Annotated in this window: 95 protein-coding genes, 1 tRNA gene and 1 pseudogene (1 of these 97 running past the window's edge); 60 read left to right on the top strand and 37 right to left on the bottom strand. The window is 67.6% G+C overall.

Annotation, left to right across the window (positions count from 1 at the left end; genetic code table 11):
* Positions 1-447, top strand: partial view of a nucleotide exchange factor GrpE gene (gene grpE / locus A3A5_RS0125280; RefSeq protein WP_018313271.1) — the 3' portion only. It extends 114 nt beyond the left edge of the window; 447 of the gene's 561 nt are visible here — the last part of the coding sequence; its start codon lies off the left edge, out of view; it ends in the stop codon at positions 445-447.
* Positions 448-536: 89 nt separating this feature from the next.
* Entirely contained in the window at positions 537-968 is a 432-nt protein-coding gene (locus A3A5_RS0125285) for a thioredoxin family protein (RefSeq protein WP_018313272.1), read from the top strand.
* A 22-nt stretch (positions 969-990) separates the two neighbouring features.
* Here the strand turns inward: A3A5_RS0125285 and A3A5_RS0125290 are convergent, their stop codons facing one another.
* Positions 991-2271, bottom strand: a complete 1281-nt coding sequence (locus A3A5_RS0125290; protein ID WP_018313273.1) for a phospholipase A — start codon at positions 2269-2271, stop codon at positions 991-993.
* Positions 2272-2405: 134 nt separating this feature from the next.
* Positions 2406-2837, bottom strand: a complete 432-nt coding sequence (locus A3A5_RS0125295) for a DUF1841 family protein (RefSeq protein ID WP_018313274.1) — start codon at positions 2835-2837, stop codon at positions 2406-2408.
* Between the two features lie 101 nt (positions 2838-2938).
* Between A3A5_RS0125295 and A3A5_RS0125300 the strand changes: the two genes are divergently transcribed.
* Together A3A5_RS0125300 and A3A5_RS0125305 are read left to right on the top strand one after the other, a co-directional pair.
* Entirely contained in the window at positions 2939-3877 is a 939-nt protein-coding gene (locus A3A5_RS0125300) for a DMT family transporter (RefSeq protein ID WP_018313275.1), read from the top strand.
* Between the two features lie 88 nt (positions 3878-3965).
* Positions 3966-4553, top strand: a complete 588-nt coding sequence (locus A3A5_RS0125305) for a malonic semialdehyde reductase (RefSeq protein WP_018313276.1) — start codon at positions 3966-3968, stop codon at positions 4551-4553.
* Between the two features lie 79 nt (positions 4554-4632).
* Here the strand turns inward: A3A5_RS0125305 and A3A5_RS0125310 are convergent, their stop codons facing one another.
* Genes A3A5_RS0125310 through A3A5_RS0125320 form a run of 3 tightly spaced genes read right to left on the bottom strand, consistent with a single transcriptional unit; the run spans position 4633 to position 7921 of the window.
* Positions 4633-5358: a Coq4 family protein gene (locus A3A5_RS0125310; RefSeq protein ID WP_018313277.1), complete on the bottom strand. Its 726-nt coding sequence runs from the start codon at positions 5356-5358 to the stop codon at positions 4633-4635.
* Between the two features lie 17 nt (positions 5359-5375).
* The gene (locus tag A3A5_RS0125315) at positions 5376-6359 is read right to left on the bottom strand and encodes an alpha/beta fold hydrolase (protein ID WP_018313278.1); all 984 of its coding nucleotides are present in this window, start codon (positions 6357-6359) and stop codon (positions 5376-5378) included.
* Positions 6356-7921 (bottom strand): NAD(P)/FAD-dependent oxidoreductase, encoded by a 1566-nt coding sequence (locus A3A5_RS0125320; RefSeq protein ID WP_018313279.1) that lies wholly within the window; start codon positions 7919-7921, stop codon positions 6356-6358. Before A3A5_RS0125320 ends, A3A5_RS0125315 begins: the two co-directional genes overlap by 4 nt.
* Before the next feature lie 85 nt (positions 7922-8006).
* Here A3A5_RS0125320 and A3A5_RS0125325 point away from each other — a divergent pair, with 85 nt between their 5' ends.
* Complete coding sequence (locus A3A5_RS0125325; protein WP_018313280.1) at positions 8007-8633, top strand: TetR/AcrR family transcriptional regulator; 627 nt, start codon at positions 8007-8009, stop codon at positions 8631-8633.
* 15 nt (positions 8634-8648) lie between these two features.
* On the opposite strand, the gene nth is transcribed toward A3A5_RS0125325, so the two are convergent.
* Together nth and rsxB are read right to left on the bottom strand one after the other, a co-directional pair.
* Positions 8649-9293 (bottom strand): endonuclease III, encoded by a 645-nt coding sequence (gene nth, locus A3A5_RS0125330; protein WP_018313281.1) that lies wholly within the window; start codon positions 9291-9293, stop codon positions 8649-8651.
* Positions 9290-10099, bottom strand: a complete 810-nt coding sequence (gene rsxB / locus A3A5_RS0125335; protein WP_018313282.1) for an electron transport complex subunit RsxB — start codon at positions 10097-10099, stop codon at positions 9290-9292. Before rsxB ends, nth begins: the two co-directional genes overlap by 4 nt.
* Before the next feature lie 293 nt (positions 10100-10392).
* Between rsxB and A3A5_RS0125340 the strand changes: the two genes are divergently transcribed.
* On the top strand, positions 10393-11028 hold the full coding sequence (locus A3A5_RS0125340; RefSeq protein WP_013956107.1) for a TetR/AcrR family transcriptional regulator: 636 nt from the start codon (positions 10393-10395) through the stop codon (positions 11026-11028).
* Between the two features lie 52 nt (positions 11029-11080).
* Here A3A5_RS0125340 and A3A5_RS0125345 read toward each other — a convergent pair whose 3' ends face one another.
* On the bottom strand, positions 11081-12340 hold the full coding sequence (locus A3A5_RS0125345) for a polyhydroxyalkanoate depolymerase (protein WP_018313283.1): 1260 nt from the start codon (positions 12338-12340) through the stop codon (positions 11081-11083).
* Between the two features lie 314 nt (positions 12341-12654).
* Complete coding sequence (locus tag A3A5_RS0125350) at positions 12655-13851, bottom strand: amino acid aminotransferase (protein WP_010809033.1); 1197 nt, start codon at positions 13849-13851, stop codon at positions 12655-12657.
* A gap of 165 nt (positions 13852-14016) precedes the next feature.
* On the opposite strand from A3A5_RS0125350, the gene uvrB reads away from it, so the two are divergent.
* From uvrB to iscX, 15 genes are all read left to right on the top strand, one after another.
* Positions 14017-16101, top strand: coding sequence for an excinuclease ABC subunit UvrB (gene uvrB / locus A3A5_RS0125355; protein ID WP_018313285.1), 2085 nt, complete (start codon positions 14017-14019; stop codon positions 16099-16101).
* A gap of 73 nt (positions 16102-16174) precedes the next feature.
* Complete coding sequence (locus A3A5_RS0125360) at positions 16175-16474, top strand: putative quinol monooxygenase (protein ID WP_026201111.1); 300 nt, start codon at positions 16175-16177, stop codon at positions 16472-16474.
* A 22-nt stretch (positions 16475-16496) separates the two neighbouring features.
* Positions 16497-16718 carry a hypothetical protein gene (locus A3A5_RS0125365; RefSeq protein WP_018313287.1) on the top strand — a complete coding sequence of 74 codons (222 nt, stop codon included), beginning with the start codon at positions 16497-16499 and terminating at the stop codon, positions 16716-16718.
* A gap of 91 nt (positions 16719-16809) precedes the next feature.
* Positions 16810-17052 carry a hypothetical protein gene (locus A3A5_RS0125370; RefSeq protein ID WP_018313288.1) on the top strand — a complete coding sequence of 81 codons (243 nt, stop codon included), beginning with the start codon at positions 16810-16812 and terminating at the stop codon, positions 17050-17052.
* Between the two features lie 92 nt (positions 17053-17144).
* Positions 17145-17633, top strand: a complete 489-nt coding sequence (locus tag A3A5_RS0125375; RefSeq protein WP_018313289.1) for a low molecular weight protein-tyrosine-phosphatase — start codon at positions 17145-17147, stop codon at positions 17631-17633.
* A gap of 87 nt (positions 17634-17720) precedes the next feature.
* Positions 17721-19817, top strand: coding sequence for a site-specific recombinase (locus tag A3A5_RS0125380; RefSeq protein WP_018313290.1), 2097 nt, complete (start codon positions 17721-17723; stop codon positions 19815-19817).
* 107 nt (positions 19818-19924) lie between these two features.
* Positions 19925-20479 carry a Fe-S cluster assembly transcriptional regulator IscR gene (gene iscR, locus A3A5_RS0125385; RefSeq protein ID WP_026201112.1) on the top strand — a complete coding sequence of 185 codons (555 nt, stop codon included), beginning with the start codon at positions 19925-19927 and terminating at the stop codon, positions 20477-20479.
* 55 nt (positions 20480-20534) lie between these two features.
* Positions 20535-21758 (top strand): IscS subfamily cysteine desulfurase, encoded by a 1224-nt coding sequence (locus A3A5_RS0125390; protein ID WP_304412948.1) that lies wholly within the window; start codon positions 20535-20537, stop codon positions 21756-21758.
* Between the two features lie 67 nt (positions 21759-21825).
* Positions 21826-22224, top strand: coding sequence for a Fe-S cluster assembly scaffold IscU (gene iscU / locus A3A5_RS0125395; protein WP_010809025.1), 399 nt, complete (start codon positions 21826-21828; stop codon positions 22222-22224).
* 43 nt (positions 22225-22267) lie between these two features.
* Positions 22268-22588, top strand: coding sequence for an iron-sulfur cluster assembly protein IscA (iscA, locus tag A3A5_RS0125400; protein ID WP_010809024.1), 321 nt, complete (start codon positions 22268-22270; stop codon positions 22586-22588).
* Between the two features lie 25 nt (positions 22589-22613).
* Complete coding sequence (locus A3A5_RS0125405; protein WP_018313293.1) at positions 22614-22835, top strand: DUF3565 domain-containing protein; 222 nt, start codon at positions 22614-22616, stop codon at positions 22833-22835.
* A 65-nt stretch (positions 22836-22900) separates the two neighbouring features.
* Entirely contained in the window at positions 22901-23419 is a 519-nt protein-coding gene (gene hscB / locus A3A5_RS0125410; RefSeq protein WP_018313294.1) for a Fe-S protein assembly co-chaperone HscB, read from the top strand.
* 107 nt (positions 23420-23526) lie between these two features.
* Positions 23527-25392 carry a Fe-S protein assembly chaperone HscA gene (gene hscA / locus A3A5_RS0125415; protein ID WP_018313295.1) on the top strand — a complete coding sequence of 622 codons (1866 nt, stop codon included), beginning with the start codon at positions 23527-23529 and terminating at the stop codon, positions 25390-25392.
* 40 nt (positions 25393-25432) lie between these two features.
* Complete coding sequence (gene fdx, locus A3A5_RS0125420) at positions 25433-25771, top strand: ISC system 2Fe-2S type ferredoxin (protein ID WP_026201114.1); 339 nt, start codon at positions 25433-25435, stop codon at positions 25769-25771.
* Positions 25772-25806: 35 nt separating this feature from the next.
* A complete protein-coding gene (gene iscX / locus A3A5_RS0125425) occupies positions 25807-26001 on the top strand; it encodes a Fe-S cluster assembly protein IscX (protein ID WP_018313297.1) in 195 nt (64 codons plus the stop codon).
* 44 nt (positions 26002-26045) lie between these two features.
* On the opposite strand, the gene A3A5_RS0125430 is transcribed toward iscX, so the two are convergent.
* The 5 genes from A3A5_RS0125430 to prfB form a co-directional block, all read right to left on the bottom strand.
* A complete protein-coding gene (locus A3A5_RS0125430; RefSeq protein WP_035813659.1) occupies positions 26046-27065 on the bottom strand; it encodes a hypothetical protein in 1020 nt (339 codons plus the stop codon).
* 121 nt (positions 27066-27186) lie between these two features.
* Positions 27187-27945, bottom strand: coding sequence for a glycine zipper 2TM domain-containing protein (locus A3A5_RS0125435; protein WP_018313299.1), 759 nt, complete (start codon positions 27943-27945; stop codon positions 27187-27189).
* A 372-nt stretch (positions 27946-28317) separates the two neighbouring features.
* The gene (gene lysS / locus A3A5_RS0125440) at positions 28318-29862 is read right to left on the bottom strand and encodes a lysine--tRNA ligase (RefSeq protein ID WP_026201116.1); all 1545 of its coding nucleotides are present in this window, start codon (positions 29860-29862) and stop codon (positions 28318-28320) included.
* A gap of 61 nt (positions 29863-29923) precedes the next feature.
* Positions 29924-30682 (bottom strand): SDR family oxidoreductase, encoded by a 759-nt coding sequence (locus A3A5_RS0125445; RefSeq protein WP_018313301.1) that lies wholly within the window; start codon positions 30680-30682, stop codon positions 29924-29926.
* Between the two features lie 131 nt (positions 30683-30813).
* Positions 30814-31918 (bottom strand): peptide chain release factor 2 gene (prfB, locus tag A3A5_RS0125450; RefSeq protein ID WP_099045607.1). Its coding sequence is split into 2 segments (ribosomal slippage): positions 30814-31836 and positions 31838-31918, totalling 1104 coding nucleotides; the frame shifts between segments, so codons are not numbered across the junction.
* A gap of 192 nt (positions 31919-32110) precedes the next feature.
* On the opposite strand from prfB, the gene A3A5_RS0125455 reads away from it, so the two are divergent.
* Entirely contained in the window at positions 32111-32821 is a 711-nt protein-coding gene (locus A3A5_RS0125455; RefSeq protein WP_018313303.1) for a peptidoglycan DD-metalloendopeptidase family protein, read from the top strand.
* Positions 32822-32847: 26 nt separating this feature from the next.
* On the opposite strand, the gene recJ is transcribed toward A3A5_RS0125455, so the two are convergent.
* Both recJ and A3A5_RS0125465 read right to left on the bottom strand, forming a co-directional pair.
* Positions 32848-34545 (bottom strand): single-stranded-DNA-specific exonuclease RecJ, encoded by a 1698-nt coding sequence (gene recJ / locus A3A5_RS0125460; protein WP_018313304.1) that lies wholly within the window; start codon positions 34543-34545, stop codon positions 32848-32850.
* Between the two features lie 51 nt (positions 34546-34596).
* The gene (locus A3A5_RS0125465; RefSeq protein ID WP_018313305.1) at positions 34597-35706 is read right to left on the bottom strand and encodes a hypothetical protein; all 1110 of its coding nucleotides are present in this window, start codon (positions 35704-35706) and stop codon (positions 34597-34599) included.
* Positions 35707-35855: 149 nt separating this feature from the next.
* Between A3A5_RS0125465 and A3A5_RS0125470 the strand changes: the two genes are divergently transcribed.
* From A3A5_RS0125470 to A3A5_RS0125485, 4 genes are all read left to right on the top strand, one after another.
* Complete coding sequence (locus A3A5_RS0125470) at positions 35856-37106, top strand: lipoprotein-releasing ABC transporter permease subunit (RefSeq protein ID WP_018313306.1); 1251 nt, start codon at positions 35856-35858, stop codon at positions 37104-37106.
* On the top strand, positions 37099-37839 hold the full coding sequence (gene lolD, locus A3A5_RS0125475; protein WP_018313307.1) for a lipoprotein-releasing ABC transporter ATP-binding protein LolD: 741 nt from the start codon (positions 37099-37101) through the stop codon (positions 37837-37839). The genes A3A5_RS0125470 and lolD overlap by 8 nt, the downstream gene beginning before the upstream one ends.
* Positions 37840-37852: 13 nt before the next feature.
* Complete coding sequence (locus A3A5_RS0125480; protein WP_018313308.1) at positions 37853-38713, top strand: TatD family hydrolase; 861 nt, start codon at positions 37853-37855, stop codon at positions 38711-38713.
* Between the two features lie 72 nt (positions 38714-38785).
* Entirely contained in the window at positions 38786-41191 is a 2406-nt protein-coding gene (locus A3A5_RS0125485; protein ID WP_026201118.1) for a DNA internalization-related competence protein ComEC/Rec2, read from the top strand.
* 4 nt (positions 41192-41195) lie between these two features.
* On the opposite strand, the gene A3A5_RS0125490 is transcribed toward A3A5_RS0125485, so the two are convergent.
* Together A3A5_RS0125490 and A3A5_RS43595 are read right to left on the bottom strand one after the other, a co-directional pair.
* Positions 41196-42146, bottom strand: a complete 951-nt coding sequence (locus A3A5_RS0125490; RefSeq protein ID WP_018313310.1) for a MurR/RpiR family transcriptional regulator — start codon at positions 42144-42146, stop codon at positions 41196-41198.
* Positions 42147-42188: 42 nt separating this feature from the next.
* A complete protein-coding gene (locus A3A5_RS43595; protein WP_157637295.1) occupies positions 42189-42401 on the bottom strand; it encodes a hypothetical protein in 213 nt (70 codons plus the stop codon).
* On the opposite strand from A3A5_RS43595, the gene edd reads away from it, so the two are divergent.
* The 12 genes from edd (at position 42400) to ftsB (ending at position 55419) form a co-directional block, all read left to right on the top strand.
* Positions 42400-44295, top strand: a complete 1896-nt coding sequence (gene edd, locus A3A5_RS0125495; RefSeq protein ID WP_018313311.1) for a phosphogluconate dehydratase — start codon at positions 42400-42402, stop codon at positions 44293-44295. The two genes, A3A5_RS43595 and edd, sit on opposite strands and share 2 nt — an antisense overlap.
* A gap of 150 nt (positions 44296-44445) precedes the next feature.
* The gene (locus tag A3A5_RS0125500; RefSeq protein ID WP_018313312.1) at positions 44446-44952 is read left to right on the top strand and encodes a gluconokinase; all 507 of its coding nucleotides are present in this window, start codon (positions 44446-44448) and stop codon (positions 44950-44952) included.
* 331 nt (positions 44953-45283) lie between these two features.
* Complete coding sequence (locus A3A5_RS0125505; RefSeq protein ID WP_018313313.1) at positions 45284-46759, top strand: circularly permuted type 2 ATP-grasp protein; 1476 nt, start codon at positions 45284-45286, stop codon at positions 46757-46759.
* Between the two features lie 67 nt (positions 46760-46826).
* Complete coding sequence (locus A3A5_RS0125510) at positions 46827-47780, top strand: alpha-E domain-containing protein (RefSeq protein WP_018313314.1); 954 nt, start codon at positions 46827-46829, stop codon at positions 47778-47780.
* Positions 47781-47827: 47 nt separating this feature from the next.
* On the top strand, positions 47828-48667 hold the full coding sequence (locus A3A5_RS0125515) for a transglutaminase family protein (RefSeq protein ID WP_198293176.1): 840 nt from the start codon (positions 47828-47830) through the stop codon (positions 48665-48667).
* A 115-nt stretch (positions 48668-48782) separates the two neighbouring features.
* Entirely contained in the window at positions 48783-49604 is an 822-nt protein-coding gene (locus A3A5_RS0125520) for a peptidase (RefSeq protein ID WP_026201120.1), read from the top strand.
* Between the two features lie 21 nt (positions 49605-49625).
* A complete protein-coding gene (locus A3A5_RS0125525) occupies positions 49626-50432 on the top strand; it encodes an alpha/beta fold hydrolase (protein WP_018313317.1) in 807 nt (268 codons plus the stop codon).
* Between the two features lie 162 nt (positions 50433-50594).
* Positions 50595-52247 carry a CTP synthase gene (locus A3A5_RS0125530; protein WP_018313318.1) on the top strand — a complete coding sequence of 551 codons (1653 nt, stop codon included), beginning with the start codon at positions 50595-50597 and terminating at the stop codon, positions 52245-52247.
* Between the two features lie 28 nt (positions 52248-52275).
* On the top strand, positions 52276-53145 hold the full coding sequence (kdsA, locus tag A3A5_RS0125535) for a 3-deoxy-8-phosphooctulonate synthase (RefSeq protein WP_018313319.1): 870 nt from the start codon (positions 52276-52278) through the stop codon (positions 53143-53145).
* Between the two features lie 92 nt (positions 53146-53237).
* Entirely contained in the window at positions 53238-53531 is a 294-nt protein-coding gene (locus A3A5_RS0125540; protein WP_018313320.1) for a DUF1330 domain-containing protein, read from the top strand.
* Positions 53532-53619: 88 nt separating this feature from the next.
* Positions 53620-54909, top strand: a complete 1290-nt coding sequence (gene eno / locus A3A5_RS0125545; RefSeq protein WP_018313321.1) for a phosphopyruvate hydratase — start codon at positions 53620-53622, stop codon at positions 54907-54909.
* A 168-nt stretch (positions 54910-55077) separates the two neighbouring features.
* Positions 55078-55419, top strand: a complete 342-nt coding sequence (ftsB, locus tag A3A5_RS0125550) for a cell division protein FtsB (protein WP_018313322.1) — start codon at positions 55078-55080, stop codon at positions 55417-55419.
* A gap of 55 nt (positions 55420-55474) precedes the next feature.
* Here the strand turns inward: ftsB and A3A5_RS0125555 are convergent, their stop codons facing one another.
* From A3A5_RS0125555 to A3A5_RS0125565, 3 genes are all read right to left on the bottom strand, one after another.
* Entirely contained in the window at positions 55475-55897 is a 423-nt protein-coding gene (locus A3A5_RS0125555; RefSeq protein ID WP_018313323.1) for a hypothetical protein, read from the bottom strand.
* A gap of 104 nt (positions 55898-56001) precedes the next feature.
* A complete protein-coding gene (locus A3A5_RS0125560) occupies positions 56002-57015 on the bottom strand; it encodes an Hsp33 family molecular chaperone HslO (RefSeq protein ID WP_018313324.1) in 1014 nt (337 codons plus the stop codon).
* Positions 57016-57054: 39 nt separating this feature from the next.
* Positions 57055-57579, bottom strand: coding sequence for a gamma carbonic anhydrase family protein (locus A3A5_RS0125565; RefSeq protein WP_018313325.1), 525 nt, complete (start codon positions 57577-57579; stop codon positions 57055-57057).
* 132 nt (positions 57580-57711) lie between these two features.
* On the opposite strand from A3A5_RS0125565, the gene A3A5_RS0125570 reads away from it, so the two are divergent.
* Positions 57712-58593: a ferritin-like domain-containing protein gene (locus A3A5_RS0125570; RefSeq protein WP_026201121.1), complete on the top strand. Its 882-nt coding sequence runs from the start codon at positions 57712-57714 to the stop codon at positions 58591-58593.
* A 17-nt stretch (positions 58594-58610) separates the two neighbouring features.
* On the opposite strand, the gene A3A5_RS0125575 is transcribed toward A3A5_RS0125570, so the two are convergent.
* Positions 58611-59816: an MFS transporter gene (locus A3A5_RS0125575; protein ID WP_018313327.1), complete on the bottom strand. Its 1206-nt coding sequence runs from the start codon at positions 59814-59816 to the stop codon at positions 58611-58613.
* Between the two features lie 39 nt (positions 59817-59855).
* Positions 59856-61025, bottom strand: coding sequence for a serine hydrolase (locus tag A3A5_RS0125580; RefSeq protein ID WP_018313328.1), 1170 nt, complete (start codon positions 61023-61025; stop codon positions 59856-59858).
* 148 nt (positions 61026-61173) lie between these two features.
* Between A3A5_RS0125580 and A3A5_RS0125585 the strand changes: the two genes are divergently transcribed.
* On the top strand, positions 61174-62094 hold the full coding sequence (locus tag A3A5_RS0125585; RefSeq protein ID WP_018313329.1) for a LysR family transcriptional regulator: 921 nt from the start codon (positions 61174-61176) through the stop codon (positions 62092-62094).
* On the opposite strand, the gene A3A5_RS0125590 is transcribed toward A3A5_RS0125585, so the two are convergent.
* Positions 62091-63821 (bottom strand): acyl-CoA synthetase, encoded by a 1731-nt coding sequence (locus A3A5_RS0125590; protein WP_018313330.1) that lies wholly within the window; start codon positions 63819-63821, stop codon positions 62091-62093. The two genes, A3A5_RS0125585 and A3A5_RS0125590, sit on opposite strands and share 4 nt — an antisense overlap.
* Before the next feature lie 167 nt (positions 63822-63988).
* Between A3A5_RS0125590 and A3A5_RS0125595 the strand changes: the two genes are divergently transcribed.
* Entirely contained in the window at positions 63989-64888 is a 900-nt protein-coding gene (locus tag A3A5_RS0125595; protein WP_018313331.1) for an alpha/beta fold hydrolase, read from the top strand.
* A gap of 17 nt (positions 64889-64905) precedes the next feature.
* Here A3A5_RS0125595 and A3A5_RS0125600 read toward each other — a convergent pair whose 3' ends face one another.
* Entirely contained in the window at positions 64906-65991 is a 1086-nt protein-coding gene (locus A3A5_RS0125600) for an NAD(P)/FAD-dependent oxidoreductase (protein WP_018313332.1), read from the bottom strand.
* 172 nt (positions 65992-66163) lie between these two features.
* Between A3A5_RS0125600 and A3A5_RS0125605 the strand changes: the two genes are divergently transcribed.
* From A3A5_RS0125605 to A3A5_RS0125635, 7 genes are all read left to right on the top strand, one after another.
* Complete coding sequence (locus A3A5_RS0125605) at positions 66164-67009, top strand: 3',5'-nucleoside bisphosphate phosphatase (protein ID WP_018313333.1); 846 nt, start codon at positions 66164-66166, stop codon at positions 67007-67009.
* Positions 67010-67079: 70 nt separating this feature from the next.
* Positions 67080-67703 (top strand): L-threonylcarbamoyladenylate synthase, encoded by a 624-nt coding sequence (locus tag A3A5_RS0125610; RefSeq protein WP_013956157.1) that lies wholly within the window; start codon positions 67080-67082, stop codon positions 67701-67703.
* 79 nt (positions 67704-67782) lie between these two features.
* Positions 67783-68448: a site-2 protease family protein gene (locus A3A5_RS0125615; protein ID WP_018313334.1), complete on the top strand. Its 666-nt coding sequence runs from the start codon at positions 67783-67785 to the stop codon at positions 68446-68448.
* 16 nt (positions 68449-68464) lie between these two features.
* Positions 68465-69043 carry a bifunctional 2-polyprenyl-6-hydroxyphenol methylase/3-demethylubiquinol 3-O-methyltransferase UbiG gene (locus A3A5_RS0125620; RefSeq protein WP_026201123.1) on the top strand — a complete coding sequence of 193 codons (579 nt, stop codon included), beginning with the start codon at positions 68465-68467 and terminating at the stop codon, positions 69041-69043.
* A gap of 137 nt (positions 69044-69180) precedes the next feature.
* Entirely contained in the window at positions 69181-70065 is an 885-nt protein-coding gene (gene dapA / locus A3A5_RS0125625) for a 4-hydroxy-tetrahydrodipicolinate synthase (protein ID WP_018313336.1), read from the top strand.
* Positions 70066-70113: 48 nt separating this feature from the next.
* Positions 70114-71346 carry an outer membrane protein assembly factor BamC gene (bamC, locus tag A3A5_RS0125630; protein WP_018313337.1) on the top strand — a complete coding sequence of 411 codons (1233 nt, stop codon included), beginning with the start codon at positions 70114-70116 and terminating at the stop codon, positions 71344-71346.
* A 67-nt stretch (positions 71347-71413) separates the two neighbouring features.
* Entirely contained in the window at positions 71414-72202 is a 789-nt protein-coding gene (locus A3A5_RS0125635; protein WP_018313338.1) for an MBL fold metallo-hydrolase, read from the top strand.
* Between the two features lie 93 nt (positions 72203-72295).
* Here the strand turns inward: A3A5_RS0125635 and A3A5_RS42180 are convergent, their stop codons facing one another.
* Entirely contained in the window at positions 72296-72529 is a 234-nt protein-coding gene (locus tag A3A5_RS42180; RefSeq protein ID WP_081623984.1) for a hypothetical protein, read from the bottom strand.
* Positions 72530-72728: 199 nt separating this feature from the next.
* Entirely contained in the window at positions 72729-73934 is a 1206-nt protein-coding gene (locus A3A5_RS0125640) for a cupin domain-containing protein (protein WP_026201124.1), read from the bottom strand.
* A gap of 11 nt (positions 73935-73945) precedes the next feature.
* On the opposite strand from A3A5_RS0125640, the gene A3A5_RS0125645 reads away from it, so the two are divergent.
* The gene (locus tag A3A5_RS0125645) at positions 73946-74473 is read left to right on the top strand and encodes a peptidylprolyl isomerase (RefSeq protein ID WP_026201125.1); all 528 of its coding nucleotides are present in this window, start codon (positions 73946-73948) and stop codon (positions 74471-74473) included.
* 85 nt (positions 74474-74558) lie between these two features.
* Here A3A5_RS0125645 and A3A5_RS0125650 read toward each other — a convergent pair whose 3' ends face one another.
* The 6 genes from A3A5_RS0125650 to A3A5_RS0125675 form a co-directional block, all read right to left on the bottom strand.
* Positions 74559-75599, bottom strand: coding sequence for a hypothetical protein (locus A3A5_RS0125650; RefSeq protein ID WP_018313340.1), 1041 nt, complete (start codon positions 75597-75599; stop codon positions 74559-74561).
* The gene (mutS, locus tag A3A5_RS0125655) at positions 75596-78295 is read right to left on the bottom strand and encodes a DNA mismatch repair protein MutS (protein WP_026201126.1); all 2700 of its coding nucleotides are present in this window, start codon (positions 78293-78295) and stop codon (positions 75596-75598) included. The genes A3A5_RS0125650 and mutS overlap by 4 nt, the downstream gene beginning before the upstream one ends.
* A 234-nt stretch (positions 78296-78529) precedes the next feature.
* Positions 78530-78964, bottom strand: coding sequence for a universal stress protein (locus A3A5_RS0125660; protein WP_018313342.1), 435 nt, complete (start codon positions 78962-78964; stop codon positions 78530-78532).
* A 51-nt stretch (positions 78965-79015) separates the two neighbouring features.
* Complete coding sequence (ppk2, locus tag A3A5_RS0125665; protein ID WP_018313343.1) at positions 79016-80128, bottom strand: polyphosphate kinase 2; 1113 nt, start codon at positions 80126-80128, stop codon at positions 79016-79018.
* Positions 80129-80141: 13 nt separating this feature from the next.
* The gene (locus tag A3A5_RS0125670; protein WP_018313344.1) at positions 80142-80357 is read right to left on the bottom strand and encodes a YdcH family protein; all 216 of its coding nucleotides are present in this window, start codon (positions 80355-80357) and stop codon (positions 80142-80144) included.
* 223 nt (positions 80358-80580) lie between these two features.
* Positions 80581-81399: an inositol monophosphatase family protein gene (locus A3A5_RS0125675; protein WP_018313345.1), complete on the bottom strand. Its 819-nt coding sequence runs from the start codon at positions 81397-81399 to the stop codon at positions 80581-80583.
* Between the two features lie 122 nt (positions 81400-81521).
* Between A3A5_RS0125675 and A3A5_RS0125680 the strand changes: the two genes are divergently transcribed.
* Both A3A5_RS0125680 and cysE read left to right on the top strand, forming a co-directional pair.
* Positions 81522-82430 carry an RNA methyltransferase gene (locus A3A5_RS0125680; protein ID WP_026201127.1) on the top strand — a complete coding sequence of 303 codons (909 nt, stop codon included), beginning with the start codon at positions 81522-81524 and terminating at the stop codon, positions 82428-82430.
* Between the two features lie 305 nt (positions 82431-82735).
* Positions 82736-83479: a serine O-acetyltransferase gene (cysE, locus tag A3A5_RS0125685; protein ID WP_026201128.1), complete on the top strand. Its 744-nt coding sequence runs from the start codon at positions 82736-82738 to the stop codon at positions 83477-83479.
* 30 nt (positions 83480-83509) lie between these two features.
* Here cysE and A3A5_RS0125690 read toward each other — a convergent pair whose 3' ends face one another.
* The 4 genes from A3A5_RS0125690 to A3A5_RS0125705 all read right to left on the bottom strand — a co-directional run bounded on the left by A3A5_RS0125690 (position 83510) and on the right by A3A5_RS0125705 (position 86256).
* Complete coding sequence (locus tag A3A5_RS0125690) at positions 83510-84307, bottom strand: UDP-2,3-diacylglucosamine diphosphatase (RefSeq protein ID WP_018313347.1); 798 nt, start codon at positions 84305-84307, stop codon at positions 83510-83512.
* A 66-nt stretch (positions 84308-84373) separates the two neighbouring features.
* The gene (locus A3A5_RS0125695; RefSeq protein ID WP_018313348.1) at positions 84374-84874 is read right to left on the bottom strand and encodes a peptidylprolyl isomerase; all 501 of its coding nucleotides are present in this window, start codon (positions 84872-84874) and stop codon (positions 84374-84376) included.
* Positions 84875-84897: 23 nt separating this feature from the next.
* Positions 84898-85482: a peptidylprolyl isomerase gene (locus A3A5_RS0125700; RefSeq protein WP_018313349.1), complete on the bottom strand. Its 585-nt coding sequence runs from the start codon at positions 85480-85482 to the stop codon at positions 84898-84900.
* A 72-nt stretch (positions 85483-85554) separates the two neighbouring features.
* On the bottom strand, positions 85555-86256 hold the full coding sequence (locus tag A3A5_RS0125705; protein ID WP_026201129.1) for a tetratricopeptide repeat protein: 702 nt from the start codon (positions 86254-86256) through the stop codon (positions 85555-85557).
* A gap of 283 nt (positions 86257-86539) precedes the next feature.
* Between A3A5_RS0125705 and cysS the strand changes: the two genes are divergently transcribed.
* The 9 genes and pseudogenes from cysS to A3A5_RS0125745 all read left to right on the top strand — a co-directional run.
* Complete coding sequence (gene cysS / locus A3A5_RS0125710) at positions 86540-87928, top strand: cysteine--tRNA ligase (protein ID WP_018313351.1); 1389 nt, start codon at positions 86540-86542, stop codon at positions 87926-87928.
* Positions 87925-88764 carry a DNA-3-methyladenine glycosylase gene (locus tag A3A5_RS0125715; RefSeq protein WP_018313352.1) on the top strand — a complete coding sequence of 280 codons (840 nt, stop codon included), beginning with the start codon at positions 87925-87927 and terminating at the stop codon, positions 88762-88764. The genes cysS and A3A5_RS0125715 overlap by 4 nt, the downstream gene beginning before the upstream one ends.
* Positions 88765-88879: 115 nt before the next feature.
* Positions 88880-89851 (top strand): acetyl-CoA carboxylase carboxyltransferase subunit alpha, encoded by a 972-nt coding sequence (locus A3A5_RS0125720; protein ID WP_018313353.1) that lies wholly within the window; start codon positions 88880-88882, stop codon positions 89849-89851.
* Positions 89817-91268, top strand: coding sequence for a tRNA lysidine(34) synthetase TilS (gene tilS / locus A3A5_RS0125725; RefSeq protein WP_369797815.1), 1452 nt, complete (start codon positions 89817-89819; stop codon positions 91266-91268). The genes A3A5_RS0125720 and tilS overlap by 35 nt, the downstream gene beginning before the upstream one ends.
* 122 nt (positions 91269-91390) lie before the next feature.
* On the top strand, positions 91391-92641 hold the full coding sequence (locus A3A5_RS0125730) for an aspartate kinase (RefSeq protein WP_026201130.1): 1251 nt from the start codon (positions 91391-91393) through the stop codon (positions 92639-92641).
* A gap of 129 nt (positions 92642-92770) precedes the next feature.
* Positions 92771-92864, top strand: a tRNA-Ser gene (locus A3A5_RS0125735).
* Between the two features lie 524 nt (positions 92865-93388).
* On the top strand, positions 93389-94414 hold the full coding sequence (locus tag A3A5_RS45115) for a CHASE domain-containing protein (RefSeq protein ID WP_232431454.1): 1026 nt from the start codon (positions 93389-93391) through the stop codon (positions 94412-94414).
* Positions 94408-96732 (top strand): bifunctional diguanylate cyclase/phosphodiesterase, encoded by a 2325-nt coding sequence (locus A3A5_RS39360; RefSeq protein ID WP_232431456.1) that lies wholly within the window; start codon positions 94408-94410, stop codon positions 96730-96732. The genes A3A5_RS45115 and A3A5_RS39360 overlap by 7 nt, the downstream gene beginning before the upstream one ends.
* 26 nt (positions 96733-96758) lie before the next feature.
* Positions 96759-97028, top strand: a pseudogene (locus A3A5_RS0125745) (glycine-rich domain-containing protein-like); the annotation flags it as partial.

Raw genomic sequence — 97028 nt, forward strand, 5'->3', positions numbered from 1 at the left:
GCGGCCCAGCTGGCCGCCCTGGAAGCCAAGGCGCGCGAGCATTACGACCTGTATATGCGCGCCGTTGCCGAAGGCGAGAACATCCGCCGCCGGGCGCAGGACGATGTCGCCAAGGCGCACAAGTTCGCCATCGAGAACTTCGCCGACAATCTGCTGCCGGTGATGGACAGCCTGCAGGCCGCGCTGGCCGACGGCTCGGGCGATATCGCCAAGCTGCGCGAAGGCGTTGAACTGACTGCGCGCCAGCTGGCCGCCGCCTTTGAGCGCGGCAAGATCGTTGAACTCAACCCGGTAGGCGAGAAATTCGACCCGCACCGCCACCAGGCTATCTCGATGGTGCCGGCGGACCAGGAGCCCAATACCGTGGTGACCGTGCTCCAGCGCGGCTACACCATTGCCGAGCGCGTGCTGCGGCCGGCGCTGGTGACGGTGTCGGCACCAAAGTAAGGCGGCCCGGGGACGGCGGCGTGCCGTCCTGGATTGCGACCTGACGCCCGGTGCCGGCTGGCCCGGGCGTTTGTCATTCTGGAGCGAGCATGACCACTGAACCAAGCGCTGGCTCGGCGGAGTCGTCCCCGGCTCCCCACCTCGACCGCCGCGCCTTCGAGACATTCGGCATGCGCGAGGTCGATGACGGCAGCATCGACGCGGCCATAGCCGGGGCCGGCGACGCGCTGGTGTGCGTGTTCTTCTGGGGGGTGGACTGCTTCAACTGCGAGATGGCCAAGAAGGCCATGCTGGCCAACCCCGAACCGGTCCGCGCGCTGGACCTGCACTGGCTGCATGCCAACGTCTACGCGCATCCCGGGCTGGGCCGGCGCTTTGGCCTGCATGGCATCCCGGTATTCATGTTCTTCCAGAACGGCAAGAAGCTGGGCCGCGCCACCGGCTGGCATGGCCACGGCCAGTTTGCCGCCGCGGTGGCCAATGCGCGGCTCAAGGCCAGCGGCAAGCCGCTGGCCGGCTGAGCGGCCTGGCCGTTCGGCGGGCTCAGCGGGACAGCGCGTAGCCGATTCGGAACTGCCAGGGCAGCTTGTGGTTGTAGTCCAGCAGGCTCTCGCCATAGCCGACAAAGTAGCCCGCCATCAGGTAGCCCGCGGTGCCGGGGATCAGCCGCGCCATCGGGTAGGTCAGCTGGGCGTCGACGCTGCCGTACCACTTGCGCGTGCCCTTGCGCAACGTGGCGGAGAACTCCCATGAGTCCGGGCGCCCGTAGGCAATGCCCAGGTCCATGAAGCCGCGGTAGTGGGCGATGTCGGGGTTGTCGCCCTTTTCCACATAGGCGTAGAGCTTGGGCGCGACGCGCCAGTGCCAGTCGTTCTGGTCGCCGAAGTAAAAGGTCGGTTTGACGAATACCGTATTGATGCTGCGCGATTCGTCGCCGCTGCGGCCATTGGATTCATGCTCCAGGCCGGCCGCCAGCGACAGCCGGCTGATGACGTTGTTGCGCACGCCGGTATCCGACAGGTAATAGAACAGGCTGGGCCGGTAGTTGGTGTCGCGGAACGGCTTGGACTGCTCGGACAGGTCCCACAGCGAAAACTGCGTGTAGGCCACGTACAGGTTGTCGAACAGGCGCTTCGACGCCGGATCCTCGCCCTCGAACAGGCGGTACTTGAAGCTCAGCTGGAACTTGGCGTTGGCGCCGCCATGCGCGCCGACCATGAAATACATCGGGTCGTGGAATGACAGCCGGGCGCTGTCGCGCAGGTCAGCCGGCGCGGGTGCCGCAGCGCCCGCCGTGGTGACCGGGGTGACCGGCACGACGGCGTCGTGGGCCGGCTCGGTGCCGTTCGCTGCCGGCGCTTTGCTGGCGACCGGCGCTGCAGCGGTGGCGGGTTCGCCGGGCCGCGGCAGGCGGTTCAGCGTCACCAGTACCGGCGCGGCGTCGATGCCGGTGGCATCCAGCCGCACCTGGCCGCGCAGGGCCGGCGGCAGCGCCACCGTGTAACGGATCGCGCGATGTTCGCCGCGGCGCAGGTTGACCACGGCCGGGCCAGAGACTTCGCGCCACAGCACCAGCCGCAACGGCGCCTGCAGGTCGCCCGAGGCGGTGACTTCGAGCGTGTCGGGGATCCGGTAGCGGCGCGTGGCGTCGTCGGCGCTGACCACCAGGGTCAGCGTCAGCGGCTGGTTGCCGTCGATCACGCGCGGCGGCTGCAGCAGCGCCACCCCGGCGTGGCCGGCCAGCGGCCAGGCCAGCATCAGCGACAGGCAGATCGGGGCAACGGCGCGGCCGGCGGGCCGGCGGGGAAGGGCAATACGGGGCATGGCTTGCGGGCACCACGCCGCCATGTGACGGCAACGTGGCTAGGGAAAATACGGACCCGCAAAGCCTACCACGCACCCATCGGAGGGTTGTGACGAATTGTACGCGTCACTTTGAGGCGTGAGGCGTACCGGAGTTAGCGGTTGGCGCGGCGCTTGACGCAATCGACGTAGTGGTCGCCGTCGGGCGGCTGGCCGGTGCGCTGTGCCTGCCACAACATTTCGCCCAGGCATTCCATCACCTGGTGCTGCGCGTCGTGCGGCGAGTCCAGCCGGCGCGCCAGCGCCTCATAGGCCTGGCGGATGCCGCGCGGCTGGTCGACCGAGACCTGCTCGGAGATCGACAGGTGCATCGACAGGTGCAGGAAGGGGTTGGTCTGGCCTTGCTCGGGAGTGTAGTCCTGCGACAGCGCACCTTCGGTGTCGCGCAGCAGGCCGTGGTACTCGGGGTGCTCGCCGATCCAGTCGACGGCGATGGCTTCCAGCGGGGTCAGCACGCCGCCTGTGAGCTGCTTCTGCCAGGCATCGCAGAAGAACCGGCGGACTTCTTCTCGTGAGGGATTAAACATGGTGGCGACATTGTAAACGAGGGCCGCGGACCGCGCTGGAGGCCCCGTGGTTGCAAGCGGCGCCAAGTAGAATGCGGGATCGCCGACTGCCTGCCCGCCCGATGACTGCTTCCGCCCAAACCGCCCCGGACTACGCCCGCGACAAGCTGGCCGGCGTGCTGCTGATCGCGCTGTCGGCCAGCGCCTTTGGCGCCATGGCGATCTTCGCGCGCTTTGCCTACGCGGCCGGCGCGGATGTCTACGGGCTGCTGCTGGTGCGCTTCGTGCTGGCAGCCGCTGCGCTGGCCTGGGTGATGCGCACGCGCGGCATCGCCTTGCCGCCGTGGCGCCGCGTGCTGGCGCTGGCGGCGATGGGCGGCATCGGCTATGTCGGCCAGTCGTTCTGCTTCTTCAGCGCGCTCAATCATGCGCAGGCCAGCCTGGTGGCGCTGTTGCTGTATCTGTATCCGCTGTTCGTGACGATCCTGGCGGCGGTCTTCCTGAAGGAGCGGCTGACCACTGCCGCGGTGGTCGCGCTGGTGCTGTGCTCGGCAGGCGCCGGCCTGACCGTCGGCGGCGGCGAGGGCTCGCCGCTGGGTATCGCGCTGGGGCTGGCGGCGGCGGTGATCTACTCGGTCTATATCATCGTCGGCGCGCGCGTGACCGCCGGCGTCAACCCGATCGCCACCACCACGGTGATCTGCACCGTGGCGGCGCTGGTCTACGGTGCCGTCGGCCTGCTGCGGATGGGGGCGGGCGCGCCGCCGCAGTTCCCGGCCACTGCCGGCGGCTGGCTGGCGCTGGCGGGCATCGCGCTGCTGTCGACGGTGCTGGCGATCCTGACCTTCTTCGCCGGCCTGCAGCGGCTGGGCGCGGCGCAGGCGTCGATGCTGTCGACGCTGGAGCCGGTAGTCACCGTGCTGCTGGCCGCGCTGCTGCTGGGCGAGCATATCGGCGCGGCGCAGGCCGTTGGCGGCGGGCTGATCCTGGCCGGCGTGCTGTGGCTGACCCGCCGGGGCAGTGCGCCGGCGCCGGCCCGCGCCGATATGCAAGGGAATTGAACGGGTTGCTCAAAGGCGCTGTCGTGGGGCGCACAAACCGTTGGGTACAATCGCCCCTTCTCTCAAATCTCGTACAGGAAAGAAGCGCATGTCCCAGATCGACAACGCCGCGCTGGCGCAGCTGTTCACCGAAGCCCGCACGCACAACGTGTGGCAGGACCGCCACGTAGACGACGCCGTGCTGCACCAGATCTATGAAGCGATGAAGTTCGGCCCGACCGCTGCCAACAGCAGCCCGGCGCGCATCGTGTTCGTCAAGAGCGCTGCCGAGAAGGCGCGCCTGGTGGACTGCGTGTCGGCCGGCAACGTCGACAAGACCCGTTCGGCGCCGGTGACGGCCATCATCGCCTTCGACACCGCCTTCCACGACCAGCTGCCCAAGCTGTTCCCGCACGCCGATGCCCGTTCCTGGTATGCCGGCAACGCCGCGAAGATCGCCCGCGACGCACTGGTGAACAGCTCGCTGCAAGGCGGCTACTTCATCCTGGCGGCGCGCGCGCTGGGCCTGGACTGCGGCCCGATGGGCGGCTTCGATGCCGACAAGGTCAACGCAGCCTTCTTCCCCGATGGCAAATGGCAGGTCAACTTCCTGTGCAACCTGGGCTACGGTGAGGCCGACAAGCTGTTCCCGCGCGGCCCGCGCCTGTCGTTCGACGAAGCCTGCCGCATCGTCTGACCGCGCTGCGCAGCAACGGTGCCAGAACAAAAAAGCGACCCGCCGTGGTCGCTTTTTTGTCTGGCACGCGGCAGCGGCTTCAGGCCGTCCACTCCTGCACGGGATGGCAGGCCAGGTAGCGCTGGGGTTCGGCAATGCCAAGCCGCGCGCGGGCCGCGTCGATGGGTTCATGCAGCAGCTTCTCATAGTCCTCGCCCAACAGCCATCGGGCGCGGCGGCCCAGCCGGTAGCCCTCCAGCACGGCCCGCGCAAAGGCCAGGCTGCCGCTCACGCGCAGGCTCTTCAGCGACGCCGCGATGGCGATGAAGGCCCAGCCCTTGCCGCCGGTCTGAGCATAGCTGAATGCCACCAGTGCGGCTTCGCCAAGGCTTTCATCGGCCCGGTAGCCCGTGAGCACATGCCAGATGTCGTGGATGTCGCGCGTACGCCGGCCGAACCACATATAGGCGTCCTCGACCACCGGCTCCTGGTCCAGGTTCGAGACCTTGGCCAGCCCGTCAGCGCTGTAGCCGGTTTGTTCCAGGAACGCGCGATAGGCCGCGCCCACCGTGCCCGGTGCGAACCTGGCCACGTAGGCGGGATCGGACAGACGCTCCGCCAGTTCGATGCGCTGGTAGACCATGCGCCGCCCGTCGGGCGTGCTCAGCAGACGGTTGAAGTTGCGGGGCATGGACGGCCCGTTGAGCGCGCGCATGATGCGGAACACCTGCTCCGTGTCGTTGCCATTCGCCATCAGCTTGCGAACCGCCTTGAGCGCGGTGAAGACATCCTGCTTGTAGGGGTTGGAACCGGTCGGGGTGGCCATGGGTGGGGCTCCGTGGATCAGGCGACCTGCGCCTGGGCCGGTGCGGATACATGCAGCCGGGCGGCGGCGTCGCGGACGAAATCGACGCTGGTATCGATGGCGGTCACTGGCAGCATATGCCCGCCGCTGACCAATGTCAGCGTGGCGCCCGGGACCTTGGCGACAAGCGCTTCGCCATGCTCGGCGAAGTCCAGGATGCGGTCTTCGCGGCCGTAGAGGACACTGACCGGCGCGCGCAGCGTGCCGTAGCGGTGCAGCAGCGCCGGCAGGCTATGCGCGGCACCGATCAGGTCTTCGGACGCGGCCAGGAAGTGGCAGGGCCGCAGCGCCAGCAAGCCGCCTCCGCGCGTCGGGAAGTCGTCCGGCACCGGGTCCGGGCCGAACACGATGTCCATGACGGCTTCGCGGCGCCGTATCGACATCGGCACCACCAGTGTCCACGCCATCAGCCGGCGCAGCCAAGCACTGTGCACGGTCATGGCCTGGAATACCGGCGAGATCGCCTTGGGCGGGTGCGTGAGCGGCGCGATCAGTGCCAGCCCGCCCACGCGTTCGGGGTGGTGGATGGCCAGCGCCAGCGCAATCGCACCACCGAGCGAATGGCCCACCACCAGCGGACGCTCCAGGCCAAGCTTGTCGCACAGCGCGGCGAGCGCGGCGGCCTGCGCCGGCAAGTCCGCGGCGCTGCCCGGCGTGCGTGTGGAGTGGCCCGCGCCGGGCCGGTCGACGGCGATCACGCGGAAGTGCTCGGCAAGCGGCTCGATCATGCCGTAGCCAAAATTCTCGAGCTGGCCGGACAGGCCATGGACCAGCAGCACCGCCGGGCCCTGGCCGCGCTCCACCACATGCAGCCGCGCGCCGGGCACGTCGACAAAGCGGCCGGGCGGCGGCATGGCGGCTTCGATGCGCCGGGCGGTGCGCCACGTGTACAGGTACAGCGACGCGCCCAGCACCAGGATCAGCCCGATCAGCACCGCCAAGACGGTCAGGACGATGCTCATGATTGCACCTCGCCGGCGGCAACGGCCGGCACCGTGTTGTTGTCCGTGGTGTCCTGGCTGTCCCGGTGCGCCCGGTGTGCCAGGGGAGAGGGCGGCGGGACATCGAACTGCAACACGCCGTCTGCGATGCGCCCGTGCCGGATCGTCAGCAGGTCTTGCAGGTAGTTCTGGTGCACGCGCCATGGCTTGCGATGACCTTGCCGGGGCAGCACGGTGGCGGCACGCTGCACGTAGCCTGAGGTGAAATCCAGGAACGGGGTCGGCTCTACGTCAGCGGGGGCGCGCGGCACGGCGATGCGGTGGGCGTGGCGATCCATATGACGCAGCAGGCGGCACACGTACTCGGCCGTGAGGTCGGCCTTGAGCGTCCACGAGGCATTGGTGTACCCGAAGGCCAGCACCAGGTTGGGCACATCGCTCAGCATCATCCCCTTGTAGGCCAGGCATTCGGCGGGGCGGCGCGCGTGGCCGTCCACGGTGAGCGCAATGTCGCCCAGCATGTTCAGCTTCAGGCCCGTGGCCACCACCACGACATCCGCGGCCAGCGTCTTGCCGCTGGCCAGCACGATGCCGTCTTCGGTGAACCGGTCGATGGTGTCGGTCACCACCGAGGCGCGCCCGTCGCGGAGCGCGCGGAACAGGTCGCCGTCGGGCACCAGGCACAGGCGCTGGTCCCAGGGCCTGTAGCGGGGCGTGAAGTGGGTGCCGACGTCATAGCCTGGCGCCAGTTGCGCTGCCGCCATGCCGATCAGGCGCTGCCTGACGCGGTCCGGCCGGCGCCGCGCCAGCTGGAAGAACATCATGCCCAGCAGCACGTTCTTCCAGCGCGTGGCGGCGTAGGCCAGCCGCTCCGGCAGCACGCGGCGCAGCTTGCGGGCGATGGCGTCTTCGCCGGGACGCGTCACGATATAGGTGGGCGAGCGCTGCAGCATCGTCACGTGCGCCGCGCTTTTTGCCATGGCCGGCACCAGCGTGACCGCCGTGGCGCCGCTGCCGATCACCACCACGCGCTTGCCCGCGTAGTCGAGCGATTCGTCCCAGAACTGCGGATGCACCATGCTGCCGCGGAATTGCGCTTCGCCTGCAAATTCGGGCCGGTGGCCCTCGGCATAGCTGTAATAGCCTGCGCACACATAGAGCAAGCGTGTGCGCAGGCGCAGCCGGCTGCGGTCCGCCGTGCGTTCGGCTTCGACCGTCCAGCAGGCTTCGCCGCTGTCCCATGCCGCGCTGACGACCTGATGGCCGAAGCGGATATGCGACGTGATGCCGGCCTCTTCAGCGGTTTCGCGGATGTAGGCGCGAATCGACGGCCCGTCGGCGATGGCCTTGGCGCCGCGCCAGGGCTTGAAGCGGTAGCCCAGCGTGTACATGTCCGAATCCGAGCGGATGCCGGGGTAGCGGAACAGGTCCCAGGTGCCGCCCATGGCCTCGCGCGCCTCCAGGATGGCGTAGCGCTTGCCGGGGCAGCGCATTTGCAGCTGGCGCGCGGCGCCGATGCCGGACAGGCCGGCGCCTACGATCAGGACATCAAGGACTGCGTCATCGGAACTTGGGGCGGTCATGGGGGAATCCGGACGAGTGGCGCTTCTGACAACATAGATTGTCAGAAGCGATCCGGCAAGTAATCTGACAATAGGGAATGCCATAATGGCGCGCATGACGACCGAGCTCACCCCCGCGCGCCGCTACCGCGGCGCCGAAGCCGAAGAACGACGTGCCCAACGCCGTGTGCAGCTGATTGCCGCGGCCGTGCAGGTCTACGGCGAGCGCGGCTACCAGAACGCCACCGTCAAGGCCGTGTGCGAGGCCGCGGGCCTGACCGAACGGTATTTCTATGAGTCGTTTGCCAACAGCGAGGCCTTGCTGCTGGCATCGTTTCAAACGGTGACCCACCGCTTGCTGCACACCCTCGCCCTGGCGGGCGAGGGGGGCGGAGGCAACGGCCAGCAACGCGCACTGGCCATGCTGCGGGCGTATTTCGGGGCACTGCAGCGCGAGCCGCGTTCAGCGCGGGTGTTCCTGGTGGAAATCCGCGGCGTCAGCAAGCTTGTCGACGGGGCGCTGGCGGATTCGCTGGATGAATTCGGCGGGCTGCTGGCGCAAGCCCTGCTGCCGCCGGGACGCAAGCTGGATCCGTTGCTGACGGCGGGGGTGGCGGGCGGCGTCGTCCACATCGCCCTGCGCTGGATCACGCACGGCTACGCGCCCGATGTGGAGGTGGTCGCGCACACGGCGCTACAGCTGGCCCTGGTGCTGGCGCACCAGCCGGACTAGGACACTAGGCCCGGGTCACAGCTGCGGCGCCGGCGTCTTTTCCCTGAACTCGCATAGCGGCTCGATCACGCAGTGCCAGCACTCGGGCTTGCGGGCCTTGCAGACGTAGCGGCCATGCAGGATCAGCCAGTGGTGGGCATCGTGCAGGAACTCATGCGGGACGCACTTGAGCAGTTTCTGCTCGACGATCTGCACGGTCTTGCCCGGCGCCAGCCCGGTGCGGTTCGATACCCGGAAGATATGCGTGTCCACCGCGATGGTGGGCTCGCCGAACGCGGTGTTGAGCACCACGTTGGCGGTCTTGCGGCCCACCCCCGGCAGGGCCTCCAGCGCTTCACGCTCGGGCGGGACCTTGCCGCCGTGGCGCTCGACCAGGATGCGGCAGGTTTCGATCACGTGCTTCGCCTTGGTCTTGTACAGCCCGATGGTCTTGATGTACTCGCCGAGGCCGGCTTCGCCCAGGTCCAGCATCTGCTGCGGGGTATGCGCCACCGGGAACAGCCGCCGCGTGGCCTTGTTGACGCCGACGTCGGTCGCCTGCGCCGACAACAGCACGGCGATCAGCAACTCGAACGGCGAGCTGTATTCCAGTTCGGTGGCCGGGGCAGGGTTGGTTTCGCGCAGCGTCTCAAAGATGGCACGGCACTTGGCGGCATTCATTGTTTTTCTTCTGGGTCGGTATTGGCGTTCTGGCCGGATGCAGGCTCGGCAAGTCCCGCACGCGCGCGCCGTGCTTCGGCGGCGTCGATCTGAGCCTGCACCGCGGCCGAGACGTTCTCCGTATTGCGCGGCTTTGCGGCCAGCTGCTTCTGCCGGGCGCGTTCGATGGCGGCCTGGATGATGGCGCGCTTGCGTTCCTGCGCGGCGCGCTCGGCATCGTTCTCCGGCGCTTCGGCCTGCACCGCGGCCAGCTTGGCGGCGGCCTTGGCGGCCAGGCGCGCGTCGTTTTCTTCGCGCTCGCGCACCAGCCGCGCATTGCGCGCCAGGTAGCGCGCGTGCGCGGCATCGGCCTGCGCCTGCGACCACGCGGCCCAGCCGGTGCGCTCACCGGTGACCGGAACCATGTCGATGCAGTCGACCGGGCATGGCGCCACGCACAGGTCGCAGCCGGTGCACCAGTCAGGGATCACGGTATGCATCTGCTTGGCGGCGCCGGCAATCGCATCGACCGGACAGGCCTGGATGCAAAGCGTGCAGCCGATGCAAAGGCTCTCGTCGATGCGGGCCACCGCGCGCGGCTGCTCGCTGCCGCGTTCCGGGTCCAGCGGCAGCGGTTCGGTGCCCAGCACCGCGGCCAGGCGCGCGATCCCTTGCGCGCCGCCGGGCGGGCAGCGGTTGCAGGCGGCTTCGCCGCTGGCCATGGCTTCAGCGTAGGGGCGGCAGCCGTTGAAGCCGCATTTGGTGCACTGGGTCTGGGGCAGCAGCGCTTCGATGCGGTCGGCAAGGGACTTGACGGCGGGATTCACGACTACGGGCAGGAAATCAGGGGACAAAACAGGGGTCAAGGCCGGATCAGAACGGTCAAGAACGATATTTGCGGGGCGCTGTGAGGGTTTGGCGACATAACAGCCGAACCCTGCGGCGGACAATAGGCCAGCAACCCTGCGGCACCGGGGTCTCTGTGGACCCTGCGCGCCATCGCTCCGCAAGGATTATCCCCGATTTCGCCGGCGGGCAGAAACGGCGATGATGCGCGCACCGCCGGATTGCCGCATTCCGGCCTATGCCATAATCCGCGCAACGATCGACCAGCCACCCCATGTCAACTGAGCCCAAGACCAAACGCGACCCGGAAGGGACGCGCCGACGCATCCTCGCTGCGGCCACCGAGGAATTCGCCAAGGGGGGTCTGGCCGGCGCCCGCGTCGACCAGATTGCCCGGCGTGCGGAAACCAACGAACGCATGCTGTACTACTACTACGGCAGCAAGGAAGGCCTCTTCCTGGCGGTGCTTGAGAAGCAATACGCCAATTTCCGCGCCGACGAGGAGCAGCTGCACCTCGTCGACGAAGACCCGGTCCAGGGCGTGCGCACGCTGGCGCGTTTCGTCTGGGACTGGTATTACGAGCATCCGGAGTTCATCCGCCTGGTCAACAGCGAGAACCTGCACGAGGCCCGGCACCTGAAGAAGTCGGCGCAGCTGCAGCAGCTGATCAACCCGGTGGTGGATGTGCTGGCCGACGTGATCCGGCGCGGGCAGGAACAAGGCGTGTTCCGCGACAATATCGACGTGCCGCAGTTCTACCTGACGATTTCCGCGCTGGGCTACTACGTGCTGTCCAACCGCTACACCATCAGCGCCGTGATCGGTCGCGACGTGGCCTCGCAGCAGGAGCATGAGCGCTTTGCCGAGCTGCACTCGGAAATGCTGCTCAGCTACCTGAAGAAGCACTGAACCTCCCGGCCCGAACCCGCAAGAAGAAACGCCCGCGATCGCGGGCGTTTTTTTACTTGGTGGCCGAGGCCTGATGGTACTTGCGGATAAAGTCGCGCAGCTGCGGGTAGATCTCCTCGCGCCAGCGCCGGCCCGAGAAGATGCCGTAGTGGCCGCAGTGTTCCGCATTCAGGTGCTGCTTGCGGGCTTTCGGAATGCCAGCGCACAGGTCGTGCGCCGCGGCGGTCTGGCCCGCGCCGGAGATGTCGTCCAGCTCGCCCTCGATGGTCATCAGCGCGGTGCTCTTGATGTCCTGCGGCCGCACCGGATTGCCGTCGATGGCCCAGGTGCCGTTGGCCAGGCGGAATTCCTGGAATACCTCGCGGATGGTGTCGAGGTAGTACTCGGCGGCCATGTCGAGCACTGCGTTGTATTCGTCGTAGAAGCGCACGTGGGCTTCGGCGTCGTCCGCATCGCCTTCGACCAGGCTCAGGTAGAAGTCATAGTGCGACGACAGGTGGCGGTCCGGGTTCATCGCCACGAAGCCGGCATGCTGCAGGAAGCCCGGGTACACGCGGCGCCCGTGGCCGGGGTAGTTGGCTGGCACGGTGTAAATGACGTTGTTCTCGAACCACTCGAACGACTTGTTGGTCGCCAGCGAGTTGACCGAGGTGGGGCTCTTGCGGGCGTCGATCGGGCCGCCCATCATGGTCATGGTGCGCGGCGTCTTCTCGCCGGCCGAGGCCATCAGCGAGATCGCGGCCAGCACCGGTACCGTGGGCTGGCACACCGAGATCACATGCAGGTTCTCGGCGCCGATATGGCGGATGAATTCCTGGATGTAGTAGATGTAGTCGGACAGGTGGAACGCGCCATTCTCCACCGGCACCATGCGTGCGTCGATCCAGTCGGTCACGTAGACCTTGTGGTCCTGCAGCAGCGTGCGCACCGTGTCGCGCAGCAGCGTGGCATGGTGGCCCGACAGCGGCGCGGCCACCAGCACCACGGGCTCATCCTTGAGCAGCTTGATGGTCTCCGGGTCGTCGGCATAGCGCTTGAAGCGCACCAGCTTGCAGAAGGGCTTCTCGAGCACGGTCTGCTCGACGATGGGGATGTCGCGCCCGTTGGAGCGCACCGACTTGATGTCGAATTCCGGTTTTTCGTATTCCTTGCCGAGCCGGTACAACAGTTCATAGCCGGCAGCCAGGCGGGGTGCGCCGGGAACCAGCGAGAGCGGGCTGAGGGGGTTGGTGAAGGTCTTGGCCGTGGCCTGGGCCCACGCGGTCAGCGGGTGCAGGATTGAGCGCTGGAACTCATGCAATTGGTAGAGCATGCCTTTTCTGCCTGGGGGTCTAGCTATGAGGTACGTACTACCAGGTACTAATGTACTGACAATACACCGTGGATCGTGCCGCCGATTATGCCTTTAATCGAACGACCGTGCTAACGATCTTGCTGTGCAGCATATACCTTAAAGTACATCCATTGGTGCGGAAAACAATAAGGCAAAAGGCTGATTTCTTGATGACATTGGCCGATAAATCGTAAACAAATGCAAAAAGCGGCCGAAGCCGCTTTTTGTGCAATTGCTTTGTGACGCTTGCGCCAGTCGCCACCGTGGTGCGGGATGGCGATTTCAAAGGGCTTTTACATCACAGCTGCGATCGCATCGACGACAGCGTCGATGTTGCGGCTGTTCAGCGCGGCCACGCAGATGCGGCCGGTGCCGACGGCGTAGATGCCGTGCTCATTGCGCAGGCGGTCCACCTGGGCCGAGGTCAGGCCCGAGTACGAGAACATGCCGCGCTGTGCCTTGACGAAGGAGAAGTCGCCCGGCACGCCCTTGGCGGCCAGCTTGTCCACCAGCGCATGGCGCATCAGCTTGATGCGGTCGCGCATCTCGGCCAGTTCTTCTTCCCACATGGCGCGCAGTTCCGGGCTGTTCAGCACGGTGGCGACCACGGTGCCGCCGTGCGTCGGCGGGTTGGAATAGTTGGTGCGGATCACGCGCTTGACCTGCGACATCACGCGCTGCGCTTCTTCCTTGCTGGTGGTGACGATCGACAGCGCGCCCACGCGCTCGCCGTACAGCGAGAAGCTCTTCGAGAACGAGCTCGACACGAAGAAGGGCAGGCCGGAGTCCGCGAACAGGCGCACGGCGGCGCCGTCCGGGTCGATGCCGTCGGCAAAGCCCTGGTAGGCCATGTCCAGGAACGGGATCAGGTTGCGTTCCTTGACCAGTTCCACCACCTGCTTCCACTGCTCGGGCGACAGGTCCACGCCGGTCGGGTTGTGGCAGCAGGCGTGCAGCACGACGATGGTGTTGGCCGGGAACGACTTCAGCGATTCCACCATGCCGGCAAAGTTCAGGCCGTGGCTGGGGGCGTCGTAGTAGGCATAGTTGACCACCGGGAAGCCGGCGGATTCGAACAGTGCGCGGTGGTTTTCCCAGCTCGGGTCGCTGATGGCGACCTTGGCGTCCGGGTACAGGCGCTTCAGGAAGTCGGCGCCGATCTTCAGCGCACCGGTGCCGCCGAGTGCCTGTGCCGTCACTACGCGGCCTTCCGTGATCAGCGGCGATTCCTTGCCGAACAGCAGCGTCTGCACGGCCTGGTCATAGGCGGCGATGCCTTCGATCGGCAGGTAGCCACGCGGGGTGGCCGTGGTCAGGCGCGCCTTTTCTGCCTCCTGGACGGCGCGCAGCAGGGGGATTTTCCCTTCGTCGGTGAAGTACACGCCAACGCCCAGGTTGACCTTGGTCGGGCGGGTGTCGGCATTGAAGGCTTCGTTGAGGCCCAGGATCGGGTCGCGCGGGGCCATCTCGACGGCAGAAAACAAACTCATTTGGAATCTCGTGGTCGGCTATGTAGGAAAACGGAAGGCGTAGAATGCTCCGTACTGCGCAGGGGCTGGCAGGCCCCGTTCACTCGGCTTGAAGCGGGGCTGACAACCCCAAGATTCTAGCGTATCCGCCCGTTTTCCTGAGGTATTTCCCTAATTCCGCCCCCTATGACGAACCTTGCCGAAGCCGCGCCGGCCCTGGACGAAGACAAATTCGTCACATTTCCCGGCTCCCCGTTCCAGCTATACCAGCCGTTCCCGCCCGCCGGCGACCAGCCGGAGGCCATCCGGCAGCTGGTGGAGGGGGTGGACGACGGCCTGTCGTTCCAGACGCTGCTGGGCGTCACGGGTTCGGGAAAGACCTTCACCATGGCCAACGTGATCGCACGCATGGGGCGGCCGGCCATCGTGTTTGCCCCGAACAAGACGCTGGCGGCGCAGCTCTATGCGGAATTCCGTGAATTCTTCCCGCGCAACGCCGTCGAGTATTTCGTCAGCTACTACGATTACTACCAGCCCGAGGCCTACGTCCCGCAGCGCGACCTGTTTATCGAGAAGGACTCGTCGATCAACGAGCATATCGAGCAGATGCGGCTGTCGGCGACCAAGAGCCTGCTGGAGCGCCGCGACACGATCATCGTGGCAACCGTCTCAGCGATCTATGGTATCGGCAACCCGACCGAATACCACCAGATGATTCTCACCTTGCGCGCCGGCGACAAGATCAGCCAGCGCGATGTGATCGCGCGGCTGATCGCGATGCAGTACACCCGCAACGAGACCGACTTCCAGCGCGGCACCTTCCGCGTGCGCGGCGACACTATCGACATCTTTCCGGCCGAGCATGCCGAGATGGCGGTGCGGCTGGAGATGTTCGACGACGAAGTCGAATCGCTCCAATTCTTCGATCCGCTGACCGGCCGCGTGCGCCAGAAAATTCCGCGCTTCACGGTCTACCCGTCGAGCCACTATGTGACCCCGCGGGAGACCGTGCTGCGCGCGATCGAGGCGATCAAGTCGGAGCTGCGCGAGCGGCTGGAATTCTTCCACAAGGAAAACCGGCTGGTGGAGGCGCAGCGGCTGGAGCAGCGCACCCGCTTCGACCTGGAAATGCTGTCCGAACTGGGCTTCTGCAAGGGTATCGAGAACTACTCGCGGCACCTGTCCGGTGCGCGCCCTGGCGAGCCGCCGCCGACGCTGGTCGACTACCTGCCGCCGGATGCGCTGATGTTCCTGGACGAGTCGCACGTGCTGATCGGCCAGCTCAACGGCATGTACAACGGCGACCGCGCGCGCAAGACCACGCTGGTGGAGTACGGTTTCCGGCTGCCCTCGGCGCTGGACAACCGGCCGCTGAAGTTCGATGAATTCGAGCGCAAGATGCGCCAGGTGATGTTCGTCTCGGCCACGCCGGCGCAGTTCGAGCAGGAGAATGCCGGGCAGGTGGTGGAGCAGGTGGTGCGTCCGACCGGGCTGGTCGATCCCATCATCATGGTGCGCCCGGCGACCACGCAGGTGGACGACCTGGTGTCCGAAATCCACACCCGCGTCGAGGCCGGCGAACGCGTGCTGGTGACCACGCTGACCAAGCGCATGGCCGAGCAGCTGACCGAGTTCCTCTCCGAGAACGGCGTCAAGGTGCGCTACCTGCACTCGGACATCGACACCGTCGAGCGCGTGGAAATCATCCGCGACCTGCGCCTGGGCACCTTCGACGTGCTGGTGGGCATCAACCTGCTGCGCGAAGGCCTGGATATTCCCGAGGTGTCGCTGGTGGCGATCCTGGATGCGGACAAAGAAGGCTTCCTGCGCGCCGAGCGCTCGCTGATCCAGACCATCGGCCGCGCCGCGCGCAACGTCAACGGTACCGCCATCCTGTACGCGGACCGCATGACGGAGTCGATGAAGAAGGCCATTGGCGAGACCGAGCGCCGCCGCGCCAAGCAGATCGCCTTCAACGAGGCCAACGGCATCACGCCGCGCGGCGTGGTCAAGCGCATCAAGGACATCATCGACGGCGTCTATAGCGTCAGCGATGCCAGGGCCGAGCTGCTGGCGGCGCAGGAGCAGGCCCGCTACGAGGACATGAGCGAGAAGCAGGTCTCCAAGGAAATCAAGCGCTTGGAAAAGCTTATGCTCGACCATGCCCGCAACCTGGAGTTCGAGCAGGCGGCGCAGGTGCGCGACCAGCTGGCCAAGCTCAAGGCGCAGGTGTTCGGCGCCAGCGGAGAGAGCGCGCTGCCGCCCGCCTGATACGCGCGGTGCCGGTTGCCGGCTCCGGCTGGCCTATAGTGAAATGCGTCACACCTGATCGGGGAGGCGCATCATGGTAAAGCTTGGACTATGGGTGCCGCTGGAAGCCAGGCCGGGCAAGGAGCAGGAGGTTGAGCAGTTCCTGCGCGACGGGCAGGCTCTGGTGGAGCAGGAGGCCGGCACCACGGCCTGGTTCGCGCTGCGGCTGGGCCCGTCGATGTTCGGCATCTTCGATGCTTTCCCCGATGAGTCGGCGCGCGAGGCGCACCTCGGCGGCAAGGTCGCGGCGGCGCTGATGGCCAGGGCGCCGGAACTGTTCATGGGAACGCCGCCGATCCAGAAGCTGGAGGTAGTGGCGGCCAAGCTGCCTTGATGGCGAACGACAAGGAGCTACGATGGAACGCCAGTTTGAATACGGCGGCTATGCGGTCGTGGTCAGCGCGATCCCGAATGCCGCCGGCGGGTTTGCGGCACAGATGCGCATCGCCGATGCCTTCGGCGAGCCTTCCGGCCCCAGCTTCGAGGCGATTGCGGGCGACGCGCCCACGCCCGAAGGGGCCATCGCCCTGGCGGAGGCCGGCGCCATGCGGGCGATCGACGCCGGCGAGGTCAACTAGTCCGCTGAATCATTGACATGACAGGCACCGACCAATTTCAGTGATTCAGTGGACAAGCCAGGTATGCCCCCATTTTCCGTGGAGAACCACAATGGCCGAAATCGGCGAATGGAAGAAGAAGGTCTATGAAACCCACGAGGTGCAGGTCCAGGTCAGACAGCGCTCACAGAGCGAATGGTCCTACACCGTGCGCGTCTGCCGCCCCGGCACCAATATCCGCGCCGCCGGCACGCTGACCGAGGCCTCGCGCATCACCGAGCACTACAAATCGCGCGAGGCCGCGGAAGTGGCGGGGTTTGCGCACGGCGAGCGGCTGGCCAAGCAGTTGGCCTGAGAGAGGCTGCGGGTAGAATTGCGGCTGGCTGGCCGGCGACCTTGCCGTGCGCCGGTGCGCCTGCCGTTCCACTCCCGCCTAGCCGTGATCCAATGAAGACATACGCCATCCTGATGTGTTGCATGGGAAACATCTGCCGTTCCCCGACGGCGGAGGGCGTGCTGCGCGCCAAGCTGGCTGCGGCCGGGCTGGACGCGCTGGTGGAGCTGGATTCGGCTGGCACGCATGAATACCACCTCGGCCGCGCTCCCGATCCCCGCACCCAGCGCCACGCGCTGCAGCGCGGCTATGACCTGTCCGCGCTGCGCGCGCGCAAGGTCGGACTGCCTGACTTCGACCGCTTCGACCTGATCCTGGCGATGGACCGCGAGAACCTGGCCGGCCTGGCGCGGCTGCGCCCCGACGCCGGCGCCAAGCTGCGCCTGCTGATGAGCTTCGCCACCCGCCACGATGCCGACGAGGTGCCGGACCCCTACTACGGCGAAGGCGATGGCTTCGAGCGCGTGCTCGACTACATCGAAGATGCCTGCGACGGCCTGGTGGCCGAGCTGCGCCAGCGCCTGCAAGGCAGCGCCGGCTGACCCGGGCGCCCGTTCCGTCGTCTTGTCTGCGGCCCGCGCCGCGACGCCACGCGCGCCGCGGCCGGCGGCCCGATTTCACGAGAATCCATGCTTCGCAAACTGTTCCGCAAATGGCGCGAATCGCGCAATGCCAGCCTGCAGCTCGATGCCATCCTGGCGGCGGCCGATCCTGAGGCGCCGCTGGCCGAGCGCAACGGCTGGCTGATCGAGCTGGGCTTCTGGATCCGCCGCGATGGCGGGCTGGGCGCCGACGCTGGTAGCCAGGACCCTGGTGCGGACCGCCGCCACCCCGAGCATGTGCGGCTGCGCTACCTCCTGCAGGTGCTGGAGCGGCATCCCGACTGGGCCGGGCGTTTTGCCCTGACGGTGCGCAGCCTGGTGCGCGAGAACGACCCCACGGGCCTGTTCTGCGATACCGGCGTGGCCCTGCACCCGGGCTTTGTCAGCGAGATGGTGGCCCGGCTGCAGAACCGCTTCCTGCCGCCGCCGCCCAACCGCAGCGACATGGCCGGGCTGTTTGCGCTGGTGTTTGTCGGTGACGAGGACGCAGAGTGGGTCGAGGCCATTGACGATGAACTGCTGGCGCGGCTGGCGCGTGTGCTGCAGGCCGGCAGCGCCGACGGCGAAGCGGCGGGCATGGCGCACTATCGCGATGCGCTGGGCCAGACGCTGGCCACCAGCATCGCGGTGCTGGTCAGCCAGGTGCGCGCCACCGGCCTCAGCCAGGCGATCCGTTCGCGCCTGGCCGGGCGCGTGGACGAGACGCCGTTCTTCCGCCTGGACGACGCCATCCAGGCCTTGCGTGAAGAGGGCCTGCGCCATGACGACAACAGCTTCGGCCATCGGCTGAACTATTTCCGCGCGCTGCTGGACGGCTGCGATGCCGCGATCCGCCATGTGTATGAGGACCTGGAAGAAAACGGCGTATCGATCGAGGTGGTGTTCCAGATCGAGCGCATGAAGGTGCAGCTCAGCCGCATCGAGCTGCTGCTGGCGGCCTGGGTCGAGCCCCACCGGCCCGGCATGCATGCGCACCTGGTGGCGGAGCTGATCCGATCGACCCAGGCCCGGCGCAGCATCTCGCACCTGGCCGGCACCTCGTTCGCGCAGCTGGCGCGCAAGGTGGTGGAGCGCTCGGCCGAGACCGGCGAGCACTACATCACGCGCGACCGCAGGGAATACGCCGAGCTGGTGCGCGCCGCGGCCGGCGGCGGCCTGGTCTCGGTGGCCACGGTGTACCTGAAGTTCCTGATCTACGGCTTGCACCTGGACAAGTTCACCGAAGGGCTGCTGGCCTCGCTTAACTATGCCGGCAGCTTCCTGGCCATCCATTTCGCGCACTTCACGCTGGCGACCAAGCAGCCGGCCATGACCGGGCCGGCGCTGGCGCACCGGCTGGACGGGGCGGGGCGGCCGGAAGGGCGCGAGGTATTCGTCGACGACACCATTGCCATGATCCGCTCCAACGCGGCGGCAATTGTCGGCAACCTGGCCGTGGTGTTCCCGGTGGCACTGGGCATCCAGTGGCTCGCGCACAAGCTGCTGGGCGCCAACCTGATCACGCCCGCCAAGGCGATTGCCACCATCGAATCGTTCTCGATCCTGGGCCCGACGCCGATCTACGCCGCCTTCACCGGCGTGCTGCTGTGGCTGTCCAGCCTGATTGCCGGCTGGGCCGACAACTGGTTCGCGCTGCACCGCGTGCATGACGTGATGGCCTACAACCGGCGCCTGCGCTACGTGCTGGGTGCGCGCGGCGCCACCCGGCTGGCGGATTTCTGGAAACGCAACCTGTCGGGCATTGTCGCCAATGTGTCGCTGGGCTTGCTGCTGGGCCTGGGGCCGGAAATCCTGAGCTTCTTCGGGCCGCATATGGAAGTGCGCCATGTGACGCTGTCGACTGGCTCGGTCGGCACCGCGATCGGCGTGCTGGGGCTGGACGCCCTGCGCATGCCGGCGCTGTGGCTGGCGGTGGCGGGCATTGCGCTGATGGGGATGCTGAACGTGGCGGTGAGCTTTGCGCTGGCGTTCAATATGGCGTTGCGTTCACGTAACCTGCGCCGCGTGGACCGCGCCGAAGTGAGCGCGGCCGTGCGGCGGCGCATCCTGAAACACCCGTTGTCGCTGGTGATGCCGCCCCGCGCGGCAGGCCGGGAAACGGCCACGGGCGGGCGAGAGGCCTGAGGGCGGAGTGGTGCGCTGCGGCAGGGGTAGTTGACTGAATTAGTCGGGTACCTTTATACTTGACGGAAACGATCAAGTATTAGCTTCACCCCCCAGAGCCCTGCACCATGAGACTGACCACCAAAGGCCGCTTCGCGGTCACTGCGATGATCGACCTGGCCATGCGCCAGGACCAGGGACCGGTCACGCTCGCCGGCATCAGCCAGCGGCAGAAGATCTCGTTGTCCTACCTGGAGCAGTTGTTTGGCAAGCTGCGCCGGCACGAGATCGTTGAAAGCGTGCGCGGCCCGGGCGGCGGCTACAGTCTGGCGCGCAAGGCCGAAGACGTCACCGTGGCGGACATCATCATCGCCGTGGACGAGCCCCTGGATGCCACCCAATGCGGCGGCAAGGGCAATTGTAACGGAGATGACGGCTCCGGGCGCTGCATGACCCACGAACTGTGGGCCACGCTGAACCAGAAGATGGTCGAGTACCTCGACTCCGTTTCCCTCAAGAACCTGGTGGACCAGCAGCGCGAGCGCCAGCCTGCCGTGCTGCACGACATGCGCGAAGACGCCGCGCAGCCGGTCGCGGCCGATGCGCGCGGCAAGGCCGACAAGCAGGAAAAGCCGGTCCGGGCCAGAATGGTGAATTCAGTTTTCAGCCTGGCGCAGTCCTGAGCGCGCCCAGGCAACGACAGCAAAACAGCGATCAGCGGTCCCTAACAAGGCAGTCATAACGATGAGCACCCCACATTTCCCCATCTACATGGATTACTCGGCCACCACGCCGGTGGACCCGCGCGTGGCGGACAAGATGATTCCGTACCTGCGCGAGCAGTTCGGCAACCCCGCCTCGCGCAGCCATGCGTACGGCTGGGAAGCGGAGCGCGCGGTGGAAGAAGCGCGTGAGCAGGTGGCCGCACTGGTCGGCGCCGACCCACGCGAGATCGTGTGGACCTCGGGCGCGACCGAATCGAACAACCTGGCGATCAAGGGTGCCGCGAACTTCTATTCGGGCAAGGGCAAGCACCTCATCACCCTCAAGACCGAGCACAAGGCCGTGCTCGACACCACGCGCGAGCTGGAGCGCCAGGGCTTTGAAGTGACCTACCTGGACGTGAAGGAAAACGGCCTGCTCGACATGGAAGTGTTCAAGCAGGCGCTGCGCCCGGACACCATCCTGGTCTCGGTGATGCTGGTCAACAACGAGATCGGCGTGATCCAGGACGTTGAACAGATCGGCGAGATCTGCCGCGAGAAGGGCATCATCTTCCATTGCGACGCCGCGCAGGCGACCGGCAAGGTGGCAATCGACCTGGGCAAGCTGAAGTGCGACCTGATGTCGTTCTCGGCCCACAAGACCTACGGCCCCAAGGGCATCGGCGCGCTGTACGTGCGCCGCAAGCCGCGCGTGCGCATCGAGGCGCAGATGCACGGCGGCGGCCATGAGCGCGGCATGCGCTCGGGCACGCTGGCCACGCACCAGATCGTCGGCATGGGCGAAGCCTTCCGCATCGCCCGCGAAGAGATGGCGACCGAGAACGAACGCATCCGCATGCTGCGCGACCGCCTGTGGAACGGCCTGTCGGACATGGAAGAGGTCTACCTGAACGGCGACCTGGAACACCGCGTGCCGCACAACCTGAACGTCAGCTTCAACTTCGTCGAAGGCGAGTCGCTGATCATGGCGATCAAGGACGTGGCGGTATCGTCGGGTTCGGCCTGCACCTCGGCCTCGCTGGAGCCGTCGTATGTGCTGCGCGCGCTGGGCCGCAACGACGAACTGGCCCACAGCTCGATCCGCTTCACGGTGGGCCGCTTCACCACCGAGCAGGAAATCGACTACACCATCGAACTGCTCAAGAGCAAGATCGGCAAGCTGCGCGACCTGTCGCCGCTGTGGGAGATGTTCAAGGACGGTGTCGATTTGAATTCGATCCAGTGGGCCGCGCACTGACGCGCCCGCCGCAGATCATCAGAACTAGAAGCAATACCCCCGCAAAGATACGCAAGAGGTAAGCAAAATGTCATACAGCACCAAGGTTCTCGATCACTATGAAAACCCCCGCAACGTCGGTTCGTTTGACAAGAACGACGATGCGGTCGGCACCGGCATGGTCGGTGCGCCGGCTTGCGGCGACGTGATGAAGCTGCAGATCAAGGTCAATGAGGCTGGCGTGATCGAAGACGCCAAGTTCAAGACCTACGGCTGCGGCTCGGCCATTGCCTCGTCCTCGCTCGTGACCGAGTGGGTCAAGGGCAAGACCGTGGACCAGGCGCTGGAGATCAAGAATACCCAGATCGCCGAAGAACTGGCGCTGCCGCCGGTGAAGATCCACTGCTCGATCCTGGCCGAAGACGCGATCAAGGCCGCCGTCGAAGACTACAAGAAGAAGCACGGCGCCGAGCAGAAGGCTGCCTGATTCTGTCGCACTGACCACGGCATCGACGAAGGAAGACGCAACGATGATCACCATGACCGAGAAGGCGGCCAAGCATGTGGCCCGCTACCTGGAACGCCGCGGCAAGGGCGTGGGCCTGCGCCTGGGCGTGAAGACCACCGGCTGCTCGGGCCTGGCCTACAAGCTGGAATACGTGGACGAGCTGCTGCCGGAAGATGCGGTGTTCGAATCGCACGGCATCAAGGTGATCGTTGACGCCAAGAGCCTGCCGTATATCGACGGCACCGAACTCGACTACGCACGTGAAGGGTTGAACGAAGGTTTCCGCTTCAACAACCCCAACGTCAAGGACGAGTGCGGCTGCGGCGAGTCCTTCACGGTCTGAGGCGCGCTCTCGCGCGAACGCCCCGGTGGAGCGCAGCATTGTGGGTTTCCACCGGGACGAGGAAGGCCACTGGGTGGCCGAACTCGAGTGCGGGCACGGCCAGCACATGCGGCACGATCCGCCCTGGCAGTCGCGGCCGTGGACGGCGAGCGCGCAGGGCCGTGCCGGCAAGCTCGGCGTGCGGGTGAACTGCCTGAAGTGCGACCGCAACGAGCCGCCGGCCGAGTGGGCGCAGCAGTGCGCCTGAGCGGCCAGTGGCAGCGGTGATGGACAAAGGGGCGGCGCGGCCGCTCCTTTTTCTTGGGGAAGCAGTTGAAAGACGATTTTTTTGCGCTGTTCGGTCTGCCGGCGCAGTATGGCGTGGACGAGGCCGCCCTGGACGTGGCGTACCGCACCGTGCAGTCGCAGGCACACCCGGACCGCTTTGCCAAGGCGGGCGATGCCGAGCGCCGCGTGGCCATGCAATGGGCCGCGCACGCCAATGAAGCCTATCGCACGCTGCGCCAGCCGTTGCGCCGCGCGATCTACCTGCTGGGCCTGCGCGGCGTCGATGTGCAGGCCGAGAACAACACCGCCATGGGGCCGGCCTTCCTGATGCAGCAGATGGAATGGCGTGAGGCGCTGCAGGAAGCGGTGGAAGAGCGCGCGGTCGACCGGCTCGATGCCTTGCTGCGCAGCCTGCGCCAGGAAAAGCGCGAGCGCCACGAGGCACTGGGCGCGCTGCTGGATGCCGGCGACAACGACGCGGCCGGCGGCGCGGTGCGGCAACTGATGTTTATCGAGAAGATCGAGCACGATACCAGCGAGGCCATCGACCGGCTGGAAGACTGACCGGCACGTTTGCCGGGGCCGTGACACAATGGCGCCCGGCGTGAAAACCGCCCCCATGCCGCCCGCATGGCGGTTTCCCCCGCCGCACAAGACAGCAAAGAAATACCATGGCACTGCTCCAGATTTCCGAACCCGGCATGTCGCCGGCGCCACACCAACGCCGCCTGGCCGTCGGCATCGACCTCGGCACCACCAATTCGCTGGTGGCCGCGGTGCGCAGCAGCATTCCTGAAGTGCTGGGCGATGAGCGCGGCCGCGCGCTGCTGCCCTCGGTCGTGCGCTATCTGCCGGACCGTACCGCCCATATCGGCTACCGGGCCCAGGAAGAAGCGGTGCGCGATCCCAAGAACACCATCGTCTCGGTCAAGCGCTTCATGGGCCGCGGCCTGCGCGACGTGGCCAATATCGAGCACAGCCCGTATGACTTTGTCGATGCGCCGGGCATGCTGCAGATCAAGACCGCCGCCGGCGTAAAGAGCCCGGTGGAGATATCGGCCGAGATCCTGGCCACGCTGCGCCAGCGTGCTGAAGACACGCTGGGCGACGACCTGGTCGGCGCCGTCATCACGGTGCCGGCGTACTTCGACGAGGCCCAGCGCCAGGCGACCAAGGACGCCGCGCGCCTGGCCGGCCTGGAAGTGCTGCGCCTGCTCAACGAGCCTACCGCCGCGGCCATTGCCTACGGCCTGGACAACGCCTCGGAAGGCATCTACGCGGTCTATGACCTGGGCGGCGGCACCTTCGATATCTCGGTGCTCAAGCTGACGCAGGGCGTGTTCGAGGTGCTGGCCACCGGCGGCGACTCGGCCCTGGGCGGCGATGACTTCGACCAGCGCCTGCTGTGCTGGATCGTCGAGCAGGCCAGCCTGCAGCCGCTGTCGGCGCAGGACATGCGCCTGCTGATGGTGCGCGCGCGCGCGGCCAAGGAAGCGCTGTCGGAAAGCGACAGCACCGTGATCGACGCCGTGCTCGAGTCCGGCGAGATTGTTCACCTGACGCTGACTGTCGAGATTTTCGACCAGGTCACCGCGCACCTGGTGCAGAAGACCCTGGCGCCGGTTCGCAAGGCGCTGCGCGACGCGGGCGTCGGGCCCGACGAGGTCAAGGGCGTGGTGCTGGTGGGCGGCGCCACGCGCATGCCGTCGATCCGCAAGGCGGTGGGCGACTACTTCAACCAGACCCCGCTGACCAACCTGGACCCTGACCGCGTGGTGGCGCTGGGCGCCGCGATGCAGGCCAACCTGCTGGCCGGCAACCATGCCCCGGGCGAAGACTGGCTGCTGCTCGACGTGATCCCGCTGTCGCTGGGCGTGGAGACCATGGGCGGCCTGGTCGAGAAGATCATCCCGCGCAACAGCACCATCCCGGTGGCGCGCGCGCAGGAGTTCACCACCTTCAAGGACGGCCAGACCGCGATGGCGATCCACGTGCTGCAGGGCGAGCGCGAACTGGCCAGCGACTGCCGTTCGCTGGCGCGCTTCGAGCTGCGCGGCATCCCGCCGATGGTGGCGGGCGCGGCGCGCATCCGCGTGACCTACCAGGTCGACGCCGACGGCCTGTTGTCGGTGACCGCGCGCGAGACCCATTCGGGCGTGGAGGCCTCGGTCACGGTCAAGCCGTCGTACGGCCTGGCCGACGACGATATCGCGCGCATGCTGCAGGACAGCTTCCGCGAAGCCGAGCACGACATGAAGAGCCGCGCGCTGGCCGAAGAGCGCGTGGAAGCCGACCGGCTGGTCGAGGCCACGCAGCGCGCGCTGGAAACCGATGGCGACCTGTTGTCGACCGAGGAGCGCACGGCGGTGGAAGCGCTGATCGCCACGGTGCGCGAGATTGCCACCGGCGAAGACCACCACGCCATCCACGCCGCGGTGGAGAAGCTGTCGCACGGTACCGACGAATTCGCTGCCCGCCGCATGGACCGCTCGATCAAGAGCGCGCTGGCCGGGCGCAAGGTGCAGGAGCTGGGCTGATCACCGGGCCCGCACCGACATATAGACATCAGGACACCACATGCCACAGATCGTTGTTTTGCCCCACGTTGAATACTGCCCGGAAGGGACGGTGATCGAAGCCGAGAAAGGCGTCAGCGTCTGCGACGCGCTGCTCTTGCACGGCATCGAGATCGAGCATGCGTGCGAGAAATCATGCGCCTGCACCACCTGCCACGTGATCGTGCGCGAGGGCTTCAATTCGCTCAACGAGGCCGAGGAGAAGGAAGAAGATCTGCTCGACAAGGCCTGGGGCCTGGAGCCGAATTCGCGCCTGTCGTGCCAGGCCATCGTCGATGAGGAAGACCTGACCATCGAGATCCCCAAGTACACCATCAACCACGCCAAGGAAGGCCACTGAGCGGCCCGGCGGACCTCAGCGGGAGAATAACCACCATGAAGTGGACCGATACCTACGACATCGCGGCAGCCCTGTACGACAAGTATCCCGATGTGGATCCCATGTCGGTGCGATTCACCGACCTGCGGCGCTGGGTGCTGGAGCTGGATGGTTTCGCCGATGCGCCTGAGCGCTCCGGCGAGAAGATCCTGGAGGCGATCCAGGCCGCCTGGATCGAAGAATCCCAATAAGACTGGAAAGTGCTCAAACAGGCCGGCTTTGCCGGCCTGTTTGCTTAGAAGCGGTAGCCGACGCCCGCCAGGATCACGTCGGTATCGCGGTCGTAACCGGTCACGCTGCGGTTCCATGTCAGCCGCGTCAGCCAGTGGTCGCCGAGCCGGTAGCTGGCCGACATCGACATCAGGCCCGACCAGCGCGACGGCGGGCTGGCCGCGCCCAGGCCTTTCTGGCTCAGGTCGACCGCATAGTACGGGCCCACTCCGACCCCCAGTGTCAGCTTGTCGTGGAAGAACGCGCGCGTGAGCCACGCCTGCGCGGCCACGCCGTTGCGGCGCAGCGCCGCGTTCTCGCCCTCGTTGATGTAGCTGACCGTGCCGTCCACGTAGCGCCAGAGCCCGCGCCGGTATTCCACCGCCTTGGCGAAAGAGGTCTGTGAATCGAAGCTGTTGACGATGGTTTCGCCAAGAAACACCGTCAGCTCGTTTTGCGTGACATTGCCGGCCCGGCCAGGAGGCGGCACCACCGGCCCGCCGCGGTCACCGCGATCGAGCTGGTAGCCGACGCCCAGCAGCAGCGTGTTAGTTTTGATGCTCGAAGGCGTCTGCGCGCGGTTGTAGCGCGCCTGCAACATCCAGGGACCGCCGTTCACGTACCAGGTTGCCGCGGCGCTCAGCAACGCACCCCAGCCGTGCTGGTTGTCGTAGGTGCCGTCCGAGCGCTGGTCGGTGGTATCGAAATAGCGGTAAGGACCGGCGCCGACGGCCAGCGTCAGACTGCGGTCCAGGGCCAGGTAGCGCCACCACAGCTGGACGCTGTGGCCGTCGCGGTGATGGTTGGTGACATGGCCTTCATTCAGGTAGGTGAAGGTCGCGTACCAGTTCTCGCCGAGGTTGTGCTGGTAAGAGTAGGCGTAGCCGTAGCTGCGCTCGCCGGGGGATTCCGTCGACTGCAGGCCGCCGAGCAGAAGCAATTCCTGCCCGTGCGCCGCGAGGGGCTGCAACGCCAGCAGCAATCCGCCGGCCAGTGGGAGAAGCCGTTGCCAGATCCTGCGGATACTGCGGAGGGCGGGTTGCATGGTATGGACTCCGGTCCATGGGGCGCACAAGGATCATAGCAAAGCAGCCATGAGAAAGGCCGGCGACAAGCCGGCCTTGTTGTAACGGCACATTAGGCGTGCCGGTGCGTGACGTGGCCGGTCATCCCGTGACCAGCGCGCCATTCTCCATATGCACGCGCTGCCCCACCTGCACACCGGGGTTCTGCTCGTAGGTAAAGCTGCGGTGGCTGCCGTCGTCCATGCGCACGCGCACTTCGTAGTGCGTGTCCTTGCTGACGGCCTTCTCGATCTGGTTGCCGGCTACGCCGCCGCCCACGGCACCCACCACGGTGCCGACGATGCGGCCGTTGCCCTTGCCGACCTGGTTGCCCAGCAGGCCGCCCACCACGGCGCCGCCGAGCGCGCCCAGGCCGCTGGTGTTGGGCTTCTGGGTCTGGATCGGCGTCACGGAGACGATACGGCCGGCGTAGGGGCTGCCCTTGGCGGCCTGGCGCTCGGTGTCGGTATCGGCGCGCTGGCTGGCGCGGGGCTCGCGGTCGCGCTGGGCGGCCTGGCGTGTGGGTGCCGTACGCGGTGCGGCTTGCGCCGGTTGCGTGGTGTTTTGCCGCGCCTGCGCCGACTGGCCGTCGTCATAGACCGGCGGGTGCGTGGTGCTGCCCGGCGGCGGCGCGGTTGGTGCAGTGACGGGCAGCGGTCCTTGCGGAGCTTGCTGGCTTTGCTGGGCCTGCAGGTCAGGGTGGGTGGCCTTGCTGATCGGCAAGACGCCCGTGACGGCGGCTACGGCGGTCAGGCTGGCAATGACCACGGCTATGGCAGCCGCGCCGATCAACGGATGCAGGCGGCGCTGCGGCGGCAGCGGGGCGGGGGTTTGGTCGTGCGAAGTGGCTGGGCTCTGCATTGTTGTGGCTCCGGTGCGGCGGGCGCCGCGATGGGATGGAACCAGTGTGGCCGAAGCGGGTGGGATTTTCCGTTTGTTTTTGTAAATATATGTAGGCCGGAAAAGCCTTTTTTATCAAAGGGTTGGGAGTAGGGGGAGGCGATCAGGAGAGGGTGCTGTAACAGATGCCGGCCAGGGTCGAGTGATTGGATCCACCGCTGACGGGCTCCCTCTCCCGCTTGCGGGAGAGGGTTGGGGTGAGGGCCGCGCTGATCCACGAAGTCAGGCCGGTGGTATGCCCGCGCCTGCCCTCCCCCCGGCCCCCTCCCGCACGCGGGAGAGGGGAGCAAACCGACGGCGTTGATCAGGCTGTCGGTTTGCCGTGCCGTCGGCTCAGTCTTCCCGGCGCAGGTGCGGGAACAGGATGACGTCGCGGATATTCGGGCTGTCCGTCAGCAGCATCACCAGCCGGTCGATGCCGATGCCGCAGCCGCCCGTCGGCGGCATGCCGTACTCCAGCGCGCGGATGTAGTCGGCGTCGAAGTACATGGCTTCTTCATCGCCCGCATCCTTCTGCTCGACCTGCTTGCGGAAGCGGTCGGCCTGGTCTTCGGCATCGTTCAGCTCCGAGAAGCCGTTGGCGATCTCGCGGCCGGTGATGAACAGCTCGAAGCGCTCGGTGATGCCCGGCACCGTGTCCGAGGCGCGTGCCAGCGGCGAGACCTCGACCGGGTAGTCGACGATAAAGGTCGGCTCCCACAGCTGGCTTTCCGCGGTTTCTTCGAACAGCACCAGTTGCAGCGTGCCCAGGCCGGCGTTGAGGAACTGCGGCGCGTTGGTGTTGACGCCGAACTTCTTCAGCTCGGTGCGCAGGAAGTCGGCATCGGCCAGTTGCGCATCGGTGTACTGCGGCGCGAACTTCTGGATCGCCTGGCAGATCGTCAGCCGATGGAACGGCTTCGACAGGTCCAGCTCGCGGTCCTGGTATGTCAGCACGGCGCTGCCGCGCGCATCGATCGCGGCCTTGCGGATCAGGTCCTCGGTGAAGTCCATCAGCCAGCGGTAGTCCGTATAGGCCGCGTAGAACTCCATCATGGTGAACTCGGGGTTGTGGCGCGGGCTCACCCCCTCGTTGCGGAAGTTGCGGTTGATCTCGAACACGCGCTCGAAGCCGCCCACGATCAGGCGCTTCAGGTACAGCTCAGGCGCGATGCGCAGGAACATCTGCATGTCGAGCGCATTGTGGTGCGTGATGAAGGGCTTGGCCGCGGCGCCGCCCGGGATCGGGTGCAGCATCGGCGTTTCCACTTCCATGAAGTCGGCATCGGCCATATGGCGGCGCAACGACGAGATCGCGTTGGTGCGGGCGCGGAAGGTGTTGCGCGTTTCCGGCGACACGATCAGGTCGACATAGCGCTGGCGGTACTTCATTTCCTGGTCGGCCAGGCCGTGGAACTTGTCCGGCAGCGGGCGCAGCGACTTGGACAGCAGGCGCAGCTCGCGCACCTGCACCGACAGCTCGCCCTTGTTGGTGCGGAACAGCTCGCCGCGGGCGCTGATGATGTCGCCCAGGTCCCAGTGCTTGAAGGCCGCGTAGACCTCTTCGCCGACCTTGTCGCGGGTGATATAGAACTGGATCTGGCCGCTGCCGTCCTGCACCGTGGCAAAGCTGGCCTTGCCCATCACGCGCTTGAGCATCATGCGCCCGGCGATGGCGACCTCGACCGGCGCGGCCTCGAGCGTGGCCTGCTCGGTCTCGGCGTACTGCGCCTGCAGCGCGGCGGCCTGGTGGGAGGGACGGAAATCGTTGGGGAAGGGCACGCCTTGCTGGCGCAGCGCGGCCAGTTTCTCGCGCCGCTCCGCGATGATCTTGTTCTCGTCGACGGGAGGGGTGTCTGCGGCGGCTGGCTTGGCCTGGGCGCGGTTCGGTTCAGTCATGATGTCTTGTCGGATCGCGCGGGGCATGCCGCGCGGATTCAGATGGCTTGATGGGTGCGGCTTAATAGTTGCGGAGATCGTCCAGCTCGGTGCTGCCGAAATCCGGGCGGTGCAGGTAGGCGACGATGCGGCCGGCGGTTTCCTCGGCCGACGCCAGCTGTTCATTGGCTTTCAGCTCGCGGAAGCGCTGCACCTGGGCGAAGTCGGCATTGCGGATGGTGGCCTGCATGCCGGTGTCGATCACACCCGGGGCCAGCGCCACTGCGCGCACGGTGCGCGGGGCTTCGGCCTGGGCGTACTCGGCGTTGACCGAGCGCATGAACATGTCCAGCCCGGCCTTGCCGGCGCAGTACGCGCTCCAGCCTTCGATCGGGCGGCGCGCCGCGCCGGAGGAGATCGCCAGCACCTTGCGCGGGCAGCCGAACTTCTCGGTGCGCTCCAGGAACGCAGCGGTCATCGTCATCGGCGCCGCCAGGTTGGTCAGCAGGTGCGGCACCAGCGTCTTTTCCTGCAGGCGCGCGATCGGGCCGATCGGCTCGACCACGCCCGCGTTCAGGATCAGCGTGGCGCTGGTTGGCGGGATGTCGAGCGTATCGAGCACGCTGCCGAGCCAGCTGGCGGCGGGGCCGGCCTGCGACAGGTCCTGCAGGTGCCAGGCCACCGGCACGCCGCTCAGCGTGGCGATGCGCTCCAGCTCGCTGTTGCGGCTGCGCGCCACGCAGATCAGGCGGTTGCCCGGCACGAGCAGGGCATTGGTCAGTGCCGCGCCCAGCCCGCGCGAGGCGCCGGTGATGATGTAGAGGTGATTGGCTTCGCTCATGGTGCCCCGGTCGGAGATGTCGCCCTGCCGCCGTGCCGGTGTGGCGCGGGCGGCGGTACAGCGGTGGACGGATTGCTGTGCCGCCGCCGTCCGCGCCGGCAGGGCGGGCGGCGCGGACAACGGTTATGGCCTTACAGTCCCTGCTTGAGGCTGGCCTCGATGAACGGGTCCAGGTCGCCGTCCAGCACCTTCTGGGTGTTGGACATTTCCACGTTGGTGCGCAGGTCCTTGATGCGGCTCTGGTCCAGCACGTAGGAGCGGATCTGGTGGCCCCAGCCCACATCGGTCTTGCCGGCCTCGAGCTTGTCGGCCTCGGCCTGGCGCTTGCGCATCTCGTGCTCATACAGGCGCGATTTCAGCATCGACATGGCTTCGGCACGGTTGCGGTGCTGCGAGCGGTCGTTCTGGCACTGCACCACGATACCGGTCGGGATGTGCGTGATCCGCACGGCCGAATCGGTCTTGTTGATGTGCTGGCCGCCCGCGCCCGAAGCGCGGTAGGTGTCCACGCGCAGGTCCGCCGGGTTGACCTCGACCTCGAACGAGTCATCCACCTCGGGGTAGACGAACACCGACGAGAACGAGGTATGGCGCCCGCCCGACGAATCGAACGGCGACTTGCGCACCAGGCGGTGCACGCCGGTTTCGGTACGCAGGTAGCCAAAGGCGTATTCGCCCTCGATCTTGATGGTCGCGCTCTTGATGCCGGCCACGTCGCCCTCGGACTCTTCCAGCACCTCGGCCTTGAAGCCCTTGCGCTCGCAGTACTTCAGGTACTGGCGCAGCAGCATCGAGGCCCAGTCGCACGCTTCGGTGCCGCCGGCGCCGGCCTGGATGTCGATAAAGGCGTTGGCCTGGTCCATCTCGCCCGAGAACATGCGGCGGAATTCCATGCCCGCGACGATCTCCTCGAAGCCCTTGACGTCGGCCTCGATCGCTTCGAGCGTGTCGTCGTCGCCTTCTTCCCTGGCGAGTTCAAACAGCTCTTCGGCACCGCTGAGGTCGTCGGTGAGCTTGCTGAGCACACTTACCACGCCCTCGATTGCCTTTTTTTCCTTGCCGAGGTCCTGGGCCCGCTTGGGGTTGTTCCAGACGTCGGGGTCTTCCAGCAAACCGTTGACTTCGTCCAGCCTTCCTACTTTGACATCGTAGTCAAAGATACCCCCGTAGATCTTCCGTCCGGGAACGGAGATCGGAGATGGCACCGGAGATGGCGTTGAGGCGTTCTGCTTCCATGATGTTCCTGCGCTTCGAAAACCTCGAATTATAGCGGATCAGCGCCGCAACCCGGGGCTTGCGGATCGCCTCGGGCGGGCCGCGGACCGAACGGATTGGCCGCCGCGCGGTCTATCCGCCGGGGCCGGGCGACGCACGCGGCGATAATACGGGTCGCAAGCCGCTCCCCGGCAAGACAAAGAACAGGGACGAATGACGCAAACCAGACATGACATCGAGCCAGGCCGGCGCCGCGCGCTGGGCCTGCTGCTGGCCGCCGCGGCCGTGGTCACGGCCGGCTGCGGCACCACGGGCGGGCCCGTGCCGGACGGCTACTACCGCGTCGAGCGCGGCGACACGCTGTATTCGATCGCGCGCAAGCACCGCCGCAGCGTACGCGACCTGACCCGCTGGAACAGCGACATCACCAGCCCCAGCCAGATCGAGGTGGGCCAGCTGGTCCGCGTGCGGCCGCCGGGTGGTGCGTCAGGCAGTGCTTCGGCCGGCCAGGCCGTGACCGATACCCCGCGCGTCGACAGCGGCACGGCCGCCCGGCCGCCCGCCAGCAGCATCCGCCTGCAATGGCCGGCCGACGGGCGCGTTACCGCGGGCTTCTCGCCGCCGGCCAGCAAGGGGCTGAGCATCGCGGTGCCGGCCAACGGCACGGTGCGCGCCGCCGGCGCCGGGCGCGCCATCCACGTCGGCAACCTGCGCGGCTACGGCATGCTGGTGATCGTCAAGCACAGCGACGACTGGCTGACCGTCTATGGCAACCTGGACCAGCCGCTGGTCGCGGAAGGCGCCCAGGTATCGGCAGGCCAGGACGTGGGCCGCATGGGCGCGAGCCCGAGCGAGCTGCACTTCGAGGTGCGCGGCAACGGCAAGCCAGTGGATCCCGCTGCTTACCTGCCGTCCCGGGGCTGAACGGGGGCGGAAACCCCCGGAGCACGCTACTGCGCGTGCTCGATCACCAGCTGCACGCGGGTGACGCCATTGAAGGTGTTGTTGTCGAGCCGGTAGGCCACCTGCGCGCTGGCGCCGAGCGAGTCGGCGTGGTTGAACCAGATCGCATCGAAGCGCTGGCTGCCGCGCCCCAGCTGCAGCTTCAGGTGCTTGCCCTTGAGCACGCTCTGGCGCAGCACGTCGAACTCGCCGCAGAAGGTCGGCGCCGGGAAGCCCTGGCCCCATACCTGCTGCTCCAGCAGGGTGACGAATTCCGGGCTGAAGCACTGGTCCTCGATATCGCCGTCGGTCTCGATCACGCGCGCCAGCTGGTCATCGGTCAGCCATTCGCGGCCGACCGCCTCAAAGGCTTCCTGGAACTCGGCAAAGCGCTCGGCGCGCACGGTCAGCCCGGCCGCCATGGCGTGGCCGCCGAACTTGAGCAGCATGCCGGGATGGCGCTTGGACACCAGGTCCAGCGCATCGCGCAGGTGGAAGCCCGGGATCGACCGGCCCGAGCCCTTGACGGTGGTCTCGTCGCCGGGGGCGAAGGTGATGGTGGGGCGGTGGAATTTGTCCTTGAGCCGCGACGCCACGATGCCGATCACGCCCTGGTGCCAGGTGTCGTTGAACACGCTGACGGTAAAGCGCGCCGACGGGTCGGGGCCGGCCAGCGGCTGCTCCAGGATCTGCAGCGCCTCCTGCTGCATGCCGGCCTCGATGTCGCGCCGCTCGCGGTTCATGCTGTCCAGCTCCTGCGCGATCTCCCAGGCGCGGTTGGCATCTTCGGTCAGCAGGCATTCAATGCCCAGCGACATGTCCGCGAGCCGGCCGGCGGCGTTCAGGCGCGGACCCAGCCCGAAGCCCAGGTCGAAGGTATTGGCGCGCGCCGCCTCGCGCCCGGCGGCACGGAACAGCGCCGCCACGCCCGGCTGCATGCGTGCGGCGCGCATGCGGCGCAGGCCCTGCGCCACCAGGATGCGGTTGTTGGTGTCCAGCTTGACCACGTCGGCCACCGTGCCCAGCGCCACCAGGTCCAGCAGCGTCTGCAGCGGCGGCTGGGTGGCCTGCGTGTAGACCCCCCGCTGGCGCAGCTCGGCGCGTAGCGCCAGCAGCACGTAGAACATCACGCCCACGCCCGCCAGGTTCTTGCTGGGGAATTCGCAGCCCGGCTGGTTCGGGTTGACGATCACCGCGGCCTGCGGCAGCTCCGAGCCCGGCAGGTGGTGGTCGGTCACCACCACGTCGATGCCCAGCGCATTGGCCGCGGCCACGCCGTCGACGCTAGCGATGCCGTTGTCGACCGTGACGATCACATCCGGCTTCTGCCTGGCCGCCAGCGCTACGATCTCCGGGGTCAGGCCGTAGCCGTACTCGAAGCGGTTCGGCACGATGTACTCCACCCGCGCGCCCAGCATGCGCAGCCCGCGCACGCCCACCGCGCAGGCGGTGGCGCCGTCGCAGTCATAGTCGGCCACGATCAGCAGGCGCTTGCCGGCGGCGATGGCGTCGGCCAGATAGGCCGCGGCGTGGCCGATGCCCTTCATGGCCGCGGGCGGCACCAGTTCGGGCAGGTCGGTGGCCAGTTCGGCGGCGCGGGCCACGCCGCGCGCGGCCAGGATGCGGGCCAGCGTGGGGTGCAGGCCGGCGGCGGCCAGCGAGCTGGCGTGTTCGGGGGAAAATTGGCGGACGGCGATCCGGGTCATGGGCGGGGCGGCAGGTGATGTTTCGGTAGGGGCGGCGCGTGTCAGGCGGCTTCATGCGGCATAGGCGAGGTCGGAAAGCAGCGCGCGCCAGTCGCCGCGCGGGCCCATGCCGCGCCAGAACTTGCGCAGGTCGGCGCGGCGCACGGTGAACTCGGCAAAGTGGTTCTCTCCGCCCAGCACCAGCGTGATGGCGCCGACCTGGCCGGCCACCAGCGCTTCCAGCGCCGGCGCGAACCAGTCGGCATCCAGCCCATGCATGCGGTCCAGCCACAGGCCCCAGTCTTCGGCGATATGCGCTTCGGTGGCGCTGTCGAGCATGGCCAGCACCGTGCCCTCCACCCCGGTGGCGCCAGCCAGGCCGGCCGGCACCGGCAGCACGCGGCTGCCGCCGGCCAGCGCCAGCCCGCTCAGGAAGGGATCGTTGCTAAGCACCGTATCGGCCAGCCGCGGCACCGGCTGCAGCGCGCCGCCGCCGTACAGCCAGACCGAATTGACCGGCGCCTCGCCGGCGGCCTCGCGCGCCTGGTTGACGCGGTGGTCATACCAGGTCATCTGGATCTCGTTCTGCAGGCGGCGCCAGTCGCGCGCGCGCGCGCCGGCCTGCATCCAGATATCGATATTGCGGCCCGCCGCGCGCAGCGGCGTGGTCGCCTCCAGCGGGCCGAATGCGGCCTCGGGCAGGTACCAGCGCTGCGGGCACGGCGATTCCAGCGCGATGCCGGATTCCAGCAGCAGCTCGTCAATGGCGGCGCGCAGGGCCGTGGCTTCCTGCTGCCGGATGCCCAGCTGGGCGGGCGGCATCAGCACCAGGTGATCGCGCGCGGCGTGGATGTGCACCGGCTGCAGGCAGGTCCAGGACTGGCCGTCGGAGGTGGCGGGGACGGTGCCGCCATGGTCGGCCAGCCGCATATAGGGCGCCAGCGGCACCCGGATCGGGTCCAGCCCCGCCTTGCCGGCCAGCCAGCGCTCCTGCGGCAGGCTGCGCAGGAAGGGGTCGTCGTGCCGCTCGCGCGGGCCGGGCGCGGCCCGGGTCAGCAACTTTCCGAGCGCGGGCAGCTCCAATTGCCGCAGCAGCGCGCCGGGAACGACATCGTCCCGGCCGTCGTCGCCGGCGCCTGGCGGGACGGAAAAGGGCACAATCAGGGTCAGGTGCGTCATCATGGTGGCGAGATTGTAAACTCCCGGCTGGCCGGCGCCAGTCCCGGGCGACGCCGTGGCGTGACCGGGACGGCGCCCGCCGAGGCTTGCATGAGTGCCGCCAGCGCCCCCCGGCGGGGCGCCGGCGCTTTCCCGAAACAACAGGAATCCTCTTGAACTTTCCCTACGAGTGGCAGATCGGCTGGCGATATACCCGCGCTAGCAAGCGCGCCAGCCGCAACACCTTCATTTCGTTCATCTCGATGATCTCGATGTTCGGGATCGCCCTTGGCGTGGCCGCGCTGATCGTGGTGCTGTCGGTGATGAACGGCTTCCAGAAGGAAGTGCGCGACCGCATGCTGTCGGTGCTGGCGCATATCGAAGTGATCGGCCCGTCGGCGCTGCCGGACTGGCAGAAGACCGCGGCCGAGGCCTTGCAGAACAAGGAAGTGGTCGGCGCCGCGCCCTATGTCGCGGCCCAGGCCATGCTGACCCGCGACGACGCCGTGCGCGGCGTGCTGCTGCGCGGCGTGGAGCCGTCGCAGGAGCCCAAGGTGTCGGATATCGGCAGCCAGTTCCGGGCCGGCAGCATGACGGCGCTGGCGCCGGGCGGCTTCGGCATTGCGCTGGGCAACGAGCTGGCCAACGCCATGGGCGTGCAGGTCGGCGACAAGGTCACGCTGGTGGCGCCGCAGGGCACCATCACGCCGGCGGGCGTGCTGCCGCGGCTCAAGCAGTTCACCGTGGTGGGCGTGTTCTCGTCCGGGCATTTCGAGTTCGACAGCGCGCTGGCGCTGGTCAACATGCATGATGCCGAGACCCTGTTCCGCCTGAGCGGCCCCACCGGCGTGCGCCTGAAGCTGCAGGACATGCAGCGCGCGCCGCAGGTGGCCAACGACCTGGCCGGCACCATGTCGGGCGAGCTCTACCTGCGCGACTGGTCCAAGCAGAACCGCAACTGGTTTGCCGCGGTGCAGACCGAGAAGCGCATGATGTTCATCATCCTGACGCTGATCATCGCGGTGGCCGCGTTCAACCTGGTGTCCACGCTGGTGATGACCGTCACCGACAAGCAGGCCGATATCGCCATCCTGCGCACCATGGGCGCGCAACCCGGCTCGATCATGAAGATCTTTATCGTGCAGGGCGTGGCCATCGGCTTTATCGGCACCATCCTGGGCGTGGCCGGCGGCACGCTGATCGCCACCAATATCGACGTGATCGTGCCTTTCATCGAGCGGCTGCTGCACGTGCAGTTCCTGCCGCGCGACATCTATTTCATCAGCGAACTGCCTTCGGATCCCCGCGTGAACGACATCGCCACCATCGGCATCATTTCCTTTGTGCTGGCCACGCTGGCCACGCTCTACCCCAGCTGGCGTGCCGCCCGCGTCAACCCGGCGGAGGCGCTGCGCTATGAGTGAAGCCGTGTTGCATGCCGATACCCCCACACCCGCTGCGGACCAGCCGCGCACCGGCGCGCCGGTGCTGGTGGCCGAGGGCCTGACCAAGCGTTTCCGCCAGGGCGAACTCGACGTGGACGTGCTGCGCGGCGTCGATGTGCGCGTCGATGCGGGCGAGAAGGTTGCCATCGTCGGCGCCTCGGGCTCGGGCAAGAGCACGCTGCTGCATGTGCTGGGCGGGCTGGATGAGCCCGACTCCGGCCGCGTCGCGCTGCTCGGCAAGCCCTTCACGGCGCTGCGCGAGCGCGAGCGCAACGTGGTGCGCAACCGCCAGCTGGGCTTCGTCTACCAGTTCCACCACCTGCTGCCGGAATTCACCGCGCTGGACAACGTGGCCATGCCGATGCGCATCCGCGGCCTGACCCAGCATGACGCGCGCGGCGTGGCGCAGGCCATGCTGGAGCGCGTGGGCCTGGCCGGGCGCGCGAAGCACCGCCCGGGCGAGCTGTCCGGTGGCGAGCGCCAGCGCGTGGCCATCGCGCGCGCGCTGGTGGGGCAGCCGGCCTGCGTGCTGGCCGACGAACCCACCGGCAACCTCGACGACCACACCGCCGGCGGCGTCTATGACCTGATGCTGGAACTGTCGCGCACGCTCGGCACCAGCTTCATCATCGTCACCCACGACCTGGACCTGGCCGGACGCTGCGACCGCGTGCTGCGGCTGCGCGACGGACACCTGCACCAGGAACGCTGAGCCGGCCGAGCCCATGTGGATCGACACCCACTGCCACCTCGATGCCAGCGAGTTCGACGCTGACCGCCAGCAGGTGGCCGACGCGGCCGAGGCCGCCGGCGTGCGCGGCATCGTGGTGCCGGCGGTGGCAGTGTGGAACTTCGAGGCCGTGCGCGCGCTGGCGCGCCACGATGCGCGCTGCGTCTATGCGCTGGGCATCCATCCGCTATGCTCGCCCGGCGCAGGCCAGGCCGACCTTGACACGCTGCGGCGCGAGGTAGCGGCCAGCATGGGCGACCCGCGCTTTGTCGGCATCGGCGAGATCGGGCTCGACTTCTTCGTCGCGGGGCTGGATGCGGAGCACCAGACCTGGCTCTACGTGGAGCAGCTGAAGATTGCGCGCGAATTTGACCTGCCGGTGCTGCTGCATGTGCGCAAGTCGCAGGACCAGGTTGGCGCGCAGTTGCGCAAGCTGGGCGTGAAGCGCGGCATTGCCCACGCCTTCAACGGCAGCAATGAACAGGCGCGGCGCTTTGTCGAGCAGGGCCTGAAGCTCGGCTTCGGCGGCAATGTCACCTTCAGCCGTGCGCGGCAGATCCGCCGGCTGGCGACGGAGCTGCCGCTGGAGGCGCTGGTGCTGGAAACCGACGCACCCGACATCGCGCCGGCGTGGCTGTCTGACGATCAGTTCGGCGAACAGCACAAGGCGCGCAACACGCCGGCGGAGGTGGCGGGCGTGGCACGTGTGATGGCTGAATTGCGGGAAATCAATGCGATGACGCTGGCGCAGGCGACATGGCGCAACGCCGTGGATGCGATGCCGCGGCTGGCGGGGTTTGCGGACACCATGGCCCCCCCGGTTTGCACCGGACACACAACTTCCAATTCTTCTTGACGGGCTGACAAGCTTGCCGCGCCCTGGCGCGGGTACAACTCCGGCTATGCAAGATCAGCCGGGGGAGGTGCCGTGCGTCGGTTCGTGTTGGCCTATGTGGCGGGATGCTGGATGCTGCAGCAGCAGTCAACGCTGCCGCCGGGCGATGGCTTGCACCTGCTTGCCGTTGCGCTGGCGCTGGTGGCTGTCGGCATGGCCTTGTGGGGCAGGCATTGGCATGTCACGCTGCGCGGCCTGGCGCTTGCCGGGGTGGCGTTCGGCGCCGCGTTCTGCTGGTCGGCGTGGCGGGCAGAACTGCGCATGCGCGACTGGCTGCCGGCAACGCTGGAGTCGCGCGACTTCGACGCGCGCGGCGTAGTGTCGGGCCTGCCCGCGAATACCGCCGCCGGGACGCGCTTTGCCTTTACCCTGGAGCCGGGCGCTGCGCTGCCTCGCCACGTGATCCTCAACTGGCGCGGCGCGCCGCCGGACCTGCGTCCCGGCCAGCGCCTCACGCTGACCGTACGCCTGCGGCGTCCGCGCGGGCTCGCCAATCCCTTTGGCTTTGACTACGCCTACTGGCTGCTGGCGCAAGGCTATGGCGCCACCGGCTATGTGCGCCGCGCGCAAGGGCCAGCGCAGGATGCGTCCCGGGAGCGGCTGGCATGGCGCGTGCAAGCCCGGCGCGCCGCCGTGCGCGAGCATCTGCGCGCGGCACTGCCGGCCAATGCCCGTTTCGGTGCGGTGCTGATTGCGCTGGTGATCGGCGACCAGCGCGGCATCCATGCGGATGACTGGCAGGTGTTCCGGCGCACGGGCGTCAGCCACCTGGTTGCCATTTCGGGGCTGCATATCACCATGATCGCCGGCATGGCGGCGTCGCTTGCCGGGCTGTTATGGCGGCATTCGTTCGGACTCGGCCGCTGGTTGCGCCGGCCGCTGCCGCTGTGGCTGCCGGCCCGGCAGGCTGCCCTGGTGGCGGCGGTGGCGAGTGCGCTGGCGTATGGATTGCTGGCTGGCATGCAGATCCCGGCGCTGCGCACCGTGGCCATGCTGTGCGTGGCTGCCGTTGCGGTCTGGGGGGCGCGCGCGCCGCCCGCCTCGGTGGTGCTGGCCTGGGCGGCGCTGGTGGCGTTGCTGCTGGATCCGTGGGCGGTGATGTTGCCCGGCTTCTGGCTGTCCTTCGGTGCGGTGGCGGTCATCTTCTTCGCGGCCCCGCCCGGCCGGGATGTCGCGGCGGCAGGGCGCTGGCAACGCCTGCGGACCACGCTTGCCGCCGGGGCGCGCACGCAGTGGGCCGTGACCATCGGCCTGGTGCCGCTGACCTTGTTGCTGTTCGGCCAGGTATCGGTGGTGTCGCCGCTGGCCAATGCGGTGGCCATCCCGGTGGTCAGCCTGCTGGTGACGCCGCTGGCGCTGCTGGCCGCGGCCGTGCCGATGGCGCTGGCCGTGCCGGTGCTGGCGGTGGCCCATCTGGCCATGGTGGCGTTGGCCGCCATGCTGGAATGGCTTTCGGTGCTGCCATGGGCGATGTGGGACGCGGCCAGTGCGGGGCCGCTGGCGCTGGCTCTCGCCGCGCTCGGGGTCGGGCTGCTGGTTGCGCCTGTCGCCACGGCACGCGTGCGATGGCACGGCGGGTTGCTGATGCTGCCGATGCTGCTGGCGCGCGGCCCCCCGGTTGCGCCCGGCGAGTTCCGCGCGGTGATGCTCGACGTGGGGCAGGGCACCGCGGTGCTGGTGCGGACGCGTTCGCATGTGCTGCTGTATGACGCCGGGCCGGCCTATGCGTCGGGGTCCAGCGCCGGCGCTCAGGTGGTGGTGCCATTGCTGCGTGGCGAGGGGATTGGCCGGCTCGACCACCTGATGGTCAGCCATGAAGACGCCGACCATGCCGGCGGTGTGGCGGACGTTGCTGCGGCGGTGGCCGTGGCCGCGCGCAGCACCGGTGCGCCCGCCGGGCACGCTTTGCTTGGCCCGGCGGCAAGCAACTGGCCGCCGTGCGCGGCGGGCCAGCAGTGGGAGTGGGACGGCGTGCGCTTTACGGTGCTGTATCCGCTCGCGGAGCAGGTCCAGCAGGCCGCCATCGCCAGCAATGCGCGCAGTTGCGTGCTGCGCGTGGACACGGCCGCCCACAGCCTGCTGCTGACCGGCGATATCGGGGTGGCGCAGGTGCGTGCGCTGATCGACCGGTTGCCGGCCGAGGCGCTGCGCGCCGACGTACTGGTGGTGCCGCACCATGGCAGTGGCACTTCGTCCGGCGCGGCCTGGCTGGAAGCGGTACGCCCGTCGGCCGCTGTGTTCCAGCTGGGTTATGCCAACCGCTACCGCCATCCGGCTGCCGAGGTATGGGAACGCTACGGCCGCGCGGGGATCCTGCGCTACCGGACCGACGAAACCGGCGCGGTGACCATGGCCACCGCGCCCACGGGATACGCGTTATCGATGTTTCGGCAGGCACAGCCGCGCTACTGGCGGGCGCGGCCGCCGGCGCCGCGCTAGCCGGTTAGCTGGGCTTGCGGCGGCGCGGGCGTGTGGCGGGCGGCGCTGTCGTGGCTGGCTCCGTCCGCGCCGTGGGTTTCACGCGGGTTCTTGCCGGCGGCACGGGCCGGGCCGGCTCCGCGCCGGCAATGCGCCGTTCGCGCAGATGCGCCTTGGCGCGCTGCAGGCGGGGGGCGACGGTGTCCGCGCGCGCCAGCGCCACGCCGGCGGCCAGGACGTCGCCCAGCACCAGGTGGCTGATGCGCGAGGTCATCGGCGTATAGACCTCGCTGTCTTCCTCGACGTCGGAGAACACGCAGACGTCGGCCAGCCGCGCCAGCGGCGAGCCGCTGTGCGTGATCGCCAGCACGCTGGCGCCGCTGCTGCGCGCCAGCGTGGCGGCGGTCAGCATGTCCCAGGTGCGGCCGCTGTTGGAGACCAGCACAGCCACGTCGCCACGGGCGAGCAGCGCGGCCGACATGCTGAATACATGCGGGTCGGAATACGCAACGGTCGGCATGCCCAGCCGGAAGAACTTGTGCTGGATATCCAGCGCGACGATGCCGGAGTTGCCGCAGCCGTAGAACTCGATGCGCCGTGCGCCGGCGAGCAGCTGGATGCCATGCTCGATCTGGTCGGCGGAGAGCGCATTGCGCACGCTCATCAGCGTGGCAATGGTGCGGTCGAAGACCTTGCCGGCGATGTCCGCCGGGCGGTCATCGGCCGCGACGTCCTGGTGCACGAAGGGCGTGCCGCCACCGACGTTCTGTGCGAACTGCAGCTTGAATTCGCGGAAGCCGTCGTAGCCCAGTGCCGCGCAGAAGCGCGCGATGGTGGGCTGCGACACGCCGGCGCGCTCGGCCAGCTCGGGCATCGACAGCCGGATCACGGCGGCGCCATGCCGGGCGACATAGTCGGCCAGGCGGCGTTCAGAAGGGCGGAGCGTGTCGTAGACGGCTAGGATTCGGTCGCGCATGGCGGCGGGCGGCAGGGTCGGGGTTTCGGATTTGTAGAGATTCTACATCGGATGGCGCTGCATCTTGCCCGAAATGGTGCGCCGCCCGCCCTCGGGGTTTGCCCTAATTCCGGGAATTTCTGCGCAATTGTGATGCATGAGCGGGTCGACGGCGCGCTTGTGCTCGGTATAATGGCGGCGATCTGTAGAAAATCTACATGCGATGGCGCGGCATTGTCGCGCCGCCACCAAGCCCACAAGGAACGTCTCCGCCATGCCTTCTGCCGTCCATGCCGAGCTTCTTGCCGTCACCGAGCGCATCGCTGCGCGCAGCCGCGCCAGCCGCGCCGCCTACCTTGCCCGCTGCGAGCGCGCGCAGGCTGAACTTGGGCCGCTGCGCGGCATGTCCTGCGCCAACCTGGCGCACGGCTTTGCCGCACTGCCGGCCAACGACAAGCTGAAGCTGCGCGTCGACCATGCCCCCAACCTGGGCATCGTCACCGCGTACAACGACATGCTGTCGGCGCACCAGCCGTACGAGCGCTACCCCGCCGTGATCCGCGAGGCCGCGCGCGCGGTGGGCGCGGTGGCGCAGGTGGCTGGCGGCGTGCCGGCCATGTGCGACGGCATCACGCAGGGCAACCCGGGCATGGAGCTGTCGCTGTTCTCGCGCGATGCGATTGCCATGGGCACCGCGGTGGCGCTGTCGCACAACACCTTTGATGCGGCGCTGATGCTGGGCGTGTGCGACAAGATCGTGCCGGGGCTGTTGATGGGCGCGCTGCAGTTCGGTCACCTGCCGATGGTGTTCGTGCCGGCGGGCCCGATGGCCAGCGGGCTGCCCAACAAGGAGAAGGCGCGCGTGCGCCAGCTCTACGCCACCGGCCAGGTCGGGCGCGATGCGCTGCTCGAAGCCGAATGCCAGGCCTACCACGGCGCCGGCACCTGCACCTTCTACGGCACCGCCAACAGCAACCAGTTCCTGATGGAGATCATGGGCCTGCACCTGCCGGGCGCGGCCTTCGTGCATCCGGACAGCGGCCTGCGCGATGCGCTGACCGCGGCGGCCGCGCAACGCGCGATCGCCCTGCGCGCGCGCGGCGATGAATACCTGCCGCTGGCGCGCATCGTCGACGAACGCGCTATTGCCAACGCCATGGTCGGCCTGCTGGCGACTGGCGGCTCCACCAACCACACCATCCACCTGGTGGCGATGGCGCGCGCCGCGGGCATCGTGATCGACTGGAATGATTTCGACCTGCTGTCACGCATCACGCCGCTGCTGGCGCGCGTCTACCCGAATGGCTCGGCCGATGTGAACCACTTCCATGCGGCGGGCGGCGCCGGCTTCGTTATCCGCGAACTGCTGCAGGCCGGTCTGCTGCATGAGGACGTGCAGACCGTGGCCGGCCCCGGGCTGGCCCGCTATGCGCAGGAGCCGGTGATGACCGACGGCGTGCTGCGCTGGCGCGACGGCGCCGCGCACAGCGGCGACGCGCAGGTGCTGGCGACGGCCGCGGAGCCTTTCTCGGCCGAGGGCGGGCTGCGGCTGATGCAGGGCAACCTGGGCCGTGGCGTGATCAAGGTCTCGGCGGTGGCGCCGGAGCACCGCGTGGTGGAGGCGCCAGTGCGGGTGTTCGATGCGCAGGAGGCGCTGCAGGCTGCCTTCGATGCGGGCGAGCTGACTGGCGACCTGGTCGCGGTGGTGCGTTTCCAGGGGCCGAACGCCAACGGCATGCCCGAGCTGCACCGCCTGACCCCAGTGCTGGGCGCGCTGCAGGACGCCGGCCACAAGGTGGCGCTGGTGACCGACGGCCGCATGTCCGGCGCGTCGGGCAAGGTGCCGGCGGTGATCCACGTCGGCCCCGAGGCGCTGGCCGGTGGCGCGCTGGCGCGCGTGCGCGATGGCGACCGCATCCGTGTCGATGCCATTGCCGGCACGCTGCAGTGGCTGGGCGACGAAGGCGAATTCGCGGCGCGCGAGCTGGCCGCGGCGCCGGACGACGATTTCGCGCAGTTCAGCCTGGGGCGCGGCCTGTTTGGCCTGTTCCGGCGCCATGCGCGCATCGCGGAAGAGGGTGGCAGCGCACTTGACCTGTCCGAGGCGGATGCCGAGGCCGGCGCAGGCGGGCGCCAACGTACCGCAGCGGCGCAATCCGTCGCACAATAGCCAGGCCTGAGGCCGATTTTCCCCTGAAGTTCCCTGCGGGGCGGCAGCGCCCCCCGGACGTCTTTGCGCCGCCGCAAGGACGTCCGGCTGGACCGATAAGGACAGACAAGGATGGCGACACCATCCGATACCAAGACCGACGGAGCAGACATGATCTATATCCTGATGGGCGTTTCCGGCAGCGGCAAGACCACGGTTGGCCAGTTGCTGGCACAGCGCCTGGGCTGCGGCTTCCATGATGCCGATGCATTCCACAGCGACGCCAACAAGGCCAAGATGCACGCGGGCATCCCGCTGACCGACGAAGACCGCTGGCCGTGGCTGGCGGCCATGCGCGCCGCCATCGACGCGGCCCGAGCCGAAGGCCGCACCCATGTGTTCACCTGCTCGGCACTGCGCCAGGCCTACCGCGACCGGCTGACCCCGCCCGACGGCGGCGTGACCTTCGTCTTCATGAAGGGCGATGCGTCCCTGATCGGCACGCGCCTGTCCGCGCGCACGGAACACTTCTTCAACCCCGACCTGCTGCAAAGCCAGTTCGATACGCTGGAAGAGCCCAGCGACGCGCTGGTGCTCGACATCCGCCAGTCCCCCGAGGCGCTGGTCGCCACCATCCTCCAGGCCACGGTGCCCCAGGGCGCCGGCGCGGCGCGCTGACCTGCCGACCTCGCCGGGCGTTCCGGCCGGCCCCTTCCCGCTCGGCCCGCAAGCGGCCGCCAGCCAGGCTGGCGGCCGTTTTTTCGTGCGCTGGCAGACATCTTGCTAGTTCACTTTCCGTGCCGGCCGGGCACCCGCCAGCTTGCGGGTTTCGCCGGTACGGGTATGCTGAAAGGGCCAGTGACTCGACAGTATCGCCGTGAGCCCCGAACGGGCAGGCGCGGCGGGCTGGGGACAGAAAACCAGGGCAAAACCAGGGCAGCCGGTAGCGACCCCGAAGTCGCAGTGAAGCGGTAGCACCGGAAGCCCGCGACATGGAGGAACGGCCATCATGGCGGGGCGGTATTTCGACGAGATGCTGGACTGGCGCACGGACGGGGCGCAATGGGTCATCCAGGCGGGGCAAGCATTGCCTGAAGGCGCGGCGCGGCCGCATTACCGGCATTTCGCTGACTGGCTGGCGCGGCAGTCTGAAAGCACGATGGGCAACAAGCGCGCCGAGGCCGACCTGATCTTCCGGCGTGTGGGCATTACCTTTGCCGTCTATGGCGACAAGGATGAAGCCAACAGCGGCACCGAACGCACCATTCCGTTCGACGTGATCCCGCGCATCTTCCCGGCCAGCGAATGGGCGCTGCTGGAAAAAGGCCTGCGCCAGCGCGTGGCCGCGCTCAACCGCTTTGTCCACGACATCTACCACGGCCAGGACATCATCCGCGCCGGCGTGATTCCGCCCGACCAGATCTACAACAACGCCCAGTACCGGCCCGAGATGCTCGGCGTAAACGTGCCGCACGACATCTATGCGCACGTGGCCGGCATCGACGTGGTGCGCGCCGGCGAGGGCGAGTTCTACGTGCTGGAAGACAACCTGCGCGTGCCCTCGGGCGTGTCGTACATGCTGGAAAACCGCAAGATGATGATGCGGTTGTTCCCGGACCTGTTCGCGCGCAACCGCGTGGCGCCGGTGGCCCACTATCCTGACCTGTTGCTCGACATGCTGCGCGGGGTATCGCCGCAGGCCATTGCCGATCCCACCGTGGTGGTGCTGACGCCGGGCATGTACAACTCGGCCTACTTCGAGCATGCCTTCCTGGCGCAGCAGATGGGCGTGGAGCTGGTCGAAGGCAGCGATCTCTTCGTCGAGGACGATCACCTGTTCATGCGCACCACGCAGGGCCCGCAGCGCGTCGACGTGATCTACCGCCGCGTCGACGACGACTTCCTCGACCCGCTGGTGTTCCGCCACGATTCCTCGCTGGGCGCGGCCGGCCTGCTGTCGGTCTACCGCGCCGGCAACGTGACCATCTGCAACGCCATCGGCACGGGCGTGGCCGACGACAAGTCGATCTATCCGTACGTGCCCGACATGATCCGCTTCTACCTGGGCGAAGAGGCGATCCTCAGCAACGTGCCGACCTATATGTGCCGGCGCCCGGACGACCTGCAGTATGTGCTGGACCATATGGAAGCGCTGGTGGTCAAGGAAACCCACGGCGCCGGCGGCTACGGCATGCTGGTCGGCCCGGCCGCCACGCGGGCCGAGATCGATGCCTTCCGCGAAGTGGTGAAGGCGCGCCCGGAGCAGTACATCGCGCAGCCGACGCTGTCGCTGTCGACCTGCCCGACCTATGTGGAGTCGGGCATCGCGCCGCGCCATATCGATCTGCGCCCGTTCGTGCTGTCAGGCAAGGAGGTGCGCATGGTGCCCGGCGGCCTGACCCGCGTGGCGCTGCGCGAAGGCTCGCTGGTGGTGAATTCCTCGCAAGGGGGCGGCACCAAGGACACCTGGGTGCTGGAACGATGAACGCGAACCACTTGATGACCGCCGCAATGACCGCCATGGCGACCGCCGCCACGCCAGGAGAGCCCGCATGCTGAGCCGCACCGCCGACCACCTGTTCTGGATGGCCCGCTACACCGAGCGCGCGGAGAACACCGCGCGCATGCTCGACGTCAACTACCAGACCTCGCTCTTGCCGCAATCGGCCGAGGTGGCCGAGCAGGGCTGGTGGGCCATGCTCGATATCTCCGAACTGACCGACGTTTTCGACCACAAGTACGGACTGCTGTCGCGCGATGATGTGATCGACTTCATGGTGCGCGACATGACCAACGCCTCGTCCATCATGAGCTGCCTGCGCGCGGCGCGCGAGAACGCGCGCGCGGTGCGCGGCTCGCTGACCACCGAGGTCTGGGAGACCGTCAACACCACCTGGCTGGAGGTGCAGCGCCTGATCGCCGACGGCGTGCTGAAGGAAGACCCGTCGCGCTTCTTCGAGTGGGTCAAGTTCCGCTCGCACCTGGCGCGCGGGGTCCAGTTCGGCACCATGCTCAAGGACGATGCCTTCCACTTCATGCGGCTGGGCACGTTTCTGGAGCGCGCCGACAACACCGCGCGGATACTCGACGTCAAGTTCCAGGCATCGGGCAGCGACGAGAGCGATGCCAACCGGGACCAGAACGATTTCTATCACTGGGCCGCGGTGCTGCGCTCGGTATCGGGCTTCGAGGTCTACCGCAAGGTCTATCGCGCGGTCATTACGCCGCAGCGTGTGGCCGAGCTGCTGATTCTGCGGCCCGACATGCCGCGCTCGCTGGTGTCGAGCATGGACGAGGTGGTGGCCATCCTCCACACGGTGCGCAACCAGCAATCGGCGGAAACTGAGCGCCAGGCTGGTAAACTCCACGCCGACCTGAAGTACGCGCGCATCGACGATATTTTCGCGGTCGGCCTGCACCCGTACCTGACCAGCTTCCTGGAGCGCATCGGCGATCTCGGCAATGGCATCAGCCGGGACTTCCTCGTGCCGCTGCTGGCTGCCTGAAATGGGCCGCCGGCAGCCTCCATGTGCCGCCGCCGCGCCCTGATACCGTGAAATACAAGATCCATCACCATACTGTCTACCGCTATGCCGGGCCGGTGCGCCGCAGCGTGCACGAAGTGCGGCTCGAGCCGCGTTCGGGCCCGCTGCAGACCGTGCACCGCTGGCAACTGGCCGCGCCTGGCAATCCGTCGGCGGCGCACGATGGCTTCGGCAACATCGTGCACAACTTCACAGTGGCCGGACCGACCAGCACCATCTCGATCGAAGCCAGCGGGGAGGTGGAAGTGCTGCCGCCGCATGGCGACCTCGACCGGGATGGCCACCATGCGTTCTGTGACGCCCCGCCCCCCGGCGAGTCCCGGGTGTCGCCGCTGTACTTCCTCGGCAGCACGCCACTGACCTCGGCGCCGCCGGAGATGCAGGCGTTTGCCGCTCCGTTCCTGGCGGCCGGGCACGAGATTCCGGCGCTGCTGGCGCTGGCCCAGGGGATTGCTGAGCGGGTGCGCTACAAGCCCAACACCACTGACGTCGGCACTTCGGCAGCCGAGGCCTTCAGCCTGGGCAGCGGCGTGTGCCAGGACCAGGCGCAGGTGATGGTGGCGGCGTGCCGGGCGCTGGGCATCCCGGCACGCTATGTGAGCGGATACTTCTACGATCCGGCCGCGATCGAGATGGCCAGCCATGCCTGGGCCGACATATGCCTGGACCCGGCGCGCGAGGTGTGGTGCAGCGTCGACATCACCCACGGCTGCCTTACCGACGAGCGCCATATACGCCTCGCGGTGGGGCGCGATTACGCGTCAGCTGCACCAGTCAGGGGCATCCTGGAAGGGGGTTCCGGCGAGACGCTCGAAGTAAATGTGAGTATAACGCCGCTTTTTACCTGATTAGGTGCCTGATTCCAGGCAGGGCGCGGTGCCGCGGCACCGGCGCTAGAATCCGGGGTATGCAGGCCATCGGCTGGCTACTTCCGGCCGCCGCCAAGCACACCAAAACAAGACCATGACTTACTGTGTAGCCATGCGGCTGGATACCGGCCTGGTATTCCTGTCCGATTCCCGCACCAATGCGGGGGTAGATGCCATCTCCACGTCGCGCAAGATGACGGTGTTCGAAGAACCCGGCGACCGCGTAATGGTGCTGATGACCGCCGGCAACCTGGCGATCAGCCAGTCGGTGCGCCAGATCCTGGCCGAGAACCATGATGAGAAGCACTCGCTGTGGACCGCGCGCGACATGTTCGAGGCTGCTTCCATTGTCGGCGAGGCGGTGCGCCAGGTGCACAAGCGCGACGCGCATGCGCTGCGCGATGCCGGCATCGAATTCAATGTCAGCCTGATCTTCGGCGGCCAGGTGCGCGGCGAACGGGTGCGCCTCTTCAATGTCTACGCGGCGGGCAATTTTGTCGAGGCCACGCCCGAGAACTGTTATTTCCAGATCGGCGAGGCCAAGTATGGCAAGCCCATCATCGATCGCGTGGTGCAGCCGTCGCTGCCACTGGACGAGGGCGCCAAGTGCGCGCTGATCTCGATGGACTCAACGCTCAAGTCCAATATCTCAGTGGGGTTGCCGCTGGACCTGCTGGTCTATGAGGCTGATTCGCTATGCGTGTCGCGCTTCGTCAATATCGACGAGCGCAACGCCTATTTCCGCATGATCCGCGACACCTGGGGCCAGCGCCTGCGCCAGGTCTTCGGTGAAATCCATAACCCGGACTGGGCGGCCGGCGCGACGGCCGAGTTTCCGCTGACGCGCACCGGCGAAACCGACTGCTGGGGCCAGCCGGTGCGCGCCAAGCGCAATCCGTCGCGTACCCAGGACTGAGGGCCGGCAAGGCAATAAGCGATGCGCGAAATCATCCATTTTTCCCATGCCAACGGCTTTCCGGTGACCACCTACCGCAAGCTGTTCGGCGAACTGGACGGCGACTTCGAATTCCGCGCCGTGGACCGCTACGGGCACAAGCCCGAATTCCCGGTGACGCGCGGCTGGCCGCACCTGGTGGAGGAGCTGCTCGGCGAGATCGACCGCCAGTACCACGAGCCGGTGTGGCTGGTGGGCCATTCGCTGGGCGGGTTCCTGTCGCTGATGGCGGCGCTGCGGCGCCCGGAGCGCGTGCGCGGCGTGGTGATGCTGGATTCGCCGATCATTGCCGGCTGGCGCGCGTCGCTGTTGAAGACCGCGCAGATGTTCGGCATGGACGAAAAGCCCGGCCCGGCAGCGGTAACCAGGAACCGGCGCACCCATTGGCCGGATGCCGAGGCGGTCTGGGAGCACTTCCGCGCCAAGCCCAACTTTGCGGTGTGGGACCAGGAAGTGCTGCGCGACTACGCCATCCACGGCACCGAGCCGACCGGCAAGGACAACGAGCGGCGGCTGCGCTTTGACCGCGAGGTCGAATACTGGATCTACCGCACGCTGCCGACCAGCCTGGGGCGCAAGGTGGCGCGCGGCGCGCCGGTGCCGGTTGGCTTTGTCGCCGGCACGCGTTCGCGCGAGGTGCGCCAGTGCGGGCTGGGTGCCACCCGCAAGCTGGTCGGCCCGAACCTGCGCTTTATTGAAGGCGGCCATCTGTACCCGATGGAGCGGCCGCGGGAGACGGCGCAGCTGGTGCGCGACCTGATCGGCGCGATGCGCCACGAGGGGCGCTGAGGCGGGTGTACTGGGGGCATGCGGCAGGCGTGCGGCGCATGCGCCGCAACACAGCGTGAGACCTTGTTGCAGCCCCGCCGAGGAGGGGTGCTGTCACAATTTCCGGGTCGGCGGGAATCGGGCTCTCATGTATAATCCCGATTTCCCCGGCAAGCTCGGTTTATGACCAAATTCGTCTTCGTCACCGGTGGCGTCGTCTCTTCTCTCGGCAAGGGCATCGCTGCTGCCTCGCTCGCGGCCATTCTTGAGTCGCGCGGCCTCAAAGTCACCCTCCTCAAGCTAGATCCCTACATCAACGTCGACCCCGGCACGATGAGCCCTTTCCAGCATGGCGAGGTGTTTGTCACGGAAGACGGTGCTGAAACCGACCTGGATCTCGGCCACTACGAGCGTTTCGTCTCGGCCAAGATGCGCAAGTCGAACAACTTCACCACCGGCCAGATCTACGAATCGGTGATCCGCAAGGAGCGCCGCGGCGAATACCTGGGCAAGACCGTGCAGGTGATCCCGCATATCACCAACGAGATCCAGGCTTTCGTCGAGAAGGGCGCCGCGGCGTCGCACGACGGCAAGGCCGACGTGGCGCTGGTGGAAATCGGCGGCACCGTGGGTGACATCGAATCGCTGCCGTTCCTGGAAGCCGCGCGCCAGATGAGCCTGCGCATGGGCCGCAACCACTGCGCCTTCGTGCACCTGACGCTGGTGCCGTTCATTGCCAGCGCCGGCGAGCTCAAGACCAAGCCGACCCAGCACTCGGTGCAGAAGCTGCGTGAAATCGGCATCTCGCCGACCGCACTGCTGTGCCGCGCCGACCGCCCGATCCCGGACGACGAGCGCGCCAAGATTTCGCTGTTCGCCAATATCCCGCAGGACGCCGTGATTTCGGTGTGGGATGCGGACAGCATCTACAAGATCCCGCAGATGCTCAACGAGCAGGGCTTGGACCGCCTGATCTGCGAGGAGCTGCGCCTGGATCCCAAGCCGGCCGACCTGTCGATGTGGCAGAAGCTGGTCAACGCCCAGGAAAACCCCGAGCACGAGATCACCATCGGCATGGTCGGCAAGTACGTCGACCTGACCGAGTCGTACAAATCGCTGATCGAGGCCCTGCGCCACGCCGGCATGCATACCGCCACGCGCGTCAACATCGAGTACATCGATTCCGAGGAACTGGAATCGGGCCACCTCGAAGTGCTGGCCCCGCTGGACGCCATCCTGGTGCCGGGCGGCTTCGGCAAGCGCGGCACGGAAGGCAAGATCCGCGCGATCCAGTACGCCCGCGAGAACAACATCCCCTACCTGGGCATCTGCCTGGGCATGCAGCTGGCCGTGATCGAGTTTGCCCGCCACCTGGCCGGCATGACCGACGCCAACTCGACCGAGTTCAACCTGGAAACCGAGCACCCGGTGGTCGCACTGATCACCGAGTGGGTGGACCGCGAAGGCAAGGTCGAGCAGCGCTCGGCCAATTCCGACCTGGGCGGCACCATGCGCCTGGGCGCCCAGCGCGTGCCGGTCAAGGAAGGCACCAAGGCCTCGACGATCTACGGCGCCGAGGTCAACGAACGCCACCGTCACCGCTACGAGGTCAACAACCACTACGTGCCGACGCTGGAAAAGGCCGGCATGGTGATCTCGGCGCGCACGCCGACCGAGAACCTGCCGGAAATGATGGAGCTGCCCGAGTCGATGCACCCCTGGTTCGTCGGCGTACAGTTCCACCCGGAATTCACCTCGACGCCGCGCGACGGCCACCCGCTGTTCAAGGCCTACGTCGAAGCCGCGCTGGCCAGCCAGCAGCGCAAGGGCGCCTGAGTCCCGGCGGCAAGCAGGAGAGACAGTCATGAAACTCTGTGGATTCGAGGCCGGCCTCGACCAGCCGTTCTTCCTGATCGCAGGTCCGTGCGTGATCGAGTCGGAGCAGATGGCGCTGGATACGGCCGGCGAGCTCAAGGCCATCACCGCTGAACTGGGCATCCCGTTCATCTACAAGTCGTCGTTCGACAAGGCCAACCGGTCTTCGGGCAAGTCGTTCCGCGGCCTGGGCATGGAAAAAGGCCTGGAGATCCTGGCGACGGTCAAGCGCGAGATCGGCGTGCCGGTGCTGACCGACATCCACGAGATCGACGAGATCAAGCCCGTCGCCGCCGTGGTGGACGTGCTGCAGACGCCGGCGTTCCTGTGCCGCCAGACCGATTTCATCCGTGCCTGCGCTCAGAGCGGCAAGCCGGTGAATATCAAGAAGGGCCAGTTCCTGGCGCCGCACGACATGAAGAACGTCATCGACAAGGCGCGCGACGCCGCGCGCGAAGCCGGTCTGCCTGACGATGTCTTCATGGCCTGCGAGCGTGGTGTCTCGTTCGGCTACAACAACCTGGTGTCCGACATGCGCTCGCTGGCGATCATGCGCGAGACCGGTGCCCCGGTGGTGTTCGACGCCACCCACTCGGTGCAGCTGCCGGGCGGCCAGGGCACCAGCTCGGGCGGCCAGCGCGAGTTCGTGCCGGTGCTGTCCCGCGCCGCCGTCGCTACCGGCGTGGCGGGCCTCTTCATGGAAACGCACCCGGACCCGAGCAAGGCCATGTCCGACGGCCCCAACGCGGTGCCGCTGTCGCGCATGAAGGAACTGCTGGCCGTGCTTAAGGACCTGGACACGCTGGTCAAGCGCGCCGGCTTCCTGGAAGACAACTTCGGCTGGCCGGCCTGCGCCTGAGCAGGCCCGGTTTTGTCACCACCGCGCCCTTCGTGGAAGCCGGTGGTGACAAACCATATCGAAAGACAATACAAAAAATCGGGAGATTCTCTATGGCCGCCGGCTATATCATCGCCTACATCGACGTGACCGACCCCCAGCAGTACGAAGAATACAAGGTGCTCTCGAGCAAGGCCATGCAGATCCATGGCGCCGAGGTGCTGGTGCGCGGCGGCAAGACCGAGCCGCTGGAAGGGGATTGGGCGCCGACGCGCGTCGTGGTGCTGAAATTCCCCAGCTATGAAGCCGCCAAGTCGTTCCACGACGGCGAGGCCTACCGCGCCGCGCGCAAGTCGCGCGAGCACGCGGCGAAGATGAACATGATCGTGGTGGAAGGCGCTGCCTGAGGGTTGTCGGGCAGTTTGACATGCGCCTGACACGGGCACAGCTTGAAGTAATCAGCAGCAGCAAGAATCAACAGTCAGAGAGGAATTCATGAGTGCAATCGTAGATATCATCGGTCGCGAGGTTCTCGACTCGCGCGGCAACCCCACCGTCGAATGCGACGTGCTGCTGGAATCCGGCGTGATGGGCCGTGCAGCGGTTCCGTCGGGCGCGTCGACCGGTTCGCGCGAAGCCATCGAGCTGCGCGACGGCGACAAGAGCCGCTATCTGGGCAAGGGCGTGCTGAAGGCCGTCGAGCACATCAACACCGAAATCTCCGAAGCCATCATGGGCCTGGACGCCTCCGAGCAGGCCTTCCTGGACCGCACCCTGATCGACCTCGACGGCACCGAGAACAAGGGCCGCCTGGGCGCCAATGCCATGCTGGCCGTGTCGATGGCCGTGGCCAAGGCCGCCGCTGAAGAAGCCGGCTTGCCGCTGTACCGCTACTTCGGCGGTTCGGGCGCGATGCAACTGCCGGTGCCGATGATGAACATCGTCAACGGCGGCGCGCATGCCAACAACAGCCTGGACATCCAGGAATTCATGATCATGCCGGTGTCGCAGACCAGCTTCCGCGAAGCCCTGCGCTGCGGCGCCGAGATCTTCCACGCGCTGAAGAAGATCCTGGCCGACAAGGGCATGTCCACCGCGGTGGGCGACGAAGGCGGCTTCGCCCCGAATTTCTCGTCCAACGAGGAATGCCTGAACACCGTGGTGCAGGCCATCGAGAAGGCCGGCTACCGCGCCGGTGAAGACGTGCTGCTGGCGCTGGACTGCGCCGCCAGCGAGTTCTACCACGAGGCCGAAGGCGTGTACCAGCTGGAGGGCGAAGGCCTGAAGCTGACCTCGACGCAGTTCGCCGACTACCTGGCCAACCTGTGCGACAAGTTCCCGATCGTGTCGATCGAGGACGGCATGGCCGAAGGCGACTGGGACGGCTGGAAGACGCTGACCGAGAAGCTGGGCACGCGCGTGCAGCTGGTGGGCGACGACCTGTTCGTCACCAACACCAAGATCCTGAAGGAAGGCATCGAAAAGGGCATCGGCAACTCGATCCTGATCAAGATCAACCAGATCGGCACCCTGACCGAAACCTTTGCCGCCATCGAGATGGCCAAGCGCGCCGGCTACACCGCCGTGATCTCGCACCGCTCGGGCGAGACCGAAGACAGCACCATTGCCGATATCGCCGTGGGCACCAACGCCGGCCAGATCAAGACCGGCTCGCTGTCGCGCTCGGACCGCATGGCCAAGTACAACCAGCTGCTGCGCATCGAGGAAGACTTGGGCGATATCGCCAGCTACCCGGGCAAGGGCGCGTTCTACAACCTGCGCTGACAGCTTGCCCCGTCGTTCCCGCTTGTGCGGGAGCGACAGCAAGCGGATGGAATGGCGGCGGCCGGGATTCCCTGGCCGCCGCCGTTTTTGTATCGAAATCTGCCTGGTAATTGCCTTCTAGGCTGAGTTCGCAGATCATTGTGCGGAATTTCCTGTCCGCCATCTTTCATGCGCCTGATTTCGCTGCTGTTGTTCGTGCTGCTGCTTGCCATCCAGTACCCACTCTGGCTGGGCAAGGGCGGATGGCTGCGCGTGTGGGACCTGAACCGGCAACTGACCGAGCAGGGCACCCGCAACCAGACGCTCAAGCTGCGCAACGCCAAGCTGGAAGGCGAAGTCGCCGACCTGCAGGACGGCACCGGCGCGATCGAGGAACGTGCCCGCTATGAGCTGGGCATGGTGAAAGAAGGCGAGGTCTTCGTGCAGTTTGTCGCGCCGGCGCCCAAGGTCAGCGCCACGCCGCCGTTGCCGCCGCCGTCGAATTCGGTCGCCGGAAGAGGTGGCCACTAAGGGGCGTCTTGCCACTCGCTGTCGGCGGGCTTGGATCCAGCCCGCCGGCTGTCCGTCACCACCAGCCGTACGGATAACCGCCCCAGCCCCAGCCGGGCATACCGACGCTGACGCCGCCGCCCCAGTGGCCGCCACCCCATCCCCCGTAATACAGGCTCCAGCTGGTGTTCGGATAGCCATAAGCCGCGCGCGCGGCCGCGGCCTGCTGGTCGAGCGCGATCGCGGCTGCCTGTTCGCGCAGTATCTGCTGGTTCAGCGTGTCGAGCTTCTGCTTGTCGTCAGCGGTCAGCGGCGCTGGCGGGATGGCGTTGGGCGCCAGCCGCGCCGTGGGCGGCGAGCCGTTGACGTCGCGCGGCAGCTCTGCGCAGCCGGCGGCCAGCAGCAGTGCGCCGATCGCGGTGCAGGCGGCAATGCGGCGCAGCACGGCCGGCACGATCGCGGGAGATTCAGGCAGGGAGGGGGTGGCCCGGGCGGACATGGCTGTTCTCAGGCTCGCTTGCGGCAGCTGGATGTTGCCATCGTACAGCCGTTGGACAGGCCGGCAAGGCGGTTGTTTCCGCCGTGCCGCCCCGCGCCTGCCGCTCAGTGGTGCTGCTGCGCGCCGGCACCGGCGCCGGTGGCGATATGGGTGGCCGAGAACAACTGGGCGCAGTCGACCGGATCAAATTCATAGCGCAGGCCGCAGAAGTCGCAGTGGATCTCGACCTGGCCGCGCTCGGCGATGATGCCTTCGATCTCTTCCTGGCCCAGCGACTGCAGCATGCCCGCCACCTTGGGGCGCGAGCAAGAGCAATGGAAATGCGGCGTCAGCGGCTCAAACACGCGCAAGCCGGCGGCCTGCAGGTCTTCCCAGAACAGACGGCGCAGCAGGGTGTCGGGGGTCTCGGCCAGCAGTTCGTCGGCCTTGAGCGTGGCGCCCAGCTGCACGGCGCGGTCCCAGGTGTCCAGGTCCTGCGCGCGGGCATGACTGGCCAGCGGTGCGCCGGTCTCGCCGACTTCCGCGGTGCCGCCGTAGGCCGGCAGCTTCTGCAGCAGCATGCCGGCGGCGACGTGGTCGTCCGCCGCCAGCCACAGGCGCGTGTCGAGCTGCTCGGACGCCTGCATGTAGTGCTCCAGCACGGCGCTGATCGAGGCCAGCGGGCCATGCGCGTCGGCCAGCGGCACGATGCCCTGGTACGCCTGCTGGCCCGGCAGCTTGTCCTTCGGGTCCAGCGTGATGGCAAAGCGGCCGTGACCGTGGGCGTTGACCATCTGCGCCAGCGTGGCGTCGTCGGCGATCTGCGCGTCCTCGGCCAGCTTGGCGGTGGCGCGCATCGACAGGTCGGACAGGCATTCCACCACCAGCATGCGCACCGGGCCGTCGCCGTGCAGCTGCATCACCAGCGCTCCGTTGAACTTCAGGTTGGCCGACAGCAGCGCCGCGGCGGCCATCATCTCGCCCAGCAGCCGGCGCACCGGTGCGGGATAGCTGTGGCGGCCCAGCACTTCCTGCCAGGTGGCTTCCATGCGCACCAGCTCGCCGCGCACGGGAGCCGCGTCGAACAGGAATTTCTGCAGGGTGTCGGGGGTGGTCGCGGGTGTGGTGGTGTGGGTCACAATAATCTGTCGATGATTCCGTAAGTGCCGCCGCGGTCGTCAGCCGATCCGCTTGAGCTGTTGCTTGTACATGGCCTGCCGGGTGGCGTAGGTCTCGGCGTTGCGGTACAGGTTGGCGACGTCGGCGTCGGTCAGCTCGCGCACCACCTTGGCCGGCGCGCCCAGGATCAGCGAGCGGTCCGGGAAGACCTTGCCCTCGGTCACCACGGCACCGGCGCCGACCAGGCATTCCTTGCCGATCACGGCGCGGTTCAGCACCACGGCCTGGATCCCGATCAGCGAGCCATCGCCCACGGTGCAGCCGTGCAGCATGGCCTGGTGGCCGATCGAGACCTTGTCGCCCAGGGTCAGCGGGCAGCCCGGGTCGGTATGCAGCACCGAGCCTTCCTGGATGTTGGTGTCCTCGCCCACCACGATCGGTTCGTTGTCGCCGCGGATCACGACACCGGGCCAGGCGCTGGCGCGGGACTTGAGGGTCACGTTGCCGATGACGGTGGCCTCGGGGGCCACGTAGGCATCGCTGTCGATATTGGGCTTGACGTCGCCGAGCTGGTAAAGCGCCATGGGGTCTCCTGCACGAAAGGCTTTTGTTGAAGTGGGGGTTGCCGCCGGACTTTAAAGGGCGGGGGTGCGGGCGCGCGGCGCCACGGCGACTGCGCGGCTTGCCCGGCAGTCGGGCACCGGCCAGGCCCTACAATGGCGGCAGACCCGGATTTTACGCTCATGCCAGAAAAAACACCCGCCGCCGCCTTGCCTGAACCGTCACTTTCTCCGCGCCACCAGGCGCTGGCGGTGCTGTGCATGACGGATCCCCGGCAGAAGGCCGTGGCGGCGCGAGCACTTTACCGCCATGTGACGACGTTGCCGGACGAGGCGCTTGCCGCCGGCGAAGCGATCCAGGCCGGTGCCGGCCAGGCCATCCCCGGCCGCCCCGCGCGGCCGCCGCTGGTGGCGCCGCAGGACGTCGAGCGGCGCCGCTCGCTGCATACCCCGGCCGGGCGCGCGGCGATGATCCATGCGCTGTGCCATATCGAGTTCAATGCCATCAACCTGGCGCTGGACGCGGCCTGGCGCTTCGCCGGCATGCCGCCCGGCTACTACCGCGACTGGCTGCGCGTGGCCGATGAGGAGGCGTACCACTTCACGCTGCTGGCCGACCACCTTGGCACGCTGGGCGCGGCCTACGGCGACTTCCCCGCCCACAACAGCCTGTGGGAGATGACCGACAAGACCGCCGGCGACGTGCTGGCGCGCATGGCGCTGGTGCCGCGCACGCTGGAGGCGCGCGGGCTCGATGCCTCGCCGCCGGTGCGCGCCAGGCTGGCCGGCGCCGGTGACCACGCCGCTGCGGCCATCATCGACATCATCCTGCGCGACGAGGTCGGCCACGTGGCCATCGGCAACCACTGGTACCGCTGGCTGTGCGCGCAGCGCGGCCTGGACCCCGTTGCCACCTACGCGCAGCTGGCCGGGCAGTACCGTGCGCCGAAGCTGCGCGGGCCGTTCAATCTCGATGCGCGGCGCGCGGCGGGCTTCGATGAGGATGAACTGGCCTGGCTGGAGGCATCGGCCGGTTAGGCCAGCCGTCCTGTACCTCAGCCGCGCGGCGCAAAGCCATGCTTGCGCGCCGACCAGACCGCCAGCCAGGTTGCGGCGAGCAGGGCCGCCAGCACCGGCGGGAATGCGCCGATTCCGAAGCCATCGAGCAGCAGCCCGCCGATGACGCCGCCGCCGGCGATGGCGATATTCCAGGCGGTAACCAGCATCGATTGCGCCACGTCCGCGGATTTGCCGGCGGTCTTTGCCAGCGCCGTCTGGAACAGCGTGGAAACGCCGCCGAAGCCCAGGCCCCAGATCGCGGCCGCGGCATAGACCACGGCCGGGTGGCCGCCTCCGGCCCCAAGCGCCAGCACCGCAAGCCCGAACAGCAGCGTGTTGGCCAGCGTCAGCGCCCGCAGCCACTGGTCGATCAGCACGCCGGTGATCCAGATGCCGGCGAGCGAGGCCACGCCGAACACGAACAGGACCAGATCAAGCCGTGCCCCGGCGTTGCCGGCTCGCAGGAACGGCGCGATATAGGTGTAGAGGATGTTGTGCGCCAGCACGAAGGCGAGCGTCACGAACAGTACGGGACGCACGCCCGGCATGGTGAACACGCGCGCGACCGGTAGCCGCTGGCCGGCGGGCTGGCCGGCAAAATCCGGCACGCTGGCCAGCACCCAGGCAATCAGGCCCAGCGTCAGCACGCTGACGATGCCGAAGCACGCGCGCCAGCCCATGAGCGCACCGAGGAAGGTCCCGGATGGCACGCCCAGCGACAAGGCCAGGGGAATGCCAACCATCGCGACAGCGATGGCCCGACCCTTGAGGTGATCGGGAACCATGCGCGCGGCATAGCCAGCCAGCAGCGCCCACAGCAGGCCGGCCGAGACACCCGCAAGGAAGCGCGCCGCCATCGTCAGGACATAGTTGCCGGACCAGGCCGTCACGGCGTTGGCGACGGCAAAGCCCGCGATGGCAAGCAGCAGCAGCGGCCGCCGCCGCAGCCCTTGCGTGGCCGCCGTCAGCGGCATGGCGGCCACCAGTGAACCGAAGGCGTAGATGGTGACGAGCTGGCCGGCAAGCGGCTCGGAGATGGCAAGGCCCGCGCCGATCTGCGGCAGCAGCCCTGCCGGCAAGGCCTCGGTCAGGACGGTGATGAAGCCTGCGACGGCAAGCGCAAGCAGTGCCGGAAGCGGTAGCCGCGCAGGCTGCGCGCTCTGGTGTGCATCGTTTGCAAGTGTGTTGGTGGCTGTCGTCATGTTGGCGCCTTGACAAGGGGTGGTGCGTTGCGTGGAGGGTTACGCGGCAGCGGGGGCGACACCGTAGACCGCGTCGCGCAGATCGGTGACAAAGCGGCCGGACATGCCCTCGTACAGCGTGTTGGTGAAGGCCACCACGCTCAGTCCCTGGCTGCGGTCGACGAACCAGGCGTGGCCGTAGGCGCCGCCCCAGCGCCAGGTGCCGGTGGCTTCCGGGGAGCCCGCCCGGCGCGGATCGCGCAGCACCGAGAAGCCCAGCCCGAAGCCGGTTCCCGGCGCATCGGGCAGGTCCAGGCCGCCGGTCTGGTCGCGCGCCATGTCCTCGACCAGGGCGGATGGCAGCAACGCGCCGCCGCCCTGGCGCAAGGTCTCCAGCAGGCGCAGGAAGTCTTGCGCCGTGCCCGCCATGCCCGCCCCGCCGGACGGGAAGGCCCGCGCATTGAAGATGCGGGCGGGGCTGTAGGGAATGCCAACCGTGCCTTCGAGCACCGGCACTGCCTCGCCTTCGCGCAGGCGGCGCGGGTGCGGGCTGTCATTCACATACGGGGTCGGCACGCGGTGCGCATCGCGTGCCACGAAGCCGGTGTCGTCCATGCCCAGCGGGCCGGTCACCAGCTGGCGCACTGCTGTGTCCAGCGGCGTGCCATGGACGCGCTCGATCAGCGCGCCCAGCACGTCGGTCGCGAGCGAGTAGCCCCACGCGTTACCCGGTTCGTACAGCAAGGGCACGCTGGCGATGCGCCGCAGGTTCTCCGCCAGGCTGATGGTGGTGTCGTCCATGCCGTCGGAAACTCCGGCGCGGGCATAGGGCCCGTCTTCGCCGGACTCGAAGAAGCGATAGCCCAGCCCCGCGGTATGGCTGAGCAGCTGCCGCGCCGTGATGCGTGCCGGTCGGCCATCGGCCAGGCGCGGGCGGAAATCGGGCAGCCAACGGTCGATACCCTGGTCAAGGTCGAGCCGGCCTTGTGCCACCAGCACCAGTGCAGCCACGCAGACGATCGGCTTGCTTACCGAAGCCAGCCGGAAGACCGCATCCATGCGCATCGGCTGTCCGCTTTCCCGATCGGCCAGGCCTGCCGCGTGCTGGCAGACCAGTTCGCCGTCGCGGCTGACCAGCACGACGGCGCCGACCAGTCGCCGCTGGTCCAGCGCCTGCCGGACCACGGCGTCGATGCGCGCGTTCAGTGGCGCGGGGAATGCAGGGGACACACCTGGACGCGGTGCAATCGTGGGGAGGGACACAGCGGAATCCTTGTTCAGTGAACGACCCGCTCACGATAAGGACCCAGCCATTAAAGAAAAAGTGGGCTACAGTTCCTTTTTCTCCGGAACTTTGTGTCCGCAATCGGAGGGCATCATGGACAGCCTCAGTGGCTTCGCTGTGTTTGTGCAGGTGGCCGAGACCCGCAGTTTTGTCGCGGCGGGGCGCTTGCTGGGGGTGTCGGCCTCTGCCGTCGGCAAGAGCGTGGCGCGCCTGGAAGAAAGGCTCGGCGTACGGCTGTTCCACCGCAGCACGCGCAGCGTGACGCTGACCGCCGAAGGCACGCTGTTCCTGGAGCGCAGCCGCCGCGTGCTCGCCGAGATCGAAGCGGCGGAGCTGGAACTGGCCGAAGCCACCGCGGCGCCGCGCGGCCGCCTGCGGGTGAGCCTGCCGCTGGTCAGTTCACTGGTCTTGCCCGTGCTGGGCGATTTCATGCGCGCGTATCCGGACATCGAGCTGGACCTGGATTTCACCGATCAACTGGTCGATGTCATCGAGGAGGGCTTCGATGCGGTGGTCCGCACCGGCGAGCCCGCCGACTCGCGCCTGTCGGCGCGCAAGCTGGGTGCGTTCCAGGCGCTGCTGGTGGCATCGCCCGAGTACCTGGCGCAGCGCGGCACGCCGAAGGTGCCTGCCGACCTGGCCGGCCATGCTTGCCTGCATTACCGTTTTCCCCACACCGGCAAGCTCGAGGCTTGGCCGCTGCGGCGCGCGCCGGGCGAGCCCGAGCTGGCGCTGCCGACATCGATGATCTGCAACAACATCGAGACGCGCCTGTGCTTTGCGCTGCGCGGCCTGGGCATTGCCTGCCTGCCGGATTTCGCCATCCGCGAGCAGCTGGCCGATGGCAGCCTGTGCCAGGTACTGTCGGGCCATGTGGGGCCGGCCAAGGCCTTTCATGTGCTCTGGCCGGCGAGCAGGCATCCCTCGCCCAAGGTGCGGGCGTTGGTCGACTTCCTGTGCGCGCGGGTCTTTCCCGCCGACGAGGCGCCGGCAGGGCAGGCCCGGAGTGCCTAGGCACTCCGGGCGGCGCGCTCTTCCTCCAGCAGGCGTAATACCCGCCGCTGGATTTTCCCGGTCGTCGTCATCGGCAACTGGTCGATGAATTCGATCGCCTTCGGGTATTCATACGGCGCCAGCTGGCCGCGCACATGCGCCTGCAACTCTGTGATCAACGCCGCGTCGCCGTCGAATGAACGGGCCACCGACGGCGTCAGCACCACGAAGGCCTTGACCACGGCGCCGCGCTCGGGGTCGGGCGAGGGCACCACGGCGCAGTTGGACACCGCCGGATGCTTGAGCAGGCAGTTCTCGATCTCGCTGGGCCCGATGCGGTAGCCCGAGGACTTGAACACATCGTCGGCACGCCCCTGGTACCACAGGTAGCCGTCGGCATCGACGCGCGCCAGGTCGCCGGTGCGGCACCAGCGCAGGCCGTCACGCTCGCTGTACTTGCCCGCGGTCGCCGCCTCGTTCTTCCAGTAGCCGAGGAAGAACACCGGGTCCGGATGCCCGGCGCTGTCGGTGGCGCACACCGCCACCTCGCCGTCTTCGCCGGGCGGGCAGGGGCGGCCTTCGTCGTCGATCACCTGCACGCGGTGGCCCGGGTAGGGGCGCCCCATCGAGCCCGGCCGTGCCGGCCAGCCCAGCTGGTTGTCGTCGTTCTGTGCGGTGCAGTTGCCGACGATGTAGTTGATCTCGGTCTGGCCGAACATCTCGTTGACGATCACGCCCAGCGCATCGCGGCACCAGCCGAACACGGTCTCGCCCACGGCCTCGCCAGCGCTCATCAGCGCACGCAGCCTGATGTCGTAGCGCTGCCGCGGCTCGGGGCAGGCCTTCATCATCTGCTTGAGCGCGGTCGGGAACAGGAAGGTGTTGGTGACGGCGTAGCGCTCCAGCAGTTCAAAGGCACGCTCGGCGGAGAACCGTCCCTGGTAGCCGACGATGGGCTTGCCGAAGTACAGCGCCGGCATCAGCGCATCCCACAGGCCGCCGGTCCAGGCCCAGTCGGCGGGGCTCCAGAACACGTCGTCGTCCTGCGGATACCAGTTCTGCGAGCAGACAAAGCCGGTCAGGTTGCCGATCAGCGCGCGGTGCGGGATCAGCGCGCCCTTGGGCGGGCCGGTGGTGCCGCTGGTGTAGATCAGTACGGCGGCTTCGTCGGCCTTGGTCTGCTCGGCGGTAAAAGCGGGCAGCTGCGCAGCCAGCAGCACGTCCCAGTCGTAGTCGCCGCGGCCATGCGCGCCGCCGGCGGCAATCACGGTGGCCAGCGTCGGGCATTCCGGGCGCGCGGCCAGCACATTGTCGATGGAAGTCTCGTCGGCGATCGCCACGTTGGCTTCGCTGTGCGCGATGCGGTAGGCCAGTGCCTCGGGCCCGAACAGCATCGACAGTGGCATGGCGATGGCGCCGAGCTGGTAGATCGCCATATGGGCGATCACAGTCTCGATCCGTTGCGGCATCACGATCGCCACGCGGTCGCCGCGCGCCACGCCGAGCGCGCGCAGCGCCGCCGACAGGCGGTTGGCCTCGGCCTGGATATGGGCAAAGGTATGCGCGTTGCGGCGGCCGTCCTCGTGCTCGGTATAGACCGCGATGCGGTCCATCGTGGCCGGGTCGCGCGCCCAGCGCCCGCAGCAGGCTTCGGCGATATTGAAATGCGGGGGAATCTCCCAGCGGAAGGATTCATACAGGGCGCGATAGTCGTCGCGCCGGCTTGCCGGCAAGGCAGCTGCGGCCATCCAGGGTCTCCGGTAGGTTCGGATCGCGGCAATCGCGGCCCCGATATGGCGGCGGCCGCTATAATGCCGGCAAGCGAACGATCGTTCTATTTTGTTTGGGCTTCCCTCGCCAGCCCCCGTGGCGCCGCGCCCGGCGGCGGGAAGACCCACGCGCCAGGGTGGAGACAATGACAATCAAGGAAACCTCGCGGTCTGAATTTATCACGTTGCGCGGGCTGCGCTACCACGTGCGCCACTGGGGCAAGCCCGGCGCGCGCAAGCTGTTCATGCTGCATGGCTGGATGGATGTGGCCGCGTCGTTCCAGTTCCTGGTCGACCACCTGCGCGGCGACTGGCATGTGATTGCGCCGGACTGGCGCGGGTTTGGCGAGACCGACTGGCCTACGCGCCACCCGGGTACGCAGTCCTACTGGTTCGCCGACTATATCGCCGACCTGGAGGCCTTGCTCGACCATTACGAGCCCGACGGCCAGGTCGACCTGGTCGGCCACAGCATGGGCGCCAACGTGATCTGCCTGTATGCCGGCATCCGCCCGCAGCGCGTGCGCCGCGTGGTGGACCTGGAGGGCTTCGGCATGACCGCGACGCGGCCGGTGCATGCGCCGAAGCGCTATGCGCGCTGGCTGGACGAATTGCGCGCCGGCTCGGAACTGAAGACGTATGACAGCGTGGACGGCGTCGCCGCCCGGCTGCAGAAGACCAACCCGCGCCTGCCTGACGACCGTGCCGCCTTCCTGGCGGCGCACTGGTCGCGCCGCAATGCGGATGGCCGCTGGGAGATCCTGGGAGACCCGGCGCACAAGCTGGTCAACCCGATGCTGTACCGGCTCGATGAGGTGATGGCGGTCTGGGAGCAGGTCAGCGCGCCAGTGCTGCATGTGGAAGCGCGCGCTTCGGAGACGCTGCGCCATATCGCCCACAAGCAGGCCATCGACGAATTCAAGGAGCGCTTCCGCGCCTTCCGTGACTTCCGTGAAGCGGTGGTCGATGACGCCGGCCACATGCTGCATCATGACCAGCCCGCCGCGGTGGCGGAGCTGGTGGAGTCGTTCTGCAGTGTGGTGTGAGCGCTGGCGCCGCCCGTTCAGGCATGCGTGAGCTTTTCCTTCAGCGCGGCGTTATTGCTGGTGTGCACGTGCACCAGCGCCTTTTCCGGGAAGGCGTAGTGGTAGGCGCGGCGCAATGCCAGCGCGGCCTCATGGAAGCCTGACAGGATCAGCTTCTGCTTGTTGGTGTAGTAGGCGATGTCGCCCGCGGCAAAGATGCCGCGGCGCGAGCTTTCGTACGTGGTGGTATCGACCAGGATGCGGCCGGCGCGCATGTCCATGTCCCACTGCGCGATCGGGCCCGGCTCGGACACCAGGCCGTACAGCGCCACCAGTTCATCGGCGGGCAGCACCGTGCTGCCGTCGCGGGTGCGCACCTCGACCTCGGTCAGCGGGCCATCCTGGCCTTCGGTGCGCAGGGCGCCGAGCATGCCGACCACGAAATCCATCTCGCCGGCCGCCACCGCTTCGCGCATTTCGGCGACGGTGCCGTCGGCCGCGCGGAAGCCTTCGCGCCGGTGCAGCAGCGTCACGCGCGCGGCCACCTTGCGCAGCGCCAGCGCCCAGTCCAGCGCCGAATCGCCGCCGCCGGCCACCATCACGCGCTTGCCGGCAAAGCGCGACACATCGCGCACGGCGTAGTGCACGTGGCGGCCTTCCAGTGCCGGTGCTTCCGGCAGCGCTACGCGCTGCGGCGCGAACGCGCCCGCGCCGGCGCAGACCAGCACCGCGGCGACATCGAAGCGCTTGCCGCCGTCGGTGGTGACCAGCAGGCGCTCATGGACGGCATGCCCGTCAGGTGCCGGCTGCCGTGCGATTTCGGACAAGCTTTCCGCGCGCTGGCCGAAGTGCATCGGGAAGTCGAACGGCGCGCATTGCTCCAGCAGCCGGTCGACCAGGTCCTGCGCCAGGCAGCCCGGCACGGCGGGGATGTCGTAGATCGGTTTTTCGGGATAGAGCTCGGTGCACTGGCCGCCGGCGCGGTCGAGCACATCGATCAGCTCGCATTTGAGGCCGAGCACGCCGGCCTGGAACGCGGCAAAGAGCCCGACCGGGCCGGCGCCCACGATCAGGACATCGGTGGTGGTGACGGGGGCTGGTGCGAGGGGGGTAGCGGTAGGCATTGGGCGTGGCGGGCACGCCAGGTGCCCGCAAAAAAGGACGGTGCAAGCCCCGACTATACCCCGCACATCGCCGGTTTCCGGCGACGCCAGCGTTGCCGGCAGGGCTTTGGCATGGCTTTCCAGGGTGCGCCGGCGTCACGCATGCAGGGGGCGACGGGAGTAGAATGGCTCCATGCAAAACGCCCACGCCATCAATGCCGACCTGCATTGCCATTCCACCGTGTCCGACGGCACGCTGGCGCCGCGCGCCATCGCGGAAATCGCCCGCGACGCGGGTGTCGCGTTCTGGGCGCTGACCGACCACGACGAACTGGGCGGGCAGGCCGAGGCGCGTGCCGCGGCCGAGGAATTCGGCATGCGCTATGTGCCGGGCGTGGAGATCTCGGTGACCTGGGCCGGGCAGACCGTGCATATCGTCGGGCTGCAGATCGACCCGCACTGCCCGGAACTGATCGACGGCCTGGCCGATACCCGTTCGGGGCGCGCGCGCCGCGCGCGCGATATCGCTGACGCGCTGGCAAGAGTGGGCATCACCGGCGCCTATGAAGGGGCGCTGCAGCACGTGGGCAACCCGGACCTGATCTCGCGCACGCACTTTGCGCGCTGGCTGGTCGACCAGGGCCGTTGCGCCACCGTGGGCGAGGTCTTCAGCGAGTACCTGTCGGAAGGCCGCCCCGGCTACGTCGGCCACCGCTGGGCCAGCCTGGGCGACGCCGTCGGCTGGATCCGCGCCGCCGGCGGCATCGCCGTGATGGCGCACCCGGGCCGCTACAATTACACCGATACCCAGCACGACGCGCTGTTCGATGAATTCACCGCGCTGGGCGGTGGCGCCGTCGAGGTCGTGACCGGCAGCCACACGCCCGACCAGTACCGCCGCTATGCCGGGGTGGCCCGCCATTACGGGCTGCTGGCCTCGCGCGGCTCGGACTTCCACGGCCCCGGCGAAGGGCGCATTGAGCTGGGCAAGCTGCCGCCGCTGCCGCCGACGGTGACGCCGGTCTGGCACGACTGGTAGGCGCAAGCCCGGCCTGGCCGGGGTACCCCCAGATTCCGCTCCGATCTGTCTGAATCCGCCACCCTGGTCCATGTCACAGTACTTCGAGATCCATCCGCTCAATCCGCAGTCGCGCCTGGTCAAGCAGGCCGCCCAGATCCTGCAGAAGGGCGGCCTGATTGCGCTGCCGACCGATTCCAGCTATGCGTTGGCCTGCCGGCTCGACGACAAGGGCGCCGTCGAGCGCCTGCGCCGCCTGCGCGGCATCGATGACCGCCACCACCTGACGCTGATGTGCCGCGACCTGTCCGAGCTCGGCAACTTCGCCCGCGTCGACAACCGGCAGTACCGCTGGCTCAAGGGTGCCACGCCGGGCCCGTACGTGTTCATCCTGGAAGCCACCAAGGAAGTGCCGCGGCGGCTGTCGCACCCGGCGCGCAAGACCATCGGCGTGCGCGTGCCTGAACACGCGATTCCGCTGGCACTGCTGGGCGAGACCGGCGAGCCGCTGATCTCGGCCACGCTGCAGATGCCGGGCGACGAAGCGCCGCTCAACGACCCGGCGGAAATCCGCGCGCGGCTGGAGAAGCAGCTTGACCTGGTGGTGTGCGGCGGCCCGGCGCCGGCGCAGCCGACCACGGTGATCGACCTGACCAGCGGCGAGCCCGAGCTGATCCGCGCGGGCCGCGGCGACGTCGAGCGCTTCGGGCTCTGAGCTCCCCAGGCGCTGCCACCCCGCCTGGCGGGTGCACAAGCGTGCGCCTGGGCGGCGCCGGGCCGTTACAATAGGGACCATGGATTCCTCCCTTATCCAGACCTTCGCGGTCTATGCCCTGCCGGTGCTGTTCGCCATCACGCTGCACGAGGCGTCGCACGGCTACGTGGCCAAGCTCTTCGGCGACGACACGGCCTATGTGCTCGGGCGCGTCAGCCTGAACCCGATCCGCCATATCGATCCGATCGGCACCATCGCGGTGCCGCTGCTGCTTTACATCATGACCAGCGGCCAGTTCGTGTTCGGCTATGCCAAGCCGGTGCCGGTGGTGTTCGAGCGCCTGCGCAACCCGCGCTGGCACGGCATGTGGGTGGCGCTGGCGGGGCCGGCCAGCAATGTGGTGCAGGCCTTCGTCTGGGTGCTGCTGGCCATCGGCCTGACCTGGGGTGGCGTGCGCGAGCCGTTTTTCGGCGAGATGGCGCTGGCGGGCGTGCGCGTCAACCTGGTGGTGGCAGCCTTCAACCTGTTCCCGGTGCCGCCGCTGGACGGCGGCCGCGTGCTGACCGCGCTGCTGCCGCAGGGCATTGCCCGCGCGGTGTCCCGCATCGAGCCGTACGGCATCTTCGTGGTGCTGGCGCTGGTGGCCGCGGGCGTGATCACCACGGTCTGGATGACGCCGGTGGTCAATGTGCTGATGTCGCTGATCGAGCTGCTGCTGCGCCCGATCGTGATCCTGCTGCATTGACGTGCCGGGGAACGCTATGACGCTTGCACACGCGGGACTCTCAGCCCCGTCCCCCTGGGTTGCCCGCTGGGCCCACCTGCTGCGCCCCGGCGCGCGGGTGCTGGACCTGGCCTGCGGCAGCGGCCGCCATGCCGCCTGGCTGGCGGCGCGCGGCCACACGGTGCTGGCCGTCGACCGCGACGCCGAGGCCATCGCCGGCCTGCCGGCCGGCGTCAGCGGCCGGGTGGCCGACCTGGAGCAGGGCGCCTGGCCGCTGGCTGGCGAGGCGCCGTTCGACGCCATCGTCGTCACCAATTACCTGCACCGGCCGCTGTGGCCGCACCTGGCGGCGGCGCTGGCGCCCGGCGGCGTCTGGATCCATGAAACCTTTGCTGCGGGCAATGAAACCGTCGGCAAGCCGTCGCGGCCGGATTTCCTGCTGCGGCCGGGCGAATTGCTCGAAGTGGCGCACCAGTATGGCCTGCGCGTAGTCGCCTATGAGGATGGTCTGGTCGAAGTGCCGAAAACAGCCTTCGTGCAGCGGATATGTGCGGTGCGCGCGGCGGCTGCGGACGCCGATGCGCCCGCGCCGGCACGCTACCGGCTCGACGCCTGAGCCAGGCGTGGCGCTGTCGGCGAGAATGCCGCTGCACACGTTGAAACAGTTGGTATCAACCCCTGTCCGGGCGGCGGTCGAAGCGGCCTGCGGTTCCGGTACAATCCCGTTATTCGCATCCCGAATTCCTTAACGTTATGACACAGATTACCGGCAGCATCGTCGCCATCGTTACCCCGATGCATGAAGACGGCAGCCTGGACTTCCCGGCCCTGCGCGCACTGGTCGACTGGCACGTGGCCGAAGGCACCGACGGCATCGTGATCGTGGGCACCACCGGCGAGTCCCCGACGGTTTCCGTCGAGGAGCACTGCGAGCTGATCCGCGTTGCCGTGGAGCAGGCCGGCAAGCGCATCCCGATCATCGCGGGCACCGGCGGCAACTCCACCAAGGAGGCCATCGAGCTGACCGCCTTCGCCAAGAAGGTGGGCGCCGATGCGTCGCTGCAGGTCGTGCCGTATTACAACAAGCCGACCCAGGAAGGCATGTACCGGCATTTCCGCACCATTGCCGAAGCAGTGGAGCTGCCGGTGCTGCTGTACAACGTGCCGGGCCGTACGGTCGCGGATATGAACAACGAGACCATCCTGCGCCTGGCGCAGGTGCCGGGCATCGTCGGCGTCAAGGAAGCGACCGGCAATATCGACCGCGCCGCGCAGCTGATCAAGGACGCGCCGGAAGGCTTTGCCGTCTACAGCGGCGACGATCCCACGGCGGTTGCGCTGATCCTGCTGGGCGGCCACGGTAATATCTCGGTCACCGCCAACGTGGCACCGCGCAAGATGCACGAGATGTGCGTCGCGGCGCTCAAGGGCGACGTCGTCACCGCGCGCCGCCTGCACATGGAGCTGATCGGGCTGAACCGGGCCATGTTCATCGAGGCCAACCCGATCCCGGTCAAGTGGGCGCTCCAGCAGATGGGCAGGATGGAAGGCGGTATCCGCCTGCCGCTGACCCCGCTGTCCGAGGGCAACCACGACTATGTACGCAAGGCACTGGCCGCCGCCGGCCTGCTGGCCTGATCTTTCGCGGCGTCCTGCTGTCGCCCCACCTACTAGGATTGCGTGTCAATGAAACTGAAGCTTAACCGCCGCGGCGCGACGCAAGTCCGCCGCGCCGCCCTGGTTGTGCCCGTGCTCGCCGCTGGCGTGATCACCGGCTGCAGCAGCATCAACGAAGCGATGCAGCCGGACAAGATCGACTACAAGTCGTCGGCCTCGAAGCGCACGCCTACGCTGGATATCCCGCCCGACCTGACCAAGCTGGAGGGTGATCGCCGTTATTCGGTGCCCGATGCGAACGGCACTTCGACGTTGTCGACGTACAGCCAGGCCACCAAGGTGCGCGAGCAATCCCCGAGCGAGAACGTGCTGCCCTCCGCGCAGGGCATCCGCATGGAGCGCGACGGCAACCAGCGCTGGCTGGTGATCAGCAACGGCATGCGCGGCGACCAGCTGTGGCAGCAGCTGCGCGGCTTCTGGCAGGAAAGCGGTTTCCTGCTGGTGCAGGACTCGCCCGAGACCGGCATCATGGAAACGGACTGGGCCGAGAACCGCGCCAAGATCCCGCAGGACATCATCCGCAACACCATCGGCAAGGTCTTCGATGGCCTGTACTCGACCTCGGAGCGCGACAAGTTCCGCACCCGCGTCGAGCGTTCGCAGAATGGTACGCTGGAGGTCTTCATCAGCCACCGCGGCGCGCAGGAGCAGCTGACCGGCATCGACAAGTCGAGCACGGTCTGGACCCCGCGTCCGGCCGATCCTGAGCTGGAAGCCGAATTCCTGTCGCGCCTGGCCCAGCGCCTGGGCGTGCAGAAGGAACAGGCCGACCGCATGGCCAAGAACCCGGCCGCGGCGGGCAATACCGCAGCCGCTGCGGGCACGGCCGCCGCTGCCGGCACCGCAGCCGCCGCTGGTGCCGATGGCGCCGCGCCGGCCAAGTCGTACCTGGCCCAGGTCAACGGCGCCCCGGCGCTGCAACTGCCCGAACCGTTCGACCGCGCCTGGCGCTCGGTCGGCCTGTCGCTGGACCGCGTGAACTTCACCGTTGAAGACCGCGACCGCGGCCAGGGCCTGTACTACGTGCGCTATGTCGACCCGCGCACCGTTGCCGACAGCCGTGGCTTCTTCTCCAAGCTGTTCACCAAGCCGGAAGATTCCAAGACCGCCAAGAAGTATCGCGTGGCGCTCAAGGGCACGGGCAGCGGCACGCTGGTGACGGTGCTCAACGATGCCGGCCAGCCTGAGAACGGCGAAATCGGCAAGCGCATCCTGTCGCTGATCGACGAGCAACTGCACTGAGCCGGCGCATGACTGCTGGCTTGCCAGCCGGCCGTCCTGGCCGGTGCCTGGCGGGGAGGGCGCAGCCATGATGCGCTTCGCCTTCCTCGGCAGCGGCAGCGAGGGCAACTCGCTGCTGATCGAATCCCGCGAAGACACCACCACCACGCGCGTGCTGCTGGACTGCGGCTTCGGCATCCGCGAGACCGCCCGGCGCCTGGAGCGCCTGGGCGTCACGCCGGACCAGCTCGACGCCGTGCTGGTCACGCACGAGCATGGCGACCACGTCGGCTCGGCTTATGCCTTTGCCGCGCGCCATCGCCTGGCGGTCTACACCAGCCACGGTACCTGGCTGGCGACCTCGCACCTGCGCGGCGCCGATGCGGCCGACGTGCGCGTCTGCGGCGCCGACCATGCCTTTGCCATCGGCGGACTGCAGGTGCTGCCGTACACGGTGCCGCACGATGCGCGCGAGCCGCTGCAGTTCGTCTTGTCGGACGGGCAGGCGAGGCTGGGCGTGCTGACCGATGCGGGCATGGAGACGCCCTACGTGACGGCGCGCCTGGCAGGCGTGGATGCGCTGGTGCTGGAATGCAACCATGACCGCGAGATGCTGCGCAATTCGGTCTATCCGGCTTCGCTGAAGCGGCGCATCGGCGGGGACTTCGGCCACCTGGCCAATGAAGTGGCGGCCAGTATCCTGGCGCAAGTTGCCCATGCCGGCCTGAACCGCGTGGTCGCGGCCCACCTCAGCAAGCAGAACAATACGCGTGAGCTGGCAACCGGGGCGCTGGCGGTGGCGTTGGGTGCGCTGCCGTCCGAGGTGCTGGTGGCTGACCAGGACGAGGGCCTGGACTGGCAGGCGGTGCGCGCCTGAGGGATATCAGGATGCAGCGGGGCGCAGTGCGGTAGCGGCGCCCAAATAAAAAAACCGGCCCGAAGGCCGGCTTTTTCATCGGTCAGGAACCGATTACTGCTTGGCAGCCGGAGCCGAAGCGTCAGCGGCCGGAGCCGAGGCTTCAGCAGCGGGAGCCGTAGCGGCAGCAGCCGGAGCTTCAGCAGCGGGAGCCGAAGCTTCAGCAGCCGGAGCGGCGGCAGCCGGAGCAGCCGTTTCAGCGGCCGGAGCGGCGGCTTCTTCCTTCTTGCCGCAAGCGGCGAGAGCAACAGCGGCCAGCAGCGATGCGATCAGGAGAGACTTCTTCATTGTTCGTCCTTTAACTTGTAATAACGGAAAACAGGCGATGAATAATTACCGGTAATTATCGCTCTTGAACTGCAAAATAGAGGCCCTCCCGGGTCCCGACAAATGCAATGGTCCACAGTACTAGCCAGCCAACGATTATATCCGCGTTTTCCCGGCTTGTGTAGCGCCGAAATTTACTGATTCGCAATGTTACGCATTATTACAGCCGCGGACCCAATTGCAGCCATCCTTCCAGCGTCCAGTGATGGAAAGTTTCCATCAGATCGGGTAGATCCGCGCAAGCAGCAACATCTTCGCCACTAAGTTGCCGATAATCGGCCAACTTTTTCAGCCATTGCATCAGCTCGGCCGGCGGCTCGTAGGCCTCCCCATTGAGGAAGAAATTCGCGCGGTCGTAAAGAGCAATCGATGCCGATGGCAGTACGACACCATGGCGGGCCGCCAGTGTCGCATAACGGCGCAACGGCATGTCAGGTATCTCTGCAAATTCAACGCCTGGCTTGGGTTCGGACAGATGGCTGCCGAGGAATTCAGACACCATCTGGCTATTCCATTGCAGCGCCTTGAGCCGCTCGGCGACTGCCTTGGCCATGCCCGCGGGCAGTTGCGCGGGCCGTGTGGCGGCGCGCTCGCCGGCGTCGGCGTAACGGCCGCCGAGGTCTTCGTTATCTTCGACCGTTTCAGACAGCCAGGCCAGGAAATGCCCGGCCAGCTCGCGGTAGGCCGGCGCGCGGAAGCCGATCGAGCAGGTCATGCATTCGCCCTCGGCAATGCCATCGTGCGCATATTGCGGCGGCAGGTAGAGCATGTCGCCGGGTTCGAGCACCCATTCCTGTTCCGCGTTGAAGTCGGCGAGGATCTTCAGCGGCATGTCCGGGATCAGCTCAAGGCCGGTCTGCGACGAAATGCGCCAGCGGCGCCGGCCCGAGACTTGCAGCAGGAACACATCGTAGGAGTCGAAGTGCGGGCCCACCCCGCCGCCATCGGTGGCGTAGCTGATCATCAGGTCGTCCAGGCGCGCGTCGGGCACGAAACGGAAGCGGCCCATCAGCTCGGCGGCGGCGGCGTCGTGCAGATTTACCCCTTGCACCAGCAGGGTCCATTGGCGGGCCTTGACGCCGGGCAGGTTTTCGCGCGCAAATGGGCCATGCGCGAGTTTCCAGCGGTTGCGGAAGTGCGTCACCAGGCGCGATTCGACGTCGTCGCTGTCGGCCAGGTCGAAAAGCGCCTCGCGCGACACAGGCGGCACGATTCCGGGTACTGCCTGTCGAATCAGCAGGGGCTTGCGATGCCAGACATCCCGCATGAATGCAGCAGGCGTCATGCCACCAAGCAGGTCGAGCGGAGTGTCTGGATCGACGGGGCCAGGGGGCAGGGCCTGCGCGTATAATGCGGAATCGTTCATGGAGTCAAGAATTGAAAATCGCTAAGAATACTGTGGTGTCCGTGATGTACAAGCTGTCGGACGCGCAAGGCAATCTGATCGAGGAGTCAGATGAAGCCATGGTTTATTTGCACGGCGGGTATGATGGCACGTTCCCCAAGATCGAGGAAGCGCTCGACGGTCATGACGCGGGCTTCGAGACCCAGCTGCAGCTGGAGCCGGAAGACGCATTCGGCGACTACGACGCCGATATGGTGAAGGTCGAGCCGCGCAACCGCTTCCCCGAGCCGCTGGAAGTCGGCATGCAGTTCGAAGGCATGCCCGAGGACGGCGACGAAGAGGACTCCGTCATCTACACCGTGACCGACGTGGCCGAGGACAAGGTCGTGCTGGATGGCAACCATCCGCTGGCCGGCATGGCGCTGCGCTTCTGGCTGAAGGTCTCCGAAGTCCGCGAGGCCACCGCCGAGGAAATCGAGCACGGCCACGCCCATGGCGCCTCGGGCGTTGAAGTCGTGGATGAGGACGAGGACGACGATACGCCGCGCACGCTGCACTGATCGCGCTGCACTGATCGTATTTCGCACCCTAAGAAGAAGCCGGCCGCAGCCGGCTTTTTCGTTTCCGGCGGGCCCGCAAGCTGTCTCAGCGCAACGCCGGTGCGTCCTTGAGCATGACCGCGAACGGCGATGCCGCGCCCGGCGTGATCACCAGCTCGGCCCATTGCGAGACCGTGTTGGCGGGCAGCGACACGCGCGTGAAGTTCTGCATGACCTTGCCGGCCGCATCGCGCAGCGGCTTGTCGATGCCGAAGCCGTGGTCGGCCCCGTTTCCGCCCGCATGCACCAGCAGCACCTGGCCGCGGAAACGACCGGCCAGCTCGCGCAGCTGGCGCTTGAATTCCAGGTAGCCATCGCGGGGGCGGTGGCGCATGAAGCCGTCCAGCAGCGTCGGGTGGCCTTTCTTCTCCCAGCCGTTGGCGAAATGCGGGTCGCCGTGGACCACCACCACGATGCCGTTCATGTCGCGTTGCCGCGCCGCCGAGAACGCGCGCGCCAGCCACTGGCGGTTGGCCTCGCGCCGGTCCTCGAACTCGCCGTTGCGCCCGCCTTCGTTGCGGTAGTGGTTGTTGTCGCCCGGCAGGTTCATGCCGACGAGCAGGATATCGCCGACCTCCATGCGCATGTTCTCGCGAAAGCTGCGGAACAGCGCCTGGTCCGACTGCCGCAGCAGCGGCCGCGGATGCCGGCCGAGCGTGGCGTCCTCGGGGAAGAACAGCTCACGCAGCCGGTTCAGGCGCTCGACCGCGTCAAAGCCGCCGTTGACCGGCTGCCGGCATTCGGACCAGTCGGTCTCGCCGGGCACGTAGACCAGCGGCAGCGGCGACTGGTTCAGCAGCTGCTGGCGGTTGGCCAGCACCGCATCGCTGCACGATTCCGTATCGCCCTTGATGCCGCCGGCATGAATGACCAGGTCCAGCTTGCGCTCGCCGAAGTAGTCGAGCAGTGCTGCCGCGTTGGCCTCCGCGGCCGGCCACTGGGGCAGGTCGGCGATCAGTGCGATGCGCGTCAGCTGTGGTCTGGCCGGTGCCTTGCCGCCGCGGCCCGCGGGCGCAGCCCATGCCATGCCGGCCGTGCAAAGCAGCGGCAGCAGCATGGCCAGCAGGGCACGGCGCGCAGCGTTCATGCGGCGTCGAGCGCCTCGTCTGCCAGTGCCTTGAGCCGGTACAGCGCCTCGAGCGCGGCGCGCGGCGTCAGGGTGTCGGGGTCCAGTCCGGCCAGCGCATCGACCAGCGCGGCCTGTTCGGGTGCCAGCGAGGGTGCCAGCGGCGCTGGCACGGCCGCCGGGGCGGCGCCGAAGCTGTCCTCATCGTCCTCGGGCGTTGGCGGTGCCGCGAACAGGTCCAGCTGGGGCGTGGGCGTGGCGTCGGCCGATTGCTGTTCCAGCCAGGCCAGGTGCTTGCGCGCGGCGCGGATCACCGGCTGCGGCACGCCGGCCAGCTGCGCTACCTGCAGGCCGTAGCTCTGGCTGGCGGGGCCGTCCTGCACCGCGTGCAGGAAGACAATGCCATCGCCATGCTCGACCGCCGACAGGTGCACGTTGGCTGCCTGCGGGAACTCTTGCGGCAGCTGTGTCAGCTCGAAGTAATGCGTGGCGAAGAGGGTATGGCTGCGGTTGTGCGACAGCAGGTGGCGCGCGATTGCCCAGGCCAGCGCCAGCCCGTCGAAGGTCGACGTGCCGCGCCCGATCTCGTCCATCAGCACCAGCGAAGCCGGGGTCGCGTGGTGCAGGATGCCGGCGGCCTCGGTCATCTCGACCATGAAGGTGGAGCGGCCGCCCGCGAGGTCATCGGCGGCGCCGATGCGGGTAAAGATGCGGTCGATCGGCCCGATCACCGCGCGCCGCGCCGGCACGTAGGCGCCGACACAGGCCAGCAGCACGATCAGTGCGGTCTGGCGCATGAAGGTCGACTTGCCGCCCATGTTCGGGCCGGTGATCAGCAAGAGCTTGCGCGCTTCATTGAGCTGGCAGTCGTTGGCGATGAACGCCACCGACTCCGCCGCGAGCTGCCCTTCGACCACCGGATGGCGGCCCTGCACGATGTCGACCACGTTCTCGGCGACGCGCTCCGGCGCGGACCAGTCCAGTGTCTGCGCGCGCTCCGCCAGTGCCGTCAGCACGTCCAGGCGCGCCAGCGCGCCCGCCACCCGCTGCAGCTCGCCGATATGCGGCAGCAGCGCCTGCAGCAGGCTGTCGTAGAGCTGCTTCTCGCGCGCGAGCGCGCGGTCCTGCGCCGACAGCGCCTTGTCTTCGAAGGCCTTCAGCTCGGGCGTGATGTAGCGCTCGGCATTCTTCAGCGTCTGGCGGCGGCGGTAGTCGTCGGGCACCTTGTCGGCCTGGCCGTTGGTGACCTCGATATAGAAGCCATGCACGCGGTTGAACTCGACGCGCAGGTTGGCAATGCCGGTGCGGGCGCGTTCGCGCGCCTCCAGGTCGATCAGGAACTGGCCGCAGTTCTCGGAGATGTCGCGCAGTTCATCCAGGCCGGCATCGTAGCCGCGCGCAATCACGCCGCCGTCGCGCACCACGGTGGCCGGCTCTTCGGCCACGGCGCGCACCAGCAGGTCCAGGCAGTCCTGTGGCACGGTCAGGTCGTGCAGGGTCTGCGCCAGCAAGGTGCTGCCCTGGTCGTCGCGGATGCAGGCCTGCACGTCCGGCAGCGCGCGCAACGTGTCGCGCAGCGAGGACAGGTCGCGAGGCCGCGCATTGAGCAGCGCCAGCCGCGAGGTGATGCGCTCGACGTCCGCCAGCCGGCGCAGTGCCGCGCGCAAGGCGTCGGTGCCCTGGTCGATCAGCACGCCGATGGCCTGCTGGCGTGCCTGCGGCAGCGCCGGGTCGCGCAGCGGGTGGTGCAGCCAGTGGCGCAGCGCGCGGCTGCCCATGGCCGTGCAGCAGGTGTCCAGCAGCGAGAACAGGGTCGGCGACTCGCCGCCGCGCAGGGTTTCGGTCAGTTCCAGGTTGCGCCGCGTGGCGGAATCCAGGCCGATGTACTCCGATTCGCGCTCCACCTTCACGCCCTGCACATGGCGCAGCGACTGGCCCTGCGTGGTGGCGGCGTAGTTCAGCAGCGCGCCGGCCGCGCCCAGCGCGGCACCCAGCCCGGCACAGCCGAACGGGTCCAGACTGGCCACGCCCAGCTGCTCGCGCAGCCGGCGCGTGCCGGCATCCTGGTCGAAATGCCATTCGGGCAGGCGGGTGCGCGCGCACGCCAGCGCGGGCAATGCAATGCCATCGGCATACAGCAGCTCGGCCGGGCGGATGCGCTCCAGCTCGGGGCCCAGTTGCGCCGCCTCGCATTCCATCAGGCGCAGTTCGCCGCTGGCGAGGTTCAGCCACGCCAGCCCGGTCTTGCTGACGCCGCGGCGCGTGGTCTGCTGGTGCACGGCCATCAGGAAGGTATCGGCCTTGTCCGGCAGCAGCGCGGCATCGGTCAGCGTGCCCGGGGTGACGATGCGCACCACCTTGCGCTCCACCGGCCCCTTGCTGGTGGCCGGGTCGCCGATCTGCTCGCAGATCGCCACGGATTCGCCCAGCTTTACCAGGCGCGCCAGGTACTGGTCCGCCGAATGGAAGGGAATGCCGGCCATGCGGATCGGCACCCCGTTGGAGGCGCCGCGCGCGGTCAGCGTGATGTCGAGCAGGCGCGCGGCCTTTTCGGCATCGTCGTGGAAGAGTTCGTAGAAGTCACCCATGCGGTAGAACAGCAGGGTGTCGGGGTGGTCTGCCTTGATGCGCAGATACTGCTGCATCATTGGCGTGTGGCGGCTCGCGGACGAGTCTGCCTGCGCCTGTTCGGGGTCGGTTTTCTTCTGCAATCCCATTGCCATTTAGCCTGTCTGGCGGTGGGCCTGCCTGATGCTGCCCGCTCCGCTCGGATCGCCGCCTTGCGCAAGCCGGATGGCGGCCGCGCGGGGCGTCCGGGCGGTCATCCGGCGGCCTCGGGCCGTGGCGCGAAGGGGCGTTTTCGAATATGGGCGATATGGTACAGCACGGGGCACCGGTTGCCGCGCCGCGTGGGCCGGATCTGGCACGGCGGCGGGGCCAGCGGCGTGCCGTCAGCGGAACACCAGCACCGGCACGTCGCTGTGGGTCAGCACCTTCTGCGTCTCGCTGCCCAGCAGCAGCCCGCTGATGCCCTTGCGGCCGTGCGAGGCCATGAAGATGACGTCGCAACCCAGGTCCCGGGCAGCGTTGATGATGCCGTGATACGGGGCGCTGGCGGCCGAGACGTGGCCTGCGCAGGGGACGCCGGCCATTGCCGCCGCGGCCTCGATCCTGGCCAGTTCCTGGCGTGCCAGCGCTTCCACGCGTTGCTGGAATACTTCGCGCCTCTCATGGCTGCTGTCGCTGCCTGCCATGTAGGGGTAGGTCTCCACGCACATGTAGGGCGTCAGGCGCGCCGCGGCGGTGCGGGCAAACTGGATGGCGGCGGACACGGCCTTCTGGGAAAGCTCGGAACCGTCGACGGGCAGCAGGATGTGCTTGAACATAGAGGCCTCAGTAAAAGGGAAACGGAAGCAATGCGGGATTAGGGGACGGGCTCAGTTGGCCAGCGCGCGTCCCACGATCAGCGGATCGGGCTGCCCGATGGCAGTGGTGTCCCGGTTGCCGTAGGGGAAGCGCGACAGGACGGAGCGCAGTGCATTGAGCCGCGCGCGCTTCTTGCAGTCAGCGCGGATGACAGTCCACGGCGCATCGGCGGTGTCGGTGTGGGCGAACATTGCCTCCTTGGCCTGGGTGTAGTCGTCCCATTTGTCCAGCGAGGCAACGTCGACCGGGCTCAGCTTCCATTGCTTGAGCGGGTGGATCTCGCGCTCGCGGAAGCGCCGGCGCTGTTCCTTCTGGCTGACCGAGAACCAGAACTTGAACAGGTGGATGCCGCTGCGCACCAGATGCCGCTCGAAGTCCGGCGCCTGCTGCAGGAAGTCCTGGTATTCGCGCTGCGAGCAGAAGCCCATCACGTGTTCCACGCCGGCGCGGTTGTACCAGGAGCGGTCGAACAGCACGATCTCGCCTGCCGACGGCAGGTGCTGCACATAGCGCTGGAAGTACCATTGCCCGCGCTCGGACTCGGTGGGTTTTTCCAGCGCCACCACGCGCGCGCCGCGCGGGTTCATGTGTTCCATGAAGCGTTTGATGGTGCCGCCCTTGCCGGCGGCGTCGCGGCCTTCGAACACGATCACCACGCGCTGGCCGGTCTCGCGCACCCAGGCCTGGAACTTGAGCAGCTCTACCTGCAGGCGGTACTTCTGCTTCTCGTAATTGCGCCGCGACATCAGGTTCTGGTACGGGTACGCGCCTTCGCGCCAGCCCGCGGACAGCTCGTCGTCCGGATGGCGCTTGCGGCCGGCTTGCCACGTGGCGGGATCGCCTTCGAGGATCAGGCTGCGCAACTGCGCGGCCTCGTCGGGCGCCAGGCCGTCAAGCAGCGTGCGCATGGCGTCGAGCATGTCGGCGCCGTGGCCGGCGCGGCTGGCCAGGATGTCCTGCATGCTGCTGGCCGCCAGCTGCACCGCGGCGTCGACGGCGCTGTCGACTTCATTGCGCTGGGCTGAAAGCGCCGAGTTGGTGGGCAGCACGTCGCCCCTGGCCGTGGCGCGGGGGCGTGGCGGGATGGCCGCGTGGGAGGACTGGATGGTGTCGCGATCGGTCATCTGCGGTCCTCCGTCAGGCTGCGGTGTTGCGCAGGATCTCGTAGAGCTGGTCCTTGAGCAGGAGCTTCTCTTTCTTCAGCCGCTCGATCTCGAAGGTGGAGGCCGGCACGAGCCCCGACTCCATGTTGTGGATTTCCTGGTCCAGCGCGTTGTGGCGGTGGAACAGTCGCGCGAAGCGGGCATCCTGCGTCTTCAGGGCGCTGATCTGGTCGCGGTATTCGGGAAACATGCTGGCTCTCCTGATGGATCCGCGCGCACGGGGCGTGGCGCATGGTTTCATTCTGGGGAGGGCAGGGTGGGGCGACCTTGACGAGGATCATGGCCGTCGGCGGAATGAGAAAGGTCTGCAGTGCAAGGCGCGGCGGCAGGCGGGGCGCGCCATGCAAAACGCCCGCCGGGGTGCGGCGGGCGTCGGGGTATGGCTGAGTTGGCCGTCAGGCCATGTGCCGGTATCAGGCGGCGGGCTTGGCGTTGTCGAGCGAGTACGGCGACAGCAGGCGCACCATCTGGGCGAAGGCCTTCGGGTTGCCCGCCAGCACTTCGCCCTGTTCCATCTGGCGCGGTTCGCCGGCGTAGTTGCCGACCAGGCCGCCCGATTCGGTGATCAGCAGCATGCCGGCTGCCATGTCCCACGGCTTCAGGCCGCGCTCGAAGAAGCCGTCCAGGCGGCCGCAGGCCACATAGGCCAGGTCCAGCGCGGCAGCACCCGGGCGGCGCAGGCCGGCGCAGCTGCGCGTCATCAGCGCGAACATTTCCAGGTATTCGTCCATGCCTTCCAGGTCGCGGAACGGGAAGCCGGTGCCGATCAGGCAGTCGGCCAGCTTGTCGCGGCGCGTAACGCGGATGCGGCGGTTGTTCAGGAAGGCGCCGGCGCCCTTGCTGGCCGTGAAGAGCTCGTCGCGGGTCGGGTCGTAGACCACGGCCTGCACCGGCGTGCCGCGGTGCAGCTGGGCGATCGAGACCGCGTATTGCGGGAAGCCGTGGATGAAGTTGGTGGTGCCGTCCAGCGGGTCGATGACCCAGGTGTACTCGCGGGCGTCTTCGTCCTCGGCCCAGGACTGGCCGGATTCTTCCGCTAGAATGCCGTGTTCCGGGTAGGCCGTGCGCAGGATCTCGATGACCGCGGCTTCGGCGGCGCGGTCCACCTCGGTGACAAAATCGTTGTGTTGCTTGCGCGAGACGCGCACCAGATCGACGTCGAGCGACGCGCGGTTGATGATGGATCCCGCCTTGCGGGCCGCCTTGATGGCGATATTGAGCATCGGATGCATGAATCTCTCCAGGCCGGCCACGACAACGCGGCGGGGCGCAAAAGCGCCGCACGCCTGCTCATGGGCAGCTGACAACACAACGGATTGTAGAAGAACGTCGGGCGTCGCCGGTTCTGCTGCAAATGTGCCGCGAGAGTCTCGCGAGCAAGCAAAAACCTGGCGCCGCGCCAAAGAAGAACCCCGAATTGTATATGAACCCGGCAATTGATACGAGCCAGCCCGCTGCTGATGGCAGCCATGGCGCAAGCGGTGACACCGGCGGCGACGCCTTCGGCCGCGTGCGCTTCGTGCTGGTCGAAACCAGCCACCCGGGCAACGTGGGCTCGGTGGCGCGCGCGATTAAGACCATGGGCTTTGGCAGCCTGGTGCTGGTTTCGCCACGTGAGCCGGATGTGCTGCGGCACCCCGACGCCATCGCCATGGCCAGCGGTGCCGACGATGTGCTGGCGGGCGCGCGCATCGTCGACCAGATCGACGCGGCGCTGGCCGGCGCCGCGCTGACCGTGGCGATGACCGCGCGCCACCGCGAGTTCGGCCCGCCGCGGCTGCTGCCGCGCGCGGCCGCGGAACGCGCGCGGCAGACGCTGTCCGGCAGCGGCGGCGTTGCCTTCGTGTTCGGCAACGAGCGCTATGGCTTGCCCAATGAAGTGGTCGAGCGCTGCAACGCCGTCACCCATATCCCCGCCAATCCCGCCTATACCTCGCTGAACCTGGCGCAGGCGGTGCAGCTCATCGCCTACGAGTTGCGGCTGGCGCTGCTGGAGGCGGCCCCGGACGCCGGCGCCAATATCGGCTATGCTGGTGAGCCGGCCACGGCCGAGCAGGTCGAGGCCATGTTCGGCCATTTGCAGACGGGCCTGGAGGCGATCGGCTTTCTCAATCCGTCCAACCCGCGCAGGCTGATGACCCGGCTGCGCCGGCTGCTGGCACGCAGCGGCCTGGAGCGCGAGGAAGTGAATATCCTGCGCGGCATCGCCAAGCATATGCTGATCGCCGCGCAGAACCAGCCGGGCCCGCACAAGGACCGGTGACAGGAGCAAGGACAGTGGCAGCAACCCGGAGCGATTCGATGCAGGGCGATGCAGGCACGCGCGGCAAGCGCGCGCGCTGTCGTCCCGCGGCTGCGGGTTTGTGCATGCCCGGCCGATGTTGATCGCAGCATCGCCGCAATGTCCCTGACGGATCAGGGGCCAAACTCCGGCACCCGAAGCGGGTCCGGCAAATCACTTACACTCCCTGATCCCGTCCCCACCGGCCACTGACCTCGCCGGCGACCCTGCCCCGGGCACCAGCCCGCGTGGCGCGGCGCACGGCGCGGCAACACGACACGACCAAGATGTTCTCTCGCCTGAAGGAAGATATCGACACGATCATGCTGCGCGATCCCGCCGCGCGCAGCCGCCTGGAAGTGCTGACCTGCTACCCCGGCCTGCATGCCGTGGTGTTCCACCGCTTTGCGCATGGATGCTGGAACGCGGGCTTCCACTGGCTGGGGCGCTGGATCTCGCACTGGGCGCGGTTTTTCACCGGCATTGAAATCCATCCGGCGGTCAAGCTGGGCCGGCGCGTCTTCATCGACCACGGCATGGGCGTGGTGATCGGCGAGACCGCCGAGATCGGCGATGACTGCACCATCTACCAGGGCGTGACGCTTGGCGGAACCTCGCTGTACAAGGGCCAGAAGCGGCACCCCACGCTGGGCGCCAACGTGGTGGTGAGCGCGGGCGCCAAGGTGCTGGGCGGATTCGTGGTGGGCGACGGCGCGCGCGTGGGCTCCAACGCGGTGGTGCTCAAGCCGGTGCCGCCGGGCGCAACCGCCGTGGGCATCCCGGCCCGCATCATCCTGCCGGATGCGCCATCGGCGCAGCAGGGTGCCAGGCAGGAGTTCTCGGCCTACGGCATCACGCCCAATGCGGACGATCCGGTGTCGCTGGCGCTCAAGAGCCTGATCGACAATGCGGGGCGCCAGCACGACCGCATCGAGGCGGTGCTGGCCGCGCTCGACCGGCTCGGCGAACACCTGGAGAACACACCGAACGATCCCTTCGACGCGAGCGAACTGCGCAGGCTGATGAAGTGAGCAGGGAAGGGACTGGGCCGGCGCTGCCGCTCAGTCCGTCTGCGGCAACAGGCGGAAGCCGTCGCGATCCAGTTGCAGCACCGCGGCGCGCGGATGGGCGCCGTCCAGGTCCCAGTCAGTGAGCACCCAGCGCACGCCGGCGGCTTCTTCATGCCGTGCCGGGCGGTGCGTGTGTCCATGCACCAGCAGCGACGCACCGGCGGCGCCAAGCAACTCGGCCGCGGCGGCGGGCGCCACATCCCCATAGATCACCGGCACGGCCGCCCCCGCGCTCAACTGCCTGGCGCGGTTGCCTTCACTGTCTGCCCGCAGCTTGCGGGCGATCGACAGGCGCACGCTCAGCGGCAATGCCAGGAACACGCGCTGGACCCAGCCTTTGCGGGTCCAGCGGCGGAAGCGGTTATAGCGTTCGTCGTCGATGCACAGCATGTCGCCGTGGCTCAGCACCACGCGCTGGCCGGCACAGCGGATCACGGTGGGGTCGGGCAGCAGGCGGGCACCGGCCGCGCTGGCGAAGCGCTTGCCCAGCAGGAAGTCCCGGTTGCCGTGCATCAGGTACACGGCCACGCCGCGCGCGGCCAGTGCGCGCAGGGCGCCGGTCACGCGCTGCGCGAAGGGCGAGTCGGTTTCTTCGTCGCCGATCCAGAATTCAAAGAAGTCGCCCAGGATGAACAGCGTGCGCGCGTGCTGCGCGGCGCGCTCGAGCGTGCGCTCGAAGGCCGCCAGCGTGCGGGGCATGCCGGGCGTCAGGTGCAGGTCTGAAATGAACCACGCCGGCGCCTGTGCCTCGAAGGGGCCGGCCACCGGCGTGTGGGGGATTGCGGTCATGCGCGGTGTCGGAAGGGGGATGCCGGCACGTGGATGCGCACGGAACCGCAATCGGCAGGCATCGGCTTACTCGACGATGACGGCCTTCTCGATCACCACGTCTTCCAGCGGCACGTCCTGGTGGAAGCCCGAGCTGCCGGTGCGCACGCCCTTGATCTGGTCGACCACGTCGGTGCCTTCCACGACCTTGCCGAACACGGCATAGCCGAAGCCCTGCGGCGTGGGCGAGGAGAAGTTCAGGAAGTCGTTGTCGACCACGTTGATGAAGAACTGCGCGGTGGCCGAGTGCGGGGCGTTGGTGCGCGCCATGGCCACGGTGTAGCGGTCATTCTTCAGGCCGTTGCCGGCTTCGTTCTCGATCGGGGCGTCGGTGCCCTTTTGCTTCATGCCGGGCTCGAAGCCGCCGCCCTGGACCATGAAGTTCTTGATCACGCGGTGGAAGATGGTGTTGTCGTAGTGACCCTTGCGCACGTACGACAGGAAGTTCTCGACCGACTTCGGTGCCTTTTCGGCGTCGAGTTCAATGGTGATGACACCCTGGCTGGTGTGGAGCTGGACCTTGGACATGGGATTTCCTCTGTTCGGTAATGTTATTTGACGACGGTGGCCGACTCGATCACGATCGGCGCGGCCGGCACATTGCGCATGGGGCCATAGGCCGTGGTCGGCACGCTCTTGATCTTGTCGATCGTCTCCATGCCTTCCACCACCTTGCCGAAGACTGCGTAGCCGTTGCCGTCCGGCTGCGGGTAGTCGAGATTCGGATTATCCACCACATTGACGAAGAACTGCGCAGTGGCCGAATTGGGGTCGCTGGTGCGTGCCATGGCCAACGTGCCGGCCTTGTTCTTCAGGCCGCCGCGGGCTTCCAGCGGGATCGGCGCACGGGTGGGCTTTTCCTTCATGTCGCGGTCAAAGCCGCCGCCCTGCACCATGAAGCCATTGATCACGCGATGGAAGATGGTGCCACTGTAGAAGCCGCTCTTCACATATTCCAGGAAGTTCGCGACGGTCTTGGGCGCGGCCTCGGGGTAGAGCTCGACGGTGAACTTGCCGGCACTGGTGACGAACTGGACGCGCTCGGCGGCCTTTTGCTGAGCCAGCGCGCTGAATGAGGACAGTGCCAGGGCGCCTGCGGTCAGGCCGGCCAGGACGATGCGACGGGAACGGATCATGAAGGAACTCCGGTAAGTCTGGATGCACACGGTCCGGGCGCGCCGCGCCCGGACCATTGGGATGGGTGGCCGTCAGTTGGCGGCAGGGGCGCTGGCAGGTGCCTGGCGCCGCGCCGGCGTCGCCTTGCGGCCAGTGCCGGCGGGCGCCGCCGGCAACGCGGCATCAGGGTTCAGCTGGCGCAGGCCGGTGCTGGCGCGGGCATCGCCCGGATTGCGGCGCAGCGCTTCGGTGTAGGCCTGCTCGGCCAGGCGGCGGTAGACGTCGCCCAGGTTGGTGTAGCCAATGGCAAAGCCCGGCTTGACTTCGGTGGCCAGCAGCAACTCGGCCTCGGCGCGCTTCAGGTCGCCGCGCTTGGCATAGAGCAGCGCCAGGTTGTTGTGGGGCTCGGGCAGTTCCGGGAAGTCCTGCGCCATTTCGGCAAAGGCCTGGATGGCGGCGTCCTCGCGGCCGGACTGGGCCAGGGCCCAGGCGCGCTGGAAGCGTGCCTGCGCATTGCGCGGGTTGGCGGCCAGCACGCGATCGAAGCCCTTGATGGCTTCGTCGTAGCGGCGCGCGTTGGCGGCCTGCTGGGCCTCGCTCATGCCAGGGTCGGTCGACTGGATGCCACCGACCGGCGCTGTCGGCGCGGCCAGCGACAGCGGGCCGTTCTGCGCGTAGACAGGGGCCGCCAGCGCGGCGGCCAGGGCCAGCAGGGGCAGTACGGCGCGATGGCCGCGTCGGCGCGCGGGGGCGGCGAACATGGCAGAAGACGGGGAGGGCAGCGGCAGGCTCATTGAGGACAGGTCCGTTATACTCCGCGGCATTCTAGCAAAGCGGCAAGTCCGGCACGAAGGGCGATGCCATCGGGGCAGCGGGCACGGCATCTCGCGCGGCCTGGCGGCGCCGTGCCGGAGGCAACCAGCGCACCGCCTTCCGGTAAGATATGGGGCGCGACGGCATTGCGCCAGTGGCCGCGTTGCCGCCGGCGGCCTGCCAGGCGCCGGGCAACCGGCGCCACGGCCCGCGCTGCCTGCTGGGCGAACCCCGGCAGTCTCCTCTCACCACTCACTTCGTTTCATGCAGCTTCTGAACATCTACAACACGCTCGCGCGTGAGAAACAGCCATTCGTGCCTATCGAACCCGGCAAGGTCCGCATGTATGTGTGCGGCATGACGGTGTACGACTACTGCCACGTCGGCCACGCTCGCGTGATGGTGGTGTTCGATATGGTGCACCGCTGGCTGCGTGCCGCCGGCTACGAGGTGACATATGTGCAGAACATCACCGATATCGACGACAAGATCATCCGCCGCGCGGCCGAGAACGGCGAGACCATCGGCGAGCTGACCACGCGCTTTATCCAGTACATGCACGAGGATGCCGCCGCGCTGGGCGTGATCCGCCCTGACCACGAGCCGCGCGCCACCGACTACGTGCCGCAGATGCTCGACATGATCGGCAAGCTGGAAGCCAGGGGCCTGGCCTACCAGGCCAGCGACGGCGACGTGAACTATTCGGTGCGCAAGTTCGACGGCTACGGCAAGCTCTCGGGCAAGTCGCTGGAAGACCTGCGCGCCGGCGAGCGCGTCAGCACCAACGATGCCAAGCAGGACCCGCTCGACTTCGTGCTGTGGAAGTCCGCCAAGGCCAGCGAGCCGCCCGAGAGCAAATGGGACTCGAAGTGGGGCGCCGGACGCCCGGGCTGGCACATTGAATGCTCCGCCATGAGCTGCACGCTGCTGGGCGAGCATTTCGATATCCATGGCGGCGGGGCTGACCTGCAGTTCCCGCACCACGAGAACGAGATTGCGCAGTCTGAAGGCGCCAGCGGCAAGCCCTTCGTCAATACGTGGATGCACAACGGATTCGTGCGCATCAACGACGAAAAAATGTCCAAGTCGCTTGGCAATTTCTTCACCATCCGCGAGGTCCTGAAGTCGTACGACGCCGAGGTCGTGCGCTACTTTATCCTGCGCGCCCACTACCGCAGCCCGCTGAACTACAGCGACGCGCACCTGGACGATGCGCGCCACGCCCTGACACGCCTGTACACGGCGCTCAAGGACAGCCAGCCCGGCGGCTGCGCAGTGGACTGGGATGAGCCACACGCCAGGCGCTTTGCCGAGGCCATGGGCGACGACTTCAATACGCCGATTGCGATGTCGGTGCTGTTCGACCTGGCCAGCGAGATCAACCGCACCGGCTCGACCGCGGCTGCGCGCCAGCTGAAGGCGCTGGCGGGCACGCTGGGCCTGCTCGAGCGCGATCCGCATACCTTCCTGCAAGGCGGCAAATCCGACGACGGCACCTCGCCGGAGCAGATCGAGACGCTGATCGCCGCGCGCAAGAGCGCCAAGGCGGAGCGCAACTTTGCCGAAGCGGACCGCATCCGCGCGCAACTGCTGGAAGCGGGCATCGTGCTGGAAGACAAGCCGGGCGGTGCCACCGAGTGGAGGCGTGCTTGAACGCTGCCGCGCGTAAGCCCGCCACGGCCACGCCGCCGGCTACGCCTCCCGCTACGAGGGGCCGGCCGAAGGCGGCCGGTCCGCGCCCGGGCAAGGCTGGCGCCAGCGAGGCGCCACTGCCGGATGGCAAGGACACGGCCAGGGGCACGCGCAACGCCAAGGCCGTGCTGCCCGAGGCGGATGCGGTGCCGCTGCCGGTCGAAACCGTCATCGACGCGGTGCGCCCCGCCTACTGGGACGAGGCCTGCGCCGACCTGATGAAGCGCGACCGCATCCTGCGCAAGATGATCCCGACCTACGGCCCGGCGCACCTGGTGTCGCGCGGGGATCCGTTCGTCACGCTGGCGCGCGCGGTGGTGGGCCAGCAGATCTCGGTCAAGGCGGCGCAGTCGGTGTGGGAGCGGCTGCATGCGGCCTGCCCCAGGCTGGCGCCGGCGCAGTTCCTGCGCGCCGGCCCCGAGAAGCTGGCCGGCTGCGGGCTGTCCAAGCGCAAGGCGGAATACCTGATCGACCTGGCCGACCACTTCAAGGCGGGCACGGTGCATGTCGCCGAATGGGCGCAGATGGACGACGAAGCGGTGATCGCGGAGCTGACGCAGATCCGCGGCATCGGCCGCTGGACCGCGGAGATGTTCCTGATGTTCAACCTGATGCGGCCCAACGTGCTGCCGCTTGATGACGTCGGCCTGATCAACGCGATCTCCGCCAACTATTTCAGCGGCGAACCGGTCACCCGCAGCGAGGCGCGCGAAGTCGCGGCCAACTGGGAGCCGTGGCGAACCGTGGCCACGTGGTATATGTGGCGCAGTCTCGACCCGCTGCCAGTGACGTATTAGCCATCGCAGCAAGAAAATTTAGTGGCAGGTGCAGTCCGGGCTATCTGGCAGGCGCTAAGATAGCGACCAAATTCCGGTAGAATGCGCCCCTTCACAGACAGGTACGTGTGATTTTATGAAAACCACCTTCCTGGATTTTGAGCAGCCCATTGCCGAACTCGAGGCAAAGATCGAAGAACTGCGCTTTGTGCAGGACGATTCGGCTGTCGATATTTCCGAAGAAATTTCGCGGCTGGCCGGCAAGAGCCAGCAGCTGACCAAAGATATCTACGCCAACCTGACCCCGTGGCAGGTTGCGCAAATCGCCCGCCACCCTCAGCGCCCCTATACGCTGGACTACGTGCGCGAGATCTTTACCGATTTCCACGAGCTGCATGGCGACCGCACCTTTGCCGACGATCTTTCGATCATCGGCGGCATGGCGCGCTTCAATGGCCAGGCGTGCATGGTCATCGGCCACCAGAAGGGCCGTGACACGAAAGAGCGTGCCCTGCGCAATTTCGGCATGCCCAAGCCCGAGGGCTACCGCAAGGCCAAGCGACTGATGGAGCTGGCCGACAAGTTCGGCCTGCCGATCTTCACCTTCGTCGACACTCCGGGCGCATTCCCCGGCATCGACGCCGAAGAGCGCGGCCAGTCCGAAGCCATCGGCCATAACCTGTATGTGATGGCCGGCCTGAAGGTGCCCCTGATCGCCACCATCATCGGTGAAGGCGGTTCGGGCGGCGCGCTGGCGATTGCCGTGGGCGACGTGGTGCAGATGCTGCAGTTCGCCACCTACGCGGTGATTTCGCCGGAAGGCTGCGCCTCGATCCTGTGGAAGACGGCCGAGAAGGCACCGGAAGCCGCCGAGGCGCTGGGCCTGACCGCGCACCGCCTGAAGGCGCTGGGCCTGATCGACAAGATCGTGAGTGAGCCGCTGGGCGGCGCGCACCGCGACTACAAGGGCATGGCGGCGATGCTCAAGCGCTCGCTGGCAGAGTCGCTGCGCCAGTTCCAGGGCATGAGCGTGAAGGAGCTGCAGGCGCGCCGCTACGAGCGCCTGCTCGCCTATGGCAAGTTCAAGGAAACCGGCGCCCAGGACTGACCCGTCCGCCCGGCTGACCGACGAGGTCGCACAGGCCCTCCAGGCCGGTGCGGCCTTTGTTGTTTCTGGCGGCGGCGCGGGCGCGGCGACGATCGCGGTGGCCCTGTCGGGCGGGCGCGATTCGGTCGCGCTGCTGCATGCCGCCCGCGCGGCCGCGACGCAGTGGGGCGTTGGCGCGCGCGTGGTGGCGCTGCATGTCCACCACGGCCTGCAGGCGGATGCCGACGACTGGGACCGCTTCTGCGCCGCGCTGTGCGCGCAATGGCAGGTCGGCTATTTCGTGCGGCGGGTGTCGGTGCGGCCCGAGGCGGGCGAGGGCGTGGAAGCGGCCGCGCGCCGCGCGCGCTATGCCGCGCTGGCGGCGATGTGCGCCGACAGCGGCGCGCGCCTGCTGCTGTTTGCCCATCACCAGGACGACCAGGTCGAGACCGTGTTGCTGCGGCTGTTTCGCGGCGCCGGCGTGGCCGGCATGGCTGGCATGCCGGCGCTGCGCCCGCTGGACGACCGCAGCGGCGTGATGCTGCTGCGCCCCTGGCTGGATGTGGCCCGCGCCGAGATCGAGGCCTACTGCACGGCCAACGCGCTGCAATGGGTCGATGACCCATCCAATGCCGATGACCGCTATGCGCGCAATGCCTTGCGCGCGCACCTGCCGGCGCTGGTGGCGGCCTTTCCGGCGTTGTCGGCCAATGTGGTGCAGGCGGCCGCGCATTTCGCCGAGGCCGGCGCACTGATCGACGAACTGGCAGCCACCTCGCTGGCGGCGCTGGCACGCCCCGGCCGCGATGCCGACACGCTTTCCGAACTCGACCTGGCGGGTCTGCGCGACTTGCCCGTGGCACATGCCGATGCCGTGCTGCGCTTCTGGCTGCGCGACCTCGGCGTGCGCGCGCCGTCCACCGCCCGGCTGGCGGCGATGCGCGGGCAACTGGTCACCCACGCCGGCGGCGAGCCCGCCATCGCCCATGAGGGGCTGGTCCTGCGCCGCTTCCGCGACCGCGTGCTGGCCTGCACGCCGCCACCGGTCGCTGCGCCGGCACCCGTGATGCTGGACTGGCGCGGCGAGGCCCGGATTGTCGTGCCCGCCTGGCGCGGCGAACTCCATTTCTTCCGCGATGACACCTTCGGCGTGCCCGAAGCGGTACTGCGCCAGCCCTTGCGCCTGGCCGCCCGCAGCGGCGGCGAGCGTATCGTGCTGCGCCCGGGCGGCCCGGCCCGGGCCCTGAAGCAAGCCTGCCAGGAAGCCGGCATCCCGGCCTGGCGCCGCGCCTGGCTGCCGCTGCTGTGGTCTGCCGATGCGCTGGTGCTGGTCGCCGGCCTGGGCATGCACCGCCGCTGGCCGGACGCCCCGGCGGCGCCGCGCTGGCGCGTCGAATGGCATCCGCGGCCACCGGCAGTGGCGATGCCGCCGCACTGAAGCCCCCGGATCGCCGCCGGCATCACTTCCGATCCGTAGCCCGAACCCGCTCCCGCCTTGCCTGACGGGGCTTGTTCGTGTATTTTCAAAGGCTTTGCACAATCGCTGGCGTCGACAAGAAGATGGCTCTCATCGTTCACAAATACGGCGGCACTTCGATGGGTTCCTCGGAACGCATCAAGAATGTCGCCAAGCGCGTGGCCAAGTGGCACCGCGCCGGTCACCGCGTAGTCGTGGTGCCTTCGGCCATGTCGGGCGAGACCAATCGCCTGCTGGGACTCGCCAAGGAAATTTCGCCGCAGCCCAATCCGCGTGAACTGGACATGCTCGCCTCGACCGGCGAACAGGCCAGCGTGGCACTGCTGGCCATCGCGCTGCACGGCGAGGACATCGACGCGGTCAGCTACACCGGCTGGCAAGTGCCGGTGAAGACCGACTCGGCCTATACCAAGGCCCGTATCGAATCGATCGACGACGAGCGCATCCTGGCCGACCTAGACGCCGGCCGCGTGGTCGTGATCACCGGCTTCCAGGGCATCGACGACGACGGCAACATCACCACGCTGGGCCGTGGCGGTTCGGATACCTCGGCCGTGGCCATCGCCGCCGCCATCGAGGCCGACGAGTGCCTGATCTACACCGACGTGGACGGCGTGTACACCACCGATCCGCGCGTGGTCGAAGACGCCCGCCGCCTGGACCAGATCACCTTCGAAGAAATGCTGGAAATGGCCAGCCTCGGCTCCAAGGTGCTGCAGATCCGCTCCGTGGAGTTCGCCGGCAAGTACCGCGTGAAGACCCGCGTGCTGTCGTCGCTGACCGACCCGCTTATGCCGCTCGAGCAGGAAATGCACTCGGGCACGCTGATCACTTTTGAGGAAGACTCCACCATGGAAGCCGCCGTAATCTCCGGCATCGCCTTTGCCCGTGACGAAGCCAAGATCACCGTTCTGGCCGTGCCGGACAAGCCGGGCATCGCCTACCAGATCCTGGGCCCGGTCGCCGACGCCAACATCGACGTCGACATGATCATCCAGAACCAGTCCGTCGACGGCAAGACCGACTTCACCTTCACCGTGCCGCGCGGCGACTACCAGCGCGCGCTGGCCATCCTGAACGATGGTGTGAAGTCGCATATCGGCGCCGGCAGCGTGTCGGGCGACCCGAAGGTGTCGAAGGTGTCGGTGGTGGGCGTGGGTATGCGCTCGCATGTGGGCATCGCCAGCAAGATGTTCCGCACCCTGTCGGAAGAGGGCATCAACATCCAGATGATCTCCACCTCGGAAATCAAGATCTCGGTGCTGATCGACGAGAAGTACATGGAACTGGCCGTGCGCGCGCTGCACAAGGCCTTCGAGCTGGAACAGGCGTGATCCGTTCGTGAACACTTCTGGCGGGGCTGCGGTTTTTGTGTTGAGTGATCGATTTTTCGTTGACCAACACGGGCGGCGCCGCTAGAATACGCGCTTCGTTGTGTGGCTCCCTCACACAACGCAAGTTTGGGAGACGTGGCCGAGAGGTCGAAGGCACTCCCCTGCTAAGGGAGCATCTGGGCCAAAACCTGGATCGAGGGTTCGAATCCCTCCGTCTCCGCCAGTAATGGCGGCGAAACCCCGGAAGATCGCGGTCTTCCGGGGTTTTTGTTTTTCTGGCCCATCAGTCGGCTGCCCATCAGAGGCTTTGCCTTAGAAAATCGACCGCTTCTGGCGTGCGTCTACCAGCTGACGAAGTGAGCGCGCCGTTTGCTGCCACGTCAGACCCGACGGCATCTGTGGGTACGCAAGCCGTAGCCGAGCGCCAAGCCCGAAAGCAAACGGGATCACGCTGGGCGGGAAAACAATCCAAAGACAGCGCAAACTCACGCGGCATGGCGGGAGGCTCCTTGGAGCAGCTTCCTGAATCGCCAGCCAATCACCCCCCAAACCGCCACCCCACTTAAGTTGGGTGTTTACGCCGCGATTTTCAGGGCCCGTTTTTCCCCGCTTGTTATAAATTGTTAAGACATATAACAGGATGGGTTTCGAATCGGACCCCAGCCAATAAGTGCACTATTAGCATTAGTCGCTGGTGACGGCCGCTCAGCCGCATGGTTGCCATCGACATCCGGGGGGGAAACAATCTTGCGTCAGACGCTTGCGCGCGTGCTGCACCCGCTTGGACGTCTTGGGTCGCGCACCATCACCGCGGGCACCTTGCTGCTTGGCGTGATGACGACTGCGGTCGTCTATGAATTCTGCACCGATCTGCTGGAAAAGGATGTTCGCCTGCGTTTTGAGAACGATACCGGCGACGTGATCCAGCAGATCGATACACGGATCCGACTCTATACCGATGTACTGGTGACCATGCAGGCGCTGTTCGGCGCCAGCGACCATGTCTCGCGCGGCGAGTTTCGCGATTTCGTCAGCGGCTTGAACCTGCCGCAGCGCTATCCCGGTTTCCAGACGCTGAACTACGCGCCGTATGTGCCGGCGGCCGAGATTGACGCCTTTGTTGCCCGGGAGCGCAGCGATCCGATCCTGCGCGAGGCGGGCGTGACGTTCACCGTCCGGCCCCCCGGCCGGCGGCCGGGCCATTTCGTGCTGACCTATGTCGAACCGCTCGACAACAACCTGGCGTCGATCGGCATCGACATGGGCGCCGAGCCACGCCGCCTGGCCGCGCTCGAACGCGCGCGCGATACCGGGCAGTCAGTCAGCAGCGGGCGCCTGATCTTCAGCGAGGCAAAGGACCCGCATGTGGGCATCGCCCTGCGCCTGCCGGTGTACCGCAAGGTGCCGGACCTGAATTCCGTGGAAGCGCGCCGACGCGCCTATGTCGGCTCGGTTGGCGCCGGGATCCGGGTGGACGGCCTGCTGAAGGACCTGGTCAGCAGTGAGAACCTGCGCCGGATCCGGTTCCGCGTGCATGACGCCGGAGACTTCGCGCAGGCGGCGGTTCCGCCCTCCGCCGCCAACCTGCTCTATGACAGCGTGACCGGCCTGGCGGCCGGGGAGCGCAGCCGGGGCGCGGGCGGCAGCGCCGTCCACGCCAGTGCCGCGCATGGCGCGACGGCACTGGCGGCCGGCCAGGCGGTCCCGGGCACGGGCCAGCATGACCTGGCCAATAGCGTGGTGCGGAATTTCGGCGGACGGCGCTGGTGGTGATTTCCGGCCTGATCATCAGCGTGCTGCTGGGGTGGCTGGCCTATGCGTTGTCGAGTTCGCGGGCGCGCGCCGTGGCCGTGGCTGACCATATGACGCACAGCCTGCGCGACAGCCAGGCCGCGCTCGCCGAGGCGCAGCAGATTGCCCGCCTGGGCGACTGGCGCATGGACCTGGACAAGGACATCGCGCACTTTTCCCGGGAAATGGCGCGCCTGATCGGCTTGCGCGGCGACAAACCGACTCCGGAGGCGCTGTTCCAGGCGATCGACGCCGGCCATCGCGCCGTGCTGCGGGAAAGGATGCGGGCAGCCCTGCAGGATCGCCAGCCGTTCGAGTTCGAGTGTCCCTACCGGTCGCGGCGCGGACGCCGGGGCTGGCTGCATCTGATCGGCCACGCGCATGGGGCGGCGGACAGCGCCGTGCTGCGGGGAACCGCGCAGGACATCAGCCAGCGCAAGTCCGCCGAGCAGGCCAGGGCGCAGGAACACCAGATCGCCCTGCACCTGGCCACCGCCACCAGCGAAATCGAGGTGCTGGAGGAGATTGTCCACACGCTGCTCGAAGGCATGGACTGGGAGGCCGGTGCCTTCTGGCCGGGCGATGACAGCCAGGGACTGAAGCTGCCGCCGGTCTACCTGGCCCGCATCAAGGCGCTGCAGCCCTGGCTTGCCGGGCGGCCTGCGGGGCCGGCCGGCACCGCGGTGTTGCAGGCACCGCAATGGTATGCAAGCCGCAGCGCGATGGCCCGGCATCCGCAAGCCAGGTGGCTCGACGCAGGCGGCATCCGGACGGTGTTCGCCTTCCCGCTGAGCAGGGGCCACGTGACGCTCGGCGTGGTCGAACTCTATTCCCGTAGCAAGCGCAGCCCCGACACGCATGCGCTCGCGATGGCGGGCGGCATTGCCAATCAGACCGGGCACTTCCTGCTGCGGCGCCAGGCCGAGGAGAACCTGCGCTTCATCGCCAATCACGATGCCCTAACCGGCCTGCCCAACCGCCTCATGTTCAAGGCCGAGTTCGAGAAGGCGCTGACCCGTGCCCGCGCCAGCGACCGGGCCCTGCATGTCATCTTTGTTGACCTGGACGAGTTCAAGGTTGTGAATGACACGATCGGCCACAATGCCGGCGACATCGTGCTGCGCGAGATGGCCGACCGGTTGCGCGGGAGTCTGGAGGAGGTGGAACTGATCACCCGCTTCGGCGGCGATGAATTCGTCGTGCTGCTGGACCCCAAGGGCGATGCGACGGTCCTGGACCGGACCATTGCCAGGATCCAGGCTGCGCTCGCGCCAGGCTTCGTCGTCAACGAGTCGGAGCTGCGCATGACGGCAAGCATCGGCATCAGCTCTTTCCCCGAGGACGGCAGCGATTGGCAGACCCTGCTCAAGCATGCCGACCTGGCCATGTACGGTGCCAAGCAGCTCGGCAAGAACGGCTACCAGTTCTACTGCCAGGGCATGAGCGCGTCCCTGCAGCGGCGCATCGACATGGAGTCGCACCTGCACCGCGCGCTCGAGCAGAACGAGTTCATCCTCTACTACCAGCCCCGCATTGCGCTCGCGTCGGGAGCGTGCACGGCGGTCGAGGCACTGATCCGCTGGCGCCACCCGGAACTCGGCCTGGTCATGCCCGGAGACTTCATTCCCTTCGCGGAGCAGAGCGGCGCCATTGTCGAGATCGGCGCCTGGGCCCTGCGCGAAGCGTGCCGGCAGAATGCCGCATGGCGCGCCCAGGGACTGCCGCCGGTGCGTGTTTCAGTCAATCTGTCGGCACGGCAGTTCGCCGACAAGTCGCTCAGGCTGACCATCATCGATGCCCTGCGGCAAGCCGGGCTGCCTGGCAACCTGCTGGAGCTTGAACTNACCGAGAGCATGGTCATGCGCGATGCCGAACNGGCGTCCAGCTGGCTCTCGCGCCTGAAGCGCACNGGTGTCCGGCTGGCGATCGACGACTTCGGCACCGGCTACTCCTCGCTCGCCTACCTGAGCCGCTTCCCGATCGATACGGTCAAGATCGACGGCAGCTTCGTCCGCTACATACCGGAAAGCCGCAGCGACACGCAGATTACCAGCGCGGTGATCGGCCTTGGCCACCGGCTTGGCCTCGAAGTGGTCGCCGAAGGCGTGGAGAACGAGGTGCAACTCGAATTCCTGTGCCGCGAAGGCTGCGACGAAGTGCAGGGGCTACTACTTCAGCCATCCGCTGCCGCCGGCGAAGATCACTGCCTTCCTGGCCAGCCGCATGGAGAACGGTCCCGCTCTCGAGCACGGGCCGCAACCGATGCGCGCCTGACTGCCGTCAGTCCGGTGCGTGCTTAAGCAGTCCAATAACAGGGAGCAAAATCATGCAGGACCGTACTATTGAACTCATGTGGCAGGCCATCGACGCCCTGGACTTTTCCAGGATGAAGGCCAAGCTGCTGCACCAGAAGCATGCGCATTGGTCGCCAGAATCGCTGGAGCAGGCGGAGAGCGGCTACCGGCAATTCCTCAAGCTGGCGGCGAAGCATCCGGACACNCCCGCCGTCCCCAGCGAGCAGGTGGATGCCTTCTGGCATGCCCACATCCTGGATACCAGGCGCTATGCCAGCGATTGCGAGCACATCTTCGGCTAT

It is taken from the genome of Cupriavidus sp. UYPR2.512 (genome assembly GCF_000379565.1).
Lineage (GTDB): Bacteria > Pseudomonadota > Gammaproteobacteria > Burkholderiales > Burkholderiaceae > Cupriavidus.

Coding starts and splice junctions, on each gene's coding strand:
- A3A5_RS0125695 (WP_018313348.1), bottom strand. CDS start 84,874: ATGTCCAAGGTCCAGCTCCACACCAGCCAGGGTGTCATCACCATTGAA.
- A3A5_RS0125520 (WP_026201120.1), top strand. CDS start 48,783: ATGACTTACTGTGTAGCCATGCGGCTGGATACCGGCCTGGTATTCCTG.
- A3A5_RS0125490 (WP_018313310.1), bottom strand. CDS start 42,146: ATGCGCGACCGAATCCTAGCCGTCTACGACACGCTCCGCCCTTCTGAA.
- ftsB (WP_018313322.1), top strand. CDS start 55,078: ATGCGCCTGATTTCGCTGCTGTTGTTCGTGCTGCTGCTTGCCATCCAG.
- A3A5_RS0125435 (WP_018313299.1), bottom strand. CDS start 27,945: ATGCAGAGCCCAGCCACTTCGCACGACCAAACCCCCGCCCCGCTGCCG.
- A3A5_RS0125595 (WP_018313331.1), top strand. CDS start 63,989: ATGACAATCAAGGAAACCTCGCGGTCTGAATTTATCACGTTGCGCGGG.
- A3A5_RS0125380 (WP_018313290.1), top strand. CDS start 17,721: ATGCTTCGCAAACTGTTCCGCAAATGGCGCGAATCGCGCAATGCCAGC.
- A3A5_RS0125480 (WP_018313308.1), top strand. CDS start 37,853: ATGTGGATCGACACCCACTGCCACCTCGATGCCAGCGAGTTCGACGCT.
- uvrB (WP_018313285.1), top strand. CDS start 14,017: ATGACGAACCTTGCCGAAGCCGCGCCGGCCCTGGACGAAGACAAATTC.
- A3A5_RS0125660 (WP_018313342.1), bottom strand. CDS start 78,964: ATGTTCAAGCACATCCTGCTGCCCGTCGACGGTTCCGAGCTTTCCCAG.
- A3A5_RS0125295 (WP_018313274.1), bottom strand. CDS start 2,837: ATGTTTAATCCCTCACGAGAAGAAGTCCGCCGGTTCTTCTGCGATGCC.
- A3A5_RS0125635 (WP_018313338.1), top strand. CDS start 71,414: ATGATGCGCTTCGCCTTCCTCGGCAGCGGCAGCGAGGGCAACTCGCTG.
- A3A5_RS0125285 (WP_018313272.1), top strand. CDS start 537: ATGACCACTGAACCAAGCGCTGGCTCGGCGGAGTCGTCCCCGGCTCCC.
- cysS (WP_018313351.1), top strand. CDS start 86,540: ATGCAGCTTCTGAACATCTACAACACGCTCGCGCGTGAGAAACAGCCA.
- A3A5_RS0125610 (WP_013956157.1), top strand. CDS start 67,080: ATGTCACAGTACTTCGAGATCCATCCGCTCAATCCGCAGTCGCGCCTG.
- A3A5_RS0125430 (WP_035813659.1), bottom strand. CDS start 27,065: ATGCAACCCGCCCTCCGCAGTATCCGCAGGATCTGGCAACGGCTTCTC.
- A3A5_RS0125455 (WP_018313303.1), top strand. CDS start 32,111: ATGACGCAAACCAGACATGACATCGAGCCAGGCCGGCGCCGCGCGCTG.
- mutS (WP_026201126.1), bottom strand. CDS start 78,295: ATGGGATTGCAGAAGAAAACCGACCCCGAACAGGCGCAGGCAGACTCG.
- A3A5_RS0125290 (WP_018313273.1), bottom strand. CDS start 2,271: ATGCCCCGTATTGCCCTTCCCCGCCGGCCCGCCGGCCGCGCCGTTGCC.
- A3A5_RS0125720 (WP_018313353.1), top strand. CDS start 88,880: ATGAAAACCACCTTCCTGGATTTTGAGCAGCCCATTGCCGAACTCGAG.
- A3A5_RS0125590 (WP_018313330.1), bottom strand. CDS start 63,821: ATGGCCGCAGCTGCCTTGCCGGCAAGCCGGCGCGACGACTATCGCGCC.
- A3A5_RS0125690 (WP_018313347.1), bottom strand. CDS start 84,307: ATGACCGCAATCCCCCACACGCCGGTGGCCGGCCCCTTCGAGGCACAG.
- A3A5_RS0125615 (WP_018313334.1), top strand. CDS start 67,783: ATGGATTCCTCCCTTATCCAGACCTTCGCGGTCTATGCCCTGCCGGTG.
- A3A5_RS0125730 (WP_026201130.1), top strand. CDS start 91,391: ATGGCTCTCATCGTTCACAAATACGGCGGCACTTCGATGGGTTCCTCG.
- bamC (WP_018313337.1), top strand. CDS start 70,114: ATGAAACTGAAGCTTAACCGCCGCGGCGCGACGCAAGTCCGCCGCGCC.
- A3A5_RS0125375 (WP_018313289.1), top strand. CDS start 17,145: ATGAAGACATACGCCATCCTGATGTGTTGCATGGGAAACATCTGCCGT.
- nth (WP_018313281.1), bottom strand. CDS start 9,293: ATGAATGCCGCCAAGTGCCGTGCCATCTTTGAGACGCTGCGCGAAACC.
- A3A5_RS0125325 (WP_018313280.1), top strand. CDS start 8,007: ATGGCGCGCATGACGACCGAGCTCACCCCCGCGCGCCGCTACCGCGGC.
- iscA (WP_010809024.1), top strand. CDS start 22,268: ATGATCACCATGACCGAGAAGGCGGCCAAGCATGTGGCCCGCTACCTG.
- A3A5_RS0125530 (WP_018313318.1), top strand. CDS start 50,595: ATGACCAAATTCGTCTTCGTCACCGGTGGCGTCGTCTCTTCTCTCGGC.
- A3A5_RS0125565 (WP_018313325.1), bottom strand. CDS start 57,579: ATGGCGCTTTACCAGCTCGGCGACGTCAAGCCCAATATCGACAGCGAT.
- A3A5_RS0125310 (WP_018313277.1), bottom strand. CDS start 5,358: ATGGCCACCCCGACCGGTTCCAACCCCTACAAGCAGGATGTCTTCACC.
- A3A5_RS0125555 (WP_018313323.1), bottom strand. CDS start 55,897: ATGTCCGCCCGGGCCACCCCCTCCCTGCCTGAATCTCCCGCGATCGTG.
- A3A5_RS0125365 (WP_018313287.1), top strand. CDS start 16,497: ATGGAACGCCAGTTTGAATACGGCGGCTATGCGGTCGTGGTCAGCGCG.
- iscU (WP_010809025.1), top strand. CDS start 21,826: ATGTCATACAGCACCAAGGTTCTCGATCACTATGAAAACCCCCGCAAC.
- A3A5_RS0125640 (WP_026201124.1), bottom strand. CDS start 73,934: ATGAACGATTCCGCATTATACGCGCAGGCCCTGCCCCCTGGCCCCGTC.
- lolD (WP_018313307.1), top strand. CDS start 37,099: ATGAGTGAAGCCGTGTTGCATGCCGATACCCCCACACCCGCTGCGGAC.
- A3A5_RS0125320 (WP_018313279.1), bottom strand. CDS start 7,921: ATGACCGCCCCAAGTTCCGATGACGCAGTCCTTGATGTCCTGATCGTA.
- A3A5_RS0125340 (WP_013956107.1), top strand. CDS start 10,393: ATGTCAACTGAGCCCAAGACCAAACGCGACCCGGAAGGGACGCGCCGA.
- A3A5_RS0125705 (WP_026201129.1), bottom strand. CDS start 86,256: ATGAGCCTGCCGCTGCCCTCCCCGTCTTCTGCCATGTTCGCCGCCCCC.
- A3A5_RS0125445 (WP_018313301.1), bottom strand. CDS start 30,682: ATGAGCGAAGCCAATCACCTCTACATCATCACCGGCGCCTCGCGCGGG.
- iscX (WP_018313297.1), top strand. CDS start 25,807: ATGAAGTGGACCGATACCTACGACATCGCGGCAGCCCTGTACGACAAG.
- A3A5_RS0125370 (WP_018313288.1), top strand. CDS start 16,810: ATGGCCGAAATCGGCGAATGGAAGAAGAAGGTCTATGAAACCCACGAG.
- iscR (WP_026201112.1), top strand. CDS start 19,925: ATGAGACTGACCACCAAAGGCCGCTTCGCGGTCACTGCGATGATCGAC.
- A3A5_RS0125360 (WP_026201111.1), top strand. CDS start 16,175: ATGGTAAAGCTTGGACTATGGGTGCCGCTGGAAGCCAGGCCGGGCAAG.
- ppk2 (WP_018313343.1), bottom strand. CDS start 80,128: ATGACCGATCGCGACACCATCCAGTCCTCCCACGCGGCCATCCCGCCA.
- A3A5_RS0125570 (WP_026201121.1), top strand. CDS start 57,712: ATGGCGGCAGACCCGGATTTTACGCTCATGCCAGAAAAAACACCCGCC.
- A3A5_RS43595 (WP_157637295.1), bottom strand. CDS start 42,401: ATGGCGGAGACGTTCCTTGTGGGCTTGGTGGCGGCGCGACAATGCCGC.
- recJ (WP_018313304.1), bottom strand. CDS start 34,545: ATGACCCGGATCGCCGTCCGCCAATTTTCCCCCGAACACGCCAGCTCG.
- A3A5_RS0125510 (WP_018313314.1), top strand. CDS start 46,827: ATGCTGAGCCGCACCGCCGACCACCTGTTCTGGATGGCCCGCTACACC.
- A3A5_RS42180 (WP_081623984.1), bottom strand. CDS start 72,529: ATGAAGAAGTCTCTCCTGATCGCATCGCTGCTGGCCGCTGTTGCTCTC.
- A3A5_RS0125525 (WP_018313317.1), top strand. CDS start 49,626: ATGCGCGAAATCATCCATTTTTCCCATGCCAACGGCTTTCCGGTGACC.
- A3A5_RS0125700 (WP_018313349.1), bottom strand. CDS start 85,482: ATGATCCGTTCCCGTCGCATCGTCCTGGCCGGCCTGACCGCAGGCGCC.
- A3A5_RS0125605 (WP_018313333.1), top strand. CDS start 66,164: ATGCAAAACGCCCACGCCATCAATGCCGACCTGCATTGCCATTCCACC.
- tilS (WP_369797815.1), top strand. CDS start 89,817: ATGGCAAGTTCAAGGAAACCGGCGCCCAGGACTGACCCGTCCGCCCGG.
- A3A5_RS0125465 (WP_018313305.1), bottom strand. CDS start 35,706: ATGATGACGCACCTGACCCTGATTGTGCCCTTTTCCGTCCCGCCAGGC.
- A3A5_RS0125680 (WP_026201127.1), top strand. CDS start 81,522: ATGTGCCGCGAGAGTCTCGCGAGCAAGCAAAAACCTGGCGCCGCGCCA.
- edd (WP_018313311.1), top strand. CDS start 42,400: ATGCCTTCTGCCGTCCATGCCGAGCTTCTTGCCGTCACCGAGCGCATC.
- A3A5_RS0125675 (WP_018313345.1), bottom strand. CDS start 81,399: ATGCATCCGATGCTCAATATCGCCATCAAGGCGGCCCGCAAGGCGGGA.
- eno (WP_018313321.1), top strand. CDS start 53,620: ATGAGTGCAATCGTAGATATCATCGGTCGCGAGGTTCTCGACTCGCGC.
- fdx (WP_026201114.1), top strand. CDS start 25,433: ATGCCACAGATCGTTGTTTTGCCCCACGTTGAATACTGCCCGGAAGGG.
- dapA (WP_018313336.1), top strand. CDS start 69,181: ATGACACAGATTACCGGCAGCATCGTCGCCATCGTTACCCCGATGCAT.
- A3A5_RS0125345 (WP_018313283.1), bottom strand. CDS start 12,340: ATGCTCTACCAATTGCATGAGTTCCAGCGCTCAATCCTGCACCCGCTG.
- A3A5_RS0125585 (WP_018313329.1), top strand. CDS start 61,174: ATGGACAGCCTCAGTGGCTTCGCTGTGTTTGTGCAGGTGGCCGAGACC.
- lysS (WP_026201116.1), bottom strand. CDS start 29,862: ATGACTGAACCGAACCGCGCCCAGGCCAAGCCAGCCGCCGCAGACACC.
- A3A5_RS0125600 (WP_018313332.1), bottom strand. CDS start 65,991: ATGCCTACCGCTACCCCCCTCGCACCAGCCCCCGTCACCACCACCGAT.
- A3A5_RS0125300 (WP_018313275.1), top strand. CDS start 2,939: ATGACTGCTTCCGCCCAAACCGCCCCGGACTACGCCCGCGACAAGCTG.
- kdsA (WP_018313319.1), top strand. CDS start 52,276: ATGAAACTCTGTGGATTCGAGGCCGGCCTCGACCAGCCGTTCTTCCTG.
- A3A5_RS0125620 (WP_026201123.1), top strand. CDS start 68,465: ATGACGCTTGCACACGCGGGACTCTCAGCCCCGTCCCCCTGGGTTGCC.
- A3A5_RS0125315 (WP_018313278.1), bottom strand. CDS start 6,359: ATGAGCATCGTCCTGACCGTCTTGGCGGTGCTGATCGGGCTGATCCTG.
- A3A5_RS0125540 (WP_018313320.1), top strand. CDS start 53,238: ATGGCCGCCGGCTATATCATCGCCTACATCGACGTGACCGACCCCCAG.
- A3A5_RS0125670 (WP_018313344.1), bottom strand. CDS start 80,357: ATGTTTCCCGAATACCGCGACCAGATCAGCGCCCTGAAGACGCAGGAT.
- A3A5_RS0125350 (WP_010809033.1), bottom strand. CDS start 13,851: ATGAGTTTGTTTTCTGCCGTCGAGATGGCCCCGCGCGACCCGATCCTG.
- A3A5_RS0125650 (WP_018313340.1), bottom strand. CDS start 75,599: ATGAACGCTGCGCGCCGTGCCCTGCTGGCCATGCTGCTGCCGCTGCTT.
- A3A5_RS0125505 (WP_018313313.1), top strand. CDS start 45,284: ATGGCGGGGCGGTATTTCGACGAGATGCTGGACTGGCGCACGGACGGG.
- A3A5_RS0125500 (WP_018313312.1), top strand. CDS start 44,446: ATGATCTATATCCTGATGGGCGTTTCCGGCAGCGGCAAGACCACGGTT.
- A3A5_RS0125305 (WP_018313276.1), top strand. CDS start 3,966: ATGTCCCAGATCGACAACGCCGCGCTGGCGCAGCTGTTCACCGAAGCC.
- cysE (WP_026201128.1), top strand. CDS start 82,736: ATGTTCTCTCGCCTGAAGGAAGATATCGACACGATCATGCTGCGCGAT.
- hscA (WP_018313295.1), top strand. CDS start 23,527: ATGGCACTGCTCCAGATTTCCGAACCCGGCATGTCGCCGGCGCCACAC.
- A3A5_RS0125575 (WP_018313327.1), bottom strand. CDS start 59,816: ATGACGACAGCCACCAACACACTTGCAAACGATGCACACCAGAGCGCG.